Consider the following 94,891-nt stretch of genomic DNA (forward strand, 5'->3'; position numbering starts at 1 on the left):
TCGCAGGCTCGACCGGCTGTCGCGCCAGGCGGATCGGCTCGCATGGCATGTCGAGCTCAGCAATGAGACGTTGGCTCTGTTCGTGCGGTTCTGGCTGGTGAACAATCCGCCACTTCCGGACACCGCTCTCGCCGCCGCGCAGGCGATGGGGAAGGAGCGCTGGGAGCGGTTCATCGAAACACTCAATCGCCGGATGGAGTTCGGACCGCGGCTGAAGAATGAGATTTCGCAAGACATCGAACCGTCCGAACCCGGCGAGCATTGACCCGCTACTGTTAGCCCTCGGCCAGTCGGTCGTCGATCGCGCGCAGCCGCTTTCGAAGGAGCGCAATTTCCTGCTTTCGTTCATCATCCATCGCGCTCAATGCTCGGCGCAGTAATGTCATCAACTCTGGTGTAGCGGATTGAGCCGCGACTGCGTCCTCTTCGAGTTTCGCAATATCGCCCTCATCGAGCCCATGTTCTTCCGGATCCACGGTCACAGGCGCGCTGATCGCATACAGGGTGCTGATGAGGCGCTCTGCAGCGGCCCCGAGCTCTTCTTTCCGTTTCTCGAGTGAGGCGATATCGAGGCGCGTCGCAGCCATCTCCAAAAATGTAGTTCTGGCCACACCCAACGTCCCTGCCCAATTGTGGGATGACTCTGCCGAGATCTCAATTTCCTCGTCCTCATAAGGCTCAAGGTCGTTGGTAGCCTGATCAAGGAAGTTCCGGATCGGCGTCCCCATATGGTCGAGCGACCACTCGGCATCCCTAATTCTCGCAACCGCAGCATCGCGCACCATTGCATCGGTCTGGATTTCCATGCGGTTGAGTTGACGCCAAACGGGCCGCACCGCGATCCAGGCAGCGACCAGCGCGATGAAGCTGCCAATGAGGGTCTGCCATTCCCGCAAAAAATCGACCAAATCCATTGTCCTCCAAATGATCGTCAACACCATCGCAATCGCGATGACCAAGGCTTTCAATATCAAGACCAGCATCTGTAACCTGCTCGGTGGCGCCCAACCGTGGCGATGCCCGAGTCGGGCCGCAATGGATAGTGACGCGGCCCGCATTCTCGTCTGGTAGGGCTGAAGCCGCCGCTAGCTTGGCGGGACGAAAGCGCCAAAGCTTTCTACTTCTACGCCACGCTACGATCAATTGAAGTAGTTGTTGTCAGACCCGTTTTTACTGCCTCCTTAGTCATCCCTGTCGCCGGAGCAGCTTCGCACCGGCCTGAAGCCAGGGTGTCGATCGGTGAACGCAACTCCAGTCCGTTCGGAAGCTTCGCGCCGCGGCGCGCGCATGCTGCGGACTGCGCTCGGCACCTCGATCGCCGCCTGGCTGGATGACCCCGAGATCGTTGAGGTGATGCTCAATCCCGATGGCCGCCTGTGGATCGATCGGCTTGGTGCCGGCCTGGCGGACACAGGGATGACCATCCCTGCGGCCGACGGCGAGCGGATCATCCGTCTGGTCGCGCATCATGTCGGCACCGAGGTCCATGCCCGCTCGCCGCGCGTCTCGGCCGAGCTGCCGGAATCGGGGGAGCGTTTCGAAGGGCTGCTGCCGCCGGTCGTGACCGCACCTGCCTTTGCGATCCGCAAGCCGGCCGTCTCCGTGTTCACGCTCGACGACTATGTCGCGTCGGGCATCATCTCACCCGTGCAATGCGGGTCCCTCCGCGAAGCGGTGACGATGCGCGAGAATATCCTCGTCGCCGGCGGGACCGGCACTGGCAAGACCACGCTGACCAACGCGCTGCTCGCCGAGATCTCGCAGACCAGCGACCGCATCGTGCTGATCGAGGATACGCGCGAACTGCAATGCACCGCGCCCAATCTAGTCGCGATGCGGACCAAGGAAGGGGTGGCAACCCTCTCCGACCTGGTGCGCTCGTCGCTTCGCCTCCGGCCGGATCGGATTCCGATCGGCGAGGTGCGGGGCGCCGAAGCGCTCGACCTTCTCAAGGCGTGGGGCACCGGACATCCGGGCGGCTTCGGGACCATCCATGCCGGCACCGCGCTCGGCGCGTTGCGCCGGCTCGAGCAGCTGATCCAGGAAGCCGTCACCACCGTGCCGCGCCCGCTGATCGCCGAGACAATCGGCATGATCGCGGTGCTGGCCAGGGACGGCACCGGCCGGCGCCTCGCAGAACTCGCCCGCATCGAGGGTCTCGATGCCTCCGGCGAATACCGCCTTCGCTTCCTCACCAACGGAGAGTCCGAATGAACGTCTCGCTTTCCGCCGCCCGCACCCGCGGGGCGGCGCTCTACACCTGTGCCCTGGTCGCGCTTACCGCCGGCACGGCGCACGCATCGGGATCGTCGATGCCCTGGGAAAGTCCGCTCCAGTCGATCCTGGAGAGCATCGAAGGGCCCGTCGCCAAGATCATCGCGGTGATCATCATCATCGTGACGGGCCTGACGCTCGCATTCGGCGAGACCTCGGGCGGGTTCCGCCGGCTCATCCAGATCGTCTTCGGGCTGAGCATCGCATTTGCCGCCAGCTCCTTCTTCCTGAGCTTCTTCAGCTTCGGCGGCGGGGCGCTGATCTGATGGAAAGCCTCGATCCCGGCGCCGCCATTCCCGGCTATTTCGCGCCCGTCCACCGTGCGCTGACCGAGCAGATACTGCTCGGCGGCGCGCCGCGCTCGGTCGCCATCGTCAACGGCACGCTGGCCGGTGCGGTCGGGCTCGGCCTGCGCCTGTGGCTGGTCGGCCTGCTCATCTGGGCAGTCGGCCATGCCGCGGCCGTCTGGGCCGCGCGCCGGGATCCCCAGTTCCTCGAAGTCGGGCGGCGCCACATGCGTTATCCCGCCTTCCTGCGCGCGTGAGGCGGCCATGATGTCCCTCCGCGAATATCGCGCACGCGGCTCGACGCTCGCCGACTTCCTGCCCTGGGCTGCGCTGGTCGCTCCGGGTGTCGTCCTGAACAAGGACGGCTCGTTCCAGCGTACGGCCGCGATCCGCGGCCCCGACCTCGACTCCGCCACGCCGGCCGAACTGGTCGCGACCGCGGGCCGTCTCAACAGCGCACTTCGCCGGCTGGGTTCTGGCTGGGCGATCTTCGTCGAGGCGCAGCGCGTGCCCGCCCAGGACTATCCCGAGAACGGGTTCCCCGACCCCGCGTCGGCCCTGGTCGAACGGGAGCGCCGTGAGCAGTTTGCCGAGGAAGGCGCGCATTTCGAAAGCGCCTATTTCCTGACGCTGCAATGGATGCCGCCAGCCGAAGACGCCGCGCGCGCCGAAGGCTGGCTGTATGAGGGGCGGTCGCGAAGCGGTGTCGACCCGAACGAGTTGCTTGCCAATTTCACCGATCGCAGCGCCCGCCTTCTGCAGCTGCTCGAGGGCTTCCTGCCCGAGGCGCACTGGCTCGATGACGGCGATACGCTCACCTATCTTCACTCGGCGATTTCCACCAAGCGCCAGCGCGTCCGTGTCCCCGAGACGCCGATGTACCTCGATGCGATCCTCGCCGATGAGCCGCTGGTCGGTGGCCTCGAGCCACGGCTGGGCAGCCAGCATCTCCGGACGCTGACAGTTACCGGATTTCCGAGCGCCACCTTCCCAGGGCTGCTCGACGACCTCAACCGGCTGGCGTTCCCGTACCGTTGGGTCACGCGCGCGATCACGCTCGACAAGACCGACGCGACAAAGCTGCTCGGCCGCATTCGGCGGCAGTGGTTCGCCAAGCGCAAGTCCATCGCTGCGATCCTGAAAGAGGTGATGACCAACGAGGCATCGGTGCTGGTCGACAGCGACGCCTCGAACAAGGCGGCGGATGCCGATCTCGCGCTGCAGGAACTCGGCGCCGATATGGTTGGGCAGGCATATGTCACCGCGACAATCAGCGTCTGGGACGCCGATCCCGGCCTCGCGGCCGAAAAACTGCGGCTGGTCGAGAAAGTCGTGCAGGGCCGCGACTTCACGGTGATCGCCGAAGGGATGAATGCGGTCGAGGCATGGCTCGGCAGCCTGCCCGGCCATGTGTATGCCAACGTCCGGCAGCCCCCGATCTCCACCCTCAACCTGGCGCACATGGTGCCGCTGTCCGCCGTCTGGGCGGGGCCGGTGGCCGATGAGCATTTCGACGCGCCACCGCTCTTCTTCGCGCGGACCGAGGGCTCCACGCCGTTCCGCTTCTCCCTGCACGTCGGCGATGTCGGTCACACCCTGATCGTCGGCCCAACCGGCGCCGGCAAGTCTGTGCTGCTGGCGCTGATGGCGATGCAGTTTCGCCGCTACGAGAATGCGCAGATCTTCGCGTTCGACTTCGGCGGATCGATCCGTGCAGCTGCATTGGCGATGGGCGGCGACTGGCAGGACCTTGGGTCTGCGCCGCAGGATGAGAGCGGGCAAGGTGTCCGGCTGCAACCGCTGGCTCGGATAGACGAGCTGGCCGAGCGCAGCTGGGCCGCCGAGTGGCTGGCGGCAATCTTTGCCGCCGAGGGCGTGCCGCTAGATCCCCAGGCCAAGGAGCATCTTTGGGCGGCGCTGAACTCGCTGGCATCCGCGCCGGTGCCCGAACGAACGCTCACCGGCCTCGCGGTGCTGCTCCAGTCGCAACAGCTCAAGCAGGCGCTAGGGCCCTATTGCGTCGGCGGACCGCATGGTCAGTTGCTCGATGCGGAGTCCGAACACCTCGGTGAGGCGCGGGTGCAGGCGTTCGAGACCGAGGGCCTGGTCGGGAGCGCCGCCGCTCCGGCAGTGCTCTCCTATCTGTTCCACCGCATCGAAGCGCATCTCGACGGCGCGCCGACGATGATCATCATCGACGAAGGCTGGCTCGTTCTCGACAGCCCCGCCTTCGCCGCGCAGTTGCGAGAATGGCTCAAGACGCTACGCAAGAAGAATGCGAGCGTCGTGTTCGCGACCCAGAGCCTCGCGGATATCGAGACCTCGGCAATTGCGCCGGCGATCGTCGAGAGCTGCCCGACCCGGATATTTCTTCCGAACGAACGCGCGTTCGAGCCGCAGATCGCCGCCATCTACCGCCGGTTCGGGTTGAACGAGCGCCAGATCGAAATCCTCGCCCGGGCGACCCCCAAGCGCGACTATTACTGCCAGTCGCGCCGCGGCAATCGCCTGTTCGATCTTGGATTGGGCGAGGTCGCGCTCGCCTTCACGGCCGCTTCGTCGCGCACCGACCAGCGCCGCATCGCCGAACTTCTCGAAGCCCATGGCCGCGCCGGTTTCGCCGCCGCGTGGCTGCGCGCCCGCGGCCTCGATTGGGCCGCGGATCTTCTCCCTCTCACTGCCCAGGAGTGAATGTCATGCGTACCTCGTCGCTTCGCCGCTATGCCCTTTCATGCGGCTCGGCCCTGCTGATCGCCTTCGCCGCGGCTCCCGCCCATGCCCAGTTCGGCGGGATCGTTTACGACCCGACCAACTATTCGCAGAACGTGCTGACCGCGGCCCGCACGCTCGAGCAGATCAACAACCAGATCAAATCGCTTCAGAACGAAGCGGAGTCGCTGATCAACGATGCGAAGAATCTGGCGTCCTTGCCGACCTCCTCGCTCGCGGAGCTCCAGTCGCAGGTGCGGCAAACTCAGCAGCTGCTCGGCAACGCCCAGCGGATAGCTTATTCGGTCCAGTCGATCGACCAGGCCTTCACCAGCCGGTACCGCGGCGCCCCCATGTCGGCGACCGACAAGGCGCTGGTCGACAATGCCCGCGCCCGATGGGAAGACACTGTCGCCGGGTTTGAAGACGCGCTCAAGGTACAGGCCGGCGTCGTCGGCAATATCGAAGGCTCGCGCGACGCGATGAACCGCATCGTCGGCTCCAGCCAGTCGGCATCGGGTGCTCTGCAGGCCGCTCAGGCCGGGAATCAGCTTCTCGCGCTGCAAGCTCGGCAGCTTGCCGACCTGACCGCGGTGGTCGCGGCGCAGGGTCGCGCCCAAGCGCTCGAGGCGTCGCAGCGTGCCGCCGCTCAGGATCAGGCGCGCGAACAACTGCGCCGGTTCCTCGCACCCGGGACCGGTTACCGACCGACCCCGGCGCAGATGTTCCACCGCTGAGGCCGGGGCGATGAACGTACGGCTTCCGGCTCGCATTGGTGCCTTCGCATGTCTTGGCGTTGCAATCGCCATGGGTCTGCTCGCCCTGCGCGACGAGCCGAAGCCGTCATCGCCTCCCGTTACCCTCTCGACCGACCTGCCCACAGACCCGCTCCAGGCAAAGCTGCGGAGCTGCCAGTTGGCCGGGCAGGCGGCGGGCTCGGACCCGGGCTGCCTCGCAGCCTGGGCCGAGAACCGCCGACGGTTCCTGGGCCAGCGATCGCGGCTCGTCGAACCGGCTGCGGACTATGCGCCCGGCAAATCCTCCGAACCGGCGAGCCTCGTGGACGAGGCCATCGCCAATACCCAGCAGGAGCAGTGACATGGGCGGCACAGGCGTCGTCGACCGGTTTCTCGAGGTCTTCACCTCTTACATCGATTCCGGTTTCGGCCTGCTTCAGGGCGAGGTTGCCTTCCTCGCAACAACGCTGATCGTCATCGACGTGACGCTCGCGGCGTTGTTCTGGACCTTCGGCGAGGGCGACGACATCATCGCCCGGCTGGTCAAGAAGACGCTGTTCGTCGGCATCTTCGCCTACATCATCGGCAACTGGAACATGCTCGCGCGGATCGTGTTCGAGAGCTTTGCAGGCCTTGGCCTCAAAGCCTCCGGGACCGGGTTCACGACAGCCGAGCTCCTGCAACCTGGGCGGGTCGCGCAGGTCGGGCTCGACGCCGGGCGTCCGATCCTCGACTCGATCTCCGGACTGATGGGCTACATCAGTTTCTTCGAGAACTTCATCCAGATCGTCGTCCTGCTGTTCGCCTGGGTGATCGTCCTGCTCGCGTTCTTCGTGCTGGCCGTGCAGTTGTTCGTCACCCTCATTGAATTCAAGCTGACGGTGCTGTGCGGGTTCGTGCTGATCCCGTTCGGACTGTTCGGCAAGACCGCGTTCATGGCCGAACGCGTCCTCGGCAATGTCGTGTCTTCCGGCATCAAGGTGCTGGTGCTCGCGGTCATTGTCGGCATCGGCTCTACGCTCTTCTCAGAATTCACCGACGCCATCGGCAACGCGCAGCCGACGATCGAGGACGCCATGGCCATCGTGCTGGGCGCGCTGTGCCTGCTGGGCCTTGGCATCTTCGGCCCCGGCATCGCGAGCGGCATCGTCTCTGGCGGACCGCAGCTTGGCGCTGGTGCGGCGGCTGGCACCGCTCTCGCGGCAGGCGGCGTGATCGCAGCCGGCGCGGCTGCCGGGGGCGCGGCGCTCGGTGCTGCCGGTGGCGCGCTCGCGGGAGCTGGCCGGACCGTCAGCACCGCCACCAGCGCATATCGCGCCGGAGCCGAGGGCAAGTCGGGCATGTCCGGCGTCGCATCGGGCCTGAGCAATGTCGGCCGCACCGCCGCCCAAAGCGCCATGTCGCCGCTCCGGCGCGCGGCGGGCGGATCCTCCAGCGGCTCCGGTGGAACGGGTGCTGGTTCTGGTGGGTCCGGCGGCGGCGGCGGAAGCCCAGCGGCGGCAGCGGCAGCAGTCGAGCGAGACTCGGGCGGTGTTCCCAAGCCCCAGACTGGCGCAGGCCCCGTCGAGCGCGACAGCGGCGGCGTTCCACTCCCCCAGTCCGAAGCCTCTCCGGGCGCCCCGGCGTCTGCGGCATCCGAGCCAGCATCGGACGCGGCTTCACCTGTGCCCGACGCCCCCCGCAGCGAACCCCCGGCCTGGGCCCGGTCGATGCGCCGCCATCAGGCAATCGTCCACGGCGCCAGCGTCGCCACCCACACGCTGCGCGGCGGCGACAGCCGGGGCCCCGGCGCCTCCGTCAGCGTGACCGACAAGGAGTGAATTGCCATGTTTCGACGATCGACCGTGCGCTACGGCGCTACCCCAGAACCCGAGACGCCCTACCAGCGGGCCGGACAGGCATGGGACGACCGCATCGGCTCGGGCCGGGTTCAGGCGCGGAACTGGCGGCTCGCATGCTTTGCAGCGCTCGCGCTGCTGGCGCTGTCCATCGCCGGTCTGATCGCAATGGCGATGCGCGGCACGATCACCCCGTGGATCGTCCAGGTCGACAAGATGGGTGAGGCCCAGGCCGTGGCGCCCGCCGACGCGGACTATCATCCAAGCGACCCGCAGATTGCGTACCATCTGGCGCGCTTCATCGAGAATTTCCGGGGGATTCCCGCCGACCCGGTCGTGCTGCGCCAAAGCTGGCTGCGCGCTTATGACTTCACGACGGCAAAGGGTGCGCTCGCGCTCAACGATTATGCCCGGAACAACGACCCGTTCGCGCAGGTCGGAAAATTCCAGGTCGCAGTCGACGTCTCCAGCGTGATTCGCGCCTCCGACAACAGCTTCCGCATCTCGTGGACCGAGCGGCGTTACCAGGACGGCAGCCTCGCCGCGACCGAACGCTGGTCTGCGATCGCTAGCGTAGTGATCCAGACCCCGCGCACTCCCGAGGCGCTCCGCAAGAATCCCCTCGGCGTGTTCGTCAACGCCCTCAACTGGTCAAAGGAGCTCACGCAATGACCCCGATCCGTACGGCGATCCTGCCTGCAATGCTGATGCTCGCGGCCTTCCCGCTAGCGGCTTGCGGCGCGTCTCATGCCCAGACCCGCCCGCTGACGTTCGACGCGGCGCCTGTGGCGGTACCCGAACCCGAGCAGCCGAAGCCGGTCGAGATCATCCGTATTCCCGCGCCGCTGCCGCTTCCTGGACAGCTGAAGCCGGTCTCGACGGCGCCCGCACCGGAGGCCTCCGACCCAAGGACCCGGATCGGCACCGCCAATGCGGCGGCACGCATGCAACCGGTCCGTGACGGATTTCTGAACGCGATCCAGCTTTACCCCTGGGCCGAGGGCGCACTTTATCAACTCTACACCGCTCCCGGCCAGGTCACCGACATCGCGCTGCAGGAAGGCGAGCAACTGGTTGGGCCGGGACCGGTGGCTGCCGGCGATACCGTGCGCTGGATCATCGGTGACACGGTCAGCGGATCCGGTCCCGGGCAACGTGTCCATATCCTCATCAAGCCGACCAGGGCCGGGCTCGTCACCAACCTCGTCATCAACACCGACCGGCGGACCTATCATCTCGAGCTGCGCTCGACACCGGAGACGTACATGGCTTCGGTTTCCTGGACCTACCCCCAGGACGCGCTGATCGCACTTACCGTGCGAAGTCGCGAAGCGGCGGCCACGGTGCCGGTGGTGCCCAATATCGATATCGATGCGCTGAACTTCCGCTACCGGATCGAGGGAGATCGTACTTCATGGCGTCCGCTGCGCGCCTTCGACGACGGGCGACAGGTCTTCATTGAGCTCCCGTCGAACATTGGCCAGAGCGATCTTCCCCCGCTCTTCATCGCGGGCGCCAAGGGAGCGGGCGAACTCGTCAACTACCGCGTTCGCGGCCGTTACATGGTGGTCGATCGCCTGTTCGCCGGCGCCGAAATGCGGCTCGCCGCGGGGAAGTCCGAGAGACGCGTTCGCATCCTGCGGGACACCGCCATGCCCGTGGAGACGTCGAAATGAGCGCCGCGACCGAAACAGCACCGGTGGCCGCCGCCGACCTGCGCCTGCGCGGCGATCCTCCCCGGGTGATGCGGCTTTCGCGCAAGGCGCTGGCGGCCGTCGGTCTGGTCACGACAGCCGGTATCGGCGGTGCGCTGATCTATGCCCTCCAGCCCTCGGCGCCGAAGAGCCAGACCGAACTCTACGCGACCGACAATCGCGCGACCTCCGACAGTCTGGCCGGGGCGCCCAAGGATTATTCGCAGGTTCCCCGGCTCGGCCCACCGCTGCCGGGCGATCTAGGCAGGCCGATCCTCTCCGCCCAGCAGCGCGGCGTCGACGTGACGCCGCCGCCCATCGGTGCCCCGTCGCCGTCTCCCGCAGGGCCGGCAGCCCACGCCGCCCAGGCAGCTCGGGAGCGCGTTCGCCAGGAGCGCGATGCCGCGCGCACCAGCAAGGTGTTCGTCGGCAGCGAAAGCGCCGCCAATTCAGCAGGTGCGGCTCCTCCCGCGCCACTGCAGCTTTCTTCCGCCACGGGCGCACCTGCCGCGCCGACAGCGGCAGCGAGTGGTGACGGCGGTGACGGCCAATCTGCGAAGCGCAACTTCCTGCGGCCCGCCGAGGGCGTGCAGACGCAAAGCGCATATCGGGTGGTCCAGCCGTCCTCGCCCTATGTCGTCCAGGCGGGCAGCATCATTCCCGCCGCGCTGATCACCGGCATCCGATCGGATCTGCCCGGCACCATCACGGCCCAGGTGACGCAGAACATCTTTGACAGCGTGACCGGCCGGTTCCTGTTGATCCCGCAGGGCAGTCGGCTGATCGGTGAGTATGATTCACAGGTTTCGTTCGGGCAGAACCGCGTGCTTCTCGCTTGGGACAGGCTGATCCTTCCCGACGGGCGCTCGATCCAGCTCGATCGGCTTCCCGGTTCGGACGCTTCGGGATATTCCGGGCTTGAGGACCGGGTGAACCAGCATTGGGGCGGGATGCTCCGGGCCGCTCTGGTTTCGACGTTGCTCGGTGTCGGCACCGAAGTCGGCAACGGCGATGATAGCGATCTCGTCCGCGCGCTTCGCCAGGGCGCATCCGAGTCGATCGGTCGTACCGGACAGGATCTCGTGCGCCGCCAGATGAATGTGCAGCCGACGCTAACGGTACGGCCGGGGTTCCAGCTTCGCGTGATCGTGACGCGCGACATCGTGATGGCTCCGGCGGAAGGAGGTGCGAAATGACGCTCAAGCTCGGACCGATCGCAGACGACAAGCCGGTCAAGATCACGATCGAAGTGCCCGCCGATGTGTATCGCGATCTCTCCGCCTATGCCGAGGCGCATGCGGCGGCGACCGGTCAAGCCTCCCAAGGTCCCGCCAAGCTCGTCGTTCCGATGCTCGCCCAGTTCATGGCAACGGATCGTGGTTTCGCAAAGGTGAGACGGCAGTAATCTTCCCGCGCCGGCAGGCTCTGGCGCAGTCCGGTCGGAAATGATTTTGCGCTCGCGCCCGCTTCCTCTAATGGCGGGCCCGTGCGGAAGCTGTTTTCCCTGGTTTTGACGATGATGCTTGCCTTGACCCTGGTCACCGGGCTTCAGGCATCGGCGGCGGCTGCCGCTGAGCCAGCAACCTGCGGCGCAATCGTTGCCGATAGCGAGCCGGGCCATGCTCCAGGCGACAGCGACGAAGTACCGGGCGACAGCGACAAGGCGACACCGCACCATCACAGTGCAGTCCACAGCCACGATATCGGCGTGCCGGCAAAGCACCTGGCCGCAACGCCGATTTCCGGCACTTCAACGCCGAGCGGTATCGCCGCCGGACCCTCGCTCCCATCGATCCTGACCGCTCGCGACCTGAGACCGCCGATCGCCTGACGTCGCCGTCCCTCTGCCCGCCTTCTGGCGCGTGGAGCCTTTGCGAACGTCAGGGAGAATCCCAAAATGTCCCGAATTATCGCGGCGCTTCTCGCCGTGGCGTCATGCGCAGCCATTGCGCAGGCGCAAACCGCGCCGTCCGAACAGGACGGTCCGGTCCTCACACTCGATCAGGCACTCGCCAGTGCAGGTGCTACTTCGCCTTCGGCCGATGTCGGGCAGACCGGGATCCGCGCCGCGGATGCCGGGCGGACCGTTGCCGGACTCCGTCCCAACCCTAGCGTCAACATCCAGACCGAGAATGTCGCCGGCACCGGTCCCTATCGGGGATTGGACAGCTCGGAGACAACGATCGGCTTTGAATTGCCGATCGAACTCGGCCGCAAGCGCTCCGCGCGCGTGGCCGTGGCCGATGCGCGCGTCATCCGCGCGCGGATCGAGGCTTTGGTCGTCCTGGAGGACCTCCGGCTCCGGGTGACGCAAGCCTATATCGAGGCCGCCGCAGCCGAGCGCCGGCTGGCGATCGCGATCGAGCAAGCTCGTATCGCCGACGAGCTGCTGCGGGTTGCCAAGGACCGGGTGATGGTCGGCGCGGCGTCGCCGATCGAGGAACAGCGCGCGGCGGTTCTGCAAGCCAACGCCCAAGGAGAGCTCGCTCGGGCGCGGCGGACTGTCGAGGTGTCGCGCGCAAATCTGGGCCGGTTGATCGGCACCCCGGTTTCCGGGCCGCTCGACATGGCATGGTTCGACCGTGTTGCGGCCTATGGCCCGGTCGCGCCGATCCGGGTGGAAGGGACGCTCGCTTATGCGGCGGCCAATGCCGACCTTGCGATCGGCAACGCGCAGGTCAGGCTGGCACGCACCCAGCGCATGCCCGACCTGACTTTGACCGCCGGGACCCGCAGGCTGGAGGCCACCAACGACGTCGCAGCTGTCTTCGGCGTGTCCGTGCCGCTGCCGCTCTTCAACAGCGGCAGGGCAGGCGAGGCCCAGGCGCGCGCGGAGCGCGACCAGTTCGAGGCTCGTACCCGGCTCGCAAAGGCGGATGCCGAACAGGCGATCGCGAGCGCGCAGGCGGATCTGGCCAACGCGTTGGCCATGGTCGAGACGACACGCGGACCCGCTCTGGACGCGGCTATCGAAGGCGCACGGATCGCCCGCGTCGGCTATGGTGAAGGCGCGCTCACCCAGATCGAGCTGCTCGATGCCGAGCGGACGCTCGCCCAGACGCGAGCCGCCGCGATCGATGCCCTCGTCGCCTATCATGATGCTGCGGCCCGGTTGAGGCGGCTTACCGCCCCGGCGCCCGATTTCTCCGGAGAATTTTGATGAACTTGCATGACAAGCGCCTCCTCGGGGGCGCAGCCGGCATCGCGCTTGTTGCCGCCCTGGGCGGCTTCGGCATCGCCCGTTGGACTGCGGCGCCTGCGCCGGTCGAGGCGCCGGCCAAGGCAGAATCCGAGCATGAGGAAAGCACCGACAGCATCGCCATGACCGCCGACGCAATCAAAGTCGCGGCGATCGGCACCGAGACCGTTACCGCAGGAGGCCTTGGCGCCGAGATCCTGTCCCAGGCCACTGTCACGGCTTCCACCGAGGGCGAGGCGATCGTCACAGCCCGCGCCAGCGGCACCGTGATTCGCGTGTTCAAGCGGCTCGGCGATCCCGTGCGTGCCGGCGAGGCACTCGCCATCGTCGAAAGCCGGGAGGCGAGCCAGATCGCCGCCGAGCGCACGTCCACGGCTGCGCGTCTGGTGCAAGCGCAGCGCGCGCTCGCCAGAGAGCGCTATCTGTATCAGCAGAAAGTCTCGGCCCGCGTGACGCTCGAGGCGGCTGAAGCGGATGCCGCTGCGGCGGCAGCTGAGGCGCGCCGCGCGCAGCTCGCGGCCCAGAACGCCAAGATTACCAGCGATGGCCGCGGCGTCATTCTCGCCAGCCCCATCTCGGGCCGGATAACCTCCCAGAACGTCACGCTGGGCGCGTTCGTCCAGCCCGAAGCGGAGATGTTCCGCATCTCCGATCCGCGTCGAATCCAGATCGAAGCCGCCGTCGGTCCTGCCGACGCGGCCCGGCTCGCGCCGGGCGACCGCGCCATCGTCGAAATTGCCGGCGGCTCCACGATCGAAGCGCGGGTGCGCGCCGTCACGCCGACGCTCAGCGGCGAAACCCGCTCCGCAACGGCGTTGCTCGACGTCGATGGCGTCGGCCTGCAGCCGGGCCTCGCGGTGCGCGTGCGGCTCATGCCGAGCCGAGGCGGCTCTACCACGGCGATCGTCGTGCCCGAAGAGGCCGTCCAGTCCGTCGAAGGCAAGGATGTGGTGTTCGTCCGGACGCCCGAGGGGTTCCGCGCAGTTCCGGTCAAGACCGGCCAGCGCAGCGCCGGACGGATCGAAATCGTCTCCGGGCTCACGCCGGGCCAGACGATCGCCACGACCAACGCCTTCCTGCTCAAGGCCGAGCTCGGCAAATCCGCTGGCGAGGAGCACTGAGCCATGATTGCCAACCTCATGGCGCTGTCCGTCAGGGCGCGCTGGGCGGTCGTCGCCTTCTTTCTCGCCGTCGCCGGCATTGGCTTGTGGCAGCTCACCAAGCTGCCGATCGATGCCGTACCCGACATCACCAACAACCAGGTCCAGATCAACACGGTCGAGCGCGGACTCTCGCCGATCGAGATCGAGAAGCGCGTTACCTTCCCGATCGAAACCGCACTTGCCGGCATTCCCGGCCTTGAGACGACGCGCTCGCTGTCGCGCAACGGCTTCAGCCAGGTCACAGCGATCTTCACCGATGGCACCGATCTCTATTTCGCCCGCCAGCAGGTGAGCGAGCGCATCGCTCAGGCGCGCGACAGTTTGCCCGGGGACGTTCAGCCGCAGATCGGCCCGGTGACGACCGGGCTCGGCGAAATCTTCATGTACGCGGTCGACTACGCCAATCCCGGCGGCAAGGGAGCGAAGCCGGTCGACGGCCAGCCTGGCTGGCAGACCGACGGGAGCTTTCTCACCCCTGAGGGCGACCGGTTGACCGACGACGTGTCGCGTTCGGCCTATCTGCGGACCGTGCAGGACTGGATCATCCGGCCGCAGCTGCGCACCGTCCAGGGTGTTGCGGGCATTGATTCGATCGGCGGGTTCGAGAAGACCTATGTTGTCGAGCCCGACCCCGTGAAGCTGGCCGAGTTCGGCGTGTCCTATTCCGAGCTCGCCAAGGCACTGGAGGCCGCCAACCTTGCGGTCGGGGCGAACTTCTTCAATCGCGGGGGTGAAGCGTTCCTGCTGCGAGCCGACGCCCGCATCCGCGATATCGGCGAGATTGCCGAAGCGGTCATCGCGACGCGCGGCGGCATTCCCGTTGCCGTCAAGAATGTCGCAACGGTGCGGATCGGCGGCGACCTGCGCACGGGTGCAGCCAGCATGAACGGCCATGAGGTCGTCATCGGTACCGCGCTGATGCTGATCGGCGAGAACAGCCGCGTCGTCGCGCGGAGCGTCGGCGAACGGATGGAGACGATCGTCAAGTCGCTGCCGCCCGGGGTCAAGGTCACCACGACTCTCGACCGCTCGAAGCTCGTCAACGCCACCGTCGAGACCGTTCAGAGGAATTTGATCGAAGGCGCGATCCTTGTCGCGGCGGCGCTGTTCCTACTGCTCGGCAACTGGCGCGCGGCGGTCATCGCCGTGCTGGTCATCCCATTCTCGTTCCTGATGATGGCGATGGGGATGAATGCCTTCGGCGTTCCGGGCAATTTGATGAGCCTTGGCGCGCTCGACTTCGGCCTGATCGTCGATGGCGCGGTGATCATCATCGAAAACTGCCTGGCGCGGCTGGCGCACCGGCAGCACCAGGAGGGCCGGCTGCTCTCGCTTCGCGAGCGGCTCGAGGAAACGATGCGAGCCTCGCAGGAGATGATCAAGCCGACGGTCTTCGGCCAGGCGATCATCTTCCTCGCCTTCACGCCATTGCTGATGTTCACCGGTGTCGAGGGCAAGACCTTCTCGCCGATGGCGATCACCATCATGCTGGCGCTCGCCGCCGCGTTCATCCTGGCGCTCACCTTCGTGCCGGCAATGGTCGCGCTGCTGATCCGCGGCAAGGTCGCCGAGAAGGAAGTGTGGATCGTCGCCAAGACCAAGTCACGCTACATCCCGATCCTCGAGCTGGCGGTCGCCAAGCCGTGGCGCTTCATCGGCGCGGGCTTCGCCTTCTTCGGGGCGGCGGTCTTCGCGTTCGGCTTTCTCGGGCAGGAGTTCATCCCTCAGCTCGACGAAAAAAATGTCGCGATGGCTTCGAGCAGGGTGCCATCGGTATCGATGGAACAGTCGCTCGCGATGCAACGCGGAGTCGAGCGGGCGATCACCAGCCTGCCCGAAGTCGCGATGATGTTCTCCAAAACCGGCACTGCCGAAGTCGCCACCGATCCCATGCCGTCGAATATCTCGGACGGCTTCGTGATCCTCAAACCCCAGGATCAATGGCCCGCCGGAATCGCCACCAAGGAACAGGTGCTCGAGCGCATCGAGCGCGTGTCCGGCGCGCAGATCGGCAACGCCTATGAAGTCAGCCAGCCGATCCAGTTGCGCTTCAACGAGCTGATCGCCGGCGTGCGTGGCGATGTTGCGATCAAGCTCTATGGCGACGATCTCGACCAGCTGAGCGCGACCGCGGCGCGGATCGTCCAGGCGCTGAAGGCCATACCCGGCGCGGCGGATGTGAAGGCCGAGCAGACCAGCGGCTCGCCGACGCTGGAAGTGAGCTTCGACCGAGCCGCGATTGCGCGGTTCGGGCTCACCGTCGAGGAGGTCGCCGACACCGTGTCCGCGGCCATGGGAGGGCGCGAAGCAGGCCTGGTGTTCGAAGGCGACCGCCGTTTCGCGGTGACCGTCCGTGTGCCGGCGGCATCGCGCGACAATCTCGACGCGCTCCAGAGCCTGCCGGTAATGTTGCCGCAGGAAGCCGGCGAGAAGCGCAAGTCGGTGCCCTTGTCGCAGGTGGCGACATTCCGGTTCAGCGAAGGGTTGAACCAGATCAGTCGCGAGAATGGACGGCGGCGTGTGGTCATCCAGGCCAATGTGCGTGGCCGCGATGTCGGATCGTTCGTCGCGGAGGCCCGGCCTCAAGTGGAGCGGATCCAGTTGCCGACCGGTTCCTATCTCGAATGGGGAGGCCAATTCCAGAATCTGCAGGCGGCTTCCGACCGGCTCGCGATCGTCGTCCCGATCTGCTTCGCGATCATCTTCGGGCTGCTCTACATGGCGCTCGGCAGTCTCGGTCGGGCATTCGCGGTGTTCGCGGCGGTGCCGCTGGGGCTGGCGGGCGGCGTGTTCACCTTGTTGATGACCGGCATCGCCTTCTCGGTGTCGGCGGCGGTCGGCTTCATCTGCCTGGCCGGCGTCGCGGTACTCAACGGACTGGTCGTGATGAGCGCGATCAGGGAACGGCTGGAGGCTGGCGTGGAGCTCAGCCGGGCTATCGTCGAGGGGAGCATCGAGAAGATGCGCGCCGTCGTCATGACCGGCTTCGTTCCCGCGATCGGCTTCGTGCCGATGGCGCTCGCCCACGGCACTGGCGCGGAGGTCCAGAAGCCGCTCGCCATGGTCGTGATTGGAGGCCTCGTCGCCGCGACCATCCTTACGCTGCTCGTCCTGCCCGCCATCGCCAAGGTCGTTCTCGGCCTTGGCGAGGGGTGGCGGTCGCGACGCAAGAGCAGGGGCGATGCTTCGCCGGCCACGGCATGAAGACGGGAGACGGACAATGGCAACCAGCATGAAGCTGCTGCGAATCTACACCGACGAGGCCGCCTATTTCGGCGACCGCAAATTGTTCGAGGAGGTCGTGTCGCGAGCCCGCGAGGCCAAGATGGCGGGTGCGACCGTTCTCCAGGCATTGTTTGGCTTCGGACATTCGGCACACCAGCATCGCAAGCACTTTCTCGAGGACGACCAGTCGCTCGTGATCGAGATCGTCGATGAGGAGTCCCGACTTCGGGATTTCGCCGCTTCCCTTGCCGATGTGCACGGGATCGGGCTGATCACGCTGGAAGCGGTCGAGGTCCTGGGGGGCGACACGACCCTGGCGCCGGCAGGAGCCGCCTGATGCACCGGCGCCGCATCGGAATGGGCGAAGCAACCACGTCGCGAAGGCTCGATGCGGCATGCCGGCTGTTCTGGGGCAACGACCTGAGACGGGGGGACCAGCGATGGGAGCATTGAACTACACCCTTATTCCGCTGGTCGCGATCCTGCTGGGGTCGATCGCCGCGGTGACCCGGCCGCCGGGCGAGCGCCTCGTGAGCGCCATGCAGCATCTCGCGGCGGGCGTCGTGTTCGCCGCGGCCGCGACGGAAATACTCCCGCAGGTCATGCACGGCGCGTCCCCGGTTGCAACGCTTGTAGGCGGCGCGCTTGGCGTTGCCGCCATGCTGGGGCTCAAGGCCTTCGAGAGCCGGTTCAAAGGGCCGGCGGCGCTGCTGGGAGCGGTCTCGATCGACATAGCGATCGACGGGCTCGTCCTCGGTCTCGCTTTCGTGGCCGGCGCGAAGGCAGGGATACTGCTGACGGTCGCCCTTACTCTGGAAGTGCTGTTTCTTGGCCTCACGCTGACCGCCGAACTGGGCGAGACGATCCGCTCCAAGGCAAAGGTCGTCATGATCGTGGGCGCAATCGCCCTGCTCCTGCCGGGTGGTGCGGCGATAGGCCTTTCGGTCGCCGAACTGCCCATGGCGGTTATCGTCGGCTTCCTGAGCTTTGGCCTGATGGCGCTGCTCTACCTCGTCACCGAGGAGCTTCTCGCCGACGCCCACAGAAAACCCGACACGCCGCTGGTCGCGGTGATGTTCTTCGTCGGCTTTCTCGGGCTGCTCGTCATCGAGGAGTTGATGGGTTGACGCCGGATTTTCCGAAAACGCGCCATTCGTGGCTGCCGAGCGTTCGCCCGGCGCCAGTTCAACCATTTGAGACACCTACCCCTCAATCCGAAGAGTGCTGCAGAACATGACTCCAAAGAAGCCCGACACCGACCAGCAATCGCAGGGCGTCGACACCGGGCACGCGCCCGAAGCGGTCGCGGGAAGCCACCCGGTCGGTGTCGAAGACCACGATCATGACGAGCATGCCCATGGCGGGATATTCGGTCCGAATACCGAGATCATTTTCGCTCTGCTCTGCGGCGCATTCCTCGCCATCGGATTCGCAATCGATAAGCTTACCGAAGCGCCCACATGGGTTCCTCTTGCGGGTTATCTCGTTGCCTATTTCCTGGGCGGGTTCTTCACCGTGCTTGAGGCTTTCCAGAACCTCAGGAAGAAGCGCTTTGAGATCGACACGCTCATGCTGGTGGCTGCAGCCGGCGCGGCAGCGCTTGGGGCTTGGGCAGAAGGATCGCTGCTCCTCTTCCTGTTCAGCACCGGACACGCGCTAGAGCATTATGCGATGGGCCGCGCCAAGCGGGCGATCGAGGCGCTAGCCGAGCTGGCGCCGCGCACGGCTCAGGTCCGCCGCGACGGCAAGGTCAGCGAAATCCCGGTCGAGGAGCTGGAGATCGGCGACGTGGTGCTGGTGAAGCCCGACGAGCGGCTCCCCGCGGATGGCTTTCTGGTCAAGGGCACGACTGCGATCGACCAGGCGCCGGTGACGGGCGAGAGCATGCCGGTCGACAAGCGCGCGGTGATGGACGATGCGGCCGCCCGCGCCAAGCCAGACGCGATAGAGGCGGCCTATCGGGCATTTGCCGGCACCATCAACGGCAGCGGCGCAATCGAGATCGAGGTAACGCGCAAATCGACCGACAGCGCGCTCGCCAAGGTCGTAAAAATGGTCAGCGAGGCGGAAACGCAGAAGTCGCCTACCCAGCGTTTCACCGATCGCTTCGAACGCTATTTCGTGCCGACCGTCCTCGGCCTAGTCTTCGTGTTGCTGTTCGCATGGGTCGTCATCGACGAACCCTTCCGCGACAGCTTCTATCGGGCAATGGCCGTGCTGGTCGCCGCCAGCCCGTGTGCGCTCGCAATCGCAACGCCCAGCGCTGTGCTTTCCGGCGTCGCGCGTGCTGCCCGTGGCGGCGTGCTGGTGAAAGGCGGCGCCCCGCTCGAGAATCTCGGGTCGCTGACCGCGATTGCGTTCGACAAGACCGGGACCCTCACCGAAGGCCGGCCACGCATCACCGACGTCGTTCCCGCCCCGGACGTTACCGAGGAGGAGTTGCTCAAGGTCGCGGTCGCCGTCGAGAGCCTCAGCGATCATCCGCTTGCCCGGGCGATCGCCCGGGACGGCCGCGAGCGGCTGGGGGAAACCGCACCGTCAGAGGCTTCCGATCTTGAAAGTCTCACCGGACGGGGTGTGAAGGCGAAGATCGACGGCGAAATCGTCTTGATCGGCAAGGCGGAGATGTTCGGCAGCGATGGCACCGCCGCGCTTTCCGAGGCAATGGAGAAAGCGATCGGCGAACTGCGTGAGGGCGGACGCACGACGATGATCGTCCGCCAGGGCGATCGGGATCTCGGTGCGATAGGCCTGATGGACACGCCGCGGGCATCGGCAAAGGCAACGCTGGAGCGGCTCCGGGCGCTCGGCATCAAGCGAATGATCATGATCTCTGGCGACCACCAAAAGGTTGCCGAAGCGGTCGCCAAGGAAGTCGGCCTTGACGAGGCGTGGGGCGACCTGATGCCCGAGGACAAGGTCGAGGCGATCCGCAAGCTCAGCGCCGGCACTCAGGTCGCGATGGTCGGCGACGGCGTCAACGATGCACCCGCAATGGCGAACGCAACGGTCGGCATCGCAATGGGCGCGGCCGGCTCGGACGTCGCCCTGGAAACCGCCGATGTCGCGCTGATGGCCGACGACCTCGCGCATCTTCCGTTCGCGGTCGGCCTGAGCCGCCGCACGCGCTCGATCATCCGGCAGAATGTGTTCGTCAGCCTGGGGGTAGTGGCGGTGCTGGTGCCCGCCACGATCTTCGGCCTTGGCATCGGACCCGCGGTGGCCATGCACGAGGGCTCGACGCTTATTGTCGTCTTCAACGCGTTGCGGCTCCTGGCTTATCGCGATGCTTGAGCTTGGCCCCGCATCGGAGCCGAGGTCGCGCAGGCGCGCGGCGGCCGGCCTGCCGATGTGACGGTCCGCCGAAACAGCGGGGGCGCCTGGACGCCCGAAGCCGACGCGGAGCTGACGCAGCGCGCGGCTGCGCGCCAGCCCCCGGCGGTGATCGCCCGTGGGATGGGGCGGACCCAGGACGCTATCCGGGGACGGGCGGGACAGCTCGGCATCATGCTTCCATCGGCGATACGTCCCTGGAAGATCAACTTTCCGCGCGGGCCACGGGCGCCAAGGTAAGCGGCGGGGTTCCGGGCTTGCGTCATGGCTCGCCCAGAATCGCGTCCGCTCCGGGCGCGCAGAAGCGGACCGAATCGGCAACGACTCCGGCCCGGCTCGATAACGTCCAAGCACCTTGGCCTTCGAATCCCCTCGTCAGATCGCTGAGCGTTCACGCCGGCGCTTTCTAATCCTTCGCTAGCCTACGACGGCTGCCAAAACCTGTTGCCACGCGCGCAATCGCGCTTCTCTTCCTTGCTCCCGACGCCGCGCAACCGCCCCGGCAAGAGGAGCAATCTCATGATCGAACGGTTCAAGATTCAGGCTCGGGGCTGGCGACGCGCCGCCGTCGCCGCGGCCATTCTCGCCGGCTTCGCCGGCGGTCCGGCGTTCGCCCAGGAGATCAGCGAGAACCGCGCCTGGCAATTCGAAACCCCGCAGGACATCGCCGCGCGTGCCGCCGTCGCCGACTTGATCGCCAGGCAGCGCGCCGGCGTTTACGCGGCGCCGATCTACAACACGACGATCGCTCGCCAGTATAATTGCTCGGTCGCGGCGAGCGCGGTCGGCAACAGCGACGCGCAGAGCGCGGTGGCCAACTCCCCCACCGTGACCGGCGCCAATTCGGCGGCGACGGGCAATGCCGGAAGCGCGCAGGTCGCAGGCGAGGGTGGCCCCGATATCACTCTCGACCAGCGCAATAATGGACCCGTTGCCTCGACCGCGATCGGTGCGACGGGTGCGACGGCCAACGGCCCTGCCTGGCAGGCGCTCAATTCGTCGCAGTCCAATTCGGGCGATCAGCAAGCGAGCGTTCAAGGCAGCACCGCCTGCGGTTTCGGGCCGATCAACTGATGTTGGCGCATCCTGCATTCCAGCCGCGTCGTCGTGCCCGCATCCTTGCCGCGGCATTGCTCGCCACTTCGCTCTCCGGTTGCGTGAGCATGAAGCAGCAGCGCCTGGCGCCGGAGGAGGAGCCGATATTGATTGGCCCTTCGGCGCGCGACAACCGCACGCCTATGGACCCGGCCTTTGTGTGCTTCGGCGCCAGGCTCTCGGCCCAGTCGCGTCGTCTCGTCATCGCGGTCGGCGACGTGCGCGACTTCACCGGAAAATATTCGGTCAACGAGGGCACCGCCATCACCCAGGGCGGCGCGCTGATGGTCGCCTCGGCGCTTGGCAAGCTCTCCGGCCCGGTCGTGCTCGCCGAGCGATTCGACCCGACGATCGGCGAGCGCGAACTCGGCTACACCGATCGGCGACAGCTCGGCGACGGCAACGCCCATATGGTCCCGGGAACGGCAGGCTCGTCGAACGTGCCGTGGCTACCTTATTATGGCGGCAGCATCACGGCGTCCGACTATTACATCGTCGGCGGCATCACCGAGCTCAACTACAACATCCGCTCGGGCGGTGCCGAGGTGCGGGTCGGCCAGGTCGGACCGAAGGTCCGGACCTACACGCAGTCGATCGCGATCGATCTCAGGATCGTCGATACGCGCTCGCTGCTGGTCGTCAGGACAGTAAGCCTGACCAAGCAGTTCACCGGCTATGAGGTCGGCTTCAACACCTTCCGCTTTTTCGGCTCCGAGCTGTTCGACGTGAACATCGGCGCCAAGGGCCAGGAACCGCTTCAGCTCGGCATCCGCGCCACGCTTGAGGAAGCGACGATGCGGCTCGTCGGCGCGGTTGCCGGTGTGGATCCGCGGCCCTGCATCGCCGGGCGCTCCTGGGAGCCGGTGCTTCCGGATCCCACGATTCGCTTCGCGGCCGAGGTCGCGGGGGCAGCCCGCGCCGCCGTGAAGGCAGCGACTCCGCTCAACGACGGCATCTCCGCCAGCGGCGACAGCGGCGGCGACGCGAAGCTGTCGTTCGAGCCCGGATCATCCGATCTTGCCGGCCCGGCCCTGGCAGTGCTCGATCGCATCGTGGCCGCAGCGCGCCAGCATCCGGTCGAGTTGCGGATCGCCGCGCGGGATATCGAAGTGCTCGAACCCAGCGCACGAGATGCGCTGACCGACAAGCGCATCGCGGCAGTGGCCGGCGCCCTTGCCGCGCGCGGCATCGTAAAGGTGGCGCTTCGCTGGCGGCCCGCGCCCTCGGACACGACCCTCCACCGCAACGACGCCGGTCTCCAGGATCTCGCCCGGCTCCGCATCGGCAACTGAGCCCGCCTCCCCTCGAACGATGGAGGCGCCCGCCCGCCAGCCGAATTCTCTCATCGAACACGCCCATCATCCCACCATCCGGAGTACTCCCATGTCCCGTATCTCTCGTTCCCGCGCCTCGCTGATGTTCGGCGGCGCAAGCGCGGCGCTTGCCGCGATGCTGCTGGCTTCGCCCGCCTCGGCCCAGTCGAGCACTGACCAGATCACCGGTGCCCGCGTCGTCGCCAGTCATCAGCGGTCCGACCATGCCCAGGCCGTCGCAGATACCAGCGGTCTCAACATCATGGTGGCAGCCCCGCCGGTCGAAACGTCCGACTTGGCGTTGCGCGGCAATGCCGTCAGCGCCGAAGTGCGTGCCAATCGTTCGGACAGCGTCCTTACGACCGAGCCGCTCGATGTGGCGGAGTACGGCTGGCCCACGCTTCTGACGACGGGGAATGGCGGCGTGGCCGCCGATGGCACGGCGCTGATCGTCACGACCCAGCGCAGTGTCGCTTCGCCCGTGACGGCCCGCGGTATCGACAATGTCGTCGCGATCAGCACCGACACGACCCGCGACAGCCATGTCGCGGTCTCCGACAACACGCTCGAGACGCTCGCGCTCGGCAACGACGCCAGCGCGGCGCTTTCGCTCACCGATGTCCCCGAGCCGCTCGCCGGCGGCATCCTCGGCTATCAGTCGAACGACAGGCGTTCGAGCGTCACCTCGACCAACACGGCTGCGGTGCGCGTCGGCACGGGTGCGAGCACCGGCAGCGATATCACGATGTCGGGCAATCTCGTCCGCGCGCTTGGCTATGGCAACGCCTTCTCGAGCGACTTCACCGCCACCGGCGCGGCCGCGCTGGGCGATCGCGATGGCCGTCCCGCGTCCCAGGTCGCGAGTTCCGCCGATGGCGATGCCACGGTCTCGGCGACCTTCGCCACGCTGAGCCACCAGGAGCAGGGTGGAACGGTCAGCGTCCATGCCGGCGATGCCCTCGGTTCCGACCCGTTCCATCTGGTCGTCTTCGGCGGGCTTGCCGGTTCGGCGGCACTGCATGACGGCGACGCGCTCGTGGCCGGCGGCTACGGCAATCAGTCGCGCAACGCGATGGATTTGCAGGTCGGCATGGTCTCGGGCAGCGGCCCCGTCGCCAATATCACCAACCTCCAGCGCGCCGCGGATTCGAGCATCAGCGCCGAGACGCTGGGCGGCATTCGCACCAATGTGCTGGGCGAGGTGGACGGCTCACGCCTGTCGCTGTCGCGCAACGCAGTACGCACCGTCGCGGTGGCCAACCTGGCCGAGGGCAACCAGTTGAACGTCGAGGCCAATGGCATCGACACGATGGGAGGTCTCGAGACGGGCCCGGTCGGCACCGCCTCGGTCGGCAACGACAACAGCATCAGCACGACCGCAGCGTTCAGCGTCCAGAACGTCCAGGATATCGGCGAGGCCAAGGTCGGCGCCGCATCGACCAGCGCATTGAAGCTCGGCGTGCTCGGTCCGGTCGAGCAGTCGAGCCTGTCCGCCGACGGCAATAACGTCAGCGTCGCGGCCACCGGCAATGCCGCCACCAATGGTCTCAGCCTCAAGGCTCCGATGCTGCGCACCAGCGCGGATCTCAACAATGTCCAGGCGGCCAACGGCACCGTGCGGGTCCAGGCCGGCGACGCGGTAACCCCGCTTGGTGTCGTGCTGGCCTTGTCCGGCACGGTGCGCGGCTCGGATCTGTCGGTTCGGGACAACGATCTCGCCGGTACCGCGACCGCGAATTCGGCATCGAACGCGATGACGATCGAAGGCGCGACGCTCGCCAATGGCAGCGGGCACGGCGAGGCGATCTCGGGGCCCCTGGCCGACGGCTATGGCGCCGCCGCCGACTTCGCGCTCGCCAACAGCCAGAAGCTCGGCCTGTCGGGCTCGCCCGAGGACGCCGTTGCCGTCTCCAGCACCGTCATTGGCCGCTTCGGAATGCTCGGCGATTCGCGAACCTATGCTTCGTCCTATGATGTGTCGGGCAATGCGGTCGGTTCGACGGTCCTCGGCAACACCGCCGCCAACCGGCTGTCGGTGACCGCGGCAACCCTGGGCGACCTTGGCTCGCCGGCACCCGGTACGGCGCTGTCGTCGGCGCAATATGCGCAGGTCATCGGGCAGGCCTACTCTTCCTCCACGCTGGTGGCACCAGGCTCTCTGTCGGGCTCGGCCGTCTCGCTCGACGGCAACATCAATCAGGCGATTGCCGCCATCAATCAGGCCGACAATGGACTGAGCGCCCATTCCGTGACGGCGGGGCTTCTCAGCGGGCGCGATGCCCATGTGGCGAGCGGCACCACCACCGCAGTGAGCGGTGACGACGTGCTCGGCAATCTGCAGTTCGCGGGCGGCCGGATCTCCGCAATTGCCAGCACATCGGTCGAGCATGGCGACGCGGGAGATGGCCTCATCTCGTCGCGCTTCGGCATCACGGGCAATGTGACCTCCGCCGAGGCCTCCGCCAACCGCGCGATCAACACGGTCGATATGGGCACGCTCGTGGGAAGCGGCGTTTCGGCTGGCTTGGGCAGCATGCAGATGAGCACCGCCGACATCTCGGCGAGCGCGACCATCGACATGGGATACCGCGCATCGGCTGCGGCGATGCCGCTGATCGACGCTTCGTCGGTGACGATCGCCGACAATGTGGCCAGCGCGCTGTCGCGGGGCAACGCCGCCGACAACCAGTTGACCGTCAGTGGAAGCGCGTCGTTCGATCCGCAGGCGTCCAGCCAGTCATCGCGATACGCCATCTGGGCGGAAGCCGGAGCGCCATTGCTCAACGCGCAGACCAACTATGGCGCGGTCAGCGCATCGGCATCCAGTCTGATCGGCTCGGCGTTCAACGGCCCGCTTGCCGGTATGACCGGCGCGTCGATGGAGGTCCGCGGTAACACCGTGGCAGCCGCCGCCTATGGCAACACTGCCGCCAACACGGTGAGCGGCTCGTCGCTCGGCCGGGCGCCAACCGCCGCGATCGTCAGCAGCCAGACCAACTACGGTCCGGTGACGGCATTCGCGACCGGCAACCAGTTCACGGTGCCTCTGACCACCATGTCCGGCAGCAGCCTCGCGCTGACCGGCAATCAGGTCAGCGCCGTCGCTGTCGGCAACCAGGCGACGAACATCGTCACCAGCCTTCGCTGATCCGCTCCGGCTGTCTCCCAAGCCCCCCTGTGGGGGGCGGCCGGGAAGCGGGAAGGGCCGTCGCGCTCCCCCCTCGCGCGGCGGCCCTTCGATTCGTGGGCGCTGGATTCAATGGCAAGGCAGTGTCCTGCCGTACCGCTTCGCGAGCATCTCCAGGAAGCGCTGGAGAGCGGCACTCTGGTTGTCGCGCCGCCAGTGGATCGCCTGCTCGAGATGAGTGGGACCGAACGCATCATGGACCGGGCACAGCACGCAGGCATCGCCGTCGCGCGCCACCCCGGTGGTCACGACGACGCTTCCGTTCCCCGCGAAGGGCAGCAGGTTCTCGCGCCGCACGTCCTGGATGCGCACGCTCGGACCAAAGCCGGGACCCGACAGGCGGGAGGTGACCAGGTCGTTGAGGTACGGCCCGGGATCGACCTGGGAGATGACGAAGGTCATCCCCCTGAGGTCTGTCCAGTATAGCGGCACGCGAGCGCAAAGCGGATCGCCGTGCGCGAGACCGATCATCACTTGCTCGCTCCAGAAGGAGAGCGAGGTGATGCCGGGACGTTCCGCCTGACCGCACATCACCGCGAAGTCGAGCTGGTCACGCTCCAGCCCGCGCAGCAGCCGCGTGCGGCTGCGCTCCTTCGCCGAGAGCTCGACATCGGGGCAGGCGGCGCGGAAGTCGCGGACGACCGCCGACAGGTCGCCGCTTCCGAGCGACCCGTGGAAGCCGAACCGCAGCAGCCCGGCCGTCCCGCGTGCGATCGCGGCGCATTCCTGGTCGAGCGCGTCGATGTCGGCGACGATGTTGCGGGCCTTGCGCAGGAAGCCTTCGCCGGGGCTGGTCGGGATCACGCCGTGCGTCGAGCGGCGGAACAGCGCGAGTCCGATCCGGTCTTCGAGGTAATGGACCTGCTTGCTCAGCGTCGATTGCTTGACCCCGAACCGGTCGGCTGCCTTGCTGAAGCTCCCGGTGTCGGCTGCCGCCAGCGCGTAGCGCAGCAAATGAACCTCGATCATCCAAGCCCCTCTGCCGAGTTGCGCGGCCGGTGGTTAAGCCGGCGATCACGATGTCCGCACCATCACGTTCAAGTTGCGGAACCGCCATTCTAAGAAATGGGGGTGCGCGAAAGGTCCGAATGCTTCCGACTATGCATACTGTCAGCTTCCGGTAAGGCCGCTTCCTGGAGATCGAGATGCATTGGCTGGCCTATGGCCTCGGACTGATCATGCTCGCCGGTGCCGCTATGGTTATCCGGCGGTGGTGGCTTGGTCTCGGCCGGACGGCGCGGACGCTGAAGAGGATCGCGCCTGCGCTGGTGGAACTCGACGAGTTCTTTGCGCTCATCGATCTTGCCGGACCCGGCTCCCACTATCTCGAGCGCCACGGCCCGATGCTGATGAGCAGCGAAGTGCTCCGACGCGCCGAGACCGGCATGCTCGAGGTGTCCGGCGTCGTTGGGAAGCCGGTCGCCTCGAGCCGATGGCTGCACCATGCCGACCTGCTCGAATGCGCCGTCTCCGCGCTGGAGCATTGGGCAGCGGGGGGCCGTCCCGCTGGCGGCCGGTTTCGGTTCGAGTTCGACCGCGAGGTGGGGGAAGGCTTTCGCAAGGGTGGCGGCACCCTGGTCAGGACGAGGATCGCCGTGGTCATCGTTCGTGACGGCGAAATCGTGACTGCGTTTCCTTCGCTCGAGGGCAAGTGACGGCGAGGACTTTGGGGAGCTGGCCCTGTTGCCCGATTGCACCGGTCGCCGCCAGAATTGATCCGAAGTGGCTGCGATTCCTCGGTTTATCGATTGGCTTGCGTTTGAAGTCGTTCCAATCCTAGTCTTGGAATGCGTCGTTCAAAGCACGGCGCCGAGGCTTGAGAACCTTGTTTGAGATCCCCTATCCAGGCCCTCGCGGCCGGGTGGCCGACGCGCATGTCCAAGCCGTTCGCGGCTAAAGGCGTCGGCGCAAGTCCTCAAACTTGTGTTCTCAACACCCGGCTTCCAGCCGGATGCCTCGCCACGGGAGGCATGACGATGTGCTGGGTGAACAAGGCTAGGCAGACTTCGCATCGGGTAACGGGAGCGGCATGAATGTCGCCCCCATCGCCTTCGATCGCGCCGGTACTGGAGGACGCCGAGCCCGCCGCGCTCGGCATCGAGATGATTTACCGCAATGAGCGCCACGCGCTGGTGCGGTTCATCACGCGGTATCGCTCCAATCCCGAGGACGCCGGCGACGTCGCGCAGGAAGCTTTTTTGAGGCTGGCCCAGAGCGAGCAGGGACGATCGGACGCCATCCTCCAGCCTCGCGCCTTTCTTTGGCAGATCGCGCGCAATTTGATGCGCAACCAGGCCAAGAGCGCGGCGGGGCGCGGCGAGCGGCTTCAAATCGTCTATGACGATGAGGCCGTTTCGGATGCGAATGAGGTGGCCCGGCTCGAAGCGCGTGATGGCCTCGCGCGGGTCGAAGCTGTAATGCGCCGTATGAAGCCCAAGACTCGGGAAATATTCATGGCGGTTCGCCTCGACGGAATGAGTTATGCCGAAATTGCGGAGCGCACGGGCATGACGGTCTCGGGCGTTGAGAAGCAAATGGCCAAGGCGATGGCGATGCTGTTGAAGAATGCAGGCCGAGACTGATGGCGAGTGGCGGAAGCGGCCGCACTGACACGATCGACGATCAGGCAGCCGCGTGGTTCGCGCGGATGCAGGGTCCCGACCGCGACGCAGCGCAGCTGGCGTTCGAGCGCTGGCGCGCTGCCGACCCATCGCATCGCGCAGCCTATGCGGAGGCAGAGCGGCAATGGCAGATTACGGCGGGCCTGGCCGGCACCGAGATGGGCCGGTCCAGACAGCTCCCCGAGCGGAGTCCGCCATTCTGGCAATTGCCGGCCGCGCGTCCGGGCTTCGCGCTGGCGGCGATCGTTCTCGCCTTGCTGGCCGGCTTCTGGCTGCTTCGCGCGCCAACTAGGGGGCCTTCGCCCACACTTGTCGCCGCTGACGATCCTCAGGCTAGCCGGGTCGGGGAGATCCGCACCTTCAAGCTCGCCGACGGCACGACCGTCACGCTCGACACCGACAGCGCAATCGATGTTCGATTCTCCGCCGGCGCGCGAGTCGTGCGCCTGACCCGGGGCCGCGCACGGTTCGACGTATTTCATGACGCTTCGCGGCCCTTCCGGGTAGAGGCGGCTGGCCGGACCGTCACCGCGCGCGGGACGCTGTTCGACGTCGGGTTCGAGCCGGAAGGCGTGAGAGTGACTCTGTTCCGCGGCGCGGTCGATGTTCGCGGCCTGGCGCCCGCCGGTGGCGTGGCCCCGGTCACGCGGCTTGCGCCGGGCGAGTGCTTTACCGACGTGCCCGCGCGTCCGCGGGTCGCAAAGGCGAGCATCGGCGCACAGCAATGGGTATCGGGGATGCTCGACTTCGACGCGGTCCCGCTCGGCGACGTGCTCCAGCAGACCAATCGCTATTCGGCGCTGAAAATCCAGCTTGGCGACCCTGCGCTTGCTTCCCTGCGCGTCACCGGCGCGTTTCGACCGGTCCCCGTGGAGCAGCTTGCCGCGAGCCTCGCGGCGGCATTTTCGCTGCGGGTCGAGCGCAGTTCACAGGGCGATTTCGTCCTCAAACGCTAGCCATCGCCTCGTCGAAATAAATTCGGGCGGGTTTTCCGCGCCGCATTGTCTCGCCTCCCAGACCGTCATCACGACGGCAGAATGGGGAGCAGAATATGCGGTTGGGGAAGATGGGTGTGCTGGCGTTGGCGAGCACGGCGATCGTGATGACAATGCCGGTCGCCATTGCGCAACAGGCCGACGGCGCGCGCAATTACGACGTGCCGAGCCAGGATCTGGGAGCCGCATTGCGTCAGGTCGCGCAGCAATCGGGCACGCCGGTCATCGTGCCGACCGACCTTGTCGATGGCCTTACCTCGCCGGCACTCAAGGGTCGCTACCTTCCCGCGGAGGCGGTGGGGCAGTTGCTGCGAGGCAGCCACCTGCGCGTCGTTACCGTCGGCGCAACGCTGGTCGTGCAGCGCGACGATCCCGCCCCGGAGGGAAACCAGAACGCAGAAGGTGATCGCGAAATCCTGGTCACCGGAACCCGCATCCGCGGTAGCGGACCCGTGGGTGTGCCGGTCATCACGATCGACCGCAAGGACATGGCCGAAGCAGGCTTCTCGACGACGCAGCAGATCGTCCAATCCATTCCGCAGAATTACAGCGGCGGCGCGATCGAGGGGATGAGCGGGCTGATCACCGGCGCGGGCAACGGCAATGTCAGCCGCGGAGTCGGTGTCAATCTGCGCGGCCTTGGCCAGGGCTCGACTCTGGTCCTCATCAACGGAGACCGGCCACCCCTCGGGGGATTCTCGGGCACCTTCTCCGACCTCTCCGTCATCCCCGCTTCGGCGATCGAACGCATCGAGATCGTCCCCGACGGCTCCTCCGCGATCTATGGGTCGGATGCAGTCGCGGGCGTGGTGAACGTGGTGACACGCAACAATTTCAGCGGCGCCGAGACCAGCTTCCGGATCGGCACAGCCGACGGCGACGCCCAGGAATATCAGTTCAGCCAGGTTCTCGGCGCGAAATGGTCCACAGGAAATGTGGTCGTGGCCTATGAATTCTACCACCGCGACAATCTCTCCGCCGACGACCGGCCCTATATTACCGACGACCTTCGCCCCTTTGGCGGCGGCGACTATCGCGGCAATTATGCGAGCCCCGGCACGATCGTCGCGGGAGGAATCAACTTCGCCATCCCCCGCGGCCAGTTCGGCAACGGGCTGACGGCAGCGCAACTGACGCGCGGGGTGATCAATCGCGGAGATGGCTGGGACGGCACCGACATCCTGCCCGAGCAGCAGCGCCATTCGCTGTTCGTCTCGTTCAGCCAGGACCTGACCAGCAATCTGCGCCTCTACGCTCGCGGACTGGGGACTTGGCGCAAGTTCGACGTCGCGGTCCGCAGCGGCGCCGATACGCGCCGCACGGTCCCGGTCACCAATCCCTATTATGTCGATCCGATCGGCACGCACTTGCCGATCGGCGTGAACTACAGCTTCGTGCGCGACCTCGGCAACGAGCGCTATCGTGGCGACGTACTCGCTTATGGCGGCACCGCAGGCCTCGAGTTGACGCTCGGCGGCTGGTCGGTCGACTCCCACGGGACCTGGGGCAAGCAGGATGAGCGCTACGACTATCTGAACCGCGTCAACTCTGCACGCCTCGCACTAGCGCTTGCCGACACCAACCCCGCCACCGCCTATAACCTGCTGGGCGACGGTCCTTCGACCAATCCCGCCACGATCGAGTCGATCCGAGGCTACAACAAGAGGCGCTGGGACGCCTTGGTCTGGTCGGCTTCGCTGCGCGCGGACGGTCCGCTGTTCGCACTGCCGGCAGGCGATGTCCGCCTCGCGGTGGGCGCGGAATATCGCGAGGACCGTTACCGGGACCGCGAGAATATCTCCTACACATCCACGCTCGCCCCGCGCGCCAATGCGCTGACCCCGTTGCCCGGGCCGCGCACTGTGAAGGGCGCCTATGCCGAGTTGCGCATTCCCGTGTTCAACGAGGCGATGGCAGTGCCGCTGTTCCGCCGCCTCGATCTTTCGGCGGCGGTTCGTTCGGAACATTATAGTGACTTCGGCAGCACCACGAACCCGAAGGTCAGCTTCGCCTGGGAACCGCTAGGCGGAATTACGCTGCGCGGAAGCTACGGTAAGTCGTTCCGCGCGCCCGGCGTCACCGAACTTCGCCAAGATCCCGACACGTTCGGGCAGTTCGCCTATCCGGTGGTCGATCCCCAGTCCCCGACCGGCATGTCGAACATCATGGTCATTCGCGGCAACGACCCGGATCTGGGGCCCGAGCGCGCCACGACCTGGACGCTGGGAGCGGACCTGAAACCGGCGGCGCTGCCGGGACTGCGGCTTGGCGTTACCTGGTTCGACGTCAACTACCGCGACCGGATCGCCTCGGTCGCCTCAAGCGTCACGACCTATCTGATCAACCGCGATATTTATGCACCGATACTGACCTTCAATCCGTCGGCGGCGCGCATCGCCGAATTGTTCGCCTCGCCATATTATCTGGACCTGGCGGGTATCCCCAGCAGCGCGCCGATCGTCGCGATCGCTGATGCGCGGACGCGCAACCTGTCGATCGTCAAGCAGTCCGGGCTCGATCTCGACATGCAATATGATTTCGGGCTGGGCGGCGGCAACGCCACGATCGGCGCGACCGGGACCTATATCTTCGGGATCAAGCAGCAGCTGACCGCAACCTCGGCGCCGGTCGATGTGGTCGATAGCGTCGGCAACCCGATCGACCTCCGGCTCCGCGGGCGCGCTTCCTGGAATAAGGGTGGGTTCGGGGTCGCATTGTTCGCCACTTACGCCGACGGCTATCAGAACAGGACCGTCACCCCGGCGCAGCGCGTCTCGTCCTGGACGACGATCGACCTCAATCTGAGCTACAGCTTCCAGCAGACCTCGGGGCCGTTCAAGGGGCTTCGCGTTGCGCTCAACGCAAGCAACCTGTTCGATTCCGATCCGCCCTATGTGAGCTATGTCGTCGGCACGCTCGCGGTCGGCTTCGACGGCGAGAATGCGAACCCGATGGGCCGCTTCGTCGCGCTGCAGGTCTCCAAATCATGGTGAGGCACATGATCGGCGCTGCCGCCTTGGCCTTGCTCGCCTGCATGACCGGGGTGGCGCACGCAACGCCCTCGGCATGCGGGGAGCGCCTGTTGCCGCCCTCCCCCAGGGCGGCAACAGGCCAACGGGCGGTCGCTGCCCGCGATCTGATCGAGCTTCGCGACTTCGGGATGATGTTCGACAGCGCCAAAAGGCCCGCGTTCAGCCTGTCTCCAGACGGCAGGTATGCGTCGCTGATCCTGCGGCGAGCGGATCCCGACACCGACAGCTACTGCTTCGGCGTGATGCTTGTAGCGCTGGACGGGCGGACCGCGCCGCGGCTGCTCGATGTCGGCGGCGAGTTCATCCAGGCGATGACCGACCCTTATGGCGTGACCGGCGTGCCTTCGGGCTTGCCCGTCACCGAGCCGCCAATCTGGTCGCCCGACGGTACCTCGCTTGCTTATCTGCGCCGCGACAAGGGCCAGGCCCAGATCTGGCGGGTCGGCCTCGACGGCTCGCCCGCGAAACAGGTCACCAGCCTCACGACCGAGCCGCGCAACCTTGCCTGGAGCAAGGATGGCCGGAGCCTCCTTTTCACGACGCGCAGGCTGTTCGACGCCGGGGTCGCCGAGATCGAGCGCGAGGGTCGGTCCGGCTATCTCTATGACGAGCGCTTCTGGTCGGTCGCTTATGCAAGGCCGACCCCCAGGTTGCCGCTGCCGACCGAGATCAACGCGCTCGACCTCGCGACCGGGGAAAACCGTGTGGTCACAGCGGATGAGTCAGCCGCGATGAAGGGTGACGCTGCGGTCGGATTTCCCGCGGACGCCGGCGCCAGCGCGACCTCGCCGTCCGGCAACCGAGCCTGGGTGGCGAGCGAGCGTGCCGATCTGCCTCGCGGCCCGACCTTGCTGCGGGTGGAGGCGGACGGAAAGAGCGTGCCTTGCACGAGCTCGGCCTGCCGCGAGCCGATCGCCGCTCTGTGGTGGAGCGGGGCTGACACCCTCTACATCCTGCGAGGCGGCAATGCCGACAATGGCGGCCGCAGTGCGCTTTACCGGTGGCGCCCGAGCGCCGAGCCGGGTCCGCGCCTGTTGCTCGAGACCGACGACTTCCTGCCTGGCTGCGCGCTGGCGGGCGCGACGCTGATCTGCGCTCGCGAGACGTTCACCCACCCCCGCGCCCTGGTGCGCTTCGATCCGGCGACCGGCAGCAGCACGACTGTCTTCGACCCCAATCCCGAGTTCGCGCAAGTGCAACTGGGCAAGGTCGAGCGGCTGACCTGGGCCGACCGGGACGGCGTGCGCACCTATGGCGACCTGACGCTTCCGCCGACCCACAAGGCGGGCGAGCGCCATCCGCTTATCATCGTCCAATATATTTCGCGAGGCTTTCAGCGCGGGGGGCAGGGCGACGAATATCCCATCCAGCTGCTCGCCGCACGCGGCTACGCCGTGCTCAACTTCCAGTGGCCGGCCGACGCCCCCGAGGCCGCCGCGAAAGCCAGCGAAGAGGCCGCCCAGCGCGTCAGGGTCAGGAACTGGTCGGGGCGCCGCCGGATCTTCACCGCGCTGGAGGCCGGGATAGACACCGCCATCGCCAGGGACGTCGTAAACCCCGAGCTGATCGGCATCACCGGGTTGAGCGACGGGGCGAGCACCGTCCAGTTCGCGCTCAACAACTCGCCCCGCTTCAAGGCCGCGATCATGTCGAGCTGCTGTGACGAACCCAACGTCGTGTTCAACGCGGGCCCGGGCTATGGCAACAATGTCGTGCAGGGCGTGGGCTACCCGCCCGCGGGTGCGGATAGCCGGGAGTTCTGGCGGGCCCAGTCGATCTCGGTGAACGCCGACCATCTCCGCGTGCCGCTGCTGATGAACTTGCCCGACGGCGAGTTCCGGATGGCGCAGGAGCCCTTTGCCGCGCTGAAGGCACATGGCGCGCCGGTCGAGATGTATGTCTATCCCGACGAGTGGCACACCAAGAACCATCCGGCGCACCGACTTGCCATCTACAGACGCAACATCGCCTGGTTCGATTTCTGGCTACTCGGGCTTGGATCAAGCGATCCCGAGCGAGCCGCCGAGATCGCGCGGTGGAAGGCCATGCGGTCGGCGTTACCGTGAGCGTCCTTCCCAATGGCGGACCCACGCCTCGACTTCGACGAGCGCCATGAGCTCGGGGAGCGCTTCGCCGTCGGCCATAGTGCCTTCCAGAAAGGCGGCGATGCGCTCCCGGTCGAGCAATCCTTGGTGTGCGAGCGATCCCTCCATGAGCATGTCGCGTAGAATGGGCATGTTCGCGCGGATCATCCGGTAGGCGAGGCTGCTGAATGACACCTTGGTGCGGCGGTCGATGACCGATGCGGGCAGGCGACCCCGGAACGCCTCGCGCGCGACCGCCCGGTTGTTGCCGCCGGCGCACCAGTGCCAGCTCGGAATGGCGATGCAGGTCTCGGCGATCGGCTGCGACATCAACGGCGCCAGCAGCGGAGCCAGGGCCTCGCGGCCATAGCCTTCGAGCTGGTTCTGGATGCCGATGATCGCCCAGACATGCTTGCGCTTCCCCGGCGGGATTCCGGGAGGGGCGGCGAGCCAAGGATTTCCCTCGGGCCAGGGCAATGCCTCCCGGACATGCCGCGCCAGGAACGCATTGGCCATCGGTTTGGGCATGGTCGAGCTGGACCGGCGCCAGCGTCGGGCGGCGGTCGCGAGCACTTTCCAGAAATTGGTCCGCGTCAGCTGCGCGATATCGCCCGCGGTTTCGAAGACGCCCTTGCCAAGGCCCTCCGCGGTCAGCCGGTCGATCACCGGGAGCGCCGAATGTGTGAGGCAGAACATGCTGTCCCCGCCGCCGCCGCCGAAGAAGGCATCGCTGCCAAGCTCTGCAGCCAGCTTCTGGATCGGACGATCGAGCGCCTGGGAGAAAGCGCGCGCGCACGGCCGTGGCAAATCCTGCGAATCGCTGTGGGCGATATCGACGGTCGCGGCATCGGCAACCAGCTCGGTAAGCGGATATCCAAGACGCTCGGCGACCGCCCTCGCCCAGGGCAGCTCGCTCGCGTCTCCGGCGGCCGGGCCGAAGGTAAGACAGTGCGTGTCCGGCCCCGGGACGCGCATTCCGGCCGCGACGATCGAGGAATCGAGGCCGCCGGAGATCTCGATCATCGGCCGCTCGAAGCAACCGGCCCATGCGCCGAGCGTCGCACTCGCCACGTCGCGCAGTGTCGTGATCGCGACTGCGGGATCGGTGATGCGGGCCGAGGGGGCGGCGAATTGCCAAGGCGACCAGACGCAGTGGGTGGAGGTGCCGAGCTCGCCAAGGCCGAGCACCATACCCGGGAGCAACTCGCTTACCCCCCGGAGGCACGTGCGCGCCGGGCGAAAGTCGCGAAAGGCGAGGCTCTGCGCGACGATCGTCCAGTCGATGACGGGCTCGATCCCCCCTGGAACGAACAGCAGCTCCGGCCGCGAGGTCAGGACATGCACGCCTCCAACTTCCGCGTGATAGCAGGCCATCATCCCAGAGGGGTCGCGAAGCACTTCGACCCGCTCTTCGAAGGCGCGGATCGCGACATAGCCGCCCCAATAGGCCTTCACGAAATCGGCGACGGGAAGGTTCCCCAGCTGAGCCGGGCTGGTGATTCGCGCGCTGTCCGCTCGGCCGAACAAATGGCCCAGGATGATGCCATCTCCGTTCGGCAGCACCAGTTGCGCGGCGGCCGGATCTCCGAGGATGAAGAGGCCGGGCGCATCGACCAGCTCGGTCATGGCCGGCGACCGCAGCTGGTCGGCGAGACTGCGCATGTGCCCCGCCGCTTGCGAGCCTGGCCGCGTCACGCACGCCAGATAGGCCGCTTTGTTCATATCGCGAGGATCGGCGTGAAGCCCGATACGTGATCGAAGCTGTCGTTGAGGATCGCGTCGGGCGTCTGCAGCCAGCAATGCGCCGCGAATGGCTCGGGCGCGATGCCGAATACCAGCTGCGACCCAAGACCGCGCTTGGCGAGCCACCGCTCAAGTGCGAGCGAGTCGAGCAGGCAGTTGCGGGCGACCGGCACCATGCGCCGGGCTCGCTCAAAGGCTTGCGCTTCAGCGAGTGCAGCCTGTCCGCGCCTTGGCAGCGGCGCCCGCGATTGGATGCCCGTCAGGATATGGTGGAGCGAGAAAGTGCGAAGCGAGAGCCGCATGCCGGCGACGCTCATCGCGACCCGAAATGGACGGCCGTTACCTGGCTTCAGGGTGTCGCTCGTGTCCAAGCCTGCGGGAACACGCACCCCCTCCTTGAGCACGTTGGTCGGTTCCGGGTCGCCCTGCCGGAGGATGCGCGCGCGAACGAGCGTGTCGGTCACTGCCTTTGGCACGACGCCGGCATAGTTTCGATCGAGCCATGCCAGCATGTCGGGCGATGCAGCAGCCGGCACCCGAAAATACCGGTCCTGCCGCACATCCAGCAGGAACAGCGTGTCGGATGCGACGCAGGCGGTCGCGTGGGGCAGTATGCGCCAGAGCATGCCGGGTGCCGGGACCTTTCGGTGGAGCGGTCAGTCGTCCGAAAGCCCTTCGGGCAGGAAGAAGCCGATAAACTCGAATACGCCGGTGCAGTTGCCCTTTGTCTCGACGCTGGCCGCGCCCAGATCGATTAGGTCGACGACCTGGTCCTGTTCGTTTTTCATGGGAATTCTCCGTCTGGATGGATCGCCGGCCCGGCACGGAGCCGGGCCGGCGCTTGCGGATCAGTCGTCCGACAGGCCTTCGTGCTCGATCAGCCCGAAGGTGTCGTAGGTGCCCATGATGGACCCCTGGGTCTCGGTGCTGGCTGCGCCGAGGTCGATGAGGTCGACGGCCTGGTCATGTTCGGTTTGCATGGGGATTCTCCGTCTTGCGTTGGAATGCCGAATGGGTTGCGCCGGCCCGGCGCGAAGCCGGACCGGCGCTCTCAGATCAGTCGTCCGACAGCCCTTCGCGCGGGATGAGCCCGACGACGTCATACTTGCCGTCGAGGGCGCCCTGGGTTTCGGCGCTGGCTGCGCCGAGGTCGATGAGATCGACGGGCTCGATGGGTTCGCGGTCCATGGTCATTCTCCGTGTCGCTGGATGCGACCGGAAGAAGATCGAACGGCGGCGAGCTTATAAGAAGTTTATAATCCGATTATAATCGCTCGCTGATCTTCAGCCTTTGTCGCGCTCGCGCAGAAGCAACGGAACGGCGCGCATCCGTCGCAAATGATATCGCCGGATCGACTGGGGCTGGCCTTGATCCCGAATCATGATTTCATCGAGTTCGCCGATCATCGGCTCGAGAATTGTGTCCTCGAGCATCCGGAATGCGTGAAGGCGATCGCTCGCGCTCGCGATGGAGGCGCGTATTTCCTGGTTGGGGGCCGCCGACGCCATGCGGTCGAAAACCAGAGCTGTCTGGTCCGCCGTCGTTCCCAGCAGATCTTCGATCGACAAGGTTTGCGGCTCTTCGCGAGCTGTTCTCACTGCAATGAGTAGCAGTGCGGAGTTCCACTCGTAGAGATCCCGAAGCTCGCTCTCCGTCAGGCGCGGCACATGAAAGCCTTCGCCACTGGCCGCCTCGATCAGGCGCTCGCCCACAAGCCGGTGAAGGACATCGCGCACCGGCGTCATGCTCACACCCAGCTCTTCAGCTAGGCGATTGGCTTCGAGGCGGGCCCCAGGTGCATACCGGCCCTCCCGCAGCATTTGCTTGAGCGCTGAATAGCTGCGCTCCATCGCCTGGATCGGGCTCATGTCGCAGCCTCCTGCGCCACCCGGTGGGCCGTTACGGCTTCCGCCTGGTCTGGTCGAAGCGCATCGACCGCGCCGATATGGTCGGGGAGATTGCCGGTAAGGAGGACTGAGGGGCACACGCCCTCATAATTGCCGAGGTTGGGCCGGTGCTGGCGGTACCCGACCAGTCCGGCGAGTTCGGGCGAGAAGGTGCGCGCAACCTCGGGCGGATAGGAGAGCCACTGGTTCTCGTAGGGCTTGAGCCAGCCGAGGCAGTAGCTCACGATCACGGCCTTGCGAATCTCGTGGCTCAGGTTTGCGCCCGCACCGTGAAGGGTCGAGCCGAGGAAAAGGAATGCATCCCCTGGGTTGAATACGGCGACGGTGGAACGCTCTGATATGACTTCGTTGAGCGCTTCGCGCCCATGGCTTCCCGGATAAAGGATCGTTGCGCCGTTCTCGACAGTGAAGGGCGTCAGTGGCCACATCACGTTGACGAGATACTCGACCTCGCCCTTCACACCTTGCCACATGTCCTGATCGCGGTGCGGGAATTGCGCGGGAGCGCCTGGATGTAAGGCAATCGCCTGCATCAGGTTGAGTTGGATCGTATCGCACCAAGGAGCGAGCAGCCCGGTCGCGACGCTGAGGACCAGCTTCTCAAGCGCCAGGTCCGCGGCGTGCCGCGAACGCTTGAGCAAGCTGCCAAACCGCTTGGTACGCCCGCCATAGAAGTCGCCTTCGCAGAACGGCGTCGCTTCGTAGATCGGAGCGAGATCGGCAGCGAGCGCTGCGATCGTCTCGACCGGCATGGCGTTTGGAATGACGCACCAACCCTGCGTCTTGAGCAAGTCAGTGGCGGCGTCAAAGCCGGCGGGCTTCGGATTTTGTGCGTTTGTCATAGCGGTTCTCATGCGTTCACGGCGCTGCGCGCCGGCATTTCGTGAATGGATAGGGGTGACCAGACCCCACCGGCCGCCAACTCCACGGGCGTATTCGGAGTGATCGTGATCTCGAGCGCGCCAAGCAGGCTGCCGCCGCATCGCAGCGGTTCGCCGATGGCACGGCAATCCCAGCCAAAGCTTAGGATCTGCTGGAGCCATCCCATCTCGGCAACGCCGGTGTAGGTGTCGATCCCAGTTTCGAGTGCGTGCGCTGCCAGTGCAGTGACAAGGTGGTCGCGCACCTGGCGACGCTCCGCGGACCGCAGCCGGCGATCCAGGCAGAAGCGGGTGATTTCCCAGACCGCCGGGCCGCGTGGTGGCTCGCCTGCGCACAGCGCAGCGAAAATCGAGTCGAGGATATGCGGACGTGTCGTCGGCAGCAGTCGCGCCGAAGCAAGGTGCTGATGATCGAGGTCTGTGATGATCAGATAGCGGGCATGCGCGTCATCGAACTGGTCGATCTCATATCGCCCTTCGAGGACAGGGAGATCCCATTTGAGGAGATCGATAAAGACGCTTTTCCGCGCCGCGAACATTGAGCGGAATGCGACGTCGCTGATGCTGCCGGTACTGGAGTCGATGAGTAAAACCATGGAGCGTGCCCCCTCGGATTGGAGAGGGGGCCAGCATCCGCATCGGAGCTACGGCGCGGTATTCCAAGAAATGGGGGTAGCGTCAGTGTTTCAAAATGTCGGAGAAGCTGATCAAGCCGTCGAACAGCGCCCGGACCGCAAGCATGGCGCGCTTCTGGACGCCGTAGCGTTCGCGCGCATGCTTCAAATGCTGAATGACCGTCTCATGGCTGACGCCGAGTATCACCGCGATTTCCCAATCGGTCTTTCCGCGGGCTGCCCAAAGCACGCAATCGCGCTGACGATCGGTAAGAATGGCGGCATGGTCGATAGACATATCTCGAACTCCGGAGAGGCGGCGAGCCGCTTCGAACGCGAACCCGCCGACCAGCTGGCAGACGTAGTGAAATTCCTCCGGGAAGGGCTGGCCTGCATCGACCGCGAAAGAGCATGAACCCAGGATCTCGCCCGGGATGCTTGCCGGAATGGTGAAGCCTTCGCCGATGCCGACCAAATAGGCTCGATCGAGCACACAGCGGTCGTCCGGTGTCAGCTTTATCATGTCAGGGACTGCCGCCCACGGAAATCCGAAGCTGGCTTTGTGGCAGGCACGATGGATTGGGTCAGAGCGGCCTAGTTCGTTTTGGTCAAACCACTCTTCCCAGCTCGGGGGATAATTGTGCAGCCGGACAGCCGGGCCACCATCGTGGCCGAAATTGATATGATGGGTGAGAGCAAAATATCGCACTCCCATTGCTTCGCAACTTTGCAGGAGAGAAGCCCGCAAGGCATCGGCCGTCGTGGCGACCTTCGCATTCTGAACGAACACTTCTGCAATCGCCAAACGTGGCATACGCACCCTGGCCGACCCGGATTGCGGACCCCAACCCGCATGTTCCAGAGAACGCCTAACTAGGGCCCGTGGACGGACAACTTCTCAAGGTAGCCGCCAGAGCGAATCTGCTATGCAACTATTCATAGCAAAAACATCGCATTGTCAAAATACATGGACAATTCGACTATGGCTCGTTTCGGCTAAACGAAGTTTATTCTAGAATAAGCATTCGGAATGACATCTCTCCGCAGCTCGTGCTTCGCTTGGGACTTGGGGTCGAGGGTGTTCGCATGGCGAGGTTAGTCGCTGTCCTGGCACATCGCGCCAAGCGGGGTAGCAGGGAGCTTGGTGGACCCTCGGAAACCGAACTGCTGCAGGAGGCCGCGTTACCTGAGCGCGCGCTGTATGTGATCATTCCACGCGTCCAGTGCCTGCCGCTTCTCAGGTTTCCAGTCGTGCCGCTGATAGATAGCGGCAACTCCAGAGCGTGATCCGCTCACATGGTTGAGAACAGCTTCGGTCACCTCGAACCGGACGCCAATGCGCTGGAATCCTGTCGCGAGAGTACGCCGTAGGTCATGGAGGCGCCAAGGCGGGATGGCGCCGTCATCCTCGTCGGCGATGAGTTTATCGATGGTACGCTTGCCTTTGGCATGTGCCGTGAACCCTGCTCCAGTCGACGTCTTGAAGACGAGACCGCGCTTTGGCCACGTGGTTGTGCCGGCGACTCGATCCAGCTCTGCTACGGCCAGATCGTTCAGTGGCACGTTCGTGGGTTCGCCATTCTTGGTGCGGTCACCGGAGAGCCGCATGTCGCGCTCATCACGGCTCAATTCTGACCAATCGAGGCCTGTGATCTCCTCACGGCGCTGACCCGTTGCAATGAGCAGCCGCACGATCGGCCCGAAGCAGCGATGGCAATTCGGCGCCTGCAGCCAGACACGTTTGAGTTCTGCGTCAGTCAGCCAGCGTTCGCGGGCCTTTACAGCCGGTGGCGTCTCCATGCCCTCCATGGGACTCGCCGCAATATCGCCGCGGCTGATGCTCCATCGGAAAAGGCGACGCATCACCGCAAATGCATTTCGCCGGTTAGCTGCTTGCTCCTCCGGCATTCGATCGAGCACCGCGACGATGTCGATTCGAGTGATCGTTGGCAGTGCCTTGTCTCGAAGCACCGGTTTGACGTGCATCTTCAAGATGCGCACGACGAGCGCCTTCCACCCCTTGCCTTTGCAGGCACCGGCAAAGCGATCAGCATAAGCCGAGAAGGCAAGATCGACAGCTTCCCTGCGCCGCTGCTTATCCGACTCTACCGGATCGATGCCTTGCGCGACGAGGCGCAGCAATCGCCCGGCTTCTTCACGCGCCGTCGAAGGAGTCCAGGGTGAGCCATGACCTCCAATAGTGTATCGCCGGGTCTTAGCCTCTCGACCTCCCATGCGATATTGCACGACATAGCTCGCTGCTCCCCCGGCTGTGATCCGCAGGCCGAAGCCCCGCAAATCCTGATCCCACAGAAAGCCTTCGACCGATCCGGCCTGAAGGGCGTCGAGGGTCCGCTTGGTGATTTTTCCGGTCGCCATTGCAGTACCTCAGGTACCACAAAAGTAAGCACCGGGCAATCACCGTTTAGGAAACTGCCGGATAGGTTCGGCGGCCATAGCGTAGGTAAGTAATTGGAATTACTAGAAATCGAGCATATCAAAAATATGTCAAACCCGTAGGTACTTGAAGTACCAGACCTCATGCCCCAGCCGGCGTGCCTTGCGCTCATAGCGCGTCTCGGGCCAGTCGTCGGGTCGCGTGAGGAAATCCTGCGCGGTCTTCGCCTGCCATTCGAAGTCGCGGCGCTGGTTCATGATCATCATCGCCCAGCGGACATAGACCGGGTGATCGGTGCCGAGACGGAACTCGCAACCGGGCTTCAGCTTGGCGGCGATGACGTCCATCGGGCCATGATTGACCATGCGGCGCTTGGCGTGGCGCGCCTTGCGCCAGGGATCGGGGTGGAGGAGGTAGAGCCGGTCGAGGCTGGCAGCGGGGAGCCGCTCGAGCACTTCGAGCGCGTCGCCCATGTGCAGGCGGACATTGCCGAGATTCTCGTCACGGATATGGCCGAGCGCGCCGACCACGCCGTTGAGGAAGGGCTCGCAGCCGATAAAGCCATGATCGGGGCGCATCGCGGCCTGGCCGGCGAGATGCTCGCCTGCGCCGAAGCCGATCTCGAATTCGAGCGGGCGGCTGTCACCGAACAGGATCTGCGAATCGAGCGGACCCGATTCGGGGACGCTCACTTCGGGCAGGAGCGTCTCGACGAGTTCGGACTGGCCCTGGCGGAGCTTGTGGCCCTGGCGGCGGCCATAGAGGCGACGGATGGAAACGGGATCGGACACGGGCCGCCTGTTAGCGTCCCCTGCGGAGAGGACAAGCTTTAGAGCGCCTGGGCGATGCTGGTGGCGGTTGCAGGGCGGGTCGGGGCGCTGCGCTGGTGCGCGGCGAGGCGGCGATGCTGGGGGACATTGGTGCGCGGCTCGCGGCGGGCGAGATGCGGGCGCGGCAGCGGATGGGCGAGCGCCGGAGCGATCCAGTCGCCCTGCATATGGCGGATGCCCATGGTGCACAGCATGACGAGGTCTTCGCGGCGGACGATGCCGTTGGCGATCAGCGTCACATCCATGTTGCGGGCGAGGCGCAGCACGCCTTCGATGATCACCCGGCGCGAGCTGCTGTCGGAGATGTTGCGGACCAGCCCGGCATCGAGCTTGACGAAACGCGGGGTGAAGCGGCCGAGCAGGCGGACGGCGAGCGGGCCGACGGCGAAGCTGTCGAACGCGATGGCGATGCCGCGCTCGACACAGGCCTGGGCAAGCGCCGTGACGCAGGCGAGGTCGCCGCGCTCGTCCGCGTTGATCTCGACGACGATGCGCTCGACCGGGACGCGATGCTCGATCGCGGTGCGGAAGAGATGGGCGAGCAGCGCCTCAGGAGCACGGCCGGCGGCGCCGACGGGAATGGCGAGCAATGCCTCGCCGTCGAGCAGCCCGGCCGAAGCGGCACCGGCGATCGCGGCGCTGATCCGCGCCATTTCAAGCTGCGGGCGGGCCTCGGGCGCAAGTGCGGCGGCGAGCTGGGAGAAGCTGCGGCCCTGACTGGTGGCGACTGCCTGCCAGGCAAAGGGCATGCCCGATGCCGTGGCGATCATCGGCTGGAACGCGATGACAAGAACGGTGTCGGGATTGGCAGCTTCATTGAGCATTGGGACGCTTCCTTTCTGCGACCCTTTAAAGATGGTTAACGCTATCAACTCCATTCCGTGCGTCCCCGAAGCGGGATTCTCCCCTTGGGGAATCTACCAAGATCGAAAGTGCAGGATTCCGCTTGCTCCACGCAAATCCGCGAGTCGCGGTCGGAGATTCAAATCGGGTACGAAACGAACGCGCGATATTTCCCGCCGGATCGGCGTGATTTCCCGCCGCACAGCCGCCGCGAATCACTTGGGGACGTAGATGTTCACGTTCTTGCTGCCGCGCGCGACGCTCGACACCGGGCGCGACTGCATCATCGCTTGGAGCGCGGCGGTTGGCGTCGGCAGCTTGTCGAAGTTCGGATAGACCAGCTGCCGATCGAGATCGCCAAGGCTGAGCTGATAGCCGACATCCTTCTTCTCGAGCGCGAACCCCGGCGAGACGGTCATCACGCGCCCCGCATCACCGAGCGCCAGCGTGTAGGAATCCTTCGCATCCGCGGCGCGATAGACGCCATATTGCTGAACGGGGGCGCCGTCGCGGCAGAACAGCACCGGAGGAACCGGCTTGCCTTCCTTGTTCTTGGCCGCATCCGCCGCGACGCCGAGGATCAACGCACCCATTATCGACTGCTGCGGATCGGGCTGCATCAGCTTGGCCTTGCGGTCATAGGCCAGCGAGCCCGGGCAGGCTGCGATCGGGACCGCCACCGGTGACTCGACCTGCTTGTCCGGCCAGACGATGCCGGCGATGACCTCGTCGATCTTGGCATCGAGCGCCGCGGGGTCGAGCTCCTGCGAGCTGACGCGCACCGCGACGAGCCACTCGCCCAGCGGGATGATTGCGAGGCCGGTGCTCTTGTTGGGGCCGCGGCCGGGCACATAGCTGCGCCGCAGCGCCGAAGCGGTGGCAGCCTTGGGCGGGGTGAAGGCACGTGCCGGGCCGGTGGGAGCCGACGTGCCGAATACATCGGTCCGCATCAGGATCTGGGTTTCGGAGCGGTCGAACCACACCGGCACGCTCATCAGTGCAGGGCGATAGATATAGAGCGTGACCGCGGTCGCCTGCCCTTCGGCATATTGCACCATCACATCGAGCCCGGACCTGGTCGAATCGAGGATCGTACCGCGCGGCAGCCCCGCGATCTTCGAGCGCAGGATCAGGCCGGTGCCTTCATGCATCCAGCTGACATTGGCCGGCACGTTGATCTGCGCCTGGCTGTGGTTCTGCGCAGCGGCGGGCATGACGGCGCCGACGCCCAGCGCCAGGGCAAGCAGAAACGTGTAACGCATGGAATATCCCCCTTATTCGCCGCGAGGCTAGGGGAAGGCCGGCAGGCTGCAAAGCCGGAGATTGCCCCGATCAGGCGGCGTTGCGCAGCGCCGGCTGGGGCAAGGTGCCGGTGGCGGGTTCGCCGACATAGCTGCCCTGGACGAGCGGCACGCCGAAGCTGCGCAGCCGCTCATAGACCGGCTCGCTGTCGACGCCCGCGGCGACGATGCGCAGGCTCAGCGCCTGCATCCGGCGGACAAGATCCTCGATCGCGATGCGGCGCGACCAGCTGGAGGCAATGGTGCTGACCAGGTCGGGTTCGATCGTCACGGCATGCGGCGCGAACTTGCCGCAGGCGGCGAGGCCCGATTCATTGGGGCCGATGCCGTGAAAGGCGACGACCGGGCCAAGCTTGTTGAAGACATGCATGACGTCGGCCAGCTGAGAGCTGGTGATCGCCTGATAATGGTGGAGCGTGAACACCAGCCGCTCGGCGACGATGCCGTACTGGCGCGCGGTGTGCAGCGCCGGAGCGATATGCTCGGCCGGGTCGCCGATCGCCGGGGCGCTCAGCGGAATGGCGAGGCGGCCGCCCGAATTGGCGAAGCCGGCGGTTGCGGCCCAGCGGATCGCGGCGACGGCACAGCGGCGATCGACATCGCGGCGCGATTCAGCGGAGAGCTGGTCGAAATCATGCGTGGCGGGCAGGCCGTCGCGCAGCACCTGCGCCTCATAGGCATGGATGCGTCCGCCTGAGATCTGGGCGATGGGCTGGAAGGCAATCGCGAGACCCGAGCTGGCCGCGGCCGACGCCGCCGTTTCCTGACCGACCATCGAATTTTCCGACTCCACAGACTCGCTCCTTTCCATCCTTCCCGTAGTGAAGAATTGCGGTTTCCGAATCATTTATAGGAGGATTGGTAGGAATACAGCGCGTTAGCGCGCAGATCCTGCGCCGGATGCCCGGATCGCCTCAGCGCAGGCGGATCGTGCGCGACAGCAAGGTCTCGAGAATCGCCGCGAAGCGCCCTGGCTCACCAAAGGCGCGCGCCGACAGCATCGCGCCATAGACGGCCGACATGAACGCATCGGCCTCCTCCTGCGGCGACCGGGCAAGCGAGACGCTGCCCTGGCGGACGCCGAGCGCGAGCAGCCCGGTCAGCCAGGCGCGCAGCTCGGCGAAATGCCCGCGCACCGCTGTGGCGAGATCCTCGGGCAGGCTGGGCAGTTCTGCGGCCAGCATCGCGGCGACGCAGAAGGGGGCGCTGTTGTCGGCGATGCAGCGTTCCCAATAGCCGGTATAGGCGCGCAGCGCCGTATCCGCGGCGGGATCGGCCGCTGCCAGCGCCTCGGCCTGCGCGTGGATGATCGCGCGCGACTCCTCCACCACGGCCCGGGCGAGATCGCTCTTCGCCGCGAAATGGTGATGGATGCTCGCCTTCCGGATGCCGACCGTGTCGGCGATGTCGGCATAGCTGAAGCCGTTATAGCCACGCGTCATGATCAGGCGGCGCGCCTCGTCGACGATCTGCTGGGCGGTATCGCGCATCTAACTCCTACCTTCCAATAGGTAGATATTTGCTTGCAGCAGCGTCGGCAAGGGCCTAGGGCGCGAATCTACCTACTAGATGGTAGATTGGAGAATCGAGATGGCTCAAGTCGTCGAACATCAGGCGGACACCGCCGCGCGCACGCTCCCGGAAAGCCCCGCCGGACTGCGTAACTATTATCTGCTCCGCGCACTCGTCGCGGGGGCCTGGGTCGCCGCCGCCTTCACGATCGGCGGCACGAGCTGGCTGGCCGGCGCGATCCTGCTCATCGCCTATCCGGCCTGGGACGCGGCGGCGAACTTCGGCGATGCCGCGCGCAACGGTGGGCTGGCGCGCAATCCGACCCAGGCACTCAATGTCGCGGTCAGCCTGGTCACCGCGGCCGCGGTGGCGGTGGTGATCGGCGACATGAAGGCTGTGCTCGCGGTGTTCGGTGCCTGGGCGATCCTGGCTGGGCTGTTGCAGCTCGCTACCGGCGTGCGGCGCTGGAAAAGCTATGGCGCGCAGTGGACGATGATCCTGAGCGGCGCGCAATCGGCGCTTGCCGGCAGCTTCTTCCTCTCGCGTTCGCTGGGAAGCGCGGTGCCGGGCATCCGCGACGTGGCGCCCTATGCCGCGTTCGGCGCCTTTTATTTCCTCGTCTCGGCGCTGCTGCTCAGCTTCCGCCGGCGCGGCTGACCCCGCCCCAAAAAGCAAAAGCCCCGCGCCGGACGGTCCGGCGCGGGGCTTTCGTTGTTCAGTCGCCGAAGCGAAGGGTCAGGCGAGAGCCGCCTTGAGATCGTCGACCAGGTCGGTCTTCTCCCAGGGGAAGAAGTCGCCCTCGGCCTTGCGGCCGAAGTGACCATAGGCCGCCGTCTTCGAATAGATCGGCTTGTTGAGCTGCAGATGCGTGCGGATGCCGCGCGGGGTGAGGCCACCCAGCTTCTCGATGCCTGCGATCGCTGCTTCGATCTGGTCGTCGCCGACGGTGCCGGTGCCGTGCGTGTCGACATAGAGCGACAGCGGCTTGGACACGCCGATCGCGTACGCCAGCTGGATCGTCACGCGCTGGGCGAGGCCGGCGGCGACAATGTTCTTGGCGAGGTAGCGAGTGATGTACGCTGCCGAGCGGTCGACCTTGGTCGGATCCTTGCCCGAGAAGGCGCCGCCGCCGTGCGGAGCTGCGCCGCCGTACGTGTCGACGATGATCTTGCGGCCGGTCACGCCGGCGTCGCCGTCGGGGCCGCCGATCTCAAACGAGCCGGTCGGGTTGATGTGGTAGACGGTCTCGTCGCTGAGCAGCGCGGCCGGGATCACATCGGCAACCACCGACTTCACATAAGCGTGGAGCTCGGCTTCCTTGTCACCCTCGTCATAGCCCTTGCCATGCTGGGTCGACACGACGATCGCGGTGGCCGCGACCGGCTTGCTGCCCTCATAGCGCAGCGTGACCTGGCTCTTGGCGTCGGGCTCCAGGAACGGCGCCTTGCCCGAGTGGCGGTCGGCCGCCATCTGCTCGAGGATCTTGTGGCTGTAGTAGAGCGTCGCCGGCATCAGGTCCGGGGTATCGTTCGCGGCATAGCCGAACATGATGCCCTGGTCGCCGGCGCCTTCGTCCTTGTTGCCCGAGGCGTCGACGCCCTGGGCAATATGGGCCGACTGCGGGTGCAAATTGTTCTCGAAGCGGAAGGTCTTCCAGTGGAAGCCGTCCTGCTCATAGCCGATACGCTTGACGGTATCGCGGACGGTCTGCTCGACCTCTTCCTGAACGCCCGGGGCCCAGTTGCCCTCGGTGTCCATGATGCCCTTGCCGCGGATTTCACCGGCGAGGACGACCAGCTGCGTGGTGGTCAGCGTCTCGCAGGCGATGCGGGCTTCGGGGTCCTTCGAGAGGAACAGATCGACGATGGCGTCGGAAATCTGGTCGGCGACCTTGTCGGGATGGCCTTCCGAGACCGATTCGGACGTGAAGAGATAATTGGAACGCATGGTTTTCCTCAAACAATGGGAGGAAAGCGCGGCCGTTGCCATGCCATATAAAGCTTTCCTTATATGCCGCCCTAGCGGGCCAGGCGCCTGAACGCAATTGCCAAGACTACGGAGGCCAGCCCCGCAATGAGCGCCAGCCAGTTGCCGAGCAGGGAAAACAGGGTGGGCGGCAGCGGCAGCGGCAGCGGCGCTTCGACCGCGCCCTCCTGCCCCGCCGGCACCGTGCCGATCAGCCGGCCATGCGCATCGATGATCGCCGAGACGCCGGTGGGGGTGGCGCGCAGGATCGGCAGACCCTCCTCGATCGCACGGAGGCGGGCCTGGGCGAGATGCTGCACCGGGCCCCAGCTGCCGAACCAGGCGTCGTTGGACGGATTGAACAGGAAGTCGGGCCGGTGGGCGGGATCGACGATCTGGCCGGAGAAGATGATCTCATAGCAGATCGCCACCCCCGCCTCGCCAAAGCCCTCTGCCGGCAAATTGCGCGGGCCCGGGCCGGGAAGGAAATCGACATCGCCCATCACGAGCCGCGCAAGACCGAGCGGCGCGAGCAAGCTGCGCATCGGGAGATATTCGCCATAGGGCACCAGATGCCCCTTGTCGTAACGCGCGCCGAGCATGCCGGCGGGATCGACCACCCATACCGAATTGCCCGCACCGGCGAGTTCGGTCCCGGAGAAGAACAGCGCGTTGCCGCCGACCATCGCGCGGTCGCGGGGACCGAGCAGCGCGCCGATCCGTCCGCGCACCCAGCGCGGATCGCCCTGGCGGTAATAGTCGCGCGGATAGCCGTCCTCGATGAAGTAATTGACCATGCCCTCGGGCCAGACGACGAGGCGCGGCACGGCGCCGGGCTGGCCGCTCCAGTCGGCGAGCTTGTTGAGCACGCGCGGGGCGTAGTCGGGCAGGTTGACGCCGTCCTGGCCGATATTGGGCTGAACGACGCGGACGTGCGGGCGGGTCATGTCCTCGACCGGCTGGCCGGGATTGAGCGCGAAGCCGGCGACGAGCAGCAACGCGACGATGATCGCCGGCACCCGGTATTGGTGCTGGGTCGCGAGATAGAGCGCGCCGGCGATGACTATCGTCAGCCCTGACAGCGCATAGGTGCCGACAAAGCCGGCGAGCTGCGCGATCGGAACCGGCACCCAGATCACGCCCATCGGGTTCCACGGATAGCCGGTGAACAGCGTGCCGCGCAGATATTCGCTGAGGATCCAGGCTGCTGCGGCGGCGAGGACGAAGGCGATGTCGGGCTCGTTCCAGCGCGCCTTCACGCTGCGCGCAAAGCGCCAGGCCAGGCCCATCGCGATCGCCGGGTAGATCGCCAGATAGAGCGCGAGCAGCACCACGGCGAAATAGCCGAGGACCGGCGGCATCTTGTCCTGATAGTCGAAGGCGTGCTGGATCCAGTTATTGCCGAGCGTGAAATGCCCGACGCCGAACACCCAGCCGCGCAAAAGCGCGCTCCTCAGGCTCGGCGCGTGCCAAGTCAGGTGCAGCAGCACCGCCAGACAGGCGAGCGTGACCGGCCACAGGTCGAGGGGGGCGAATCCGGTAGCGGAAAGGAAGCCGGCGAGCAGCGCGACGAGCAGGGGGCGGGTCAGCATCGGCAGCGTGCTTAACCGATCCCCCCGCGCGAGGGGAGTGGGTAGCAGAATCGGCCCGGCCACATTATGTGGCGCGCCATGACCGAGATCACAGTCGCCGCCCTGCAGCTCGCCTTTTCCAACGATATCGACGCGAACATCGCGAAGGTCTCCGCTTATGTGCGCGAGGCTGCCGCGAAGGGCGCGCAGGTGGTGCTGCCGCCCGAACTGTTCGAAGGCGAGTATTTCTGCCGGGTCGAGGACGAGGGGCTGTTCGCAAACGCCAAGCCCACCGCCGAGCACAAGGCGGTGCTGGCGATGCAGGCGCTTGCCGCCGAGCTGAAGATCCACATCCCGACCAGCTTCTTCGAAGCCGACGGCCCGCATCACTATAACAGCCTCGCGATGATCGGCCCGGACGGCAAGGTCGCCGGCGTCTACCGCAAGAGCCACATCCCCGACGGCCCCGGCTACGAGGAGAAGTTCTATTTCCGCCCCGGCAATACCGGCTTCAAGGTGTGGGACGGCCCGAACAAGACCACGCTCGGCGTCGGCGTGTGCTGGGACCAATGGTATCCCGAGACTGCCCGCGCGATGATGCTGATGGGCGCGCAGGTGTTGTTCTACCCGACTGCGATCGGCAGCGAGCCGCATGACGACAGCCTCGACACCGCGCGCCTGTGGCGCCGGGCGATGGTGGGCCATGCGGTGTCGAACGTCGTGCCCGTCGTCGCCGCCAACCGCGTCGGCGTGGAGCATGGCCAGACCTTCTACGGCACCAGCTTCATCACCGACGAGCGCGGCGACATCCTTGCCGAGCTGGGCCGCACCGAAGAAGGCGTGATCACCGCCACACTCGACCTCGACCGCGTCAAGCGCCACCGCGCGGCCTTCGGCTTCTTCCGCGATCGCCGACCGGAGCTGTACGGCCGGCTGGTGCAGGACATCTGACCCTACACTTTCGGGTGGCTTGCCCCGGCAGGCGCGCGAGGCGCATCCTCGCGGCCTGACGCAGGAGCGACTCGATGGATGACGCCGACCTTCCGCCCGAGGACAGCAAGCTCACCCGCTCGAAACAGCAATGGGCGAGCCAGGGCAAGTTCCTGACCGGGGTGCACAGCCGGCCCGAGGAAGAGCGGCTGCCGCCCGGCCAGCATCTCACGGTCAAATGGCCGGTGCTCGACCTTGGCCGCCAGCCCGACATCGCCCGCGAGCGCTGGAAGCTCGAAGTGACCGGCATGGTCGCGCGGCCGGTGACGCTCGACTGGGCGGGGCTGATGGCGCTGCCGCAGACGCGGCTCAGGAGCGACATCCACTGCGTCACCAGCTGGTCGCGCTACGACAATGACTGGCAAGGCGTGCTGACCCGCGACCTGCTTGCCGCTGTCGAGCCGCACGACGAGGCGCAGGCGGTGATGCTCCACGGCTATGACGGCTACACCACCAATGTGCTGCTGCGCGATTTCGCCGCCGCCGACGCGATCGTCGCGCATGGCTGGGCGGGCCAGCCGCTGGCGCGCGACCATGGCGGGCCGGCGCGGCTGGTAATCCCGCACCTCTATTTCTGGAAGAGCGCCAAGTGGATCCGCAAGATCGAGTTGATCGGTGCGGACAAGCCGGGCTTCTGGGAGGTCAACGGCTATCACATGCGCGGCGACCCGTGGGACGAGCAGCGCTACAGCAAGGAGTAGTCCGTCAGCGCTGCTGGTCGCCCACGCCGTCGGCGATCTTCACCGGCATGTCGCAGCCGTCTTCCATGCGCAGCACGCCGAGATACTGGCCGGCGAGCGGCTCCTGCTTGAGCGTGCGCACGCGGACCGGCTGGTCGGACGATGCGGCATGATCGACGCGAGCATTCTGGCACTGCGCCTTGGGTGCTGCGGGCAGCGCGAAGTGCGGGGCCGGCATCGGCGTGTCCCGCTCGCCGGCAACCGCAGCGGCAGGCAACAGGGCGAGGGCGAGTACGACAATACGCATGGGCTCTCCTTTGCTTGGAGCCCCGCTACCATGATTTCCGTCACCCGTCGCGCCGCGAGATGCAACCGAAACGGTTTTACCCAACCGCCGTGGCAAGGTGCGGCGCATGCGCTATGCTCGCGCCATGCACATCACCGGAAGCTGTCACTGCGGCGCGATCCGCTACCAGGCCGAGGCCGATCCCGCCCGCGTCGCGCTCTGCCATTGCAATGATTGCCAGACGCTCAGCGGCTCGGCGTGGCGGGCCTCGGCGCGCGTCGATGCGGCCGATTTCCAGGTAGTTGGTGAACCAAAAGTCTATGTGAAGACCGCCGAAAGCGGGACCAAGCGCGGCCAGGCTTTTTGCGGTGAATGCGGCTCGGGGCTCTACGCCTTCACCCCCGCCGACCCGCGCGTCTATGCGATCCGCCTCGGCAGCGTCGATCAGCGCGCCGAGCTGCCGCCGCAAAGCCAGATCTGGTGCGAAGCCGCGCTGCCCTGGGCGCTCGATATCAGCGCGCTTCCGCGTTCGCCAAAGCAATAGCCCGCGCCACCACCGCCTCGAGCATGTCGGGCGTCAGCCGGCCGGTATTCTGGTTGTAGCGCGAGCAGTGATAGCTATCGAGCAGCCACTGGCCGCGATGCATATGGTGTTCGGCGCCGTGCGCGAAGCGGTGCTTGGGCAGCTTGCCGCCCATCGCTTTGACCGCCGACTGGTGCGCGATCTGGCCGAGCGCGATCACTATCGGCGCCTTGAGCTCCGCCGCCAGGAAGGGACGGCAGGCATGGATCTCGGTGGGCTCGGGCTTGTTCTCGGGCGGCAGGCAGCGGACCGCGTTGAGGATGACCACGCCGCGCGGCTCGCCGGCTTCGGCCAGGCCGAACTTCTCCAGCGTCGCGAACAGCAAGTCGCCCGAGGCATCGCCGGTAAAGGCGCGGCCGGTGCGGTTGGCGCCGTGCTTGCCCGGCGCGAGGCCGACGATCGCGATCGGCGCGGAAAGGTCGCCGAGCGCGGGCACGGGGGCATTCCACCAATCGGGGTGTTCGGCGCGCAATTGTTCACGCAACGCCACGAGGCGCGGACAGAGCGGGCAATCGCGGCTTGGCTCGAGCATGCACGCGCGATAGGCCCCGGAACGTGGTGAGGACAAGCTATGCCATCGCGATCGGATCGAACCGGCGGGGCCGCCACGGCAGCCCGGCGCGCGAAGTGCTGGCCGCGATTCGCGCACTGGACGGCGTGACCGCGGTCTCGCCAATCCTCCACACGCCGCCGCTCGGCCCCTCGAAGCGGCGCTTCGCCAATGCCGTGGCGCTGATTCAAAGTGATGAGGCGCCCCCTGCCCTGCTGCACAGGCTCAAGGCGATCGAGCGCGCCTTTGGCCGGCGGCGCGGACAGAGCTGGGGCGCGCGGGTGATCGATCTCGACATCGTCCTGTGGTCGGGCGGCAGCTGGGGCGGACCCGCGCTTACCGTGCCGCACCGGCTGTTCCGCGCGCGCGATTTCGTGCTGGCGCCGCTCGTGCAGGTGGCGCCCGGCTGGCGCGATCCGGTGACCGGCCTCAGCGTGCGCCAACTCTACAGCCGGTTGACCCGCCGAAAGCCCGCATCTAGGGGCAGGGCCGGTGTGGGTCCGTAGCTCAGTTGGTAGAGCAAGCGACTTTTAATCGAGAGGTCCCGGGTTCGAATCCCGGCGGACCCACCACCGTTCCGGCGCAGCGGGTTTCCGGCGATCTCGCGCCCCTGCAATCCTAGTCGCCATTGGCATCGACCATGAAGACCATCGGCTTGCCGCGCGACGCCGGATTCCATCCCGCCAACAACGCTGCCCGCACCCCTTTTGCGGCAATCGCATCGTTGATGTGGGTGCGTCCTTTCGGCAACCCCTTCAGAAGCCGCTTCGGCGTAGGAAATTCCAGCACTGCCTCGCGCGGCATGTCTTGCTGACGCAGCGAGACCGTCATGCCCTTCCAGCCATCTTTCGAAGACAGCTGCGGCTCGCTCAGAAGCTCCCAGTCATATTTGAACCCGTCGATTTCGACAGTGCCGCCCGGGCCGCGCGTATGAAGCATGTCATGCCCTTAGCACGCCGGCAGCGGCGCACCCACCTTACTGGTGCCGCAGGGTTTTCTCGAAGCCTTCATTCGCCTTGGCCATCTTGGCGATCTTCCGCAGATGCGTGCGGACATGCCGTTCGAACCGCACATCGTCATAGGTGCTCGTCGCCGGATAGTCGTCCTGACCGATAAGCTCCTTGAGCCGCGTGGCGAAAGCCGCCTGGTCGTTGGTGCAGTCGGCGTCCTTCAACGCGCGGCAGGCCCATTCCTCGGCGGCGGCCTTGTCATAGTCGTCGCGCGCCTCATAGCCGCGACGGTCCGCCGCCGCCTGATCCAGCCGCGATACCTCGAAACGGCGCGCAAGCCATTTGCGGACCAGTTCGCCATCCCAAGGTTTCGACGGATTCGTCATCGCTCTTTCCCAATCGGTTCGCGCCCAAGAGCGCGCCGTGAATTTGCCAATGTGATCGCGCCGTTCGCGCCGCTATAGGCTGAACGAAATCAAGGCAGCTAGATCGACCTATGGCCCGCAAGCGCTCTAAACACGACCCCTATGACCATCTTCCGCAAGAAGACGAGACGCCGGCAGCGCCGGTGCTCTGCTGGCTCTGTGGCCGGCCGACCGGCAAGACCATCATCTGGCATCATCCGATACCCAAGAGCCGCGGAGGCCGCGATGTCGTGCCGATGCACTCGATCTGCCAGCAGACGCTGATCGCAAATTTCACGAATTCGGAATTGCAGCGCCACGGGATGGAGGTGGCGGGCCTGCTCGATAATCCGAATGTGCGCAAATTCGTGGACTGGGTGGCGAACAAGGACCCGGACTTCACCGCGACCATTGCGAAGAAGCAGCGCTGACCGGGCTGGGCGTCAGTTCCGCAAACTGTCCGGCACGACGCCGCCATTTTCGGCGAGCTTGGCCATCACCGCCTTGTGCAGCGCGATATTCTGTTCGGCGCTGCCCGCCTCGCCGGCATGGACGTTCAGTTCCTCCGCCAGCTGCTTGCGCGCATCGAGGCTCGAATCGAGATCCAGCAGCTTGAGCAGGTCGACGATCGAGCTCTGATAATTGCCCCCGCCGTCCTTCATGCTCGCCATCTCGGAAAGCACCGCGCCGACATCGACCGCGGCGGCGGGCGCAGCTGCCGGGGCGGCAGCCGGCGCCGGAGTAGGCGCTGCGGGAGCGGGAGACGCGTTCGGAGCCGGTGCGGCCGTTGCCGTCTTGTGCCCGAAGATCTTGCCCATGATGTCGCCGAAGATGCTCATGTCCTGCTCCCGTGCCTGTGTGGATGCGGGCTAAACGTCGGGCATCCTCAAAGGGTTCGCTCGGAACGTCGCAAGCGACGAGACGTTGAGGCTCGGGCTCTCCGCGCCCCCGAACAGGGAGGATTTATGAAGGCATTGCATTGGTTCGCGCTTGGCGCTTCGGCGCTCGCGCTCTCGGCCTGTGGCCAGAAGACCGAAACCACCAGCACCACCAACACCGTCGTAACCGAGAATGTCACAACGCCGGCCGCCGCAGCGCCGGGCCAGGCATTCGCCAACATGGCCGCAGCAAGCGATACCTTCGAGGTACAGGCATCGACGCTGGCCGCCGCCAACAGCCAGTCGGCCGCGATCAAGAAGTTTGCGACCGCGATGATCAAGGCGCACACCGAATCGACGGGCAAGCTCAAGAATGCAGCAAACGCCGCCTCCCCGGCGGTCACGCCCGATCCGACGCTGAGTGCGGAGCAGCAGACGACTCTGGACACCCTCGGCGGGCTGAAGGGTGCCGAATTCGACAAGGCCTATGCCGCCGCACAGGTCGATGCACACATCAAGGCGCTGGCCGGGCTCAAGGACTATGCGGCGACCGGCGACGTCCCGCAGTTCAAGACCTTCGCCACCGAGCTGGTGCCGACCGTTACGGCGCATCTCAACATGGCCAAGGCCCTCAAGCCCTGATCGCGCCAGCCGGCGGGGAAGCGCCCCGCCGGCCCCCTTTCCTTCGTGCCCCGGCATCGATCACCCCGCCCGTTTCGGAACCGGACTGATCTCGATCAGTTGGTCCTCGGCTGGCTGATGCTAGTCAGCGCAAAACTTTAAAGGCTGCACGGGAAAACAGCGTGACCACGACCTCGACCGATCTGGCATTCACCGGCGTTGACGGACTTGACGACATCCTGGCAGGCGGGCTCACCCGTGGCCGCGTCTTCCTGCTCGAGGGCAGTCCCGGCACCGGCAAGACCACCATCGCCACCCAATTCCTGATGGAAGGTACAGCGCGCGGCGAGAGCTGTCTCTATGTCAGCCTGTCCGAAACCGAGGACGAGATGCGCGACGGTGCCGCCTCGCACGGCTGGGACCTGGCGGGCATCGAGCTGTTCGAGCTGGTGCCGCCCGAAAGCCTGCTCGACGAGGAGCAGCAGCAGAGCCTCCTTTATTCCTCCGACCTGGAACTGGGCGAGACGACGCGGCGCATCTTCGAGGCGTTCGAGCGAGTGAAGCCCGACCGCGTGGTGCTCGACAGCCTGTCAGAGATCCGCCTCCTCGCGCAAAGCTCGCTGCGCTATCGCCGCCAGATCCTCGCCCTGAAGCACTTCTTCTCGACGCAGAAGGCCACGGTGCTGATGCTCGATGACCTGACCGCCGACACGCTCGACAAGACCGTGCACAGCGTCGCGCATGGCGTGGTTCGGCTGGAGGAACTGGCGCCCGAATATGGCCCTGAACGTCGGCGGATGCGGGTGATCAAATATCGCGGCCGGCGCTTCCGCGGCGGCTTCCACGACTTCGTGATCGAGACCGGCGGCGTCCGCGTCTTCCCCCGTCTCGTCTCGGCCGAGCACAAGACCGAATATCTGCGCGACGTCGTGAAGAGCGATTCCGCCGCGCTCGACGCGCTGCTCGGGGGCGGCATCGAACGCGGCTCCAGCGTGCTGGTGCTCGGGCCGGCAGGCACCGGCAAGTCGCTGCTGTGCCTGACCTTCATCGCAGCAGCAGTGCAGCGCGGCGAGCGCGCGGCGATGTTCGCGTTCGACGAGGAGCTGGGCCTGCTGTTCGATCGCGCACTGGGCCTGGGCATCGACCTGCGCGCGATGGTCGACAGCGGAAAACTCGTTATCGAACAGGTCGATGCTGCCGAATTGTCGCCTGGGGAGTTCTCCCAGCGTGTGCGCCATTGTGTTGAGAAACATGGCGCCCGGACGATCATCATCGACAGCCTGAACGGATATCAGGCGGCGATGCCGGAAGAGAATGCCCTGGTCCTGCACATGCACGAGCTGCTCCAATATCTGAACCGCCAGGGCGCGACGACCTTCCTCACCGTCGCGCAGCACGGGCTGGTCGGCGACATGAAGGCGCCGGTCGACGTCACCTATCTGGCCGACACGGTGGTGCTGCTGCGCTATTTCGAAGCGCTCGGCCGGGTGCGCCGCGCAATCTCGATCATCAAGAAGCGCACCGGCGCGCATGAAGACACGATCCGCGAGTTCCGCATCGGCCATTACGGCATCCGTCTGGGCGAGCCGTTGGTCGGCTTCCAGGGTGTGTTGCGCGGCGTGCCGAACTTTGTTGGCGGACCCGGCAGCACGACGCTGCTCGAAGACGAGGAACGGTGATCCCCCACCTCTCCGAACGCGCAATCATCCTGGCACCCCGCGGTCGCGACGCCGCGATCGCTGCATCGATCCTAAACGAAGCCGGGCTGCGATCCGCGGTCTGCACTTCGCTGGGCGAGCTTGTCGGCGAAATCGAGAAGGGTGCGGGCTTTGCGTTGCTCACCGAGGAGGGCATGCGCTCGGCCAATCTCCAGCCGCTCGCGAAATGGCTGGAGGCGCAGCCCGAATGGTCCGACTTCCCGTTCGTGCTGCTGACCCAGAAGGGCGGCGGCATCGAGCGCAACCCTGCCGCCAAGCGCTTCCTCGACATGCTCGGCAATGTCACCTTCCTCGAGCGGCCGTTTCACCCGACCACGTTGGTGAGCCTTGCCCAGTCGGCACTCCGCGGCCGCAAGCGCCAATATGACGCGCGCGCCAGGCTCGAGGAGCTGCACCGCGGCGCCGACAAATATCGCTCGCTGTTCGAATCGATCGATGCTGGTTTCTGCCTGATCGACATGGTCTTCGACGATGCCGGCACGCCGGTCGATTATGTCTTCATCGAAGCCAATCCGGCGTTCGAGCGCCAGACCGGCCTGCACGATGCAGTCGGCAAGTCGATGCGCGCGCTGGTACCCGGGCATGAGCAGCATTGGTTCGACATCTATGGGAGGGTCGCGAGCACCGGGCAGAGCACGCGCTTCGAGGAACATGCCGAGGCGCTGGGCGACATCTGGTACGACGTCTATGCCTTCAAGGCCGGCGACCCGTCGGCAAATCAGGTCGCCGTGCTGTTCAACGACGTCTCGCAGCGCCGCCGGATCGAGCAGGCACTCCGGGAAAGCGAGGAGCGGCTGCGCGCGCTCAACGAGACGCTGGAGGAGCGCGTCGACGAGCGCACCCGCGCGCTCGAGCTGACGCAGGAGGCGCTACGCCAGTCGCAGAAGCTCGAATCGATGGGCCAGCTCACCGGCGGCGTCGCGCACGACTTCAACAATCTTCTGACTCCGATCGTCGGCAGCCTCGACCTGCTCCAGCGGCGTGGTTTTGGCGGCGACCGCGAGCGGCGGCTGATCGAAGGCGCGGTCCAGTCCGCCGAGCGCGCGCGCACGCTCGTCCAGCGCCTGCTCGCTTTTGCCCGCCGCCAGCCGCTCCAGGCCACTGCGATCGACATCGGCAAGCTGGTCCATAACCTCACCGACCTGATCGCCAGCACCTGCGGCCCGCGCATCCGGCTGGAGATCGACATTGCCGAGGATCTGCCTCCGGCCCGGGCCGATGCCAACCAGATCGAGATGGCGCTGCTCAACCTCACCGTGAACGCGCGCGACGCGATGCCGGACGGCGGCACGCTGACCATCTCCGCCACGCACGACGAGTTCGCCGCCGACCGGGATGGGCTGCGCGCGGGCAGCTATGTCCATCTCAGCGTCGCCGATACGGGCACCGGCATGGACGACGACACGATCGCCAAGGCGATCGAGCCCTTCTTCACCACCAAGGGCGTCGGCCAGGGCACGGGCCTCGGCCTGTCGATGGTCCACGGCCTCGCCGCGCAGCTCGGCGGCGGGCTGGCGATCGAGAGCGCGCTCGGCCAGGGCACCGCAATCCATCTTTGGCTGCCCATGACCGAATCGGCGCCGGACCAGGTCGCGGCGATCGCCGAGATCGAGTTGAGCCGCGTCGATCGCGGCACCGCTATGGTCGTCGACGACGAGGATCTGGTGCGCGCCAGCACTGCACATATGCTGAGCGAACTCGGCTACCGGGTTATCGAGGCAGAGTCCGCCGAGGAGGCGCTGCTGTTGCTGGAGAGCGCCGGAGAAGTCGAGCTGCTGGTGACCGACCATCTGATGCCCGGCATCACCGGCATCGACCTGGCCGCACGCGTCCGCACCCAGCGGCCCGACATGCACGTCCTCGTCGTGTCCGGCTATGCCGAGGGCAAGGGCATCTCGCCCGATACCCCGCGGCTGACCAAGCCGTTCAAGCAGAGCGACCTGGCGCGCAGCCTCGCCCAGCTCTGAGCTGCCGGATCAGGGGATCGGCAGCGCCGTCGTTGCCTTCACCTGGCTCAGCGCCACGGTCGAGTTGATTTCCTGTACGCCGGGCAGCTTGGAGAGCTTGGTGAAGAAAAAGCGCTCATAGGCTTCGATGTCGGCGGCGACGATGCGCAGCATGAAGTCGAACACGCCCATCAGCACATAGGCCTCCAGCACCTCGGGAAAGGAGCGGATCGCCGCCGCGAACTCGTCGAGATTGGCGCGGCCATGCGCGTTCAGCTTGATCTGCGCGAAGATGTGCGCCTTCAGCCCGACCTTGTGCCGATCGACCAGCGCCACCCTTTTGGTGATGATCCCGTCCTTCTCCAGCCGGTCGACCCGGCGCCAACAGGGAGAACTCGACAGCCCGACCATCTCGCCCAGTTTGGCGGTGGGCATCGAGGCGTCTTCCTGGAGCACCTGGAGGATCTTGCGTTCGAATGGATCGAGCTCGGCGGGCAAATCTATTCTCCAATTCGCGATAAGCAGGTCATTCCTTGCAGATTATGCGCAGCAAGCCGCAAAGAAGGACCACATTATCCTGCGAAACCATGGAAGAGTCACCCTGGATTTCAGGAGCCCTTTCATGGTCGATACCCCGCAAGTTTCCGCCACCCCGCCCGAAAGCGTGCACGTGCTGCGCGACGATGAAGCAGGGTTGCGCGGGGTGATCGTGATGCACTCGACCCGGCGCGGCCCTGCCGCGGGCGGCTGCCGGCTGTGGCGTTACGGCGATCATGCCGCACTGGTCGGCGACGCGATGCGGCTGGCCGAGGGCATGACCTACAAGAACGCGATGGCCGACCTGCCGCTCGGCGGCGGCAAGGCGGTCCTCAACCTGCCCGAAGGCGATTTCGACCGACGCAAGCTGTTCGCTGCCTTCGGCCGCGCCGTCGCCCGGCTCGAAGGGGACTATGTCACCGCCGAGGATGTCGGGACCAGCGTGGCGGACATGGAAGCGGTACGCGGCGAGACCCGCCATGTCGCGGGCCTCCCTCCGCGCGACGGGCGGCCCGGCGGCGATCCCTCGCCCTGGACCGCGCGCGGCGTGTTCCTGGCGATGGAGGAAGCGGCACGGCGCCAGCTCGGCAGTGAGCTCAAGGGCCTGCGCGTCGCGGTACAGGGGCTGGGCAATGTCGGCTCGGCTCTGTGCGGGATGCTCCACCAGGCCGGCGCGCGGCTGATCGTGGCGGAACCCCGGCCCGGCGTCGCCGCCGAAATCGCCTGCCGCTACGACGCCGAGATCATGGGCCGCGACAGCATCCTCGATGCGCGCTGCGCGATCTTCGCCCCCTGCGCACTGGGCGGCGTACTCGACCGCGAGACGGTCGGCCGGCTGCGTGCCAAGCTGGTCTGCGGCGCTGCCAACAATGTGCTCGCTACCCCCGAGGACGGCGACCGGCTCGCCGATCGCGGCATCCTCTATGCGCCCGATTATGTCGTGAATGCGGGCGGGATCATCAGCGTCGCGGGGGAATATCTCGGCTGGAGCGTCGACGAAGTGGCGACGCGCGTCCATGCCACCGGCCTGCGGCTCGGCGCGGTGCTCGCGCATGCGGCACGCGAAGGGCTGGCGCCGCACCGCGCCGCCGATGCGCTCGCCCGCGCGCGGATCACCGCCGCGCCGACCAGCCCCGTGCGCGAAGCCGCCTGAGCCCGGCCATGCGCTTCGACATTGTTGCCGAGCCGAGCGCGACATTGCTGTGCCGCGTGCTCGGTCTGATTGCCCAGCTCGACCTGGCTGCGCCCGACATGGAAGTGCAGGTCACGGCCAGCACGATGCAGCTGTGGCTCGACCTTCCAGATCCGGGGGGACATGCCGGCAGGATCCTGGCGGAGAAGATGGGCCGCTGCATCGGCGTCGAGGCAGTGACGCTCGACGGAGCGCCACTCGCCCTGATGCCGGCCTAGGCCGGCTGCAGGTTCACCGCGCGCGGTTGGGCCGGCGGCAGGCCGCCGCTTTCCTCCTGCGCCATCAGCTCCTGCTTGCGCGCGAGCATGGCGTCGCGCAGCGCGACCAAATCGACTTCCTCGACCTTGCGGCACGCGGCGAACATGCCCTCGGACGGCATCTCCTCCTCATGGACGTGATGCGCGATCTCCTCGGACAGCACGTGCACCTTGGCGTCGTAGAAATCGTCGCCCGGATTGCCGGCCTCGATATCGTTGATCAGCACCTTGGCGCCGTCATGCTCGACATAGGCTTCGTCGAGCATGTCGCCTTCGATCTTGCCGCGATAGGCGGGGTAGAAGATCTCTTCCTCGAGCGTCGTGTGGATCTTGAGCTCGACGCAGATCTGATGGGCAAGCTTCTTCTTGGTTGCCGAACCGCTCGCGCCTTCATACTGCTCGAACAGCTTCTCGACCTTGCGGTGATCCGCCTTCAGCAGTGCGATCGCATCGGTATAGTCTTGATCCGCCATGGAATTTCTCCCTGTTCGCTTCGCCGTTTCAAAGCTTTGCGATTGCGGGAGTTCCTGCTGCGAACGACTCTCAGGCGGCTTCGCTCCGGGCCATCCGCGCCGACTGCATCAGCCCGCGCAACTGCTTGCGGAACGTAGGTGCGGCAAAGTGCTGCGCGGCGTTCATATAGCCTTCGAACGACACTTCGCGCTCGATCTCTTCGACGCGGCGATAGGCACCGCTGTTCGCCAGCTCCAACCCGCGTTCGATGATGGACTTGGACATGGATTCTCCCGGGGAACGATTGTGGCTCCGCAACAACTCGGGGCCGCCCCTGCTGGTTCCGGTGGGCGCCTAGTTTCGCTCTGCCCGGCCCGAAGCATTTGTTTATTCACCCACTAATCTAGTAGGATATTGTGCCCCCTGCACCGGCCTGAAACTACCGCGCGAGGGTATCCGCATGTCGCTCAAGCTCTTCGACACCGTTCCCGACTTCATTCCGGGGGCCACCCCATATCAGCGCACCGTGGTGCAGCCCGGCTCGGTGCATCGAGCAAAGTCGTGACGGCACTTCCGCTCTCGTCGCCGTTCACGGCAGAGATCTCGCAAACGGTCTCCGCGCTCAATGCCGCGCGCTCGGCCTGGCGGGAACGTCAGGCCGGGCGCCACGCGGTGGCGCGCTTCCCATCGCCGACCGTACTGTCCGAGGCGGTGGAGCACCTCTCCGCCGCACTGTTCCCCGCCCGGCTCGGCGGCTTTCGCGGCGGGGTGGCGCGCGAGGATGATTTCGTCGCGGAGCGGCTCGGCGGGGCCTTTGCACTGCTCGGGCAGGAGATCGACGCCGAGTTCGATTATTGGCAGCGCGAGACCGACCAGCCCTTCGATCCGGACCAGGCCCAGACGATCGTCCGCCTGTTCGCCGCAACGCTCCCCGAGATTCGCGCGGCGATCGATGCCGATGTCGAGGCCGCCTTTGTCGGCGATCCCGCCGCACGCAGCGTCGACGAGATCCTGATCAGCTACCCGGGCGCACTCGCGATCCGCTATCACCGCATCGCGCACGAGCTGCACGCACTCGGCGCGGTGATCGTGGCACGCATCGTCTCCGAATTCGCCAATGCCCGCACCGGCATCGACATCCATCCCGGCGCGACGATCGGCCCAAGCTTCTTCATCGATCACGGCACCGGCGTGGTGATCGGCGAAACCGCGATCATCGGCCGCAATGTACGGCTCTACCAGCATGTCACGCTCGGCGCCCGCAGTCCGCTCGGGCTGGCGCCGGCGGGGCCGCGCACCCGCCACGCCCGGCACCCGATCCTCGAGGATGACGTGATCGTCTATGCCGGCGCGACGATCCTCGGCCGCGTCACCATCGGGCGCGGCAGCACGATCGGCGGCAATGTCTGGCTGCTCGACGATGTCCCGGCACACTCCCTGATCGTCCAACCCGGCGCGATCCGTCTAAAAGAAGATCAGGCGCACCAACTCGGCGCGCGACTGGCGGAGCATGGCGCATGAAGCCATTGATCGGGGTGCTGTGCTGCAATGAAGTCGCCGAGCGGCCGATCCAGGTCGTGGCGAGCCGCTTCATCGCGCCGCTGACCAAAGTCTCCGACGCGACGGTGCTACTAGTCCCGGCACTCGCAGATGCGTTCGACGCACGATCGATCGCCGGCCGGCTCGACGGGCTGCTGCTCACCGGCTCCCGCTCCAACATCGCCGCATCGCGTTATGGCGGGGCATGGGACCAGACTCCGCTCGACGAACAGCGCGATGAAGTGGCGCTCGCGCTGGCCGATGCGATGATCGAAGCCGGGCGCCCGGTGTTCGGCATCTGCCGCGGGATGCAGGAGCTGAATGTGCTGTTCGGCGGCACGCTGCGCGGCGACCTTGAAGGGCATCATCTCGAGGACGAGAGCCGGCCGTTCGAGTGCCTGTTCACCCACGGCCATGACGTGGAATTGCAGGGGGCCGGCGTGCTCGCCGCGGCGACCGGCGCGCGCCGGCTCGCCGTCAATTCGGTGCACCGCCAGGGAATCGACCGGCTGGGAGTGGGCCTCGATGTCGAGGCGCTGTCACCCGAAGATGGGCTGGTCGAGGGCTTCTCCGCCCGGCCCAACGGCGCGCAGGTGCTGGCGGTGCAATGGCATCCCGAATGGGATGTTGAGCGCCAGGCCGGCAGCCGCGCCTTCTTCAGGCTGGTTGGTGAGGCGCTGGCTGCCTGACGCGTCCGGACGGTGCCGCCGCTACGACGAAGGCGATCACCGTGCCAATGCAGAGCTGAAACGGGAAAGCCAGATGGTCGAACGGCGCGGGCAGGCCGATCGGGCCGGCAATGGCGGGCTGGAGCAGCAGCACCGTGAAGAAGCCCGCGATCAGCGCGGCGATTACCGAAGCCGTGGTCCCGCGCGGGGTGAAGATTGCGGTCAGGTAGACGCCGATCAGCCCGGCATAGGCGAACCCCATCACCCCCAGCACGAATTCGAGCATCCCCTGCCTGGTATAATGCTGCCAGTAGAAGGAGAGCACCGCGACGATCAGCATCGCGACGCCGATCACCCCCATGCCGGCGCGGCCTGCCTGGACATAATGATGCTCGGGCATTTCCTGGCGGCCGCTGCGCCATGGCCGGTAGAAATCCTCGATCAGCACCGACGACATCGCATTGAGCGCCGAATTGGTCGTCGCCACCGCCGCGGCGATGATCCCGGCGGTGACCAGCCCGCGCAGCCCAGACGGCAGCTGGGTCAGGATATAGTGCATGAAGATGCTGATCTTCTCGCCGCCGAACGCCAGGCTGGCCCCCGCGGTAGCGCCACCCATCAGCTCGGGCCGGTCGTAGAAGACGTGGAGCAGCAGCCCGATCGTGATGAACAGCGCCACCACCGGCACCGTGCCGATCACCGACCAATAGAGGCTGCGCGCACCCGTCTTCGCGTCCTTGCAGGCGAGCAGGCGCTGGGTCGTGTCCTGGTCGAGCCCGGAGGATGCGACATAGAGCAGCGCGATACCGGTCACGATCGCGAGCAGCGAGAAGGGCTTGGAGAGGTCGGTGGTGAAGTCGAACAGCCGCAGCTTGTTCGCCCCGTCGGGTGCATGGAGCAGCCCCTGGAGGATCTCGGCATTGCTCGCGGGGATGCCCGCACGCAGATAGACCAGCACCGCGATCGCCGATCCGACGAAGATCACGAACTGGACGAGGTCGATCCACAACACCGATTTCAGCCCGCCGACAAAGGTCGAGAGGAAAGCAGCGGCGACAAGGAACCCAGCGGCGATAAAGATGCCCTGTGCGCTCACCGTCCCGCTCATCACCATCGCGATCGCGATCGCCGCAAGATAGATGCGCGCGCCCCCGGCGAGTACACGGCCGAACAGGAACATGCCGCCCGCCCAGCGGGTCGCCAGCGTGCCGAAGCGCTGGCCGAGCAACTCATACACCGTGGTCACCCGCGCCGCATAGAAGCGCGGGATCAGCACATGCGCGACGAAGATCGCGCCGATCAGCCCGCCCAGATTAGTGCCGAGATAGGTGAAGTCACCATGATAGCCGAAGTCGGGCGCACCCAGGAACGTCGCCGCCGATTGCGTCGCGGAAAGCACCGAGATCGCCGCGAGCCAGGCGGGGACGTTGCCGCCCGCGAGGAAATACTCCTTCGCCGTGCCGGTGTGGCGCGGCGTGAACAGCCAGCCGCCGGCGATCAGCAGCACCAGATAGAGAAGGATGACGATCCAGTCGGTCAGGCTGAAGGGCAGGTGCATGGGCGTCCTAGTAAAGGAGGTAGCGCGCGCGCCGCGCCTTGAAAGCATTAAGCCCAGCCTGCCAGTCGGCAGCGATCTTGCGCGGATCCACGCCGGCCTTGATCTGGTCGAGCACCGCGCGATTGCGCAGCAGCCGATCGACCTTCTCGATCTGGAACTTGTCGCCGTAGAGCTTCCACAGGGCCGCGACCGTCTCGACGCCGAGCGCGGGCGCATCGAGCTTGGTCCGGTCGTGGATGATCACCTCCACGCCTTCGACGCGCTGCCCCGCGAACGGGTAGAGCTTGTCGTTCGCCGGCACATAGGTGACCGCCAGGAAGCTCACCCCGGGGATAGCCCGCGCGTTGAGATAGGCGGCCAGCTGTGTCCCCTTGATCCAGGGCGCGCCGAAGCGGAGGAACGGCGCCTCGCCCGGCCCCTTGATGTTGACGTTGGTGCCTTCGAGCAGCGCGGTGCCGGCATAGGCGGTCGCTTGCGTGATGCTGCGCAGATTGGGCGACGGGTTGATCCAGAGGAGCCCGGTGTCGTCATACCAGTCGGCGCGCTTCCAGCCGGTCATCCGGATCACGCTGAGCTGCGCGCCGAGCTTGTCCTCGGCGTTGAACAGGGTCGCCAGCTCGCCCATCGTCATGCCCGGGCGCATCGGCTCGGCATGGGGGTTGGTGTAGGTCTCGGTCCCCGGCGTCGAGACCGGCCCCTGCACCGCCAGCCCGCCCAGCGGGTTCGGCCGGTCGAGGATGATCACTTCGACATGGTTGGCCGCACAGGCCTGGAGGAAATATTTGGCGAGCGTCTGGAAGGTCCAGTAGCGCACCCCGGCATCCTGCAGGTCGATCACCACGGCGTCGAGCCCGGCAAGCTGCGCCGCGCTCGGGCGCTTCTCCGCATCGGTGCGGCCGTACAGGCTGACGATCTCCAGCCCGCTCGCCGCATCGAGCTTGTCGTCGATGTTCATGTCGTCGGTCGCGGCGTTGATGCCGTGCTCGCCGCTGAACAGCTTGACGACCTGGAGCCCCGACACCGCCGCCTGCCCATCGCGCCGCAGCACGTCGATTGTCCGCCGTCCCTGCCCGTCGACGCTGATCGGGTTGGCGAGCACCGCGATGCGCAGCTTGCCGCCATGCCGCGCGGCGATCGCGCGCAGCGGCGCGAAATGCGTGTCCTGCAGCACGTCGATCCCGGTACGCACCTGCGCGGCGGCCGGCATCGCGACGAGCAGCGCGAGCAGGAGGAGGAGGAGCCGCTTCACTTCGCGGCATCCAGCGCGGTCAGCACCGCAGTGTGGATCGCCGGACGCGCCTTGAAGATCTCGGCATTGTTCCGCGTCGGGTTCACCCGGTTGGTCAGCAGGATAATGAAGGCGTCGCGGTCCGGGTCGATATAGAGCGATGTGCCGGTGAAGCCGGTATGGATGATCGCACGGGGCGAGGCGAGCGGGCCGGAAAAGCCGTTGACCGAAGGCATGTCCCAGCCAAGCGCGCGGCTGCTTCCCGCCGGCAGGCCCTGGGGCTGCATGAACAGCTTGATCGTCTCCGCCTTGATGATCTGGCGGCCATGATGGCGCCCGTGATCGAGATAGAGCTGGGTGATCTTCGCCAGGTCCGCCGCGGTCGAGAATAGCCCAGCATGGCCGGCGACCCCGCCCATCACATACGCATTCTCGTCATGCACCACGCCGCGCACCAGCATGTGGCGGAAGCTCGTGTCCAGCTCGGTCGGCGCGATCCGGGCGAGCTTGGCCTTGGGCGGATTAAACCCGGTGTCCTTCATGCCGAGCGGCCCGAACACTTCCTTGTGCAGGAACGCGTCGAGCGGCTGCCCGGTGATCCGCGAGACGATCTCGCCGACCAGGATCAGGTTGAAGTCCTGATAGACATAGGTCGTGCCCGGCGGGCTGCCGACCGGCATGGTGTAGAGCTGCTTGAGGATTCCCGCGCGATCATTGGCGTGCCCCCAGAGCAACCCCGATACCGGTTTGAAGCCCGAGCTGTGGCTGAGCAGATGCCGCACGGTGATCGCATCATGGCCCGGCGTGCCGGCGAATTCGGGGAGGTAGCGCTGCACCGGCGCATCGAGATCGAGCTGGCCGCGATCAAAGAGAATCTCGGCCGCGGTGGTCGTCGCAGTCACCTTGGTGAGCGAAGCGAGATCGAAGATCGCATTCCGCGGCATCGCCGGCGCTTTCGCGTCGCTGTCGATATGGCCGAACGCCTTGATCGCGAGCAGCTTGCCATGCTGCCCCACCGCGAGCACCGCGCCGGGAAAGGCCTTGCCGACCCAGGCCTCGACTTCGGCAAAGGCCGGGGCGAGCTGGACCTTGTGGGGAGCGGCGGCATGGAAAGGCGGTAGCGGCGCCGGTGCGGCGGCGCTGGTGACAAGCAGCGCGCCGGCGGCTGCCAGGGCCCGAAGGCGTATCATCGCGACCATCTTCTCTCCCTCACATCCCGCCCTTTGGCGGCAGCATGGGGTGGTCGCGGCTATGCGGTCAAGGAACCGCGCCTTGCCCGGCTATAACCAGCGGGCAAGGCGCACGCCCGTCACTGCGCGGCTTCGTCCGCGTCGATTACGCCATTCTTGTTCGCATCGGCCTTGTCGAACTTGGCCATGTCCTCGGCAGCCAGCTCGGCGGCGCTGACATTGCCGTCGCCGTCGGTGTCGAGGCGCTTGAGGCGACGATCGACCTTGGCCCGGTCCATCGTCTCGCCGCGCTTCTCCGCCGCCTTGGTCATGAACGCCATCAGCTCGACCGGGCTGCCCTTGCCATTGCCGTCGGTGTCGAGATTCTTGAACTTCTTGGCCGATGCCGCCTGGGCCTCCGCCTTGGTCTGGCCGGCCTTCTGGGCGAGCGCCTGGCCCGAGATCAGCAGGGCACCGACGGTGACGGCAATCTTCACACTCTTCATGGTCCAACTCTCCTTAGGTTCTTGTATTTGATCAGAAACGGAAGCCGGCGCTAGCCCGCGCGCTCACGCTCGAGCCGCCCTCGCCCGTCTCGCCCCGCAGGCCGAGCCCAAGCACGAGCCGGCCGACATTGGTCGAGGCATCAAGACGGCCCGCCACCACGGTCTTGCCGAACTGGACGCCGTTCGCGGTGAAGCCGGTACCGGTGTCGAGAAAGCGGAACATCCGCACCGATTCCGGGCTGTCGAGATAGGTGCGCCCGCCAATATCGCCGGTCAGCGTCACGCCGTTGATCAGCGCCGTGCCGCGTAGGCCGTAGCTGGCCAGGCTGGTGGTGGTCCGCGCCTTGCCGGCGACCAGCGCCGCCGCCCCGCCCCATTCCTGCGCCTGGTCGAAGGTCGCCGAATTGATGCTGCCGCCGACATAGGGGCCGACGCGCACGCCGCCGCCCAGCTTGGCGAAATAGGCCAGCTCCCCGAACGCGGTGTAGCTATGGCCGTCGCCCGCCGAAACCAGCTGGTTGGACAGGCTGCCGAACGCGACATGGCGATCGGTGGAGACGGTGTTCGCCGAATAGCCGAAGCCGCCGGCGAAGCGCAGGTCGCCGAGATTATAGCCGAGATAGGCAAAGGCCGAATTGCTCACCAGCTTCGCGTCGCCCAGCCCCGCATCGAGGCTGATCTTGTTCTTCGCATAGCGATAGGAGACGCCCCAGCGCAGGTTATCGCCCGTCATCTCGATGCCGCCCGAGAGCACCTGACGATCCGAGTCGAACCCGGCCAGGCCATCCTGAGCGCCCGCCTTGAGCTGGCCCATGTCACCGGCGATCCAGAAGGCGCGCTTCTGGTCGCGCGGTCCGTCGATCCGGCCGATCAGCTCGCGGCCCGCGTCATGCCCGTCGCGTGAGGCCACGGTCATGGCCGCAGTGAACACCTCGCCCGAAAGCTGGTCGAAGGCACCCCGCGCATCGGCGGCGTTGAGGCCGATCACCGCATCGAACACCCCGCCCGAGCTGGTCGCTCCCACCGCGGCTGCCACCGCGATCTGATTCGGCGTCTGCGCGACCGAGCCCAGGCTCACATCATTGCGTAGCAAGCGAAGCTGCACGGTGGTGGCATTGTAGACCAGGCTCGGATTGAGGAAGGCGAGATCGGTGACGACGCTGCCGAAACTGCCCGTCACCGCCGATCCGGTGAGGATCGTATAGGTGGTGAGCGGCGAGAAGTTGGTCTGCCCGCCGGTCAGCACCGAGACGGTGCCGCCGTTGATCGTCACTGCGCCGGTGGCGATGATCTGGTCCGAGATCCCCGTCGGCGACACTTCGACCTGATAGGTCGATCCCGCCGCGAAGGTCAGGCTCCCGGCCACGTTGAGCGTGCCGATCGAATTGCCCGGAGCGACGATGCCCGAGACGCTCAGCGAACCGATCCTGCCCGATCCGCCCAGCCGTCCGGTCGCGCCGATCGTCAGCGTGCCCGCGAGCGAGCCGTTCACCACCAGCAGACCGTCGTTGATCGTGGTCGAGCCGGTATAGGTGTTGGCGCCGTTCAGCGTCAGCGTGCCGGTGCCCGACTTGATCAGGCGGCCAGTGCCCGAGAGGATGCCCGAATAGGCAGTCGAGCCGGTGCTGTTGACGGTCAGGATCGCGGTGCCGAGCGCGATATTGCCGTCGCCGGCAAGCCCGCCCACGGTGGTGGCGAAGTTGGCGAGGTTGACCGTGCCGGGCGCCGTGACGGTGAGCGTGCCGGTACCGAAGGCATTGGCGATGCCCGCGGTCAGCGTGCCCCCGGTCACGACAGTGCCACCCGAATAGGTGTTGGCCGCGCCCAGCGTCAGGTTACCGGTGCCCGCCTTGGCGAAGCTGCCGGTGCCACTGATCACGCCGGTGAAGCTGCTGGTCGCGCTGGTGTTCGCGGTAAGCGAACCGCTGCCGAGCAGGATCCGGCCCGCGCCGCTCAGGCCCGAGACCGACGCGGTGCCGCCATTGACGTCGAAGGTCGCGCCCGCCGCCACGCTCAGCGCGCCGCTGCCGATCGTGCCGCCATTCAGCCGCAGCGTGCCGGCCGAGACCGTGGTGGCGCCGGTATAGCTGTTCGCGCCGACCAGGGTGAACACCCCGGCGCCCGCCTTGGTCAGGCCGCCGCTGCCGCTGATGATGCCGGCATAGCTAGTATCGGTGTTGCCGCCGCCGGTGGTCAGGCTGCCGCCCGACAGCGTCACGCTGCCTGCGCCGGCCAGGCTGGCGATCGTCTGCGATGCGGTGAGGTCGAGCGTCGCGCCTGCCGCGATCGTGACGGTGGTACCCGTCGGCAGCGCGCCGCCCACGCCGGCGCGCAACGTGCCGCCGGCAATAGTGGTCGCGCCCGCATAGCTGTTGGCGCCGCCGAGGATCAGCGTGCCGCTGTCGAGCTTGTTGATCCCGCCGGTGCCGCCGATTACCGCGCTGATCGTCGCGCTCACGCCCGGATCGACGCGGATATTGGTCTGCGCGTCGGCCAGGCTCAGCGCACCCGTGCCCGCGGCGAGCACATAGCCGCTGGTCATGAACTGCATGCCGGTGACGCTGATCGCCCCGTCGACGGTCACGGTGCCGGCCGCGCCCTGGAACACGGCGAAGCGCCCGCCCCAGCTGTCATTCGCGGTGCCATTGGCATCGGTCCAGTTGGTACCGCTGGTGTTCCAGCTACCCGAGCCGCCGCCAATCGCGCCGTTGGCGGTGGTACCGGCACCGTCCCAGAACTGAATCTCGGGGACGATATTGTCATAGACCAGATTGACCTGCTGGCCGACCGAGGTCTGCAGATTGATGTGCGGCGCGTTCGACCCGGCCGGCAGCGTGCCGATGTCCAGGCCGTTGTTGGTGAGCGTGCCGGTATAGTCGATCAGGCGATAGACGCCGACGCCGAAGCCACCGAGATCGATGACGTTGAGCGTGCCGTCGAGCGTCAGGTCGCCATTGACCTGGATCCGGTCGCTGACCCCCGCCACGTTCGGCGCGCCGAGCCCCATGTCGAGTACCGAGCCCGAGGACAGGACCAGCCCGCCCGCGGTGAAGGTCCCCGCCCCGGCGCCGCCTGCTGCGAGATGCGCGCCGTCGGCGATGGTGACCACACCCGCCGCGCTGCCCGAGCCGCTCAGCGTCGCGCCGCTGGCGACGTTGACCGCGCCCGCGACGCTGCCGTCGAGCTGCAGCGTGCCGCTGCTCACCTGGGTCGCGCCGAGATAGCTGTTGGCGCCGCCGAGCGTTAGCGTGCCAGTGCCGGTCTTGGTCAGCCCGCCATTGCCGCTCGCCGCGCCGGTGAAGCTGTCATTGGCGTTGAGCCCGCCGGTGGTCAGGGTCGCGCCGAGCAGCACATTGCCCGCGCCGTTGAGGCCGCCGATGGTCTGGTCGGCGCGGATGTCGAGCGCCGCGCCCGAGGCGACCGAGACGTTGCTCGTCGCCGGCAGCGCGCCGCCGTTCAGCGCGACGACGGTGCCGACCTGGATGTTGGTCGCGCCGGCATAGCTGTTTGCGCCCGAGAGGATCAGCGTGCCGGCGTCGTTCTTGAGGATGCCGCCGCTGCCCGTGATCGCGGCGCTGATCGTGGCGGTAAGGCCCGGATCGACGCGAATATTGGTCAGTGCGGTGTTGGTGGTCAGCGTGCCCGTGCCGGCGGCGATCTCATAGCCGTCGGTCATGAACTGCGCGCCCGAGAACAGGATCGCGTCGTCCACCGTGACGGTACCCGCCGCACCGCCGAACACGCCGAACGCGCCGGCCCAGCCGCTATTGTTGGTCGCGGCTGCGTCGGTCCAGTTGGGGAAGGCGTTGGTCCAGCTGCCGCTGCCGCCCTGCGCCACGCCGTCACCCGAATTGTCGGTGCCATCCCAGAACTGGATCGTGGTCGCCGCCGGGGTGCCATAGACCAGGTTCACCTGCGTCGCGACCGAGGTCTGGATCGTCATCAGACTGCCGTTCGCGCCGGCAGGCACGCCGCCGATCAGCAGGCCATTATCGGTGAGCGCGCCGGTATAGTTGACCAGCCGGTACACGCCTTCGCCGAAGCCGCCGACATCGGCGATATTGAGCGTGCCGTCGAGGGTGAGGTCGCCATTGACCTGGATACGGTCACCGGTGCCGGGGGCGGCGAGGTCATAGTTGAGTACCGTATCCGCCGACAGCACGAGGCCATCGACATTGAGCGTGCCGATTCCATTACTGCCCGGCGCGAGCGTGCCGTTGCCCACCGTGAGCACACCGTAGATGCGCGCCGCCCCGGTGAGCGTGGCGCCGTTGATCACGCTGGTCGCCCCGCTCCAGCGGGTAAGCGCGACGGTACCGCCGCTGACGGTGAGTTGCCCGGTTGCCGTATTGGCGCCCGACAAGGTCAGCGTGCCGGTGCCGACCTTGGTTAGACCGCCAAGACCGCTGATCACCCCCGAGAATTCGGTGTTGCCGCCGCCCGAGCCGGTGGTGAGGATCGCACCACCCGAAGTGCCGCCGCTGGTCCGCACCGAGCCATCGCCCGAAAGATTGGACACCGTCTGGTTGCGCGCGATCGGGGTGCTGACCGACGCGCCGTCGATCACCGTCGTCGTCGAGTCTGTCATGTCGACGACGCCCGCGCCCGTGACGATCAACGCCGAATTGGCAGAGAAGCTGTTGTCGGTCATGCCCGAGCGCAGCCGCCCGTTGCTCACCACCGTGTCGCCCGAATAGCTGTTCTGCCCGAACAGGGTGAACTGGCCCGTGTTGACGATCTGCACCCCGCCGGTACCGGTTATCGTACCGGTGTTCGCCACCGTGCTGGTACGGTTCTGGATCAGCGTGCCGTTGTTGACGATCGTGCCGGCAACCGAGCCGCCCGAGCTGCCGCTGTCGTCATAACGTAGCGTCGCACCGGTCGAGATGGTCGCGCCGTTTCGCAGCGTCTGCCCGTTGGTGATCCCCCAAGTGCCACCCTGGACGTTCAGCGTATCGAAATTGCTAGCGCTAACCAGCACCTGCGAGCCGCTGCCGGTCAGGTTGAGAATGTCGGTAGCGTTCGTGCTCGATGCCGCGGTGATCGTTCCGTTGATGATCGCGCCGGTCTCGACCGTAACCGTGTTGACGGTGCCCGGCGCAACGTTCGCCGCCGCCCCGCCGAAGGTCACTGCGACGCCGCTGGCATTGAGGCCAGTACCGGCGGTGGTGACGCTGCCCGCGGCAAGCGTGACGTTGTTGATGGTGCTCGTCGCGCTGAGGTTGATGCGGATCGCCTCACGCGTAAGCGTTGAAGTGGTGAGACCGCCGTCGCCACCGGTGATCGTGCCGCGATTGACGATCGTTGTGTTGCCGGTGCCGATGATCCCATAGACGCCGCTGATCACGCCGGTCGCCTCGTTGGTGAGGGTCAACGTGCTGTTGGCGCGCACGCCTTCACCCTGAGTGGCTGAGGTCGCACCGGTGCCGAGGTTGGTGACCACCACCGCGCCCGTGCCCGTGATGTTTCCCGCGTTGACGATCGTGGTAGCGCCCGAACTTAGCACCCCTTCGTTGCCCGTGATCGACCCACCGGCACTGTTGTTGAGAATCAACGTTGCGCCCGGGATCGTCATCTCGACGCCCTGTGCCGCCTGGCCGACCCCAGTCGTATTGGTGGTCCCGGTGCTGATGATCGTGCCCGAATTGTTGATCGTCACCACACCCGTGTCAGCCGCGGTCGCGGTGATCTGGATCGCGTCATTGCCGCCGCGGATAAGGCCGGTGTTGTTGATCGTGATTGTACGCAGCCATGCCGCCGGAGGGGTGGCGGTATCGCCGGTGCCACTGATCGCACGGCCGTTTGTTGTGCCGTTCGGCACGCCCTCGATCGTGCCGTTATTGGTGATAACGATGCCGGTGCCGGTGCTGGCGCCGTTGATCGTCACCGCGCGATTGCCCGAGACCTGGATCGTGCCACCCGAGGCCACGGTCAGCGTGTCGTCGGCATCCATGTTGAGGTTGGTCGTGCGGGTCGTGCCGGCGCCGATGGTGGTGTTCTGCGCATGTGCCACCGTGGGCAGCGCCACGAAGCAGGCCGAAAGGAGCAGGCGGGTGCGCATGCTGCGGGCGCGGATCGAAAAAGTCATGAGTCTTCCTCCCCAAAGGCGGCGCGTTCAGCCGCATTGGTCTCGCCAGTCGTCTGGCTGCTTGTGATTTTCGTGAGCGCGCGCCGCGGCGCCCGCCCTCGCCGCCCCCGGGCGACGTTATCTGGCGCTAGGCCGGAATCGGCATCCTCGCTTGCTCTCCCATCGCACACCTCTCTGCTCGCATCCGGCTATCCCGGCCCAGACGGACCAGTTGCGGAATTGTGGTGATAAGGCCCGATCTCCGGTCCGGAGTCAATAGAATGGTTAGTCCAGAAATAAGATACTGGTCCGGTCCAATTTCGGGAATCTTTGTAATCCGGTGGTTCGCGCCAGAACCGGTCGCACCGCGTCACGCCGCAAGGCACGCCGATAGGCGCGCTTAAGGCGTAACTCGTCCTCCCGCACAGCGCATAGCCGCACGCGGTCAGGCCAGTTCTTCGATGCTCATTCTGGCGAATCCCCGGAGGGCTCCGGGCCCTAAGGTACAGCTATCGCGTATCTAGGCATATCAACCCTCTCCCCGACCGGGCATCTTGTTGTCAGATGTCTTTGGTTACCGGTGTCATACCAATAGGGGGCATTTTTCGCGGAGAGTCAAGCAGTGGTCAGGCCACATTCAAAGCCCAGGCATGCGACATCCCGCCACGACCCGCGTGACGACAGACAAAGCCTCGGGAAAGCTGCGCGCTACGGCGCGCCGGAATCAGCTGAGCTGGGCGCTGATCAGGAAGCGGTTGCGGCTGGCCTCGGCCTTGCGGCGGAGCTCCAGGATTTCCTTTTCCTCGTTCGCCTTCAGCATCGCCTCGAGCAGGCGGCTGAAATGCTTGCGCATCGCCGTGCGCGCCGCAGTCGAATCGCGCTGCTTGAGCGCCTCGAGCACGGCGGCATGCTCGTCGTGCCGGGTGTCGTCGTCCTTGTGGCACACCGAGGCATGGAGTGCGCAGATCTCAGGGATTTCGGTGCGCATCCGCCACAGCGTGTTGATCACGAACATGATCGCCTGATTGCCCGAGGCGGAGGCAATGGTCAGGTGGAAGGCGCGGTCCGCATCCGTCGCGGCGGCGCTGCCCTCCTCGGCTTCGGACATGGCGGCGACCAGCGCCTCCAGCACTTCAATCTGCTCGTCGCTGATCGTCGGAGCAGCCAACGCGGCCGCCTCGGACTCGAACAGCGAACGCGCCTCGGTCAGTTCGAACGCGCTGACCGTCGGCAGCGCGCCGGCGCTCGCCTCGTTGCGATCGCAAACATAGACGCCCGAGCCGGTCTTGATCCGCACCAGCCCCTGCGCCTGGAGCGCGATCTCGGCCTCGCGGATAGTGACCCGGCTCACGCCCAGCCGTTCCGCCATCTCCCGCTCGCCGGGCAGTCGCGATCCGGGAGGGAAAGTGCCCTCCGCGACCATCGCGGCAATCCGCTCGGCGATATCCTGGAAGAGACGGCGTTCGGCCATAAAGCCCTCAGTTCTTGATCGTAAGCGAATGCAATGCCTTAGACTGCGCCCATTTGGAATAGGCAATTGGTCCGCACCACCGCATTCGCCGTGGATTAGCGCAGGCGAAGGCGGAAGCTCAGGAAATATTGCGGCCCATAATATTCGACATTCCGGGTGCTGCCGACGACCGGCATGTACTCGACGCGCGGCTCGTTGAAGAGGTTGAGCGCCTGGAAGCGAATATCGGCAAGCTTGTTGATCTTGTAGCTGATGTTCGCATCGAAGGTGTTGTTGCCCTCGACATAGCGCAGCTGCGTATTGTCGGTGGTGAACGCCTGATAATAGCGCGAGCGATAGCGATAGATGCCCTGCAGCGAGATCGGCCCGATCTCGTAGAATGCCTGGGCCGAGAAGACGTGCTTCGAATAGCCGCTTAGGCCGGCCGCCGGGATCAGCCCGGGGGTCACGTCGCCGGTCACGCTGTCGACGATATCGCCGTAGCGGATGTCCTGCGTCTTGTAGTTCGACCAGGCATAATTGTAGCTCAGCTTCACGCCGAACCCGTCGAGCGGATGCGGCAGCCAGGTGAACTGGTTCGATGCCGTGATCTCGACGCCGTAGAGGTCGGCCTTGTCGTCGCTGTTGGTGGTCTGGGTGACCGGCACGGCGTAATCCTGCCCGCCGATCGTGAAGTTCTCGTCGGTGGTGATTGGGATCTTCCCGCCGGTGAACTTCTTGTAATAGACCGTCGCCGCGAACAGCGTGTCCTTGTTCGCGTAATATTCGAATGCCGCGTCGGCATTCCACGACATGGTCGGCTTCAGCCGCGGGCTGCCAGTGGCGATGATCGAGTTGATCGCGTCGGTCACCGAGGTGAAGCCCGTGCCCACTTCCAGCGTGATCGAGCGGCCGGCACCCAGCGCGCTCGGCGCGGGGCGCGACATTGCGCGGTAGATGCCGGTGCGGATGCGCATCTTCGGCGACAGGTCGAAGATCGCGTTGACGCTCGGCAGCCAGCGCATCGTGCCCGCGGTGACTTCGGTATTGGTGAAGGTGCCGTTCTCTCGCAGCGAGATCGAGCCATCGCTGTTGTTGATCACATCGAGGCCGGAGCGCAGACCCCGCGCGGTCACCTGCGTATGCACACCGCGCAGGCCGAAATTGCCGCGCACGCCCAGCCCGCCAAGATCACCCGAGAAGCTCGCCATCGCATAGCCCGCCCAGGTCTCTTCGGTGACGTCCGAATTCTCGACCGCGCGCAGGTCGCCGGTGTTGCCGGGATCCTCGGTGCCCAGATAGTTGCGGAACTGGCAGAGCGCGTCGAAGGCCGCGAAGCTGCCCAGGCCCTGGCTCGGCGCATCGGAGAAGAAGTTCTTCTCCGCAAACGGCGTGCGGCAGGCCAGATTCACCGCGCGGTCCACCGCCAGGCTGTCCTGGGTGATGATCTTGTCGTTGCTGTAGCCGAAGAACTTGCGTTGCGCCCAGCGGCCGCCGACGTCGATCCGCTGGATGAAGCCGTCGAGCTTGTAGCTGGCGTCGAACCGCGCCGAGAGGATCTCGTCGTCGCGGCCATCCTGCGATCGGGTCAGCTGCGCGTCGTCGCTGAACGCCGTGTAGTCGGTCGGGCTGAAGCGCGAATCATAGGTGAAGTTCGGCAGGAAGCTCTGCGTGAAGTCGACATGATAGGGAATGCGCTGGTTGTTGATCGCCGTGCGCACGCCATTGATGTCGAACGGATCGGTGCGCAGGCGTGTCGTGCGGGTGATGTCGAGGCGCGTGGTGTGCGAATAGCCGAAGTCGCCGGTCACGGTCAGGCGGTCGGTCGGCTTCCATTCGATATTGCCGCCGAAGCCCAGATATTTCTCGTCGCGCTGGAACAGGCCCGACTGCACCTGCATCGTTGCCGAACCATCGGCCGAGAGCAGCTGGTGGTTGTCACCGATCACGACGTTGTGGAGATTGTAGCGGCCCTCGGCGGTGCCGAAATCGTGGCGCTCTTCGCTGTACTGGCGCCGCGAATATTGCAGATCGAAATTGACGTCGATCGTCGGGCTCGGCTGCCACTGGACCGCGCCGAACACGGCGTTGCGCAGGTCCGAGGTGATCATCTGGCGATAGAGATACGAGTTGGACGCGTGGTAAAAAGGCGTGCCCGAATTGCCCTGCTGGCGAGTCACTTCGGTGCAGTTGGTGGTGGAGACAACCGCGGCGTTGCAGGTGAACCAGGTCGAGCTGGTATAGAAGCGCTCGACCGGATCGTTCACGTCGTTGCGCTGATAGCCGATCGAGACGCCGAGCCGGCCAAGGCCGCCCAGGTTGAACTGGTCGATATAGCTGGCGGTAGCGCGGTAGCCATAGCCGCTCTGGCCGCTGATCCGGTCCTGATAGGGGTTGTAGTTGCCCTTGATCTCGCCCTGGATCTGGCGGCGCTTGTAGTCGAGCGGCTTGCGCGTCTCGAGCTGGATCTGGCCGGCGACGCCGCCTTCGATCAAGTCGGCCTGCTGCGTCTTGTAGATCTTGATCGCGTTGAACAGCTCGGACGGGAACTGGCCGAAATTGACGGCGCGGTCGCCCGACCCGTTGGTCGCTTCGCGGCCGTTGAGCGTGGTCATGCTGAGACCCGAGCCGAGGCCGCGGATCGAGACTTCGGTGGGGCCGTAATTGGCGCGGTCGATCGAGGCGCCGGTGATCGTCGCGATCACTTCGCCGACCGACTGCCCTGGCAGCTCGCCGATTTCCTTTGATGAGACCGCATCGACGATCGCATCCGAATCGCGCTTGGACTGGATCGAGCTCTGGATCGTCTCGCGGATCGCGGTGACGACGATCTGGTCTTCCTGCGCCGTTTCGGGTGCCGCCTCAGGGGCGGCCTGCTCGGCAGAGGCCGGTGCGCTGTCCTGCGCCCAGGCCGGCGTAACTGCCAGCGCCGCAGCGACCGACACGCCCGCCAGAAGAACCGAGCGCGCGCGCGTACGGACGGAGACCAGAGCCATTCAAATCCTCCCAGATTCTATTTTTATACCAATTCTATGAACCACAGGTCAGGATAATGTCAATGATATCTTGATACCAATTCTCCAATCCGCTTAGTGCGCCGCAACAAAACAGGACAGGAGGATTGGATGGCAACCGGACCAGCGGGTAGCGGACCAGCACGGCTTATCGGCTTCGGCGAAGTGCTCACCCGCCTCGCCACGCAGGGCCGGGTCCAACTCGCGCAGGCGCGCAGCCTCGATCTCCATATTGGCGGGGCAGAAGCCAATGTCGCGGCGGCGCTGGCATCGCTCGGCCACCGCACCGCGATGGTCTCAGCGATTCCGCATCACGGGCTCGGCGACAGCGCCTGGCGCGCGCTGAGCGCAGCCGGGGTCGACCTGCGCCACAGTGTACGCGCGCCGGGCCGGCAGGGGCTCTATTTCCTCACACCCGGCGGATCGCTGCGCGCTTCCGAGATCCTCTATGACCGCGCCGGCAGCGCCTTCGCTCTGCACGACTGGGCCGGGTTCGACTGGCAAGCGGCGCTTGCGGGCGCCGAGTGGCTGCACGTCTCGGGCATCACCCCTGCCCTCGGCCCCGATCTCGCCCTGGCGACGCACACCGCGATGGCCGCGGCGCGCGCGCTCGGCCTGCGCATCTCGTTCGACGGCAATTACCGGCCGGCCTTGTGGGAGAGCTGGGACAGCAATCCCCGCGCGATCCTCACCGAGCTGGTCCGCCAAGCCGATCTGTTCTTCGCCAACCACCGCGACATGGCGCTGCTGCTCGATCACCCCTTCTCAGGCGACGGCGAGGCACGGCGGCGCGAGGCGGCGCTCGCCGGGTTCGAGGCCTTCCCCAACCTCAAATGGATCGCCTCGACCGCGCGCCACGTCGAGACCAGCGACTGCCACCGCCTCGCCGCGCGGATCGACACGCTCGAGACCGGCTTCCAGACGCGCGAGGTTCTGATGCCCGGCATTATCGACCGGATCGGCGGCGGCGACGCCTTTGCCGCCGGCGTGCTGCACGGACTGATCGAGGGCACCGACGTGCCGCGCGCCGCCGAACTCGGGCTGGCGCTCGCCTGCCTCAAGCACAGCGTCCCCGGCGACATGGCGCTCTTTCCGCGTGCCGACGTGGAAGGTTTCTCTGGCGAAGGCGCCGATGTGAAACGCTAGAACAGCTTCCAGATCGGGTTCGCCGGATCGGCCAGCAGCTTCACTGTCAACGCGGCGGACATCACCACCAGCAGCGGCCGCACGCCCTTGCCCCCGAAGCGGATCGCCAGCCGCGCGCCGATCTGGTTGCCCGTCATGTTCGCCACCGCCATCGAGATACCGAGCCCCCAGAGCAGCTTGCCTCCGGCGATCATCGCGAGCAGGCCGGCCAGGTTGGTGGCGAGGTTGAGGAACTTGGTGTTGCCGATCGCGCGGACCAGCCCCAAACCCGCCAAGGCGACCAGCACCGTGGTCAGGAACGATCCGGTACCCGGCCCGAAGAACCCGTCATAAAAGCCGATCGCGGCCACGATCAGCGTGATCCCCGCCGTGCCCAGCCGGGCATCGCGATCCTCCGCACGCATCTTGGGTGCCAGCAGGAAATAGAGCCCGATCAGGATCAGCAGCACTGGGACGAAGGCGGCGAGGAAGCTCGGGTCGATATGCTGCAGCGTAACCGCTCCCGCCGCCGATCCGGCAAAGGCGCCGCATGCCGGAATCGCGAACCGCCGGAAGTCGACATGGCCGGCGCGCGCATAGGTGAGCAGCGCGGATCCGGTGCCGCAGGCGCTGGCCAGCTTGTTGGTAGCGATCGCCGAGACCGGCGGGATGCCCGCCGCCAGCAGCGCGGGCAGCGAGATCAGCCCGCCCCCGCCCGCCATCGCATCGATCGTGCCGGCAAGCAGCGCCATGGTGATGAGGAAGGCGAGAATGTCGGGGGTAAGGTGCATTGCCAGCCCGATAGGGCGGCCCGGCCCCAATAAAAAGAGGAGGCGCGGCCGAGGGAGTCGGTCGCGCCTCCAGGGATGGAGCTCGTTAGGGAAGCAGCTGGCTGCTCAGTTCGGGAACGGCGACGGCCAGGTCATAGGCGACGATCTTGGCGACCACCTTGGCGCCGCCCTCGCCGACATGGGTGTAATCGAACTTCGCGACCGTGCGGCCGCGCGGGCCGGTCTTGGGCAGACTCGATGCCGGCGGCGATTCGGGCGCGGCGCGCGGGCGCAGCGTAGTGCCCGTCTTGGCCGCCGCGATTTCCTCGGGCAGCGGGTCGGTCATCGCCAGCTTCATCGCCTCGACCGGGCCAAGCTGCTCGACTGCCTTGGCGCTGTCGCGGTTCAGCTCGATCACCGGGGTCTTCATCTCGACGCCGATCTTGCGGATCGCATCGGCCCATGCAGCGAGCGTGTTGTTGAGCTTGCCGCCGCGGAACTCGCGGCGCGACATCGGCGTGACCAGCACCGGCACCGCACCGGCGGCGCGCACGTCGAGCACCATCTGCTTCAGGTTCGACTGGAAATCGGTGTTGAGGTCGGTCCAGCGCTCGGCCTTGGTCGACTGATCATTATGGCCGAACTGGATCAGGACATATTTCTTCGCATAGCCGGCCGCCCGGGCCTCGTTCATCGCGATGTCCCACGAACCCTCGGCGCGGTAGCTGCGGGTTGAGCGGCCGCCGCGGCCCATGTTCAGGCACGCGATGTTCGACTTGACGTGATAGGCGCAGAACACCGACGCCCAGCCGCTGCCGGGCGCCATGGTCGAGTCCCCGACCAGGATGATCTTGTAGGCGGAGATCGGCGGCGCATCGACGCGCTTCTCCCGCTTTTCGATCGGAGGCTGGGCCTCCGAAGTCTGGGCGAAGGCCGCCCCCGGAACCGCCAGCAACGCCGCCAGCGTGATCGCCATTTTCAGCATTTCATACCCTCCCAGTTGCGGCATTCTGTCCCTCGATCAGGAGAAGGCGAGACCGCCGTTGATGTCCATGTTGACGCCCGTCAGGAACGACGACTCGTTCGAAGCGAGGAAGACGACGGCCGACGCCACTTCGTCCGGATGGCCCTCGCGGCGCAGCGGGGTGTTGCCCGCCACTGCCTTGCGGCCCTCGGGCTTCGAGAACGTGTCGTGGAAGCTGGTGCCGATCAGGCCGGGGCACAGCGAATTGACGCGAATGCCCTGCGGACCCAGTTCCTTGGCCAGGCTGCGGGTGAAGGTCATCACCGCGCCCTTGGCGGTCGCGTAGATCGACGCGCCCGGCCCGCCGCCGTCGCGGCCGGCGAGCGACGACAGGTTCACGATCGTGCTGCCCTCGCCGAGATGCGGCAGCACCGCCTTGGTGACGAGGAAGGTCGATTTGAGGTTGAGCTCCATGACATGGTCGAAGAACGCCTCGTCCATGTCCGCCAGCGTCTTTCGGGCGACCATGCCGCCGGCAACGTTGACCAGCACATCCACGCGTTCGCCGAATGCCTTGGTGGTCTCCGAAACCAGCTTGGCCACCTCCTCGGGCTTGGTCACATCGGCCTGGATCAGGATCGCGGTGCCACCGGCCGCCTCGATCTCCGCCACGGTCGCCTTCGCTGCGCCTTCGTCGCTGCGATAGTTGACTGCGACCTTGCAACCTTCGGCCGCGAGCTGCAGCGAAACCGACTTGCCGATGTCACGCCCGCCGCCCGTTACGATGGCGACTTTATCCTTCAATTTCATGCTGGGTCCTGCTTGGTCTGGGGAGAGGTTTCGACACGCGGGACTCCGCGGCCGAGGATGAGGATGGCGAGGAGCGCGAGCGGCACGATCGCCGCGGCGAGCGCGAAGATCGGCGCATAGCCCTGGGTGGTCATCACCGGGACGAGCCAGGTGGTGATCAGCGTGCCGGCCACCGCGGCGGTGCCGCTGATGCCGGCGAGCGAGCCGACCGCGCCGCCGGCGAAATAGTCGCCCGGCATGGTCTGGATGTTATTGATCGCTACCTGGAAGCCGAACAGGATCACCGCGATCAGCAGCACCGCGGTGAGCGGGGTCGATGCGTTCGCGGTGAGCAGCAGCGCGGGCAGCATGATCACGCAGCCAATGGCGATGGCGAGCTTGCGCGCCGCCAAGGCGCTCCAGCCGCGCGCGATGAGCAGGCCCGAGAACCAGCCGCCGAGCAGGCTGCCGAGCATCGCGCCGACGAACGGCACCCAGCCGAACATGCCGATCTGCTTGACGTCGAAGCCGAAGGTCTCGGCCAGGTAGATCGGCAGCCAGGAGACGAACAGCCACCAGACCGGATCGATGAAGAAGCGCGCGATCAGGATCGCCCAGCTCTGGCGATAGCGCAGCAGCTCGAGCATGCCGGGCGCGGGCGCCTCGCTCTCGGGTGCATCCGCGGTCGCGGGGCGCGCATTGATATGGGCACGTTCCTCGTCGCTCAGCCAGGGATGGCGATCGGGGTCGGCGCGGTAGATGAAGAACCAGGGGATCAGCCAGACCAGCCCGAGCACGCCAACCAGCACGAAGGTCGCGCGCCAGCCGAACGATCCGTAGAGCGCCGCCACCGCAGGCGCGGCGATGATTGCGCCTATTGCAGCACCGGCGTTGAAGATGCCCTGTGCAAAGGCGCGCTCCTGCGGCGGAAACCACAGCGCATTGGCCTTGACCGCACCCGGCCAGTTGCCCGCCTCCGACACGCCGAGCGTGAAGCGCAGGCAGAGCAGGGCCGCAAGCGAGCGGACCAGTGCATGCGCACCGATCGACACCGACCACACCGCGATCGCGATGACGAAGCCGATGCGCGTGCCGATCCGGTCGAGCAGCTTGCCGAACAGCGACTGGCCGAAGGCATAGGCGACCATGAACACGGTCACGAGCAGCGCATAATCGGCCTTGTCGGCGCCGATGTCCTTCGACACCGCCGGCCACATCACAGCGAGCGCGTTACGGTCGATATAGTTGATCACCGTGACCAGCCCGATCAGGCTGATGACGAGCCAGCGAAGCCCTTTGACCCTGGTCATCGGCTCAGTTTCCCTTCGCTGTGTCGAAGCGGGCGAAATGACCCTTCCAGTCGCGCTTCTTGCCGTCGACCGTCGCGCTGTGCGCGGCGTTCGCATCGGCCGAGAAGGCGATCGCAAGGGTGATGCTGCGGCCATCGGCGAGCTTGATCGTGATCACGTCCGCGTCGCTCGTGCGGACATGCGTGAAGCCCTTCACCCGGCTGTTGCTCGCGGTCGTCTTCTCTTCGCCCGCATCGTAATTGCCATGCGGCTCGAGCAAATTGACGAACTGAGCGTTGGTCGCGTTCGCGACGCGCTCGATCAGCAGCGGCTCACGGCGCAGGTTGAACCTGGAATCATTCGCCCCGCTCTCGCCCAGGATCACGCTGGCGCCCGCCGGCGCGATCATCCGGTAGGTGTAGAAGCGGTTGTCATTGATCCAGGTGACCGCGCCATTGTCCGCGGTCGGTGTGCCCGTCGCATCGACCCAGATGTGCTGATAGCCGTTCGCCTTGCCGAGCACCGGCCGGTCGGCGGTGTTCGACTGGAGCGGGAAGCCGATCGCCGTGATCTGGCCGGCATAGTGGAGCGGCAGGTCATAGGTGGCGGGTTTGTCGCCGGTCACGTCGAGCAGGTCGACGATCATCGGGCTCTCGACGCCGTCCACCGGCAACTGGATCAGCGTGCGGCGATAGCGGACGCCGGGATAGGCGCCGACCATCTCGGCGGTGCTCACCGTTGCCTGCGGCGTGCTCGCCCAGAACAGCTGCTTGGGCGCCAGGCTGTCGCCGGCCTTCCACTTGCCACCGAAATTGCTGGTCTCGTTCACGACGAGGGTGTTGTGGGCGACGGTCTGCTTAGCCCAGGTCTCGTTTTCCTTGAGGTAGCGCCCGCCGTCCTTGCTCTCGACATTGAGGAAGCGCGCGGCGCCATAGTCGGTCACGATGGCGTGGCCGTTATCGTAGAGAATCCAGTTCAGCTTGTCGAAATGGCCATGGCCCATGCCCATCGCGCTGTTCTTGGCGACGAGCACCTGGTCGGTGTCGCCCGCGCCCGAGCGCATGATCGCCAGCCCGCCCATCTCGCCCTTGGGCCCGTCGCTGAGGAACTGCGAGGCATAGGGGAAGGGCTTGGCCTTGCCCGCGGCCAGGTCGCGCGCCACCGCCAGCCCGTCCGGGGTCAGCGTGGTGCGGCCCTGCCACTGCGCAATCGAGAGCAAAGCCGGGTCCTTGGTCACTTCATAGCCGATCGCCACCGACTGGTAGAGCTCGTCCGTCTTCAGGCTCTTGTCTGGCATCGCGTCGTTGAACGGGAAGAAATAGCCGTCGTACGTCGTCTGGATCGAGGTCCGGATCGCCTTCAACAACACGCCGTCATGGTGCTGGAAGATTTTCTGCTCGGGCTGGTTCGCCTCGATGAAGCGCGCGAACAGCACGAAGGGCAGCATCGCGTAGCGCTGGTAGTACGGCCCTTCGACATAATAGCCGTCGGGCGAGAAGAGCTGGTCGATCTGCGCAAGGAAGCCGAACTTGCCGTCGCGCTTAAGCCCCTTGAGCGCCACCTCGACGAAATCCTTGTCGCGCAGCGTATAGCCGATCATGCCGACCGCGGCGCAGGCCCAGGTCGCATGGTTGTGGATCTGGTCGAACTCCTCGGCCTGGCCGGCCGAGAGGAAGGTCGCCATCGGGCGGAAGACGTTGTCGTCGATCGTCGCGCGGTCGGCAGCGCTCAGGCTGTCGCGGATCGCGTCATAGCCCTGCACCGCATAGACCGCCCAGACGGCGTCGTTGAGGCTCTGCCAGAACAGCCGGCCGGGCCGCTGGTCGCTCGCCGCCGGATGGTTGCCGAGCGTCGGATAGAGCTTGGCGTACTCCAGCAATTCCGCCTTGGCGAAATCGGCATAGCGCTGCTCGCCGGTGATGCGGAACAGCAGCCCCGCGCCATAGATGGCGGTGTAGTTCCGCTTGTGCTGTTCGTGCGTGTAGCCGCCGCCCGGATCCTTGGGCACTGGCACGACCACACCGGCCTTGATCGCCTTGTCGACTTCGCGCCGAACGCGCTTCAGCTCGGCGTTGAACAGGGGATAGGCCGTGGCGTCCTTGGCAGTCGCCGCCATTTCTGACGCGCGGAACAATGTGGGCTGCGCGCCCGGCGCGGTCTGCGCGATGGCAGGCGTGGCGAGCAGGGTGGTACCGGCGAGGAGAAACGCGAAACGAGTCATCAATTGCTTCCCGGAAGCGGCGAGGCCGCAGGCTTGGCGTACCAGGAGACACCCGTCTCCTTGCGCGTGATGGGCTTGAGCATGCGGTCGGCACCTGTCTTGGTCAGCGCCGGATCGGTCGGATAGAGCAGGCCATTGGCGGCGCGCCTGAGCGCCACCTGGCGGCGATCCATCGCGATCGGCAGCGTGGCAGGCCCGGTCACCGACATGACGTTACCCGTGAAGCTGATCCCGGCGATATCCGCCCTAGCGACGAACGGATCGCCGCGCTTGCGGTTGACGAACAGATTGCCGACGAAGCGCGTCGAAATCGGCGGCAGCGACAGCTCCGCATCCGCGCCATTGCCCAGCGTCACATTGCTCGCATCGATCACGCTGTTGCGCTCGATCAGTGCGTCCTCGACCTGAACATAGCGGTTGAGCGGCGAATTCGGCACGCCGTTCATCAGCGTGATCGCGCTGTACGGGCCGTCGCCGGTCACGCCCTCGATATAGTTGTTCCGCACGACCTGATGCCGATTGATCACGCGGATGCCGCCGGTCCGCTTCACGCCGTTGCCGAAGAAGACATTGTCCTCGATTCGATTGCCGTGGCCATGACGCATCACGAACGCGCCCTGGCTCTCGACCACGGTGTTGCGACGCAGGATGTTCGCGCCCGACTTGATCGAGACGATCTCGACCTCGCCGTCGCAGCGCTCGAAGAAATTGTCCTCGACGATCGTGAACGAGTCGCTCTGCGATTCCTGGCTGGTGCCGATGCGGATCGTCTCACCACCATTTTCCCCCAAGGGAGGCCGCGGGCCGAAGTAATTATGATCGATCCGGTGGTGGTTATCGAGCGGCACGTTCGCCGCACGGACCACGACGAGCATCGCGCCGCCATGCGCCTTGCCGATGAAGGTCGAGTGATCGACGCGGTTGTTGCGGCCGTAGAGCGACACCCAATGATCGGTCTTGGCCGCGTCGGGCGGGCCATAGCCATCGACCACGACGCCGGTCAGCCGTGAATTCTCCGCCCAACGCCTGGTGCCGTCGCGAAAGGCGATCAGTTCTTCGTCGCCGCCATGCCCGTCCCTGAACACCAGATTCGACACAACGAGCCAGTTGCCCGACATCCGCAGGCTGGACTTGCCGGAAAGGATCACCTTGCCCGGCGTCTCCGCAGTCAGCGTGATCACCTTGTCCGCACTGCCCGCGCCCGAAAAGCGCACCGCGAAATCGCGCCACTCGCCATTGGCGAGGATCACGCGATCGCCCGGCGCCAGCGCCTTCGCCGCGGCGGCATATTCCTGCTGATTGTGGACAAGCGTGTCGCGCGCGGCTGCCGGACAGGCAGACACCGCAACCAACACCATCGACAGCGCCCAAGGTCGCAACGGATCCTCCCAACCGGCTCTGATGGCCGATACGAGTGGCCTACCAGTCAGGATCAGGGCGTGCAAGCCAATTTAAATACCAATTCACCGGACCGGATTGGGTCCAGTGGTTCTATACCATTTAACCGGATCCGGTCATCCGCGTGAGCCGCGGGCGAAGATCGGCGCGAGCGTCACGGCAATGGCGCCGAGCAGGATTGCCGCCACCGGCCGGTCGAGCTCGTCCGCCAGCCAGAAATAGAGCGTGAGGCCGGCCGTGGTCGCAAGCGCTACCGCTACCAGCAGCGATGCGGCGCGCAGCAGCGGACCGGCATGACGCGGCCAGCCATCGACGATTCGGCGGACGCGGTCGAGCATCCCGGCGGACAGTCCCGCGGCCTCCGCACGCATCATCTCGGCGGCGTCGATCGCCGCGCCGTCGAGCCGGTAAAGGATGGCGAAGCGGCGAAGCGCCTCGAGCCGCGGATTGGCGAGGCCCGCCACCCGACGCGAGCCGAACAGCATCGCCCCCAGCCGCTCGATCCGATTGGGCGCGCGTAGCGAGGCGCGGCCATCGGCCTGGGAAAGCTGGAGCGTCCGCAGTTCCAGCGGAGTCAACATCGCCTCGCTGGGCACGCTGCCCGCCAGACCCTCGAGCAGCCCGGACTGGCTATCGAGATACGCCATCACAATTTCCTCCAATCAACCGGCGCGCATGTAGGCGCAACGCGCGCCGCCGATTAGCCACGGCAGCGGCATCGCAATGTTTCCGCAAGTGCAACAATCCGGAGATGTTGGGCCGCCATCGTTTCCGATGCGGAGGTCCGGCAATTTCCGGGCGACAAATCGGTTCGACGGCGCGACGAAGGGGGTTGATACTTTATATCATCGCCGGTACCGCAGCGCAGCACGTTCCATGTTCGGGAAGATTCGTTTTGATGTTGTTGCGTCCCCTGCTGCTCGCCTCCGCTGCCCTGCTCGCCCTCCCCGCCCATGCCGAGGACAACAAGCCGGCGAGCACCAATGACGCCCCGGCAGCCGCGAGCGCGGACACGCCTGCACCGACCGCAAGCGATCAGGACCATGACCAGCCCGGCGCGCAGATCGTCGTTACCGGCACCCGCGCCCGCAACACCGCCGACGTGCTCGGCGGGACTGCGGTGCTCGCCAAGGAAGAGCTGACCAACGACCTGCGCCCGACGATCGGCGAAACGCTGGCGCAGCAGCCGGGCGTGTCGGCGAGTTCGTTCGGCCCCAACGCCTCGCGCCCCGTCCTGCGCGGCTTCATCGGCGCGCGCGCACCGCTGCTGACCGACGGCATCGGCAGCATCGACGTGTCGAACACCTCGGCCGATCACGCACCGATCATCAACCCGCTCACTGCCGACCGCATCGAAGTGCTGCGTGGCCCGACCGCACTGATCTTCGGCCCCTCCGCAATCGGCGGCGTGGTCAACGTCATCGACAGCCGCATCCCGCGCCACATGCCCGAAGAGGCCGTCCATTTCGACGGCATCGCCACTTATGGCAGCGCCGCCAATGAGCGCTCGGTCTCGGGCTCGGCCGATGTGCCGGTGGCAAGCAAGATCGTGCTCCACGCCGATGGCAGCTTCTCGCAGACCGGCGACGAGCGCACCGGCGGCTATGTCCTCTCCCCGGCGCTGCGCGCCCAGGCCGCGGCGAGTGCCGATTCGGATATCGCCGACCTCGCCGATCTGAAGGGCAAGGTGCCCAACACCGCTGCCAAGACCTGGGACGTCGCCGGCGGCGCCGCGATCATCGACGGCACCAACAATCTCGGCTTCTCGGTCAGCCATTTCGACACCTTCTACGGCGTGCCGATCCGCTATTCGCTCGATCCCTCGATCGAGGCCGAGCAGGTGCGTCTCCACGCCCAGCAGACCCGCGTCGACATCCGCGGCGAGGTCAATATCGGCGACGGCTTCTTCAAGCAGCTCCGCACCCGCTGGGCCGCGGCCGACTATAAGCACTCGGAGATCGAGGATACCGGCGCGATCGGCACCACTTTCTTCAGCCAGGGCTATGAAGGCCGGCTCGAGATGGTCCAGTCGGCACGCGGCGGCTGGGAAGGCCTGGTCGGCGGCCAGTTCTCGCTGCGCGACATGCATGTGATCGGCGACGAGAAGTTCCTGCCCAAGAACTCGGCGCAGCAGTTCAGCCTGTTCACGCTCCAGTCGTTCGATGCCGGCCCGTTCAAGGGTGAGGCGGCAGCGCGCTTCGAGCACAATGATGTGAGCGCTCAGGCCGACGCCGATATCGGCAACCCGGCCTATAGCCGCAGCTTCAACAGCTTCTCCGCCTCGCTCGGCGCCAGCTATGCCGTGGCCGAGGGCATGCGCTTCGGCGTCAACGTCTCGCGCGCCGAGCGTGCGCCGACCCCGGAAGAGCTGTTCGCCAACGGCCCGCACGCCGGCACCCAGGCGTTCGAGATCGGCAACCCGAATTTCGGCAGCGAGAAGAGCTGGGGCGTCGAGGCGACCTTCAAGGGCGGCGGAGACGGCTTCGCCTTCTCGACCGCAGCCTATTACAACTGGTTCACCGGCTATATCTACGACGCCCCGACCGGCGCGACGCAGGACGACCTGCCGGTGTTCCAGTACAACCAGGCCGACGCCCGCTATTACGGCTTCGAGGCCGAAGGGTCGCTCCGTCTGGCGACGGTGAAGGACTTCACGATCAACGCCACCGCGCTGGCCGACTATGTCCATGCCGATATCGTCGGTAATGGCCCTGCCCCGCGCATCCCGCCGCTGCGCGTCAATGGCGGGCTCGAGGCAACGTCGGATTCGTTCACGATCCACGGCGAAGTCGAACATGTCTTCGACCAGACCCGCATCTCGGCCTTCGAGACGCCGACCGACGGCTTCACCTTCGTCAACGCCTCGGTCTCGTGGAAGCCTTGGGGCGCCGGCTCGAATACCAGCCTGATGCTCTCGGCGAACAACATCTTCGACGTCGAGGCCCGCCGCGCCGCGAGCGTGCTCAAGGACTATGCCCCCCTCCCCGGCCGCGACATCCGTGTGACCGCGCGGGTGCAGATCTGACCTAACTAAGCCCTCTCCCCCGAGGGGGAGAGGGAGAAGAGGGATCATTGCGCTTCTCGCCCCGTTGGGCGATCCGATGCCCATGCCCATTCCCACCCCTGAAGCACCGCCAACCTCCCGCCGCCTGCCATGGCCGATCCTGATCGGTGCAGGCTTCGCGCTGTTCCTGCTCGGCCTGATCTGGTTCGGCCACGAACTCGTCGAAGGCGACGGCGCGAGCGTCGATCGCGCGATCATGCTGGCGATGCGCCATAACGGCCACCCGATCGGCCCGGCCTGGCTCCCCTCGGCGGTGCGCGATGTGACCGCGCTGGGCAGTTCGACCGTCCTCGCCTTCATCGTGCTGGTCAGTGCAATCTTCCTGTGGCTCGGCGGCAGGATGCGCACCGCGCTGCTTGTCGTCGGCGCAACCGCGCTCGGCTCGATCACCGTCGAGACGATCAAGGCGCTCATCGGCCGCTCACGTCCCGATCTGATCGGCAGGCTGATGGAAGAGACGTCGCGCAGCTTCCCGAGCGGCCATGCCGCACTGAGCGCGATCGTCTACCTGACCCTCGCGACCCTGCTCTTCCCGGTGTTGCCCGATCGCCGCGTGCGCATCTTCGCCGTAGCGGTGGCGCTGTTCCTCACTGTGTCGGTGGGGATCAGCCGCGTCTATCTCGGCGTCCACTGGCCGAGCGACGTCGTCGCCGGCTGGGCATTCGGCGGAGTCTGGGCAGTGCTCTGGTGGCGGATCGAGCTGGAGTGGCTCGCGCGCGGTCAGCCCTGACGCTCGGCGAGCCTGCGCTCCCAGGCCAGCGCATCCTTGACGATACCCTCGAGGTCATCGTGCTTCGGTCGCCACGGCAGCGCCGCGAGGATGGCGCTGTTGTCGGCGACCAGCGCATCGGGGTCCCCGGCACGCCGTCCCTCGAGCTTGCGCTCGATCGTGACGTTGGTCACCCGGTCGACCGCGTCGAGCACCTGCAGCACCGAGAAGCCACGGCCATAGCCGGCGTTCATCGTGTGGCTCTCACCTGGCTTTGCGATCAGCAGATCGAGTGCATCGACATGCGCGGCGGCAAGGTCGCTGACATGGATATAATCGCGCACCCCGGTGCCGTCGGGCGTGTCGAAATCGGTGCCGAACACGCCCACCGAGGCACGCTTGCCGGTGGCGGCCTCGACTGCAACCTTGATCAGGTGCGTCGCCCCTGCCGTCGACTGGCCGCTGCGGCCCTGCGGATCGGCGCCGGCGACGTTGAAATAGCGCAGCGCCGCATAGTTGATCGGGTGTGCCGCGGCGACGTCCTTGAGCATGACCTCCGTCATCAGCTTGGACATGCCATAGGGATTGATCGGCTGCTTGGGACTGTCCTCGCGCACCGGCACCGCCTCGGGAATGCCATAGGTCGCGGCGGTGGAAGAGAAGATAAAGTGCTTCACTCCCTCAACGACGGCGCTCTCGATCAGCGACCGGCTGGCGGCGGTGTTGTTGCGGTAATATTTAAGCGGATCGGTCACGCTCTCGGGCACCACCACCGATCCGGCGAAGTGCATGATTGCGATCACGCCGTGATCGCGGATCGCGGCACGCACAGCCTTGTCGTCCTCGATGCTCGCAACGACCAGCGAAGCGCGCTTGTCGACCGCCCAGTCGAACCCGGTGACGAGGTTGTCGACCACCACGACTTTCCACCCGGCATCGAGCAGCGCCAGTACGGCATGGCTGCCGATATAGCCTGCCCCGCCCGTCACCAGCACCGTGCCTTCGCGCATTCTTCAATCCCGTACTTTGTTCCGGCCCCGCTCAATCCTATCTATGCGTCGATAGCAAGGAGTTCGCGATGAGCATTGAAACCGCAACGCTGGCCGGTGGCTGCTTCTGGTGCACTGAGGCCGTGTTCAATGACGTGATCGGCGTCCAGTCGGTCGAAAGCGGCTATATCGGGGGAACCAAGGAAAACCCGACCTACAAGGAAGTCTGCTCGGGCACGACCGGCCATGCCGAGGCGATCCGGGTGAGCTTCGATACCGACCAGATCTCGTATGGCGAGATCCTCGACATCTTCCTGGCGACGCACGACCCGACTCAGCTCAACCGCCAGGGCAATGATATCGGCACCCAATATCGCTCGGCGATCTTCCCGCATTCGGCGGAGCAGGAGCGCGAGGCGCTGGACGCGATCGAGCGGTCGCGCCCCGACTGGCCCGAGCCGATCGTGACGGCGATCGAGCCGCTCGGCGAATGGTGGTCGGCCGAGGATTACCACCAAGAATATTGGCAGGGCGATGGCCAGCGTAATCCGTATTGCCTGGCGGTGATTCCGCCCAAGCTGCGCAAGCTCCGCAAGAGCTTTGCGGCACGTTCGAAGGAAGGTGCTTCGGCCTAGCGCGGAAAGGCGGCGCGGCGCAGGCGATCGTTGATCGCCACGCCGATGCCCGCCTCCGGGATCGGCGCGACGGCAATCGCAGCCGCGCCGCTCGCGTCCGCACGGTGCAGCGCATCGAACAGATTCGCGGCGGCCTCGGTGAGGTTGCCGCTGGCGGAGAGGGTTTCGGTGCCGGGGACAGCGCCGAAGCCGATCAGATATTCGCCGTCCTGCGCCTCCGTCGCTTCGAGCCGCACCGGCTTGCTCGGTGCATAGTGACTGTCCAACTGCCCCGGCGCGACAATCCCGTCGCTGCTCCCCGGTGAAAGCCGGGGCCCAGGGTTGAGAAACAATTCGGCTTCGGTAAGCGGGCCTGGCCTCAGGATCGTCGAGCCCATTATGATCGTCGACTCCACCCCCGCCGAGGTGGCGCCATCATCGATCACTATCGGAATTCGCCCCACCAGGCTCTTCGCGACATGCTCGGCGCGAGTCGGGCTGATCCCCCCACTCACATTGGCCGATGGCGCCGCCAGCGGCTTGCCCGAAGCCGCGAGCAGCGCCTGCATCGCCCGATGCGCCGGCACCCGGATCGCAATCGTGTCGAGCCCTGCGGTCACCAGCGAAGCGATCCCCGCATCCGCCCGCACGGGCAGCACCAGAGTCAACGGCCCCGGCCAGAAGCGCCGCGCCAGATCGCGCGCGGCATCGTCGAACACTGCGATCCGCTCGGCGGCGGCAAGGTCGGGGACATGGACGATCAGCGGGTTAAAGCTCGGACGGCCCTTGGCGGCATAGATCCCCGCCACCGCGCGCGACTCGGTGGCGTCGGCAGCGAGCCCGTAGACGGTTTCGGTGGGCACCGCGACGCATTCGCCGGCGCGAATCAGCGCGGCGGCCTCGGCGATCGCCGCCGTGCCGTAGGGTAAGATGCGCGGATTTGTCGGGCTCACTTTGGGCGAGCTATACGGCGCGAAACCAGACCACAAGAGAGGCCTCATGTTCACCCCCGCCACCGCCGACCAGCGCTTCGTCCTCGAGACCATCGTCCGCCTGGGCGAGATCAGCGAAGAAGCCGCGGAAATGACCGACGCGGTGCTTGAAGGCGCGGGCCAGTTCGCGACCGGCGAATGGGCGCCGCTCGAGCGGCTCGGCGACACCGATGGCCCCAAATGGACGCCGGACGGCGTGAAGATGCCGGCCGGGTTCGCCGATGCCTACCAAGCCTATGTCGAGGGCGGTTGGGGCACGATCGGCTCGCCGGCGGAGCATGGCGGGCAAGGGCTCCCGGTCAGCCTGTCGATTGCGGTGCTGGAGACGCTCGGCACCGCCAATATGGGCTTCGCGCTCGCCCCGATCCTCA

86 protein-coding genes, 1 tRNA gene and 2 pseudogenes (1 of these 89 only partly in view) are annotated in these 94,891 nt (G+C 66.2%); 46 read left to right on the forward strand and 43 right to left on the reverse strand.

What is annotated here, in order from left to right:
- Positions 1-265, forward strand: the 3' portion of a protein-coding gene (locus HZY97_RS09655; RefSeq protein ID WP_180142934.1) for a CopG family transcriptional regulator. The gene continues 167 nt to the left of window position 1, outside the view; only the last 265 of its 432 coding nucleotides appear in the window; its start codon lies off the left edge, out of view; the stop codon is at positions 263-265.
- A 10-nt stretch (positions 266-275) separates the two neighbouring features.
- Here the strand turns inward: HZY97_RS09655 and HZY97_RS09660 are convergent, their stop codons facing one another.
- The gene (locus HZY97_RS09660; protein WP_180142936.1) at positions 276-983 is read right to left on the reverse strand and encodes a hypothetical protein; all 708 of its coding nucleotides are present in this window, start codon (positions 981-983) and stop codon (positions 276-278) included.
- Positions 984-1,287: 304 nt separating this feature from the next.
- Between HZY97_RS09660 and trbB the strand changes: the two genes are divergently transcribed.
- The 21 genes and pseudogenes from trbB to HZY97_RS09765 all read left to right on the forward strand — a co-directional run bounded on the left by trbB (position 1,288) and on the right by HZY97_RS09765 (position 26,015).
- The gene (gene trbB, locus HZY97_RS09665; protein ID WP_218942977.1) at positions 1,288-2,214 is read left to right on the forward strand and encodes a P-type conjugative transfer ATPase TrbB; all 927 of its coding nucleotides are present in this window, start codon (positions 1,288-1,290) and stop codon (positions 2,212-2,214) included.
- Positions 2,211-2,540 (forward strand): TrbC/VirB2 family protein, encoded by a 330-nt coding sequence (locus HZY97_RS09670; protein ID WP_180142940.1) that lies wholly within the window; start codon positions 2,211-2,213, stop codon positions 2,538-2,540. The genes trbB and HZY97_RS09670 overlap by 4 nt, the downstream gene beginning before the upstream one ends.
- The gene (locus tag HZY97_RS09675) at positions 2,540-2,818 is read left to right on the forward strand and encodes a VirB3 family type IV secretion system protein (RefSeq protein WP_180142943.1); all 279 of its coding nucleotides are present in this window, start codon (positions 2,540-2,542) and stop codon (positions 2,816-2,818) included. The genes HZY97_RS09670 and HZY97_RS09675 overlap by 1 nt, the downstream gene beginning before the upstream one ends.
- A 7-nt stretch (positions 2,819-2,825) precedes the next feature.
- Complete coding sequence (gene trbE / locus HZY97_RS09680) at positions 2,826-5,252, forward strand: conjugal transfer protein TrbE (protein ID WP_180142945.1); 2,427 nt, start codon at positions 2,826-2,828, stop codon at positions 5,250-5,252.
- Positions 5,253-5,257: 5 nt separating this feature from the next.
- On the forward strand, positions 5,258-6,007 hold the full coding sequence (gene trbJ / locus HZY97_RS09685) for a P-type conjugative transfer protein TrbJ (RefSeq protein ID WP_180142947.1): 750 nt from the start codon (positions 5,258-5,260) through the stop codon (positions 6,005-6,007).
- A gap of 10 nt (positions 6,008-6,017) precedes the next feature.
- Positions 6,018-6,368, forward strand: a complete 351-nt coding sequence (gene trbK-alt / locus HZY97_RS09690) for a putative entry exclusion protein TrbK-alt (RefSeq protein ID WP_180142949.1) — start codon at positions 6,018-6,020, stop codon at positions 6,366-6,368.
- A 1-nt stretch (position 6,369) separates the two neighbouring features.
- The gene (gene trbL / locus HZY97_RS09695; RefSeq protein WP_180142951.1) at positions 6,370-7,827 is read left to right on the forward strand and encodes a P-type conjugative transfer protein TrbL; all 1,458 of its coding nucleotides are present in this window, start codon (positions 6,370-6,372) and stop codon (positions 7,825-7,827) included.
- A gap of 6 nt (positions 7,828-7,833) precedes the next feature.
- The gene (trbF, locus tag HZY97_RS09700) at positions 7,834-8,517 is read left to right on the forward strand and encodes a conjugal transfer protein TrbF (protein ID WP_180142953.1); all 684 of its coding nucleotides are present in this window, start codon (positions 7,834-7,836) and stop codon (positions 8,515-8,517) included.
- Entirely contained in the window at positions 8,514-9,521 is a 1,008-nt protein-coding gene (trbG, locus tag HZY97_RS09705; protein ID WP_180142955.1) for a P-type conjugative transfer protein TrbG, read from the forward strand. The genes trbF and trbG overlap by 4 nt, the downstream gene beginning before the upstream one ends.
- Positions 9,518-10,735: a TrbI/VirB10 family protein gene (locus HZY97_RS09710; protein ID WP_180142957.1), complete on the forward strand. Its 1,218-nt coding sequence runs from the start codon at positions 9,518-9,520 to the stop codon at positions 10,733-10,735. The genes trbG and HZY97_RS09710 overlap by 4 nt, the downstream gene beginning before the upstream one ends.
- The gene (locus HZY97_RS09715) at positions 10,732-10,944 is read left to right on the forward strand and encodes a DUF2274 domain-containing protein (RefSeq protein ID WP_180142959.1); all 213 of its coding nucleotides are present in this window, start codon (positions 10,732-10,734) and stop codon (positions 10,942-10,944) included. Before HZY97_RS09710 ends, HZY97_RS09715 begins: the two co-directional genes overlap by 4 nt.
- 81 nt (positions 10,945-11,025) lie before the next feature.
- On the forward strand, positions 11,026-11,370 hold the full coding sequence (locus HZY97_RS09720; RefSeq protein ID WP_180142961.1) for a hypothetical protein: 345 nt from the start codon (positions 11,026-11,028) through the stop codon (positions 11,368-11,370).
- Positions 11,371-11,436: 66 nt separating this feature from the next.
- Positions 11,437-12,699 (forward strand): TolC family protein, encoded by a 1,263-nt coding sequence (locus HZY97_RS09725; RefSeq protein WP_180142963.1) that lies wholly within the window; start codon positions 11,437-11,439, stop codon positions 12,697-12,699.
- A complete protein-coding gene (locus HZY97_RS09730) occupies positions 12,699-13,859 on the forward strand; it encodes an efflux RND transporter periplasmic adaptor subunit (RefSeq protein WP_180142965.1) in 1,161 nt (386 codons plus the stop codon). The genes HZY97_RS09725 and HZY97_RS09730 overlap by 1 nt, the downstream gene beginning before the upstream one ends.
- A gap of 3 nt (positions 13,860-13,862) precedes the next feature.
- Positions 13,863-17,105: an efflux RND transporter permease subunit gene (locus HZY97_RS09735; protein ID WP_180142967.1), complete on the forward strand. Its 3,243-nt coding sequence runs from the start codon at positions 13,863-13,865 to the stop codon at positions 17,103-17,105.
- A 28-nt stretch (positions 17,106-17,133) separates the two neighbouring features.
- Positions 17,134-17,463, forward strand: coding sequence for a DUF190 domain-containing protein (locus HZY97_RS09740; protein ID WP_257214970.1), 330 nt, complete (start codon positions 17,134-17,136; stop codon positions 17,461-17,463).
- 103 nt (positions 17,464-17,566) lie between these two features.
- The gene (locus tag HZY97_RS09745; protein WP_180142971.1) at positions 17,567-18,253 is read left to right on the forward strand and encodes a ZIP family metal transporter; all 687 of its coding nucleotides are present in this window, start codon (positions 17,567-17,569) and stop codon (positions 18,251-18,253) included.
- Between the two features lie 181 nt (positions 18,254-18,434).
- Positions 18,435-20,420 (forward strand): annotated as a pseudogene (locus tag HZY97_RS09750) (heavy metal translocating P-type ATPase); the annotation flags it as partial.
- Positions 20,421-20,978: 558 nt separating this feature from the next.
- Complete coding sequence (locus tag HZY97_RS09755) at positions 20,979-21,533, forward strand: hypothetical protein (protein WP_180142975.1); 555 nt, start codon at positions 20,979-20,981, stop codon at positions 21,531-21,533.
- Positions 21,533-22,846, forward strand: coding sequence for a CsgG/HfaB family protein (locus HZY97_RS09760; protein WP_180142977.1), 1,314 nt, complete (start codon positions 21,533-21,535; stop codon positions 22,844-22,846). Before HZY97_RS09755 ends, HZY97_RS09760 begins: the two co-directional genes overlap by 1 nt.
- Positions 22,847-22,937: 91 nt before the next feature.
- Entirely contained in the window at positions 22,938-26,015 is a 3,078-nt protein-coding gene (locus tag HZY97_RS09765) for a hypothetical protein (protein ID WP_180142979.1), read from the forward strand.
- A 108-nt stretch (positions 26,016-26,123) separates the two neighbouring features.
- On the opposite strand, the gene HZY97_RS09770 is transcribed toward HZY97_RS09765, so the two are convergent.
- On the reverse strand, positions 26,124-27,023 hold the full coding sequence (locus tag HZY97_RS09770) for a LysR family transcriptional regulator (protein WP_180142981.1): 900 nt from the start codon (positions 27,021-27,023) through the stop codon (positions 26,124-26,126).
- 176 nt (positions 27,024-27,199) lie between these two features.
- Between HZY97_RS09770 and HZY97_RS09775 the strand changes: the two genes are divergently transcribed.
- The 5 genes from HZY97_RS09775 to HZY97_RS09795 all read left to right on the forward strand — a co-directional run bounded on the left by HZY97_RS09775 (position 27,200) and on the right by HZY97_RS09795 (position 34,768).
- Complete coding sequence (locus tag HZY97_RS09775; protein ID WP_180142983.1) at positions 27,200-27,709, forward strand: hypothetical protein; 510 nt, start codon at positions 27,200-27,202, stop codon at positions 27,707-27,709.
- Positions 27,710-28,087: 378 nt separating this feature from the next.
- Entirely contained in the window at positions 28,088-28,636 is a 549-nt protein-coding gene (locus HZY97_RS09780) for an RNA polymerase sigma factor (RefSeq protein WP_180142985.1), read from the forward strand.
- On the forward strand, positions 28,636-29,631 hold the full coding sequence (locus tag HZY97_RS09785) for a FecR domain-containing protein (RefSeq protein WP_180142987.1): 996 nt from the start codon (positions 28,636-28,638) through the stop codon (positions 29,629-29,631). Before HZY97_RS09780 ends, HZY97_RS09785 begins: the two co-directional genes overlap by 1 nt.
- 95 nt (positions 29,632-29,726) lie before the next feature.
- Positions 29,727-32,663 (forward strand): TonB-dependent receptor, encoded by a 2,937-nt coding sequence (locus tag HZY97_RS09790; protein WP_180142989.1) that lies wholly within the window; start codon positions 29,727-29,729, stop codon positions 32,661-32,663.
- Between the two features lie 5 nt (positions 32,664-32,668).
- Entirely contained in the window at positions 32,669-34,768 is a 2,100-nt protein-coding gene (locus HZY97_RS09795) for an Atxe2 family lasso peptide isopeptidase (RefSeq protein WP_180142991.1), read from the forward strand.
- Here the strand turns inward: HZY97_RS09795 and HZY97_RS09800 are convergent.
- The 15 genes from HZY97_RS09800 to HZY97_RS09870 form a co-directional block, all read right to left on the reverse strand.
- Positions 34,760-36,412, reverse strand: coding sequence for an asparagine synthase-related protein (locus tag HZY97_RS09800; protein WP_180142993.1), 1,653 nt, complete (start codon positions 36,410-36,412; stop codon positions 34,760-34,762). The two genes, HZY97_RS09795 and HZY97_RS09800, sit on opposite strands and share 9 nt — an antisense overlap.
- Before the next feature lie 92 nt (positions 36,413-36,504).
- On the reverse strand, positions 36,505-37,155 hold the full coding sequence (locus HZY97_RS09805; protein ID WP_180142995.1) for a lasso peptide biosynthesis B2 protein: 651 nt from the start codon (positions 37,153-37,155) through the stop codon (positions 36,505-36,507).
- 30 nt (positions 37,156-37,185) lie between these two features.
- Positions 37,186-37,317: a benenodin family lasso peptide gene (locus tag HZY97_RS09810; protein WP_180142997.1), complete on the reverse strand. Its 132-nt coding sequence runs from the start codon at positions 37,315-37,317 to the stop codon at positions 37,186-37,188.
- Between the two features lie 60 nt (positions 37,318-37,377).
- On the reverse strand, positions 37,378-37,509 hold the full coding sequence (locus tag HZY97_RS09815) for a benenodin family lasso peptide (protein WP_180142999.1): 132 nt from the start codon (positions 37,507-37,509) through the stop codon (positions 37,378-37,380).
- Positions 37,510-37,585: 76 nt separating this feature from the next.
- Entirely contained in the window at positions 37,586-37,717 is a 132-nt protein-coding gene (locus HZY97_RS09820; RefSeq protein ID WP_218942978.1) for a benenodin family lasso peptide, read from the reverse strand.
- A gap of 96 nt (positions 37,718-37,813) precedes the next feature.
- Entirely contained in the window at positions 37,814-38,398 is a 585-nt protein-coding gene (locus HZY97_RS09825) for a GntR family transcriptional regulator (RefSeq protein ID WP_180143003.1), read from the reverse strand.
- Positions 38,395-39,279, reverse strand: coding sequence for a phytanoyl-CoA dioxygenase family protein (locus HZY97_RS09830; protein ID WP_180143203.1), 885 nt, complete (start codon positions 39,277-39,279; stop codon positions 38,395-38,397). Before HZY97_RS09830 ends, HZY97_RS09825 begins: the two co-directional genes overlap by 4 nt.
- 8 nt (positions 39,280-39,287) lie before the next feature.
- Complete coding sequence (locus tag HZY97_RS09835) at positions 39,288-39,914, reverse strand: acyl-homoserine-lactone synthase (protein ID WP_180143005.1); 627 nt, start codon at positions 39,912-39,914, stop codon at positions 39,288-39,290.
- 82 nt (positions 39,915-39,996) lie between these two features.
- Positions 39,997-40,746, reverse strand: coding sequence for a LuxR family transcriptional regulator (locus tag HZY97_RS09840; protein ID WP_180143205.1), 750 nt, complete (start codon positions 40,744-40,746; stop codon positions 39,997-39,999).
- Between the two features lie 368 nt (positions 40,747-41,114).
- A complete protein-coding gene (locus HZY97_RS09845; RefSeq protein WP_180143007.1) occupies positions 41,115-42,311 on the reverse strand; it encodes an integrase family protein in 1,197 nt (398 codons plus the stop codon).
- Positions 42,312-42,440: 129 nt separating this feature from the next.
- Positions 42,441-43,121 (reverse strand): tRNA (guanine(46)-N(7))-methyltransferase TrmB, encoded by a 681-nt coding sequence (locus tag HZY97_RS09850; RefSeq protein ID WP_180143008.1) that lies wholly within the window; start codon positions 43,119-43,121, stop codon positions 42,441-42,443.
- Positions 43,122-43,159: 38 nt separating this feature from the next.
- Positions 43,160-43,984: an EAL domain-containing protein gene (locus tag HZY97_RS20945; protein WP_180143010.1), complete on the reverse strand. Its 825-nt coding sequence runs from the start codon at positions 43,982-43,984 to the stop codon at positions 43,160-43,162.
- A 234-nt stretch (positions 43,985-44,218) separates the two neighbouring features.
- Positions 44,219-45,265 (reverse strand): hypothetical protein, encoded by a 1,047-nt coding sequence (locus tag HZY97_RS09860; RefSeq protein WP_180143012.1) that lies wholly within the window; start codon positions 45,263-45,265, stop codon positions 44,219-44,221.
- Between the two features lie 70 nt (positions 45,266-45,335).
- On the reverse strand, positions 45,336-46,097 hold the full coding sequence (locus HZY97_RS09865) for an EAL domain-containing protein (protein WP_180143014.1): 762 nt from the start codon (positions 46,095-46,097) through the stop codon (positions 45,336-45,338).
- A 121-nt stretch (positions 46,098-46,218) separates the two neighbouring features.
- A complete protein-coding gene (locus tag HZY97_RS09870) occupies positions 46,219-46,794 on the reverse strand; it encodes a TetR/AcrR family transcriptional regulator (protein ID WP_180143016.1) in 576 nt (191 codons plus the stop codon).
- 100 nt (positions 46,795-46,894) lie between these two features.
- On the opposite strand from HZY97_RS09870, the gene HZY97_RS09875 reads away from it, so the two are divergent.
- Positions 46,895-47,473, forward strand: a complete 579-nt coding sequence (locus HZY97_RS09875; RefSeq protein ID WP_257214972.1) for a DUF308 domain-containing protein — start codon at positions 46,895-46,897, stop codon at positions 47,471-47,473.
- A 78-nt stretch (positions 47,474-47,551) separates the two neighbouring features.
- On the opposite strand, the gene metK is transcribed toward HZY97_RS09875, so the two are convergent.
- Complete coding sequence (gene metK, locus HZY97_RS09880) at positions 47,552-48,763, reverse strand: methionine adenosyltransferase (protein WP_180143018.1); 1,212 nt, start codon at positions 48,761-48,763, stop codon at positions 47,552-47,554.
- 71 nt (positions 48,764-48,834) lie between these two features.
- The gene (gene lnt / locus HZY97_RS09885) at positions 48,835-50,373 is read right to left on the reverse strand and encodes an apolipoprotein N-acyltransferase (protein ID WP_180143020.1); all 1,539 of its coding nucleotides are present in this window, start codon (positions 50,371-50,373) and stop codon (positions 48,835-48,837) included.
- A gap of 78 nt (positions 50,374-50,451) precedes the next feature.
- On the opposite strand from lnt, the gene aguB reads away from it, so the two are divergent.
- Both aguB and HZY97_RS09895 read left to right on the forward strand, forming a co-directional pair.
- On the forward strand, positions 50,452-51,303 hold the full coding sequence (gene aguB / locus HZY97_RS09890; RefSeq protein ID WP_180143023.1) for an N-carbamoylputrescine amidase: 852 nt from the start codon (positions 50,452-50,454) through the stop codon (positions 51,301-51,303).
- Positions 51,304-51,377: 74 nt separating this feature from the next.
- Positions 51,378-52,043: a sulfite oxidase-like oxidoreductase gene (locus HZY97_RS09895; RefSeq protein WP_180143025.1), complete on the forward strand. Its 666-nt coding sequence runs from the start codon at positions 51,378-51,380 to the stop codon at positions 52,041-52,043.
- Between the two features lie 4 nt (positions 52,044-52,047).
- Here the strand turns inward: HZY97_RS09895 and HZY97_RS09900 are convergent, their stop codons facing one another.
- A complete protein-coding gene (locus tag HZY97_RS09900) occupies positions 52,048-52,329 on the reverse strand; it encodes a hypothetical protein (protein WP_180143027.1) in 282 nt (93 codons plus the stop codon).
- A gap of 106 nt (positions 52,330-52,435) precedes the next feature.
- On the opposite strand from HZY97_RS09900, the gene HZY97_RS09905 reads away from it, so the two are divergent.
- Complete coding sequence (locus HZY97_RS09905) at positions 52,436-52,852, forward strand: GFA family protein (RefSeq protein ID WP_218942979.1); 417 nt, start codon at positions 52,436-52,438, stop codon at positions 52,850-52,852.
- Here HZY97_RS09905 and HZY97_RS09910 read toward each other — a convergent pair.
- Positions 52,821-53,423 (reverse strand): uracil-DNA glycosylase, encoded by a 603-nt coding sequence (locus tag HZY97_RS09910; RefSeq protein ID WP_180143028.1) that lies wholly within the window; start codon positions 53,421-53,423, stop codon positions 52,821-52,823. The two genes, HZY97_RS09905 and HZY97_RS09910, sit on opposite strands and share 32 nt — an antisense overlap.
- 23 nt (positions 53,424-53,446) lie before the next feature.
- On the opposite strand from HZY97_RS09910, the gene folK reads away from it, so the two are divergent.
- Positions 53,447-53,947, forward strand: a complete 501-nt coding sequence (gene folK, locus HZY97_RS09915; RefSeq protein ID WP_180143030.1) for a 2-amino-4-hydroxy-6-hydroxymethyldihydropteridine diphosphokinase — start codon at positions 53,447-53,449, stop codon at positions 53,945-53,947.
- Positions 53,938-54,013, forward strand: a tRNA-Lys gene (locus HZY97_RS09920). The genes folK and HZY97_RS09920 overlap by 10 nt, the downstream gene beginning before the upstream one ends.
- Before the next feature lie 46 nt (positions 54,014-54,059).
- Here the strand turns inward: HZY97_RS09920 and HZY97_RS09925 are convergent.
- Together HZY97_RS09925 and HZY97_RS09930 are read right to left on the reverse strand one after the other, a co-directional pair.
- Positions 54,060-54,380, reverse strand: coding sequence for a hypothetical protein (locus HZY97_RS09925; RefSeq protein ID WP_180143032.1), 321 nt, complete (start codon positions 54,378-54,380; stop codon positions 54,060-54,062).
- Positions 54,381-54,417: 37 nt separating this feature from the next.
- Positions 54,418-54,777 carry a hypothetical protein gene (locus HZY97_RS09930; protein WP_180143034.1) on the reverse strand — a complete coding sequence of 120 codons (360 nt, stop codon included), beginning with the start codon at positions 54,775-54,777 and terminating at the stop codon, positions 54,418-54,420.
- A 110-nt stretch (positions 54,778-54,887) separates the two neighbouring features.
- On the opposite strand from HZY97_RS09930, the gene HZY97_RS09935 reads away from it, so the two are divergent.
- Positions 54,888-55,226, forward strand: a complete 339-nt coding sequence (locus tag HZY97_RS09935; RefSeq protein WP_180143035.1) for a hypothetical protein — start codon at positions 54,888-54,890, stop codon at positions 55,224-55,226.
- Between the two features lie 12 nt (positions 55,227-55,238).
- Here the strand turns inward: HZY97_RS09935 and HZY97_RS09940 are convergent, their stop codons facing one another.
- Complete coding sequence (locus tag HZY97_RS09940) at positions 55,239-55,634, reverse strand: DUF3597 family protein (protein ID WP_180143037.1); 396 nt, start codon at positions 55,632-55,634, stop codon at positions 55,239-55,241.
- A gap of 126 nt (positions 55,635-55,760) precedes the next feature.
- Between HZY97_RS09940 and HZY97_RS09945 the strand changes: the two genes are divergently transcribed.
- The 3 genes from HZY97_RS09945 (at position 55,761) to HZY97_RS09955 (ending at position 59,979) form a co-directional block, all read left to right on the forward strand.
- Entirely contained in the window at positions 55,761-56,315 is a 555-nt protein-coding gene (locus HZY97_RS09945; protein ID WP_180143039.1) for a DUF4142 domain-containing protein, read from the forward strand.
- 161 nt (positions 56,316-56,476) lie between these two features.
- Positions 56,477-57,973 (forward strand): ATPase domain-containing protein, encoded by a 1,497-nt coding sequence (locus HZY97_RS09950; protein WP_180143041.1) that lies wholly within the window; start codon positions 56,477-56,479, stop codon positions 57,971-57,973.
- Complete coding sequence (locus HZY97_RS09955; protein WP_180143043.1) at positions 57,970-59,979, forward strand: ATP-binding protein; 2,010 nt, start codon at positions 57,970-57,972, stop codon at positions 59,977-59,979. Before HZY97_RS09950 ends, HZY97_RS09955 begins: the two co-directional genes overlap by 4 nt.
- Before the next feature lie 9 nt (positions 59,980-59,988).
- Here HZY97_RS09955 and HZY97_RS09960 read toward each other — a convergent pair whose 3' ends face one another.
- Positions 59,989-60,456 carry an Lrp/AsnC family transcriptional regulator gene (locus HZY97_RS09960; protein ID WP_180143045.1) on the reverse strand — a complete coding sequence of 156 codons (468 nt, stop codon included), beginning with the start codon at positions 60,454-60,456 and terminating at the stop codon, positions 59,989-59,991.
- Between the two features lie 124 nt (positions 60,457-60,580).
- On the opposite strand from HZY97_RS09960, the gene HZY97_RS09965 reads away from it, so the two are divergent.
- Positions 60,581-61,648, forward strand: a complete 1,068-nt coding sequence (locus tag HZY97_RS09965) for a Glu/Leu/Phe/Val dehydrogenase (RefSeq protein WP_180143047.1) — start codon at positions 60,581-60,583, stop codon at positions 61,646-61,648.
- An 8-nt stretch (positions 61,649-61,656) separates the two neighbouring features.
- Positions 61,657-61,905 carry a hypothetical protein gene (locus tag HZY97_RS09970; RefSeq protein WP_180143049.1) on the forward strand — a complete coding sequence of 83 codons (249 nt, stop codon included), beginning with the start codon at positions 61,657-61,659 and terminating at the stop codon, positions 61,903-61,905.
- Here the strand turns inward: HZY97_RS09970 and HZY97_RS09975 are convergent.
- Together HZY97_RS09975 and HZY97_RS09980 are read right to left on the reverse strand one after the other, a co-directional pair.
- The gene (locus tag HZY97_RS09975) at positions 61,902-62,417 is read right to left on the reverse strand and encodes a hemerythrin domain-containing protein (RefSeq protein ID WP_180143051.1); all 516 of its coding nucleotides are present in this window, start codon (positions 62,415-62,417) and stop codon (positions 61,902-61,904) included. The genes HZY97_RS09970 and HZY97_RS09975 overlap by 4 nt on opposite strands.
- A 70-nt stretch (positions 62,418-62,487) precedes the next feature.
- Positions 62,488-62,682: a hypothetical protein gene (locus HZY97_RS09980; RefSeq protein WP_180143053.1), complete on the reverse strand. Its 195-nt coding sequence runs from the start codon at positions 62,680-62,682 to the stop codon at positions 62,488-62,490.
- Between the two features lie 276 nt (positions 62,683-62,958).
- On the opposite strand from HZY97_RS09980, the gene epsC reads away from it, so the two are divergent.
- Positions 62,959-63,918: a serine O-acetyltransferase EpsC gene (gene epsC, locus HZY97_RS09985; RefSeq protein WP_180143055.1), complete on the forward strand. Its 960-nt coding sequence runs from the start codon at positions 62,959-62,961 to the stop codon at positions 63,916-63,918.
- The gene (locus HZY97_RS09990; RefSeq protein WP_180143057.1) at positions 63,915-64,625 is read left to right on the forward strand and encodes a gamma-glutamyl-gamma-aminobutyrate hydrolase family protein; all 711 of its coding nucleotides are present in this window, start codon (positions 63,915-63,917) and stop codon (positions 64,623-64,625) included. The genes epsC and HZY97_RS09990 overlap by 4 nt, the downstream gene beginning before the upstream one ends.
- Here HZY97_RS09990 and HZY97_RS09995 read toward each other — a convergent pair.
- From HZY97_RS09995 to HZY97_RS10025, 7 genes are all read right to left on the reverse strand, one after another.
- Positions 64,594-66,162 (reverse strand): sodium:solute symporter, encoded by a 1,569-nt coding sequence (locus HZY97_RS09995; protein ID WP_180143059.1) that lies wholly within the window; start codon positions 66,160-66,162, stop codon positions 64,594-64,596. The two genes, HZY97_RS09990 and HZY97_RS09995, sit on opposite strands and share 32 nt — an antisense overlap.
- A 7-nt stretch (positions 66,163-66,169) precedes the next feature.
- Positions 66,170-67,411: a DUF1343 domain-containing protein gene (locus HZY97_RS10000; RefSeq protein WP_180143061.1), complete on the reverse strand. Its 1,242-nt coding sequence runs from the start codon at positions 67,409-67,411 to the stop codon at positions 66,170-66,172.
- Entirely contained in the window at positions 67,408-68,580 is a 1,173-nt protein-coding gene (locus tag HZY97_RS10005) for a serine hydrolase (protein ID WP_180143063.1), read from the reverse strand. The genes HZY97_RS10000 and HZY97_RS10005 overlap by 4 nt, the downstream gene beginning before the upstream one ends.
- Positions 68,581-68,699: 119 nt before the next feature.
- The gene (locus HZY97_RS10010) at positions 68,700-69,065 is read right to left on the reverse strand and encodes an EF-hand domain-containing protein (RefSeq protein WP_180143065.1); all 366 of its coding nucleotides are present in this window, start codon (positions 69,063-69,065) and stop codon (positions 68,700-68,702) included.
- A 31-nt stretch (positions 69,066-69,096) separates the two neighbouring features.
- On the reverse strand, positions 69,097-75,153 hold the full coding sequence (locus HZY97_RS10015) for an autotransporter-associated beta strand repeat-containing protein (RefSeq protein ID WP_180143067.1): 6,057 nt from the start codon (positions 75,151-75,153) through the stop codon (positions 69,097-69,099).
- Positions 75,154-75,856: 703 nt separating this feature from the next.
- Positions 75,857-76,603: a FadR/GntR family transcriptional regulator gene (locus HZY97_RS10020; protein WP_180143069.1), complete on the reverse strand. Its 747-nt coding sequence runs from the start codon at positions 76,601-76,603 to the stop codon at positions 75,857-75,859.
- A 95-nt stretch (positions 76,604-76,698) separates the two neighbouring features.
- Positions 76,699-79,578: a TonB-dependent receptor gene (locus HZY97_RS10025; protein WP_180143071.1), complete on the reverse strand. Its 2,880-nt coding sequence runs from the start codon at positions 79,576-79,578 to the stop codon at positions 76,699-76,701.
- A gap of 129 nt (positions 79,579-79,707) precedes the next feature.
- Here HZY97_RS10025 and HZY97_RS10030 point away from each other — a divergent pair, with 129 nt between their 5' ends.
- Positions 79,708-80,742, forward strand: coding sequence for a sugar kinase (locus HZY97_RS10030; protein WP_180143073.1), 1,035 nt, complete (start codon positions 79,708-79,710; stop codon positions 80,740-80,742).
- Here HZY97_RS10030 and HZY97_RS10035 read toward each other — a convergent pair.
- The 7 genes from HZY97_RS10035 to HZY97_RS10065 all read right to left on the reverse strand — a co-directional run bounded on the left by HZY97_RS10035 (position 80,739) and on the right by HZY97_RS10065 (position 88,799).
- Positions 80,739-81,512, reverse strand: coding sequence for a TSUP family transporter (locus HZY97_RS10035; RefSeq protein ID WP_180143075.1), 774 nt, complete (start codon positions 81,510-81,512; stop codon positions 80,739-80,741). The genes HZY97_RS10030 and HZY97_RS10035 overlap by 4 nt on opposite strands.
- Positions 81,513-81,597: 85 nt before the next feature.
- On the reverse strand, positions 81,598-82,476 hold the full coding sequence (locus HZY97_RS10040) for a rhamnogalacturonan acetylesterase (RefSeq protein ID WP_180143077.1): 879 nt from the start codon (positions 82,474-82,476) through the stop codon (positions 81,598-81,600).
- Between the two features lie 36 nt (positions 82,477-82,512).
- Positions 82,513-83,265 (reverse strand): SDR family NAD(P)-dependent oxidoreductase, encoded by a 753-nt coding sequence (locus tag HZY97_RS10045; RefSeq protein ID WP_180143080.1) that lies wholly within the window; start codon positions 83,263-83,265, stop codon positions 82,513-82,515.
- Positions 83,262-84,554 (reverse strand): MFS transporter, encoded by a 1,293-nt coding sequence (locus HZY97_RS10050; protein WP_180143082.1) that lies wholly within the window; start codon positions 84,552-84,554, stop codon positions 83,262-83,264. Before HZY97_RS10050 ends, HZY97_RS10045 begins: the two co-directional genes overlap by 4 nt.
- Positions 84,555-84,558: 4 nt before the next feature.
- Positions 84,559-86,754 (reverse strand): alginate lyase family protein, encoded by a 2,196-nt coding sequence (locus HZY97_RS10055; protein WP_218942981.1) that lies wholly within the window; start codon positions 86,752-86,754, stop codon positions 84,559-84,561.
- Entirely contained in the window at positions 86,754-88,097 is a 1,344-nt protein-coding gene (locus HZY97_RS10060) for a polysaccharide lyase 6 family protein (protein WP_180143083.1), read from the reverse strand. The genes HZY97_RS10055 and HZY97_RS10060 overlap by 1 nt, the downstream gene beginning before the upstream one ends.
- A gap of 171 nt (positions 88,098-88,268) precedes the next feature.
- The gene (locus tag HZY97_RS10065) at positions 88,269-88,799 is read right to left on the reverse strand and encodes a hypothetical protein (RefSeq protein ID WP_180143085.1); all 531 of its coding nucleotides are present in this window, start codon (positions 88,797-88,799) and stop codon (positions 88,269-88,271) included.
- A gap of 251 nt (positions 88,800-89,050) precedes the next feature.
- Here HZY97_RS10065 and HZY97_RS10070 point away from each other — a divergent pair, with 251 nt between their 5' ends.
- Both HZY97_RS10070 and HZY97_RS10075 read left to right on the forward strand, forming a co-directional pair.
- Positions 89,051-91,177 (forward strand): TonB-dependent receptor, encoded by a 2,127-nt coding sequence (locus tag HZY97_RS10070; RefSeq protein WP_180143087.1) that lies wholly within the window; start codon positions 89,051-89,053, stop codon positions 91,175-91,177.
- Positions 91,178-91,259: 82 nt separating this feature from the next.
- Positions 91,260-91,946 (forward strand): phosphatase PAP2 family protein, encoded by a 687-nt coding sequence (locus tag HZY97_RS10075; protein ID WP_180143089.1) that lies wholly within the window; start codon positions 91,260-91,262, stop codon positions 91,944-91,946.
- Here the strand turns inward: HZY97_RS10075 and galE are convergent.
- A complete protein-coding gene (gene galE, locus HZY97_RS10080; protein ID WP_180143091.1) occupies positions 91,937-92,935 on the reverse strand; it encodes a UDP-glucose 4-epimerase GalE in 999 nt (332 codons plus the stop codon). The two genes, HZY97_RS10075 and galE, sit on opposite strands and share 10 nt — an antisense overlap.
- A 68-nt stretch (positions 92,936-93,003) precedes the next feature.
- Between galE and msrA the strand changes: the two genes are divergently transcribed.
- The gene (gene msrA / locus HZY97_RS10085) at positions 93,004-93,549 is read left to right on the forward strand and encodes a peptide-methionine (S)-S-oxide reductase MsrA (RefSeq protein WP_180143093.1); all 546 of its coding nucleotides are present in this window, start codon (positions 93,004-93,006) and stop codon (positions 93,547-93,549) included.
- Here the strand turns inward: msrA and HZY97_RS10090 are convergent.
- Positions 93,546-94,529, reverse strand: a complete 984-nt coding sequence (locus tag HZY97_RS10090) for an L-threonylcarbamoyladenylate synthase (protein ID WP_180143095.1) — start codon at positions 94,527-94,529, stop codon at positions 93,546-93,548. The genes msrA and HZY97_RS10090 overlap by 4 nt on opposite strands.
- On the opposite strand from HZY97_RS10090, the pseudogene HZY97_RS10095 reads away from it, so the two are divergent.
- A pseudogene (locus tag HZY97_RS10095) lies at positions 94,528-94,891 on the forward strand (acyl-CoA dehydrogenase); the annotation flags it as partial. The gene HZY97_RS10090 and the pseudogene HZY97_RS10095 sit on opposite strands and share 2 nt — an antisense overlap.

Origin of the sequence: Sphingomonas sp. R-74633 (assembly GCF_013416555.1) — a bacterium.
Classification (GTDB): Bacteria; Pseudomonadota; Alphaproteobacteria; order Sphingomonadales; family Sphingomonadaceae; genus Sphingomonas.

What these genes read in the sequence shown, in the direction of transcription:
- HZY97_RS09660 (WP_180142936.1), bottom strand. Translation starts at nt 983, where the DNA reads ATGCTGGTCTTGATATTGAAAGCCTTGGTCATCGCGATTGCGATGGTG.
- trbB (WP_218942977.1), top strand. Translation starts at nt 1,288, where the DNA reads ATGCTGCGGACTGCGCTCGGCACCTCGATCGCCGCCTGGCTGGATGAC.
- HZY97_RS09670 (WP_180142940.1), top strand. Translation starts at nt 2,211, where the DNA reads ATGAACGTCTCGCTTTCCGCCGCCCGCACCCGCGGGGCGGCGCTCTAC.
- HZY97_RS09675 (WP_180142943.1), top strand. Translation starts at nt 2,540, where the DNA reads ATGGAAAGCCTCGATCCCGGCGCCGCCATTCCCGGCTATTTCGCGCCC.
- trbE (WP_180142945.1), top strand. Translation starts at nt 2,826, where the DNA reads ATGATGTCCCTCCGCGAATATCGCGCACGCGGCTCGACGCTCGCCGAC.
- trbJ (WP_180142947.1), top strand. Translation starts at nt 5,258, where the DNA reads ATGCGTACCTCGTCGCTTCGCCGCTATGCCCTTTCATGCGGCTCGGCC.
- trbK-alt (WP_180142949.1), top strand. Translation starts at nt 6,018, where the DNA reads ATGAACGTACGGCTTCCGGCTCGCATTGGTGCCTTCGCATGTCTTGGC.
- trbL (WP_180142951.1), top strand. Translation starts at nt 6,370, where the DNA reads ATGGGCGGCACAGGCGTCGTCGACCGGTTTCTCGAGGTCTTCACCTCT.
- trbF (WP_180142953.1), top strand. Translation starts at nt 7,834, where the DNA reads ATGTTTCGACGATCGACCGTGCGCTACGGCGCTACCCCAGAACCCGAG.
- trbG (WP_180142955.1), top strand. Translation starts at nt 8,514, where the DNA reads ATGACCCCGATCCGTACGGCGATCCTGCCTGCAATGCTGATGCTCGCG.
- HZY97_RS09710 (WP_180142957.1), top strand. Translation starts at nt 9,518, where the DNA reads ATGAGCGCCGCGACCGAAACAGCACCGGTGGCCGCCGCCGACCTGCGC.
- HZY97_RS09715 (WP_180142959.1), top strand. Translation starts at nt 10,732, where the DNA reads ATGACGCTCAAGCTCGGACCGATCGCAGACGACAAGCCGGTCAAGATC.
- HZY97_RS09725 (WP_180142963.1), top strand. Translation starts at nt 11,437, where the DNA reads ATGTCCCGAATTATCGCGGCGCTTCTCGCCGTGGCGTCATGCGCAGCC.
- HZY97_RS09730 (WP_180142965.1), top strand. Translation starts at nt 12,699, where the DNA reads ATGAACTTGCATGACAAGCGCCTCCTCGGGGGCGCAGCCGGCATCGCG.
- HZY97_RS09735 (WP_180142967.1), top strand. Translation starts at nt 13,863, where the DNA reads ATGATTGCCAACCTCATGGCGCTGTCCGTCAGGGCGCGCTGGGCGGTC.
- HZY97_RS09740 (WP_257214970.1), top strand. Translation starts at nt 17,134, where the DNA reads ATGAAGCTGCTGCGAATCTACACCGACGAGGCCGCCTATTTCGGCGAC.
- HZY97_RS09745 (WP_180142971.1), top strand. Translation starts at nt 17,567, where the DNA reads ATGGGAGCATTGAACTACACCCTTATTCCGCTGGTCGCGATCCTGCTG.
- HZY97_RS09755 (WP_180142975.1), top strand. Translation starts at nt 20,979, where the DNA reads ATGATCGAACGGTTCAAGATTCAGGCTCGGGGCTGGCGACGCGCCGCC.
- HZY97_RS09760 (WP_180142977.1), top strand. Translation starts at nt 21,533, where the DNA reads ATGTTGGCGCATCCTGCATTCCAGCCGCGTCGTCGTGCCCGCATCCTT.
- HZY97_RS09765 (WP_180142979.1), top strand. Translation starts at nt 22,938, where the DNA reads ATGTCCCGTATCTCTCGTTCCCGCGCCTCGCTGATGTTCGGCGGCGCA.
- HZY97_RS09770 (WP_180142981.1), bottom strand. Translation starts at nt 27,023, where the DNA reads ATGATCGAGGTTCATTTGCTGCGCTACGCGCTGGCGGCAGCCGACACC.
- HZY97_RS09775 (WP_180142983.1), top strand. Translation starts at nt 27,200, where the DNA reads ATGCATTGGCTGGCCTATGGCCTCGGACTGATCATGCTCGCCGGTGCC.
- HZY97_RS09780 (WP_180142985.1), top strand. Translation starts at nt 28,088, where the DNA reads ATGTCGCCCCCATCGCCTTCGATCGCGCCGGTACTGGAGGACGCCGAG.
- HZY97_RS09785 (WP_180142987.1), top strand. Translation starts at nt 28,636, where the DNA reads ATGGCGAGTGGCGGAAGCGGCCGCACTGACACGATCGACGATCAGGCA.
- HZY97_RS09790 (WP_180142989.1), top strand. Translation starts at nt 29,727, where the DNA reads ATGCGGTTGGGGAAGATGGGTGTGCTGGCGTTGGCGAGCACGGCGATC.
- HZY97_RS09795 (WP_180142991.1), top strand. Translation starts at nt 32,669, where the DNA reads ATGATCGGCGCTGCCGCCTTGGCCTTGCTCGCCTGCATGACCGGGGTG.
- HZY97_RS09800 (WP_180142993.1), bottom strand. Translation starts at nt 36,412, where the DNA reads ATGACCGAGCTGGTCGATGCGCCCGGCCTCTTCATCCTCGGAGATCCG.
- HZY97_RS09805 (WP_180142995.1), bottom strand. Translation starts at nt 37,155, where the DNA reads ATGCTCTGGCGCATACTGCCCCACGCGACCGCCTGCGTCGCATCCGAC.
- HZY97_RS09810 (WP_180142997.1), bottom strand. Translation starts at nt 37,317, where the DNA reads ATGAAAAACGAACAGGACCAGGTCGTCGACCTAATCGATCTGGGCGCG.
- HZY97_RS09815 (WP_180142999.1), bottom strand. Translation starts at nt 37,509, where the DNA reads ATGCAAACCGAACATGACCAGGCCGTCGACCTCATCGACCTCGGCGCA.
- HZY97_RS09820 (WP_218942978.1), bottom strand. Translation starts at nt 37,717, where the DNA reads ATGGACCGCGAACCCATCGAGCCCGTCGATCTCATCGACCTCGGCGCA.
- HZY97_RS09825 (WP_180143003.1), bottom strand. Translation starts at nt 38,398, where the DNA reads ATGAGCCCGATCCAGGCGATGGAGCGCAGCTATTCAGCGCTCAAGCAA.
- HZY97_RS09830 (WP_180143203.1), bottom strand. Translation starts at nt 39,279, where the DNA reads ATGACAAACGCACAAAATCCGAAGCCCGCCGGCTTTGACGCCGCCACT.
- HZY97_RS09835 (WP_180143005.1), bottom strand. Translation starts at nt 39,914, where the DNA reads ATGGTTTTACTCATCGACTCCAGTACCGGCAGCATCAGCGACGTCGCA.
- HZY97_RS09840 (WP_180143205.1), bottom strand. Translation starts at nt 40,746, where the DNA reads ATGCCACGTTTGGCGATTGCAGAAGTGTTCGTTCAGAATGCGAAGGTC.
- HZY97_RS09845 (WP_180143007.1), bottom strand. Translation starts at nt 42,311, where the DNA reads ATGGCGACCGGAAAAATCACCAAGCGGACCCTCGACGCCCTTCAGGCC.
- HZY97_RS20945 (WP_180143010.1), bottom strand. Translation starts at nt 43,984, where the DNA reads ATGCTCAATGAAGCTGCCAATCCCGACACCGTTCTTGTCATCGCGTTC.
- HZY97_RS09860 (WP_180143012.1), bottom strand. Translation starts at nt 45,265, where the DNA reads ATGCGTTACACGTTTCTGCTTGCCCTGGCGCTGGGCGTCGGCGCCGTC.
- HZY97_RS09870 (WP_180143016.1), bottom strand. Translation starts at nt 46,794, where the DNA reads ATGCGCGATACCGCCCAGCAGATCGTCGACGAGGCGCGCCGCCTGATC.
- HZY97_RS09875 (WP_257214972.1), top strand. Translation starts at nt 46,895, where the DNA reads ATGGCTCAAGTCGTCGAACATCAGGCGGACACCGCCGCGCGCACGCTC.
- metK (WP_180143018.1), bottom strand. Translation starts at nt 48,763, where the DNA reads ATGCGTTCCAATTATCTCTTCACGTCCGAATCGGTCTCGGAAGGCCAT.
- lnt (WP_180143020.1), bottom strand. Translation starts at nt 50,373, where the DNA reads ATGCTGACCCGCCCCCTGCTCGTCGCGCTGCTCGCCGGCTTCCTTTCC.
- aguB (WP_180143023.1), top strand. Translation starts at nt 50,452, where the DNA reads ATGACCGAGATCACAGTCGCCGCCCTGCAGCTCGCCTTTTCCAACGAT.
- HZY97_RS09895 (WP_180143025.1), top strand. Translation starts at nt 51,378, where the DNA reads ATGGATGACGCCGACCTTCCGCCCGAGGACAGCAAGCTCACCCGCTCG.
- HZY97_RS09900 (WP_180143027.1), bottom strand. Translation starts at nt 52,329, where the DNA reads ATGCGTATTGTCGTACTCGCCCTCGCCCTGTTGCCTGCCGCTGCGGTT.
- HZY97_RS09905 (WP_218942979.1), top strand. Translation starts at nt 52,436, where the DNA reads ATGCGCTATGCTCGCGCCATGCACATCACCGGAAGCTGTCACTGCGGC.
- HZY97_RS09910 (WP_180143028.1), bottom strand. Translation starts at nt 53,423, where the DNA reads ATGCTCGAGCCAAGCCGCGATTGCCCGCTCTGTCCGCGCCTCGTGGCG.
- HZY97_RS09925 (WP_180143032.1), bottom strand. Translation starts at nt 54,380, where the DNA reads ATGCTTCATACGCGCGGCCCGGGCGGCACTGTCGAAATCGACGGGTTC.
- HZY97_RS09930 (WP_180143034.1), bottom strand. Translation starts at nt 54,777, where the DNA reads ATGACGAATCCGTCGAAACCTTGGGATGGCGAACTGGTCCGCAAATGG.
- HZY97_RS09935 (WP_180143035.1), top strand. Translation starts at nt 54,888, where the DNA reads ATGGCCCGCAAGCGCTCTAAACACGACCCCTATGACCATCTTCCGCAA.
- HZY97_RS09940 (WP_180143037.1), bottom strand. Translation starts at nt 55,634, where the DNA reads ATGAGCATCTTCGGCGACATCATGGGCAAGATCTTCGGGCACAAGACG.
- HZY97_RS09945 (WP_180143039.1), top strand. Translation starts at nt 55,761, where the DNA reads ATGAAGGCATTGCATTGGTTCGCGCTTGGCGCTTCGGCGCTCGCGCTC.
- HZY97_RS09965 (WP_180143047.1), top strand. Translation starts at nt 60,581, where the DNA reads ATGGTCGATACCCCGCAAGTTTCCGCCACCCCGCCCGAAAGCGTGCAC.
- HZY97_RS09970 (WP_180143049.1), top strand. Translation starts at nt 61,657, where the DNA reads ATGCGCTTCGACATTGTTGCCGAGCCGAGCGCGACATTGCTGTGCCGC.
- HZY97_RS09975 (WP_180143051.1), bottom strand. Translation starts at nt 62,417, where the DNA reads ATGGCGGATCAAGACTATACCGATGCGATCGCACTGCTGAAGGCGGAT.
- HZY97_RS09980 (WP_180143053.1), bottom strand. Translation starts at nt 62,682, where the DNA reads ATGTCCAAGTCCATCATCGAACGCGGGTTGGAGCTGGCGAACAGCGGT.
- HZY97_RS09990 (WP_180143057.1), top strand. Translation starts at nt 63,915, where the DNA reads ATGAAGCCATTGATCGGGGTGCTGTGCTGCAATGAAGTCGCCGAGCGG.
- HZY97_RS09995 (WP_180143059.1), bottom strand. Translation starts at nt 66,162, where the DNA reads ATGCACCTGCCCTTCAGCCTGACCGACTGGATCGTCATCCTTCTCTAT.
- HZY97_RS10005 (WP_180143063.1), bottom strand. Translation starts at nt 68,580, where the DNA reads ATGATACGCCTTCGGGCCCTGGCAGCCGCCGGCGCGCTGCTTGTCACC.
- HZY97_RS10010 (WP_180143065.1), bottom strand. Translation starts at nt 69,065, where the DNA reads ATGAAGAGTGTGAAGATTGCCGTCACCGTCGGTGCCCTGCTGATCTCG.
- HZY97_RS10015 (WP_180143067.1), bottom strand. Translation starts at nt 75,153, where the DNA reads ATGACTTTTTCGATCCGCGCCCGCAGCATGCGCACCCGCCTGCTCCTT.
- HZY97_RS10020 (WP_180143069.1), bottom strand. Translation starts at nt 76,603, where the DNA reads ATGGCCGAACGCCGTCTCTTCCAGGATATCGCCGAGCGGATTGCCGCG.
- HZY97_RS10025 (WP_180143071.1), bottom strand. Translation starts at nt 79,578, where the DNA reads ATGGCTCTGGTCTCCGTCCGTACGCGCGCGCGCTCGGTTCTTCTGGCG.
- HZY97_RS10030 (WP_180143073.1), top strand. Translation starts at nt 79,708, where the DNA reads ATGGCAACCGGACCAGCGGGTAGCGGACCAGCACGGCTTATCGGCTTC.
- HZY97_RS10035 (WP_180143075.1), bottom strand. Translation starts at nt 81,512, where the DNA reads ATGCACCTTACCCCCGACATTCTCGCCTTCCTCATCACCATGGCGCTG.
- HZY97_RS10040 (WP_180143077.1), bottom strand. Translation starts at nt 82,476, where the DNA reads ATGCTGAAAATGGCGATCACGCTGGCGGCGTTGCTGGCGGTTCCGGGG.
- HZY97_RS10045 (WP_180143080.1), bottom strand. Translation starts at nt 83,265, where the DNA reads ATGAAATTGAAGGATAAAGTCGCCATCGTAACGGGCGGCGGGCGTGAC.
- HZY97_RS10050 (WP_180143082.1), bottom strand. Translation starts at nt 84,554, where the DNA reads ATGACCAGGGTCAAAGGGCTTCGCTGGCTCGTCATCAGCCTGATCGGG.
- HZY97_RS10055 (WP_218942981.1), bottom strand. Translation starts at nt 86,754, where the DNA reads ATGACTCGTTTCGCGTTTCTCCTCGCCGGTACCACCCTGCTCGCCACG.
- HZY97_RS10065 (WP_180143085.1), bottom strand. Translation starts at nt 88,799, where the DNA reads ATGGCGTATCTCGATAGCCAGTCCGGGCTGCTCGAGGGTCTGGCGGGC.
- HZY97_RS10070 (WP_180143087.1), top strand. Translation starts at nt 89,051, where the DNA reads ATGTTGTTGCGTCCCCTGCTGCTCGCCTCCGCTGCCCTGCTCGCCCTC.
- HZY97_RS10075 (WP_180143089.1), top strand. Translation starts at nt 91,260, where the DNA reads ATGCCCATTCCCACCCCTGAAGCACCGCCAACCTCCCGCCGCCTGCCA.
- galE (WP_180143091.1), bottom strand. Translation starts at nt 92,935, where the DNA reads ATGCGCGAAGGCACGGTGCTGGTGACGGGCGGGGCAGGCTATATCGGC.
- msrA (WP_180143093.1), top strand. Translation starts at nt 93,004, where the DNA reads ATGAGCATTGAAACCGCAACGCTGGCCGGTGGCTGCTTCTGGTGCACT.
- HZY97_RS10090 (WP_180143095.1), bottom strand. Translation starts at nt 94,529, where the DNA reads ATGAGGCCTCTCTTGTGGTCTGGTTTCGCGCCGTATAGCTCGCCCAAA.